Annotated in this window: 115 protein-coding genes and 2 tRNA genes (2 of these 117 running past the window's edge); 48 read left to right on the top strand and 69 right to left on the bottom strand. The window is 66.7% G+C overall.

Annotation, left to right across the window (positions count from 1 at the left end):
- Positions 1–363 carry the 5' portion of a PQQ-binding-like beta-propeller repeat protein gene (locus D3D02_RS03430; protein WP_121568585.1) on the bottom strand. 894 nt of this gene lie to the left of the window's left edge, so 363 of the gene's 1,257 nt are visible here — the first part of the coding sequence; the start codon lies at positions 361–363; the stop codon falls past the left edge of the window.
- Positions 364–464: 101 nt separating this feature from the next.
- Between D3D02_RS03430 and D3D02_RS03425 the strand changes: the two genes are divergently transcribed.
- Positions 465–1,289 (top strand): MBL fold metallo-hydrolase, encoded by an 825-nt coding sequence (locus D3D02_RS03425; RefSeq protein ID WP_121568584.1) that lies wholly within the window; start codon positions 465–467, stop codon positions 1,287–1,289.
- 49 nt (positions 1,290–1,338) lie between these two features.
- On the opposite strand, the gene D3D02_RS03420 is transcribed toward D3D02_RS03425, so the two are convergent.
- The 6 genes from D3D02_RS03420 to D3D02_RS03395 all read right to left on the bottom strand — a co-directional run bounded on the left by D3D02_RS03420 (position 1,339) and on the right by D3D02_RS03395 (position 6,333).
- Complete coding sequence (locus D3D02_RS03420; RefSeq protein ID WP_121568583.1) at positions 1,339–1,863, bottom strand: TQO small subunit DoxD; 525 nt, start codon at positions 1,861–1,863, stop codon at positions 1,339–1,341.
- Between the two features lie 98 nt (positions 1,864–1,961).
- On the bottom strand, positions 1,962–2,942 hold the full coding sequence (locus D3D02_RS03415) for a DUF5787 family protein (RefSeq protein WP_121568582.1): 981 nt from the start codon (positions 2,940–2,942) through the stop codon (positions 1,962–1,964).
- A 177-nt stretch (positions 2,943–3,119) separates the two neighbouring features.
- Complete coding sequence (locus D3D02_RS03410; protein ID WP_121568581.1) at positions 3,120–3,452, bottom strand: NifU family protein; 333 nt, start codon at positions 3,450–3,452, stop codon at positions 3,120–3,122.
- A gap of 114 nt (positions 3,453–3,566) precedes the next feature.
- Positions 3,567–4,535, bottom strand: a complete 969-nt coding sequence (locus D3D02_RS03405; RefSeq protein WP_121568580.1) for an ROK family protein — start codon at positions 4,533–4,535, stop codon at positions 3,567–3,569.
- Positions 4,536–4,656: 121 nt separating this feature from the next.
- Positions 4,657–5,037 carry a DUF5611 family protein gene (locus D3D02_RS03400; protein WP_121568579.1) on the bottom strand — a complete coding sequence of 127 codons (381 nt, stop codon included), beginning with the start codon at positions 5,035–5,037 and terminating at the stop codon, positions 4,657–4,659.
- 69 nt (positions 5,038–5,106) lie between these two features.
- Positions 5,107–6,333, bottom strand: coding sequence for a hypothetical protein (locus tag D3D02_RS03395; protein WP_121568578.1), 1,227 nt, complete (start codon positions 6,331–6,333; stop codon positions 5,107–5,109).
- 147 nt (positions 6,334–6,480) lie between these two features.
- Between D3D02_RS03395 and D3D02_RS03390 the strand changes: the two genes are divergently transcribed.
- The gene (locus D3D02_RS03390) at positions 6,481–6,783 is read left to right on the top strand and encodes a DUF6432 family protein (RefSeq protein ID WP_121568577.1); all 303 of its coding nucleotides are present in this window, start codon (positions 6,481–6,483) and stop codon (positions 6,781–6,783) included.
- A gap of 84 nt (positions 6,784–6,867) precedes the next feature.
- Positions 6,868–7,989, top strand: coding sequence for an aminomethyltransferase family protein (locus D3D02_RS03385; RefSeq protein WP_121568576.1), 1,122 nt, complete (start codon positions 6,868–6,870; stop codon positions 7,987–7,989).
- Positions 7,990–8,007: 18 nt separating this feature from the next.
- Here the strand turns inward: D3D02_RS03385 and D3D02_RS03380 are convergent, their stop codons facing one another.
- The 5 genes from D3D02_RS03380 to D3D02_RS03360 all read right to left on the bottom strand — a co-directional run bounded on the left by D3D02_RS03380 (position 8,008) and on the right by D3D02_RS03360 (position 14,702).
- The gene (locus D3D02_RS03380; protein ID WP_121568575.1) at positions 8,008–9,090 is read right to left on the bottom strand and encodes a geranylgeranyl reductase family protein; all 1,083 of its coding nucleotides are present in this window, start codon (positions 9,088–9,090) and stop codon (positions 8,008–8,010) included.
- A gap of 93 nt (positions 9,091–9,183) precedes the next feature.
- Positions 9,184–10,248, bottom strand: coding sequence for a hypothetical protein (locus D3D02_RS03375; protein ID WP_121568574.1), 1,065 nt, complete (start codon positions 10,246–10,248; stop codon positions 9,184–9,186).
- A gap of 165 nt (positions 10,249–10,413) precedes the next feature.
- On the bottom strand, positions 10,414–13,362 hold the full coding sequence (uvrA, locus tag D3D02_RS03370; RefSeq protein WP_121568573.1) for an excinuclease ABC subunit UvrA: 2,949 nt from the start codon (positions 13,360–13,362) through the stop codon (positions 10,414–10,416).
- Between the two features lie 263 nt (positions 13,363–13,625).
- Entirely contained in the window at positions 13,626–13,979 is a 354-nt protein-coding gene (sepF, locus tag D3D02_RS03365) for a cell division protein SepF (protein WP_121568572.1), read from the bottom strand.
- 243 nt (positions 13,980–14,222) lie between these two features.
- Complete coding sequence (locus D3D02_RS03360; RefSeq protein WP_121568571.1) at positions 14,223–14,702, bottom strand: RNA-binding protein; 480 nt, start codon at positions 14,700–14,702, stop codon at positions 14,223–14,225.
- A gap of 177 nt (positions 14,703–14,879) precedes the next feature.
- Between D3D02_RS03360 and D3D02_RS03355 the strand changes: the two genes are divergently transcribed.
- Positions 14,880–15,224 carry a hypothetical protein gene (locus D3D02_RS03355; RefSeq protein WP_121568570.1) on the top strand — a complete coding sequence of 115 codons (345 nt, stop codon included), beginning with the start codon at positions 14,880–14,882 and terminating at the stop codon, positions 15,222–15,224.
- A 176-nt stretch (positions 15,225–15,400) separates the two neighbouring features.
- On the opposite strand, the gene D3D02_RS03350 is transcribed toward D3D02_RS03355, so the two are convergent.
- The 4 genes from D3D02_RS03350 to D3D02_RS03335 form a co-directional block, all read right to left on the bottom strand.
- Positions 15,401–15,793 carry a hypothetical protein gene (locus D3D02_RS03350; protein WP_121568569.1) on the bottom strand — a complete coding sequence of 131 codons (393 nt, stop codon included), beginning with the start codon at positions 15,791–15,793 and terminating at the stop codon, positions 15,401–15,403.
- Between the two features lies 1 nt (position 15,794).
- A complete protein-coding gene (locus D3D02_RS03345) occupies positions 15,795–16,064 on the bottom strand; it encodes a hypothetical protein (protein ID WP_233560573.1) in 270 nt (89 codons plus the stop codon).
- Positions 16,061–16,354 (bottom strand): ubiquitin-like small modifier protein 1, encoded by a 294-nt coding sequence (locus D3D02_RS03340; protein WP_121568567.1) that lies wholly within the window; start codon positions 16,352–16,354, stop codon positions 16,061–16,063. The genes D3D02_RS03345 and D3D02_RS03340 overlap by 4 nt, the downstream gene beginning before the upstream one ends.
- Positions 16,355–16,442: 88 nt before the next feature.
- Positions 16,443–16,853, bottom strand: coding sequence for a hypothetical protein (locus tag D3D02_RS03335; protein WP_121568566.1), 411 nt, complete (start codon positions 16,851–16,853; stop codon positions 16,443–16,445).
- Positions 16,854–17,027: 174 nt separating this feature from the next.
- Here D3D02_RS03335 and D3D02_RS03330 point away from each other — a divergent pair, with 174 nt between their 5' ends.
- A complete protein-coding gene (locus D3D02_RS03330) occupies positions 17,028–17,291 on the top strand; it encodes a hypothetical protein (protein ID WP_121568565.1) in 264 nt (87 codons plus the stop codon).
- A gap of 43 nt (positions 17,292–17,334) precedes the next feature.
- On the opposite strand, the gene D3D02_RS03325 is transcribed toward D3D02_RS03330, so the two are convergent.
- From D3D02_RS03325 to arcS, 4 genes are all read right to left on the bottom strand, one after another.
- On the bottom strand, positions 17,335–17,685 hold the full coding sequence (locus tag D3D02_RS03325; protein ID WP_394337706.1) for an ArsR family transcriptional regulator: 351 nt from the start codon (positions 17,683–17,685) through the stop codon (positions 17,335–17,337).
- 189 nt (positions 17,686–17,874) lie between these two features.
- A complete protein-coding gene (locus D3D02_RS03320; RefSeq protein WP_121568564.1) occupies positions 17,875–18,213 on the bottom strand; it encodes a winged helix-turn-helix transcriptional regulator in 339 nt (112 codons plus the stop codon).
- A 111-nt stretch (positions 18,214–18,324) separates the two neighbouring features.
- Complete coding sequence (locus D3D02_RS03315) at positions 18,325–18,591, bottom strand: hypothetical protein (RefSeq protein ID WP_394337705.1); 267 nt, start codon at positions 18,589–18,591, stop codon at positions 18,325–18,327.
- A gap of 195 nt (positions 18,592–18,786) precedes the next feature.
- A complete protein-coding gene (gene arcS, locus D3D02_RS03310; RefSeq protein ID WP_121568562.1) occupies positions 18,787–20,601 on the bottom strand; it encodes an archaeosine synthase subunit alpha in 1,815 nt (604 codons plus the stop codon).
- 125 nt (positions 20,602–20,726) lie between these two features.
- On the opposite strand from arcS, the gene D3D02_RS03305 reads away from it, so the two are divergent.
- Positions 20,727–21,323: a pyridoxamine 5'-phosphate oxidase family protein gene (locus tag D3D02_RS03305; protein ID WP_121568561.1), complete on the top strand. Its 597-nt coding sequence runs from the start codon at positions 20,727–20,729 to the stop codon at positions 21,321–21,323.
- 25 nt (positions 21,324–21,348) lie between these two features.
- Here D3D02_RS03305 and tgtA read toward each other — a convergent pair whose 3' ends face one another.
- A complete protein-coding gene (gene tgtA, locus D3D02_RS03300; RefSeq protein WP_121568560.1) occupies positions 21,349–22,839 on the bottom strand; it encodes a tRNA guanosine(15) transglycosylase TgtA in 1,491 nt (496 codons plus the stop codon).
- A gap of 201 nt (positions 22,840–23,040) precedes the next feature.
- Here tgtA and D3D02_RS03295 point away from each other — a divergent pair, with 201 nt between their 5' ends.
- Positions 23,041–23,865, top strand: a complete 825-nt coding sequence (locus D3D02_RS03295) for a M48 family metallopeptidase (protein WP_121568559.1) — start codon at positions 23,041–23,043, stop codon at positions 23,863–23,865.
- Entirely contained in the window at positions 23,865–24,143 is a 279-nt protein-coding gene (locus D3D02_RS03290; RefSeq protein ID WP_121568558.1) for a hypothetical protein, read from the top strand. Before D3D02_RS03295 ends, D3D02_RS03290 begins: the two co-directional genes overlap by 1 nt.
- Positions 24,144–24,173: 30 nt before the next feature.
- On the opposite strand, the gene D3D02_RS03285 is transcribed toward D3D02_RS03290, so the two are convergent.
- The 4 genes from D3D02_RS03285 to D3D02_RS03270 form a co-directional block, all read right to left on the bottom strand.
- Positions 24,174–24,998 carry a CPBP family intramembrane glutamic endopeptidase gene (locus D3D02_RS03285; protein ID WP_121568557.1) on the bottom strand — a complete coding sequence of 275 codons (825 nt, stop codon included), beginning with the start codon at positions 24,996–24,998 and terminating at the stop codon, positions 24,174–24,176.
- 89 nt (positions 24,999–25,087) lie between these two features.
- Positions 25,088–25,681 (bottom strand): NUDIX hydrolase, encoded by a 594-nt coding sequence (locus D3D02_RS03280; protein WP_121568556.1) that lies wholly within the window; start codon positions 25,679–25,681, stop codon positions 25,088–25,090.
- 74 nt (positions 25,682–25,755) lie between these two features.
- The gene (locus D3D02_RS03275) at positions 25,756–27,051 is read right to left on the bottom strand and encodes an arylsulfotransferase family protein (RefSeq protein ID WP_121568555.1); all 1,296 of its coding nucleotides are present in this window, start codon (positions 27,049–27,051) and stop codon (positions 25,756–25,758) included.
- A gap of 82 nt (positions 27,052–27,133) precedes the next feature.
- A complete protein-coding gene (locus D3D02_RS03270) occupies positions 27,134–27,529 on the bottom strand; it encodes a VOC family protein (protein WP_121568554.1) in 396 nt (131 codons plus the stop codon).
- Positions 27,530–27,667: 138 nt separating this feature from the next.
- On the opposite strand from D3D02_RS03270, the gene D3D02_RS03265 reads away from it, so the two are divergent.
- From D3D02_RS03265 to D3D02_RS03255, 3 genes are all read left to right on the top strand, one after another.
- Complete coding sequence (locus tag D3D02_RS03265; protein WP_121568553.1) at positions 27,668–28,810, top strand: metal-dependent hydrolase; 1,143 nt, start codon at positions 27,668–27,670, stop codon at positions 28,808–28,810.
- A gap of 295 nt (positions 28,811–29,105) precedes the next feature.
- Positions 29,106–29,447 carry a hypothetical protein gene (locus tag D3D02_RS03260; protein WP_121568552.1) on the top strand — a complete coding sequence of 114 codons (342 nt, stop codon included), beginning with the start codon at positions 29,106–29,108 and terminating at the stop codon, positions 29,445–29,447.
- 154 nt (positions 29,448–29,601) lie between these two features.
- Complete coding sequence (locus D3D02_RS03255) at positions 29,602–30,108, top strand: phosphate-starvation-inducible PsiE family protein (RefSeq protein WP_121568551.1); 507 nt, start codon at positions 29,602–29,604, stop codon at positions 30,106–30,108.
- Positions 30,109–30,149: 41 nt separating this feature from the next.
- Here the strand turns inward: D3D02_RS03255 and D3D02_RS03250 are convergent, their stop codons facing one another.
- The 9 genes from D3D02_RS03250 to D3D02_RS03210 all read right to left on the bottom strand — a co-directional run bounded on the left by D3D02_RS03250 (position 30,150) and on the right by D3D02_RS03210 (position 36,687).
- Positions 30,150–30,857 carry a DICT sensory domain-containing protein gene (locus D3D02_RS03250; protein WP_121568550.1) on the bottom strand — a complete coding sequence of 236 codons (708 nt, stop codon included), beginning with the start codon at positions 30,855–30,857 and terminating at the stop codon, positions 30,150–30,152.
- On the bottom strand, positions 30,857–31,252 hold the full coding sequence (locus tag D3D02_RS03245; RefSeq protein WP_233560572.1) for an ArsR family transcriptional regulator: 396 nt from the start codon (positions 31,250–31,252) through the stop codon (positions 30,857–30,859). Before D3D02_RS03245 ends, D3D02_RS03250 begins: the two co-directional genes overlap by 1 nt.
- Positions 31,253–31,530: 278 nt before the next feature.
- Positions 31,531–31,603: transfer RNA gene (locus tag D3D02_RS03240), tRNA-Pro, on the bottom strand.
- An 89-nt stretch (positions 31,604–31,692) separates the two neighbouring features.
- Positions 31,693–32,097: a CHY zinc finger protein gene (locus D3D02_RS03235; RefSeq protein WP_121568549.1), complete on the bottom strand. Its 405-nt coding sequence runs from the start codon at positions 32,095–32,097 to the stop codon at positions 31,693–31,695.
- A 30-nt stretch (positions 32,098–32,127) separates the two neighbouring features.
- Positions 32,128–32,724 carry a tRNA (pseudouridine(54)-N(1))-methyltransferase TrmY gene (gene trmY / locus D3D02_RS03230; RefSeq protein ID WP_121568548.1) on the bottom strand — a complete coding sequence of 199 codons (597 nt, stop codon included), beginning with the start codon at positions 32,722–32,724 and terminating at the stop codon, positions 32,128–32,130.
- Positions 32,725–32,789: 65 nt separating this feature from the next.
- Positions 32,790–33,782, bottom strand: coding sequence for a hypothetical protein (locus D3D02_RS03225; protein ID WP_121568547.1), 993 nt, complete (start codon positions 33,780–33,782; stop codon positions 32,790–32,792).
- The gene (locus D3D02_RS03220; RefSeq protein WP_121568546.1) at positions 33,769–34,674 is read right to left on the bottom strand and encodes a S49 family peptidase; all 906 of its coding nucleotides are present in this window, start codon (positions 34,672–34,674) and stop codon (positions 33,769–33,771) included. Before D3D02_RS03220 ends, D3D02_RS03225 begins: the two co-directional genes overlap by 14 nt.
- 295 nt (positions 34,675–34,969) lie before the next feature.
- On the bottom strand, positions 34,970–35,737 hold the full coding sequence (locus tag D3D02_RS03215) for an ABC transporter permease (RefSeq protein WP_121568545.1): 768 nt from the start codon (positions 35,735–35,737) through the stop codon (positions 34,970–34,972).
- The gene (locus tag D3D02_RS03210; RefSeq protein WP_121568544.1) at positions 35,734–36,687 is read right to left on the bottom strand and encodes an ABC transporter ATP-binding protein; all 954 of its coding nucleotides are present in this window, start codon (positions 36,685–36,687) and stop codon (positions 35,734–35,736) included. Before D3D02_RS03210 ends, D3D02_RS03215 begins: the two co-directional genes overlap by 4 nt.
- A gap of 114 nt (positions 36,688–36,801) precedes the next feature.
- Between D3D02_RS03210 and D3D02_RS03205 the strand changes: the two genes are divergently transcribed.
- The 3 genes from D3D02_RS03205 (at position 36,802) to rnhB (ending at position 39,527) form a co-directional block, all read left to right on the top strand.
- Complete coding sequence (locus tag D3D02_RS03205) at positions 36,802–37,353, top strand: DUF4112 domain-containing protein (protein ID WP_233560571.1); 552 nt, start codon at positions 36,802–36,804, stop codon at positions 37,351–37,353.
- 107 nt (positions 37,354–37,460) lie between these two features.
- Positions 37,461–38,825, top strand: coding sequence for a tRNA pseudouridine(54/55) synthase Pus10 (locus D3D02_RS03200; RefSeq protein ID WP_121568542.1), 1,365 nt, complete (start codon positions 37,461–37,463; stop codon positions 38,823–38,825).
- Positions 38,826–38,828: 3 nt separating this feature from the next.
- On the top strand, positions 38,829–39,527 hold the full coding sequence (gene rnhB, locus D3D02_RS03195) for a ribonuclease HII (RefSeq protein WP_121568541.1): 699 nt from the start codon (positions 38,829–38,831) through the stop codon (positions 39,525–39,527).
- Positions 39,528–39,553: 26 nt separating this feature from the next.
- On the opposite strand, the gene D3D02_RS03190 is transcribed toward rnhB, so the two are convergent.
- The 5 genes from D3D02_RS03190 to D3D02_RS03170 all read right to left on the bottom strand — a co-directional run bounded on the left by D3D02_RS03190 (position 39,554) and on the right by D3D02_RS03170 (position 43,677).
- Positions 39,554–39,790 carry a hypothetical protein gene (locus D3D02_RS03190; protein ID WP_121568540.1) on the bottom strand — a complete coding sequence of 79 codons (237 nt, stop codon included), beginning with the start codon at positions 39,788–39,790 and terminating at the stop codon, positions 39,554–39,556.
- Positions 39,791–40,039: 249 nt separating this feature from the next.
- Positions 40,040–41,644, bottom strand: coding sequence for a preprotein translocase subunit SecD (locus D3D02_RS03185; RefSeq protein ID WP_121568539.1), 1,605 nt, complete (start codon positions 41,642–41,644; stop codon positions 40,040–40,042).
- Positions 41,644–42,525, bottom strand: a complete 882-nt coding sequence (secF, locus tag D3D02_RS03180; RefSeq protein ID WP_121568538.1) for a protein translocase subunit SecF — start codon at positions 42,523–42,525, stop codon at positions 41,644–41,646. Before secF ends, D3D02_RS03185 begins: the two co-directional genes overlap by 1 nt.
- 85 nt (positions 42,526–42,610) lie before the next feature.
- The gene (locus D3D02_RS03175) at positions 42,611–43,105 is read right to left on the bottom strand and encodes a DUF5812 family protein (protein WP_121568537.1); all 495 of its coding nucleotides are present in this window, start codon (positions 43,103–43,105) and stop codon (positions 42,611–42,613) included.
- 38 nt (positions 43,106–43,143) lie between these two features.
- Positions 43,144–43,677, bottom strand: a complete 534-nt coding sequence (locus D3D02_RS03170) for a hypothetical protein (protein ID WP_121568536.1) — start codon at positions 43,675–43,677, stop codon at positions 43,144–43,146.
- Positions 43,678–43,810: 133 nt separating this feature from the next.
- On the opposite strand from D3D02_RS03170, the gene D3D02_RS03165 reads away from it, so the two are divergent.
- The 10 genes from D3D02_RS03165 to D3D02_RS03120 all read left to right on the top strand — a co-directional run bounded on the left by D3D02_RS03165 (position 43,811) and on the right by D3D02_RS03120 (position 56,021).
- Positions 43,811–45,103 carry a glucose-6-phosphate isomerase gene (locus D3D02_RS03165; RefSeq protein WP_121568535.1) on the top strand — a complete coding sequence of 431 codons (1,293 nt, stop codon included), beginning with the start codon at positions 43,811–43,813 and terminating at the stop codon, positions 45,101–45,103.
- A 362-nt stretch (positions 45,104–45,465) separates the two neighbouring features.
- Positions 45,466–45,693 carry a DNA-directed RNA polymerase subunit H gene (locus D3D02_RS03160; protein ID WP_121568534.1) on the top strand — a complete coding sequence of 76 codons (228 nt, stop codon included), beginning with the start codon at positions 45,466–45,468 and terminating at the stop codon, positions 45,691–45,693.
- Positions 45,690–47,258, top strand: a complete 1,569-nt coding sequence (locus D3D02_RS03155) for a DNA-directed RNA polymerase subunit B'' (RefSeq protein WP_121568533.1) — start codon at positions 45,690–45,692, stop codon at positions 47,256–47,258. The genes D3D02_RS03160 and D3D02_RS03155 overlap by 4 nt, the downstream gene beginning before the upstream one ends.
- Positions 47,259–47,262: 4 nt before the next feature.
- Positions 47,263–49,092: a DNA-directed RNA polymerase subunit B gene (rpoB, locus tag D3D02_RS03150; RefSeq protein ID WP_121568532.1), complete on the top strand. Its 1,830-nt coding sequence runs from the start codon at positions 47,263–47,265 to the stop codon at positions 49,090–49,092.
- Positions 49,093–49,104: 12 nt separating this feature from the next.
- Entirely contained in the window at positions 49,105–52,032 is a 2,928-nt protein-coding gene (locus D3D02_RS03145; protein WP_121568531.1) for a DNA-directed RNA polymerase subunit A', read from the top strand.
- Positions 52,025–53,260, top strand: a complete 1,236-nt coding sequence (rpoA2, locus tag D3D02_RS03140) for a DNA-directed RNA polymerase subunit A'' (protein WP_121568530.1) — start codon at positions 52,025–52,027, stop codon at positions 53,258–53,260. Before D3D02_RS03145 ends, rpoA2 begins: the two co-directional genes overlap by 8 nt.
- A 5-nt stretch (positions 53,261–53,265) precedes the next feature.
- A complete protein-coding gene (locus D3D02_RS03135) occupies positions 53,266–53,688 on the top strand; it encodes a NusA-like transcription termination signal-binding factor (protein WP_121568529.1) in 423 nt (140 codons plus the stop codon).
- A 102-nt stretch (positions 53,689–53,790) separates the two neighbouring features.
- On the top strand, positions 53,791–54,750 hold the full coding sequence (locus D3D02_RS03130; protein ID WP_394337704.1) for a mechanosensitive ion channel family protein: 960 nt from the start codon (positions 53,791–53,793) through the stop codon (positions 54,748–54,750).
- Positions 54,751–54,976: 226 nt separating this feature from the next.
- Complete coding sequence (locus tag D3D02_RS03125) at positions 54,977–55,405, top strand: 30S ribosomal protein S12 (RefSeq protein WP_089768796.1); 429 nt, start codon at positions 54,977–54,979, stop codon at positions 55,403–55,405.
- 1 nt (position 55,406) lies between these two features.
- On the top strand, positions 55,407–56,021 hold the full coding sequence (locus D3D02_RS03120) for a 30S ribosomal protein S7 (protein WP_121568528.1): 615 nt from the start codon (positions 55,407–55,409) through the stop codon (positions 56,019–56,021).
- Between the two features lie 94 nt (positions 56,022–56,115).
- Here the strand turns inward: D3D02_RS03120 and D3D02_RS03115 are convergent, their stop codons facing one another.
- Positions 56,116–56,889 (bottom strand): DUF5781 family protein, encoded by a 774-nt coding sequence (locus tag D3D02_RS03115; RefSeq protein ID WP_121568527.1) that lies wholly within the window; start codon positions 56,887–56,889, stop codon positions 56,116–56,118.
- Between the two features lie 330 nt (positions 56,890–57,219).
- Between D3D02_RS03115 and D3D02_RS03110 the strand changes: the two genes are divergently transcribed.
- From D3D02_RS03110 to D3D02_RS03080, 7 genes are all read left to right on the top strand, one after another.
- A complete protein-coding gene (locus D3D02_RS03110) occupies positions 57,220–59,409 on the top strand; it encodes an elongation factor EF-2 (protein ID WP_121568526.1) in 2,190 nt (729 codons plus the stop codon).
- A gap of 156 nt (positions 59,410–59,565) precedes the next feature.
- Entirely contained in the window at positions 59,566–60,693 is a 1,128-nt protein-coding gene (locus tag D3D02_RS03105; protein WP_121568525.1) for a sensor histidine kinase KdpD, read from the top strand.
- Between the two features lie 235 nt (positions 60,694–60,928).
- On the top strand, positions 60,929–61,555 hold the full coding sequence (locus D3D02_RS03100; protein ID WP_233560570.1) for an amino acid-binding protein: 627 nt from the start codon (positions 60,929–60,931) through the stop codon (positions 61,553–61,555).
- Positions 61,552–62,517 (top strand): homoserine dehydrogenase, encoded by a 966-nt coding sequence (locus D3D02_RS03095; protein WP_121568524.1) that lies wholly within the window; start codon positions 61,552–61,554, stop codon positions 62,515–62,517. The genes D3D02_RS03100 and D3D02_RS03095 overlap by 4 nt, the downstream gene beginning before the upstream one ends.
- A gap of 157 nt (positions 62,518–62,674) precedes the next feature.
- A complete protein-coding gene (tuf, locus tag D3D02_RS03090; protein WP_121568523.1) occupies positions 62,675–63,940 on the top strand; it encodes a translation elongation factor EF-1 subunit alpha in 1,266 nt (421 codons plus the stop codon).
- A complete protein-coding gene (rpsJ, locus tag D3D02_RS03085; protein ID WP_121568522.1) occupies positions 63,941–64,249 on the top strand; it encodes a 30S ribosomal protein S10 in 309 nt (102 codons plus the stop codon).
- 188 nt (positions 64,250–64,437) lie between these two features.
- Positions 64,438–64,509, top strand: a tRNA-Ala gene (locus D3D02_RS03080).
- A 230-nt stretch (positions 64,510–64,739) separates the two neighbouring features.
- On the opposite strand, the gene D3D02_RS03075 is transcribed toward D3D02_RS03080, so the two are convergent.
- Both D3D02_RS03075 and D3D02_RS03070 read right to left on the bottom strand, forming a co-directional pair.
- Complete coding sequence (locus D3D02_RS03075; protein WP_158599315.1) at positions 64,740–65,003, bottom strand: HalOD1 output domain-containing protein; 264 nt, start codon at positions 65,001–65,003, stop codon at positions 64,740–64,742.
- Between the two features lie 124 nt (positions 65,004–65,127).
- Complete coding sequence (locus D3D02_RS03070) at positions 65,128–65,943, bottom strand: hypothetical protein (protein ID WP_121568521.1); 816 nt, start codon at positions 65,941–65,943, stop codon at positions 65,128–65,130.
- Positions 65,944–66,096: 153 nt separating this feature from the next.
- Here D3D02_RS03070 and D3D02_RS03065 point away from each other — a divergent pair, with 153 nt between their 5' ends.
- Complete coding sequence (locus D3D02_RS03065) at positions 66,097–66,960, top strand: DUF2250 domain-containing protein (RefSeq protein WP_121568520.1); 864 nt, start codon at positions 66,097–66,099, stop codon at positions 66,958–66,960.
- A 66-nt stretch (positions 66,961–67,026) separates the two neighbouring features.
- Here D3D02_RS03065 and D3D02_RS03060 read toward each other — a convergent pair whose 3' ends face one another.
- The 14 genes from D3D02_RS03060 to arcC form a co-directional block, all read right to left on the bottom strand.
- Entirely contained in the window at positions 67,027–67,440 is a 414-nt protein-coding gene (locus D3D02_RS03060) for a universal stress protein (protein WP_121568519.1), read from the bottom strand.
- Between the two features lies 1 nt (position 67,441).
- Positions 67,442–68,191 carry an ABC transporter ATP-binding protein gene (locus D3D02_RS03055; protein WP_121568808.1) on the bottom strand — a complete coding sequence of 250 codons (750 nt, stop codon included), beginning with the start codon at positions 68,189–68,191 and terminating at the stop codon, positions 67,442–67,444.
- Between the two features lie 2 nt (positions 68,192–68,193).
- Positions 68,194–68,991 carry an ABC transporter ATP-binding protein gene (locus D3D02_RS03050; RefSeq protein ID WP_121568518.1) on the bottom strand — a complete coding sequence of 266 codons (798 nt, stop codon included), beginning with the start codon at positions 68,989–68,991 and terminating at the stop codon, positions 68,194–68,196.
- Positions 68,984–70,051 carry a branched-chain amino acid ABC transporter permease gene (locus D3D02_RS03045; RefSeq protein WP_121568517.1) on the bottom strand — a complete coding sequence of 356 codons (1,068 nt, stop codon included), beginning with the start codon at positions 70,049–70,051 and terminating at the stop codon, positions 68,984–68,986. The genes D3D02_RS03050 and D3D02_RS03045 overlap by 8 nt, the downstream gene beginning before the upstream one ends.
- Positions 70,048–70,935, bottom strand: a complete 888-nt coding sequence (locus D3D02_RS03040; RefSeq protein WP_121568516.1) for a branched-chain amino acid ABC transporter permease — start codon at positions 70,933–70,935, stop codon at positions 70,048–70,050. Before D3D02_RS03040 ends, D3D02_RS03045 begins: the two co-directional genes overlap by 4 nt.
- Before the next feature lie 5 nt (positions 70,936–70,940).
- Positions 70,941–72,269: an amino acid ABC transporter substrate-binding protein gene (locus tag D3D02_RS03035; protein WP_121568515.1), complete on the bottom strand. Its 1,329-nt coding sequence runs from the start codon at positions 72,267–72,269 to the stop codon at positions 70,941–70,943.
- Between the two features lie 225 nt (positions 72,270–72,494).
- Positions 72,495–74,039, bottom strand: a complete 1,545-nt coding sequence (locus D3D02_RS03030; RefSeq protein ID WP_121568514.1) for a DASS family sodium-coupled anion symporter — start codon at positions 74,037–74,039, stop codon at positions 72,495–72,497.
- Positions 74,039–74,287: a helix-turn-helix transcriptional regulator gene (locus D3D02_RS03025; RefSeq protein WP_115821740.1), complete on the bottom strand. Its 249-nt coding sequence runs from the start codon at positions 74,285–74,287 to the stop codon at positions 74,039–74,041. Before D3D02_RS03025 ends, D3D02_RS03030 begins: the two co-directional genes overlap by 1 nt.
- 117 nt (positions 74,288–74,404) lie before the next feature.
- The gene (locus D3D02_RS03020) at positions 74,405–75,253 is read right to left on the bottom strand and encodes a hypothetical protein (RefSeq protein ID WP_121568513.1); all 849 of its coding nucleotides are present in this window, start codon (positions 75,251–75,253) and stop codon (positions 74,405–74,407) included.
- Positions 75,254–75,426: 173 nt separating this feature from the next.
- On the bottom strand, positions 75,427–75,720 hold the full coding sequence (yciH, locus tag D3D02_RS03015) for a stress response translation initiation inhibitor YciH (protein WP_049985144.1): 294 nt from the start codon (positions 75,718–75,720) through the stop codon (positions 75,427–75,429).
- A 122-nt stretch (positions 75,721–75,842) separates the two neighbouring features.
- Positions 75,843–78,113: a transglutaminase domain-containing protein gene (locus D3D02_RS03010; RefSeq protein WP_121568512.1), complete on the bottom strand. Its 2,271-nt coding sequence runs from the start codon at positions 78,111–78,113 to the stop codon at positions 75,843–75,845.
- Positions 78,110–79,243 carry a DUF58 domain-containing protein gene (locus D3D02_RS03005; protein WP_121568511.1) on the bottom strand — a complete coding sequence of 378 codons (1,134 nt, stop codon included), beginning with the start codon at positions 79,241–79,243 and terminating at the stop codon, positions 78,110–78,112. Before D3D02_RS03005 ends, D3D02_RS03010 begins: the two co-directional genes overlap by 4 nt.
- A 1-nt stretch (position 79,244) precedes the next feature.
- Positions 79,245–80,219, bottom strand: a complete 975-nt coding sequence (locus D3D02_RS03000) for a MoxR family ATPase (protein ID WP_121568510.1) — start codon at positions 80,217–80,219, stop codon at positions 79,245–79,247.
- A gap of 129 nt (positions 80,220–80,348) precedes the next feature.
- Positions 80,349–81,314: a carbamate kinase gene (gene arcC / locus D3D02_RS02995; protein ID WP_121568509.1), complete on the bottom strand. Its 966-nt coding sequence runs from the start codon at positions 81,312–81,314 to the stop codon at positions 80,349–80,351.
- An 89-nt stretch (positions 81,315–81,403) separates the two neighbouring features.
- Between arcC and D3D02_RS02990 the strand changes: the two genes are divergently transcribed.
- From D3D02_RS02990 to D3D02_RS02970, 5 genes are all read left to right on the top strand, one after another.
- Positions 81,404–82,744, top strand: a complete 1,341-nt coding sequence (locus tag D3D02_RS02990) for a cyclic 2,3-diphosphoglycerate synthase (protein WP_233560569.1) — start codon at positions 81,404–81,406, stop codon at positions 82,742–82,744.
- A gap of 80 nt (positions 82,745–82,824) precedes the next feature.
- Complete coding sequence (locus tag D3D02_RS02985; protein WP_233560568.1) at positions 82,825–83,556, top strand: TVP38/TMEM64 family protein; 732 nt, start codon at positions 82,825–82,827, stop codon at positions 83,554–83,556.
- Positions 83,557–83,641: 85 nt separating this feature from the next.
- Positions 83,642–86,590, top strand: a complete 2,949-nt coding sequence (gene mutS / locus D3D02_RS02980; RefSeq protein ID WP_121568508.1) for a DNA mismatch repair protein MutS — start codon at positions 83,642–83,644, stop codon at positions 86,588–86,590.
- Positions 86,583–88,289 (top strand): DNA mismatch repair endonuclease MutL, encoded by a 1,707-nt coding sequence (mutL, locus tag D3D02_RS02975; RefSeq protein ID WP_121568507.1) that lies wholly within the window; start codon positions 86,583–86,585, stop codon positions 88,287–88,289. The genes mutS and mutL overlap by 8 nt, the downstream gene beginning before the upstream one ends.
- Positions 88,290–88,463: 174 nt before the next feature.
- Positions 88,464–89,666, top strand: a complete 1,203-nt coding sequence (locus D3D02_RS02970) for an MFS transporter (protein ID WP_121568506.1) — start codon at positions 88,464–88,466, stop codon at positions 89,664–89,666.
- Positions 89,667–89,713: 47 nt separating this feature from the next.
- Here the strand turns inward: D3D02_RS02970 and D3D02_RS02965 are convergent, their stop codons facing one another.
- The gene (locus D3D02_RS02965; protein WP_121568505.1) at positions 89,714–90,025 is read right to left on the bottom strand and encodes a hypothetical protein; all 312 of its coding nucleotides are present in this window, start codon (positions 90,023–90,025) and stop codon (positions 89,714–89,716) included.
- 90 nt (positions 90,026–90,115) lie between these two features.
- On the opposite strand from D3D02_RS02965, the gene D3D02_RS02960 reads away from it, so the two are divergent.
- A complete protein-coding gene (locus tag D3D02_RS02960; protein ID WP_121568504.1) occupies positions 90,116–90,361 on the top strand; it encodes a hypothetical protein in 246 nt (81 codons plus the stop codon).
- Positions 90,362–90,404: 43 nt separating this feature from the next.
- On the opposite strand, the gene D3D02_RS02955 is transcribed toward D3D02_RS02960, so the two are convergent.
- Positions 90,405–91,451, bottom strand: a complete 1,047-nt coding sequence (locus tag D3D02_RS02955) for a 5,10-methylenetetrahydromethanopterin reductase (RefSeq protein WP_121568503.1) — start codon at positions 91,449–91,451, stop codon at positions 90,405–90,407.
- Positions 91,441–92,196, bottom strand: coding sequence for a coenzyme F420-0:L-glutamate ligase (locus tag D3D02_RS02950; protein WP_121568502.1), 756 nt, complete (start codon positions 92,194–92,196; stop codon positions 91,441–91,443). The genes D3D02_RS02955 and D3D02_RS02950 overlap by 11 nt, the downstream gene beginning before the upstream one ends.
- A gap of 158 nt (positions 92,197–92,354) precedes the next feature.
- Here D3D02_RS02950 and D3D02_RS02945 point away from each other — a divergent pair, with 158 nt between their 5' ends.
- The gene (locus tag D3D02_RS02945) at positions 92,355–93,680 is read left to right on the top strand and encodes an NUDIX domain-containing protein (RefSeq protein ID WP_121568501.1); all 1,326 of its coding nucleotides are present in this window, start codon (positions 92,355–92,357) and stop codon (positions 93,678–93,680) included.
- 188 nt (positions 93,681–93,868) lie between these two features.
- Here D3D02_RS02945 and engB read toward each other — a convergent pair whose 3' ends face one another.
- The 6 genes from engB to D3D02_RS02915 all read right to left on the bottom strand — a co-directional run bounded on the left by engB (position 93,869) and on the right by D3D02_RS02915 (position 99,047).
- The gene (gene engB, locus D3D02_RS02940) at positions 93,869–94,489 is read right to left on the bottom strand and encodes a GTP-binding protein EngB (protein ID WP_121568805.1); all 621 of its coding nucleotides are present in this window, start codon (positions 94,487–94,489) and stop codon (positions 93,869–93,871) included.
- A 75-nt stretch (positions 94,490–94,564) separates the two neighbouring features.
- Positions 94,565–95,128, bottom strand: a complete 564-nt coding sequence (locus tag D3D02_RS02935) for an NUDIX hydrolase (RefSeq protein WP_121568500.1) — start codon at positions 95,126–95,128, stop codon at positions 94,565–94,567.
- 36 nt (positions 95,129–95,164) lie between these two features.
- Entirely contained in the window at positions 95,165–95,698 is a 534-nt protein-coding gene (locus tag D3D02_RS02930; RefSeq protein ID WP_121568499.1) for a DUF5809 family protein, read from the bottom strand.
- A 56-nt stretch (positions 95,699–95,754) separates the two neighbouring features.
- Positions 95,755–96,255: a DUF5810 domain-containing protein gene (locus D3D02_RS02925; protein WP_121568498.1), complete on the bottom strand. Its 501-nt coding sequence runs from the start codon at positions 96,253–96,255 to the stop codon at positions 95,755–95,757.
- A gap of 69 nt (positions 96,256–96,324) precedes the next feature.
- Entirely contained in the window at positions 96,325–96,816 is a 492-nt protein-coding gene (rimI, locus tag D3D02_RS02920) for a ribosomal protein S18-alanine N-acetyltransferase (RefSeq protein ID WP_121568804.1), read from the bottom strand.
- 254 nt (positions 96,817–97,070) lie between these two features.
- Positions 97,071–99,047 (bottom strand): aconitate hydratase, encoded by a 1,977-nt coding sequence (locus D3D02_RS02915; RefSeq protein WP_121568497.1) that lies wholly within the window; start codon positions 99,045–99,047, stop codon positions 97,071–97,073.
- A 222-nt stretch (positions 99,048–99,269) separates the two neighbouring features.
- Between D3D02_RS02915 and D3D02_RS02910 the strand changes: the two genes are divergently transcribed.
- From D3D02_RS02910 to D3D02_RS02895, 4 genes are all read left to right on the top strand, one after another.
- Complete coding sequence (locus D3D02_RS02910; RefSeq protein WP_121568496.1) at positions 99,270–99,740, top strand: deoxyuridine 5'-triphosphate nucleotidohydrolase; 471 nt, start codon at positions 99,270–99,272, stop codon at positions 99,738–99,740.
- Positions 99,741–99,839: 99 nt separating this feature from the next.
- A complete protein-coding gene (locus D3D02_RS02905; RefSeq protein ID WP_121568495.1) occupies positions 99,840–101,069 on the top strand; it encodes a proteasome-activating nucleotidase in 1,230 nt (409 codons plus the stop codon).
- 96 nt (positions 101,070–101,165) lie between these two features.
- Positions 101,166–101,639, top strand: a complete 474-nt coding sequence (locus D3D02_RS02900) for a pyruvoyl-dependent arginine decarboxylase (RefSeq protein ID WP_121568494.1) — start codon at positions 101,166–101,168, stop codon at positions 101,637–101,639.
- Positions 101,640–101,741: 102 nt separating this feature from the next.
- A complete protein-coding gene (locus tag D3D02_RS02895; protein WP_121568493.1) occupies positions 101,742–102,122 on the top strand; it encodes a DUF5811 family protein in 381 nt (126 codons plus the stop codon).
- Between the two features lie 58 nt (positions 102,123–102,180).
- Here the strand turns inward: D3D02_RS02895 and infB are convergent, their stop codons facing one another.
- The gene (gene infB, locus D3D02_RS02890) at positions 102,181–103,995 is read right to left on the bottom strand and encodes a translation initiation factor IF-2 (RefSeq protein ID WP_121568492.1); all 1,815 of its coding nucleotides are present in this window, start codon (positions 103,993–103,995) and stop codon (positions 102,181–102,183) included.
- Between the two features lie 245 nt (positions 103,996–104,240).
- Between infB and D3D02_RS02885 the strand changes: the two genes are divergently transcribed.
- Positions 104,241–104,495: a PRC-barrel domain-containing protein gene (locus D3D02_RS02885; protein WP_121568491.1), complete on the top strand. Its 255-nt coding sequence runs from the start codon at positions 104,241–104,243 to the stop codon at positions 104,493–104,495.
- A 16-nt stretch (positions 104,496–104,511) separates the two neighbouring features.
- Entirely contained in the window at positions 104,512–104,970 is a 459-nt protein-coding gene (locus tag D3D02_RS02880; protein WP_121568490.1) for an NOB1 family endonuclease, read from the top strand.
- Between the two features lie 92 nt (positions 104,971–105,062).
- On the opposite strand, the gene D3D02_RS02875 is transcribed toward D3D02_RS02880, so the two are convergent.
- Positions 105,063–105,809 (bottom strand): CPBP family intramembrane glutamic endopeptidase, encoded by a 747-nt coding sequence (locus tag D3D02_RS02875; RefSeq protein WP_121568489.1) that lies wholly within the window; start codon positions 105,807–105,809, stop codon positions 105,063–105,065.
- A gap of 110 nt (positions 105,810–105,919) precedes the next feature.
- Here D3D02_RS02875 and D3D02_RS02870 point away from each other — a divergent pair, with 110 nt between their 5' ends.
- Entirely contained in the window at positions 105,920–106,336 is a 417-nt protein-coding gene (locus D3D02_RS02870) for a DUF6276 family protein (RefSeq protein ID WP_121568488.1), read from the top strand.
- 10 nt (positions 106,337–106,346) lie between these two features.
- Here D3D02_RS02870 and prf1 read toward each other — a convergent pair whose 3' ends face one another.
- On the bottom strand, positions 106,347–107,597 hold the full coding sequence (gene prf1, locus D3D02_RS02865; protein ID WP_121568487.1) for a peptide chain release factor aRF-1: 1,251 nt from the start codon (positions 107,595–107,597) through the stop codon (positions 106,347–106,349).
- Positions 107,598–107,720: 123 nt separating this feature from the next.
- Between prf1 and minD the strand changes: the two genes are divergently transcribed.
- Together minD and D3D02_RS20815 are read left to right on the top strand one after the other, a co-directional pair.
- Positions 107,721–109,451 carry a cell division ATPase MinD gene (minD, locus tag D3D02_RS02860; RefSeq protein WP_121568486.1) on the top strand — a complete coding sequence of 577 codons (1,731 nt, stop codon included), beginning with the start codon at positions 107,721–107,723 and terminating at the stop codon, positions 109,449–109,451.
- Between the two features lie 55 nt (positions 109,452–109,506).
- Positions 109,507–109,653, top strand: a complete 147-nt coding sequence (locus tag D3D02_RS20815) for a hypothetical protein (RefSeq protein WP_199722996.1) — start codon at positions 109,507–109,509, stop codon at positions 109,651–109,653.
- Between the two features lie 62 nt (positions 109,654–109,715).
- On the opposite strand, the gene argS is transcribed toward D3D02_RS20815, so the two are convergent.
- On the bottom strand, positions 109,716–110,949 hold the 3' portion of the coding sequence (gene argS, locus D3D02_RS02855; protein WP_121568485.1) for an arginine--tRNA ligase. 521 nt of this gene lie beyond the right edge of the window; only the last 1,234 of its 1,755 coding nucleotides appear in the window; its start codon lies off the right edge, out of view; it ends in the stop codon at positions 109,716–109,718.

The raw sequence follows: 110,949 nt of genomic DNA, 5'->3' as shown, positions 1-110,949 counted from the left end.
GAGGTCTCGCGTCCACTCGTCTCGCCCGTCGATTCCGATCGCGACGACGCGCCGCTCCGCGGCGAAGTACACGATCCCATCGTGAACGACCGGGGGTGCGTACGGCCAGTCGGCCGGAACTAACGGCGCGTGCTCGTCGGGTGCCGGCGCGGCGCCCGCGACGCGGTTTGTGTTGCCGGGGTCGTTCCCGTACACGAGCCAGTCGCCGTCGTGAAATCCCGTCCGCTCGTCGTCGCCGGTCAGCGCGCTGCAACCGGCCAGAGATGTTACAGAGCCGGTTCCCGCGAGTGCGAGAAACCGTCGGCGGGAGGTCACAGAGTGCGAGCGGGCCGCTTCGCTGTGAGGCGCATCCGTGGGGACCATACTGCCCCGATTCAGTCACCGGCGAAAAGTGCTTTCCGCTCCCGCGAATCCGCCGCGGTGGGCCAACAATATATCACTCACCGGTCCCCTACCTCCGAGCGATGCGGGTCACTCTCCTCGGGACGGGCGATACGACCGGGACGCCGACAGTCGACTGCGAGTGCGACACCTGCGCGGAGGCGCGCCGTCGCGGCGTCGAGCGCACGCGCTTCTCTGTGCACGTCGAGAACGAGCGTACCGGCGCGTCGCTGCTCGTGGACTTCAGCCCCGACTTCCGCCACCAGTTCTTGACCCAGGGTGTCTCGCTGCCGGACGCGGGGATCGTCACCCACATCCACTTCGATCATCTCGACGGCCTCGGCAACGCCTACCGCCTGTTCGACGATCTCCCCGTCTACGCCGCCGACGAGACCGATCCCGCAACGGGCGAGAGCGTCGCAGAGACTGTCAGCAGCAAGTACGACTACTTGGACCGGGTGACCGTCCACTCGCAGACGCCGCTGGAACCGTTCGAGGTCTGCGGGCTGGAGGTGACGCTCGTCCCCGTCGAACACCCGCCGCTTCTGTGCTACGGGCTGGCGATCGAGGACCCCGAGACGGGAGCGAAACTGTCGCTGTCGGGCGATACGAACTACGCGGTCCCCGAGAAATCCCGCGAGGTGCTCGACGATCCCGATCTGTTCCTCGCCGATGCGATCGTCCCGGCGTCGCTGTGCAAGCATCACCCGCTCGGGGGCGACCACCACGACGCCGCCGGCGTCCCGCGGACCTTCGGCTCGAAGCATATGACCCGAGAGGGCGCGCTGGACCTCGCTGCCGACCTGTCGGCGACGGAGACCCGCCTCGTCCACACGGCGCACTTTTACCCCGTCGAGGAGGCGTTCGAGGAACCGCTCGCGGTCGACGGCGAGACCTACGACCTCTGAACCTCACAGCAAAAGGAGCGTGTGGTGGCTGCCGCGACGTGCCACGTCGCTACCCGAGCAGGTACTTCGCTGCCCGGGTGTTTCCGAGGTCGGCCTTCTCGATGACCGCGTCGAGGCCGAGGACCCGTCCGGCACCGAGGACGCCCAGCGTGGCGAACAGCAGCAGGCCCATCAGGTCGCCGTTGACCAGGCCGTGGCTCCAAGCGGCGTTCCCGAGGTAGAAGAACACCATCAGGAAGGCCCCGAAGAAGCTCGCCAGTCTGACGAGCGCGCCGACGACGAGGCCGAGTCCGATGAGCGTCTCACCCAGCGGGATCATCAGGTTCGTGAACTCCAGCAGCCACGGCGTCTGGCCGACCCAGACGAGAAAGCCCTGGATCGGGCTTCCGCCGGTCGCGTTGAGGAGCCACCCCTGCGCGTCGAACGGCTCGGCGGCGAGGTACTTGGTCACCCCCGCGTGGAGGAACCAGTACCCGGTCACCACGCGCAGCACGGCGACCCAGTAGCCTGCGAGCGTCCCCTGCAGGTCGAAGTCGACGACGTTTCCAACGGTCGTCTGAGTGGATGTGGCCATCGTCTGTCACCTCACATCTGCACCTTTCCCCGGCAAGATTGTATAAACAAAAGCCGATTCTCAGTATCTAAAAAACAAATCACCCGATACCGAGTCAGTTATTGGAACCTGTCGAGCCCGGCCTGACGACGGCGGACGCCGGGCGGGTTCTCGACCCAGGGCGTCCGCGCGTCTCGGAGCGCGTCGGCGTCGATCTCGGGAGCGACAGCGGGATCGTAGGCGTCGCAGTCGGTACCACACGCCCGACTCGGATCGACGACGCGATCGAACTGCGTACAATAGGGGCGGCCGTCGTCGGTCACTTCGGCGTGGGCACACGCCGGGGCGTCGTAGGTGCGCCACCCCTTCCCGTAGGCTCGCTCGGCCACGCGCCGCCGGCTACGGGCCTTCGCGTCGACGCCGACGACCTCGATCTCGGTTTCGAGCGGGCGTTCCTCGGCGAGTTCGACGCCGGGCGCGTTCGTCGGCAGCGGCGTGGGCTCGCGGATCACGTCTCGGCTCTGCGTCTCCGGATCGAAGCGCCAGACGCCCACTTCGGTCGGGATCCGGTTCAGGTGCGCCCGCGTGACGTGGCTCTCGGTCGCCAGGATCACCGAATCGAACAGCCCGAGCGAGACGTCGGTGCGGAGCTGTCGGCCGAGCGCCCCGGGGTCACCGAGGTCGGGTTTGTTCTCGACGCCGACGAGGCGGTCGAACCAGTCGTCGGGATACCGGGTCGTCTGCCGGACGTACTCGCGGGTCTTGCGCCGCTCCGTCTCGAAGAACCCGACCTCTACGGCAGCGTCGACAGCGGCGTCGTGGAGCCGATCAGACTCGCGGACGGCGCGGTGTCGGGCGATCGCCTCGCCGACGCCGACGTCGCTCTCGACGGCGCGGACCGGAATCGTCTCCGCTGTGATTCTCGTCCGGTCGTCGAACGCCGGTCCGGGAACGACGCCGACGACGTCCATAATCCGCCGACCCGAACGTTCGACGGCCGCGCCGAGTTGCCGACTCAGTACCCACTCGGTCGCCGCTTCGAGATGTGTACAGAGTGCGAGTTCGAAGGCGAACTCCTGGGGCGCGTCGACGTCGAACACGCCCGTACGTTGGACTCGGCGGACAAAAGCACCTCGTCGGGTGCCGAGTTATGTCTCGGCCGTTACCGCTGGGGTCGATCAGACAGCCAGCAGCGTCATACTGTCGGACAGAACCGTGTGAGGATCATCGGCACCTCGTGGGGGCCAACATCATTCACGAACTGCTGTCCGACCGTATCAGAAGTGTCCGGGGTCTTCGGTGCCGTACTGCAGTTCGCCGCCGCGGCCGCCCTCGACCGTGCTGCTGCCGTGGTCGCCGGCGCTGGGAACCTTCACTCGCACGTCTTGGACTTCCTCGAAGTCCATTATCAGGTCTGCTTTGATGTTGTCGGCGGTGATGTTCGAGATGCCGCAGCCGGCGCACGCGCCGCCCAACTCGACGACGACTTCGCCGGTGTCGGGGTCGGCTTTCCGAACCACGCTCTCGCCGCCGTGCATCTGGATGATCGGCATCTGTCCGGCCATCCAGGTCTCGATGCGCCGCCGGAGAGAGTCCTCTGTGTCGCTCATTACCACCCTTTGGCGCTCGATGCTTTGGTAGCTTGCGGTTGCGCTCGCGCTCTTCTGGCGTCGAGAAAAGTGTGTCACGGTCTTCCACGACCGATCGGAAGGCAAAACGAAGCGCTACAGCCGAGCGCGGTCGCCCGTCCCGTCGGTCATCGCGCTCGCCACTGCACCCATCACGACGACCTCGTCGCCGAGCGTCGTCAGCTCGATCTCCGGGATGTTCGACATCACCATCTCGTCCATCCGTTCGCGGATCGGATCCAGCGTCAGTTCCGGGTTGTTGAGCGCGACGGCGCCGCCGACGTAAATGATGAGCGGGGCGTACGCGTGGACGATGTTCGCGACGCCCATCGCGTTCCAGTGCGCCAGTTGATCGACGACGTACGTGGCGAACTCGTCGTTGCCGGCGTGTTCGAAGACGTCGACCGCCGAGAAGTCGGGATCGTCGATCGGTAGCGCCGTGTCGACGCTGTCCTCCCTGTAGAGAAACTCGGCGTAGCGCGGAATGTTGTTCCCCGAGCAGTACGCCTCCCAGTGGCCGTCGTGGCCGCAGCCGCAGGTGAGGTGTCCCTGCGGGTCGAGCGTCATATGGCCGACCTCGCCCGCGTTCCCGTCCCATCCCGAGAGGACGTTGCCGTCGACACAGACGCCCGCGCCGATCCCCGAGGAGATGGTGAGATACACCATGTCGTCGGGGTTGCGCTCGGAGTGGAAGCGCTCGCCGATGACGCCGGCGTTCGTGTCGTTGTGGAGGTACACCCGCTCGGTGTCCAAAAGTACGGAGAGCGGCCCAGTCAGGGGGATGCGATCGATGGTGTCCGGCAGGTTCGCCGGGTTCTCGACGGCACCCTCGGCGAGGTCGAGCGGGCCGATCGCGCCGATGCCCGCCGCCGTCGCCGCTTCGGGATCGATTCCGGCGTCGTCGCACGCCTCTCGAACGACCCGAAGTACGGCTTCGGTGACGATGATACCGGTCGGCGCGTGCGGCGTGTCGTCGTCGCTGTTTCCGATGACCGTGCCGTCATCGTCGGCGACGACCGCACGGACGTTGGTCGCCCCGAGGTCGACGCCCACGTAGTAGGCCATTGTGGTGATACGGGTGAGCCCCGCACTTAACTCAGCGGGTTCACCGCCCCGGTGACGACCGTTCACCAGTCGCTCTCGGCGTCAGTGAGCGCTCGAAATCGAGGAGGATACGTCTGTAGTGTCAGTAGTCGGGGGCGTCGTCTTCGACGGCGCGCTTCATCGAGTCGCGGCGCGACTTCGCGTCCCGACCGGTGGCTTCCAGCAGGAAGTCGTTCTTCGCGTCGACGGCGTCGCCGGCGGCTTCCAGATCGTCGGGCGATAGTTCGGCGGGGTCACGCTCTTCGAATTCGACGCCGAGGCGATCCTTCTTCCCGCTGTAGGATACAGCACCGGCGACAATGCGTTTGAAGACCGGATTATCGGGCTCCTCGACGACGTAGAGGTCGCTGCCCTTGTACTCCATCGTGTCCGTGATCGGACCGAAGTACTCCTCGACAGTCGTCTCCATATCCGGGATGCGTTCCTCCAGCGTCTCCCCGCGACGCATCTTGTACTCCTTCATAGACCGTGCTTCGGCAGGTGGTGGTTTACCTGTTTCGTCCCCGCGCCGTGACGGCCGGTCGAAACGACCTTACCGCTCGCGCTCGGCGATGTAGCCCTTCTTGCACTCGGGGCAGATGTCCCCCGCGCGCATCGAGGACGCGCCCGCGGTTCGGGAGTGCCCGCAGTTCGGACAGTAGAACTCGACCTGTTCGTCCGGGACGTCGGATTCGAGCGTCGTCGACTCCCGCGCGCGAGCGAAGCCGTCCTCGCCGGGGTCGGCGCTCGCGGGCTCTGTGCGCTGTTGCTGGCTCGCGACGGCCCCGTGTCCCTCTTCGGCGGCGATCCCGTCGATCGTCTCTGCACCGTCGCTTTCTGCGGCCGCCGCGTGTCCGTTCACCTCCGGCGTCAGTCCGTTTCCGCCGAGGTCTACGTCGGCGTCGTTCCCGGTGGTCGCCGCGTAGCCCTCGTCGTCGCCCTCGTGTTCGGGCCAGGCGTCGGCGCCGTCGTCGCGTTCGGGCCACTCGCCGTGACCGCGTTCGTCGCTGTCCGCTGGCTCGCTCTGCTCTGCGTCGCCGTCGATGATCTCCGCATCGTTCGTCACCTCCTCTTCCTCGACGGGGTCGTCCTCGACCGGTTCGCCCTGCTCGGCGGCGGCGGACTGCTGTGCCGCCCGACTCGGGTCCGTCTCCGTCTCCTCGGGCCACTGCGTCTCGTCGCGCTCGGTTTCCGCGTCGTCGAGAATGACCGCGTCGTCGGCGTCGGGGTCGGCTTCGACGTCGTCCCACTCGTCGCTGCCGGTCTCCCAGCCGTCGGATGTGCCGTCTGTCTCGGCTGCGTTCCCGCCCTCGGCGACGGCGTCAGCCTCGCTCTCGACGCCGATTCCGTGAGCGTCCGCCTCGGCCTCGTCGATCTGATTCATCGGACTGTCGGCGTCCTGGTCGGCGGACGCGGCGGCCGCCTCTCCGGGCTGGTCCGCGTCGGCCCCGTCGACGGGAGACGTCGCGGCCGCCGTCGACGGCGCCCCCTCGCCGGTCGCTGGCGCGTCCGTCCCGGATGCGTCCGCTGCCGGCGCGCCCGTACTGCCGGTCGCGGCCTGATCGCTCTCTGTGGGCTCCGGCTCGTCGAGGCCGACGTCCTCGGGCGAGCGGATCGCCGTCACCTCCTTGTTCTGACTGACGACCTGTTCGTCTCCACACCGCTCACAGACCTGCACCTCGCGGATCGTGACGACGACCTCGTCCCCCTGTTCCTCCCGATCGCGTTCGACCTCGGGTTCCCCGTACGCGTGCCCGAGAAGACGGCACTTGAGTCCCATTACCCGCCTTTCCGGCATTGAGCGTCAAAAGTGTACCTCCTGCGTCAGACGGACGGCAGACGGAACGCGGGCGACCGGTCTCCGAGACCACGTCTGGACGGTCGCGACGGCGGTAAGCGTATACCCGACCGGGGCGAATCACCACCTATGAGAGCGCGGCGCGAGTTCCGAGACAGACGTGACACCGAAGTAGCGGTCCTCGACGCCCTCGTCGATCGTGCAGAGGAGGGGATGACCGTCTTCGAGGTGCGCGCCGCTGTCGACGCCGACATCGACGAAATCGAAGCGGCGCTCGCGGCACTGAAAGAAGACGACCTCATCTCCGTCCAGAACGGCGACGACGACCGGGTCGTCATCCTCGTGGACGACCGAGCCGTCCCCGATCCCGAGGAGGAGCGTCCCGACGAACGCGGCTTCGTCGACGCGCTCCGGGATCGATTCGGCCTGTGAGCGTCGGCTGACCGACGGCGCCCGCCGTCGGCTCCCCGCCACAGGACGCTGCGGTTTTCACCCCTGAACGCGGACAGACGTACGATGACGGTCGTCACGGAACTGCACGAGGCGCACGGTGCGACGTTCGAAGAGCGCGGCGGCCGCCGGATCGTCCGCGAGTACGGCCGTCCGGAGCGGACCCACCGGGCAGTCCGCAACGGCGCGGGCGTGATCGAGATGGGCTACGGCGTGGTCGTGGTCGAAGGAGACGATCGCATCGCGTTCGTCGACGACACCGTCTCGAACCGCGTCCCGCGCGCGGACGGCGAGGGCGTCTACGCGCTGCTTTTGGACCCCCAGGGCCGGATCGAGACTGACCTGTACGTCTACAACGCCGGCGAGCGACTCCTCTGTTTCACGCCGCCGGCGCGCGCGGGACCGCTCGCCGAGGAGTGGTCCGAGAAGGTGTTCATCCAGGACGTCGAGGTCACAGAAGCGTCCTCGGAGTTCGCCGTCTTCGGCGTTCACGGCCCACAATCGACCGAGAAGGTCGCGAGCGTGCTCAACGGCGCGGGCGCGCCCGAACCCGAACTGTCGTTCGTCCGCGGGTCGATGGGCGACGAGGGCGTGACCGTGATCGCCGGCGACGGCCTCGCCGGCGAGGAGGGCTACGAGGTCGTCTGCACCGCCGACGCGGCCGAACGGGTCTTCGAGACGCTCCTGATGTTCGGGCTGAACGCCGTCCCGTTCGGCTACGCGACCTGGGAGACGCTCACGGCGGAGGCGGGGACACCGCTTTACGACACCGAACTACAGGGTCGGATCCCGAACGTCCTCGGCCTCCGCAACGCGCTCGACTTCGAGAAGGGCTGTTACGTCGGCCAGGAAGTCGTCTCGAAGGTCGAGAACCGCGGGCAGCCGAGTCAGCGACTCGTCGGCCTCCAGATCGAGACGGGCGGCGAGGCCGACCCGGACGCGGCAGCGGCGCTCCCGACGGCCGAGAGCCCCGTCTTCGACGGCGACGAGCGCGTGGGAACCGTGACGCGCGCCGTCGCGAGCCCGTCGCTGGAGACGCCGATCGCACTGGCGCTCGTGGATTTCGATCTCGACGCGACGTCGCTGTCGATCCGTGACGACGCCGACGTCGCGGCCGAGCGCATCACGCTCCCGTTCGTCGAGGGGAGCGCCGCGTCGGCACGGCTCCCGACCTACGCTGCGGACTGATATTCCCGCCTTCGCCGGCTACCGACCGAGTAGCTTCCCGAGGTGTTCCCGCGAGAAGAACGACGTCGGGCGGTCCATATGGACGCCGATCTCACCGGAGAGCGCACGGAGGCCGAGCCGCTGCACCGGCTCCGGGAGCGAGTACGCGCGGCGGAGCCAGTGGCCAAACGCGATCTCCCGGGAGAGCTCCGAGCGCCACGCGGACTCGTAGTCTTGGAGCGTCGCCGGATCGTCGGGGTCTACGGCGTCGGCGGCGCAGTCAGCCGCGGTCATCCCGTAGAGGATGCCGCCGCCAGTGAACGGCTTGGTCTGTGCGGCGGCGTCCCCGAGCAAAAAGACGCGACGACTGTGTACTCGCTCGGGCGGGCCGATCGGAATCGCGCCCGAGCAGAAGTGTTCGGTCTCGACGTCGTAGGCGTCGGTCAGGCGGTCGAAGAGGTCGTTCACCGATTCGCCCGGCGGTGCAGCGAGACCGTACTCGACGCCCGCGTCGCCGCGCGGGATACGCCAGGCGAAGAACCGGGGTGCGGTGAGGTGGACGTCGACGAAGTCGCCGTCGTCGGGGTCGGGATCGAACGCGAGCACGCCGTGCAGCAGTTCGCCCGGTTCAGGTAGGCCGACCTGCCGCCGGACGCGCGAAGTCGGGCCGTCGCAGCCGGCGACCATTTTCGCCTCCACGGTCTCGGTGCCGTCGGCGTTCGAGACGGTGAGTTCGACGGCGTCGTGACGCTCGTCGACGTCGACGACGGTGTGGTGTTCGCGAACGTCCGCGCCCGCGTCGCGAGCGCAGTCTGCGAGCGCCCGGTCGAGTTCGACGCGATCGATGACGTTCGAGATCTCCTCGCGCTTGTAGAACGGATACGACGAGGAGCCGGGGCCGCCGACGTGGAAGCGCGCGCCGTAGACGCGATTCTGGAGGAGTTTCTGCTTCGCGTCGTCGGGGACGTACGCCCAGATGTCGGTGCTGACGTGGCCCGAACAGGCAAGCGGCGTCCCGACGGTCCCCTGCTCGAAGGCGACGACGTCGTAGCCCCCTGCCGCCGCGCGCCGGGCGAAGCGCGCGCCGGCCGGGCCGACGCCGACGACCGCGAAATCGTACATCACGCTCCCGTAGCGGACGCGGCGGCAAATACCTTCCCGGTGGACGCGACCGTCCCTGGCGACGCGCGCTTCCGCTCTACTCGTGACGCCCGCTTACCCCCCGCTCGTGACGACTGCGAGCCCACGCGTCGTCGTCTCCCGGAACGCCTCGGGCCACGCGACGTCGACGCGCGTGAAGGATTCGCCGCCGTCCTGAGTTCGGTACAGGCCGCGGTCGGTGAGCGCGAACAGTTCACCGTCCGCGACGCCGGGCGCGAGCGTCGCCCGGAGAACGCCGGTCCCGGTCGGCACGCCGACGTCGTCGAGGCGGTCCCATCTCGTCGACCCCCGCTCTGCTTCCGCGTCCTGCCGTCGGTACAGATACGACGCCGCCGACTCCGGGGTGTGTGCCCGGCGCGCCCCCGCGGCCGCCGAGAGGAGGACGCGCCCCGGTTCGCCGGGGTCGATCGCGACGCTCCAGCAGTAGCGGTGTTTCAGTCCGTCCTGTGGGAACTGCCACGTCTCGCCGCCGTCGTCGCTCTCGGCGTAGCCGTCGCCCGCCGCGACGCGCACGCGGCCGGGTTCGTCGGGGTGGATCGCCATCGTGTGCGTGTCGCGGCGAGTCGACGGCGCGCGTTCCTCCCAGGTCTCGCCCCCGTCGTGGGTCTGGATCAGCGCGCCGGCCTCGACGGCGACGTAGAGGTGCTCGGGGTCCGCGGGGTCGACTTCGATCCAGCGGACGTGATGCGTGTCGGGACGCGGCGGGAACGACCACTGCGGCGCCGACGGCAGATCGGTCAGCCCCGACAGTTCCGTCCACGTGTCGCCGCCGTCTCTCGTGCGGTACACGCCGCTGGGCTCGGTGCCGGCGTAGACCACGGCGGGATCGTGCGGCGAGACGGTCACGCTCGTCACCGACTTCGGGAGTACGTCGCTGCCGACACGGTCCCACGTCTGCCCGGCGTCGACCGAGCGGAACAGCCCGGCGTCGAACGTCCCACAGAAGACGCGCTCTGGGGCGTCGATCGCGGCGTCCAGGCATTCGACCCGATGGCCGTCGAGCGTGTGCTCGGCGGACGGACCGCGGAACGGCTCAGTGTCGGCACCGCCTTCGGTACTGGTCTCCGCGGCGGTAACGACGAGGACGCCCTCGCGGGAGGCGGCGTAGCAGGTGACCATACCCTGTGTATGCGACCCAGTCACTTGGCCTCGCCGACGAGGGGAACCACGCCCGGCGCGGGAGACACGGCTTCGGCGAGCCTCTCATAGGGATTATCGTAACTGTTCAGAGATTCTCGCCGTACCGTCCGGCGAGACATCTATGCAGACTTACGATACTCCCTCTCAGTCGTCGTCGCCCGGCTTGGCGGGCTTGCGGCGGTCCGCGCGCGGGCCGTCGACGTCGACGTCGGGCAGGAGGTCGCGGAGGTAGCGACCGGTGTGGGACGCCTCCGTGCGCGCGACGTCTTCCGGCGTGCCCGTCGCGACGACCTGGCCGCCGTTCTCGCCGCCCTCGGGACCGAGGTCGACGATGTTGTCGGCGTTCTTCACCAGATCGAGTTCGTGCTCGACGACGACGACGGTGTTGCCGTTGTCGGTGAGCCGCTGGAGGACCTCGATCAACTTCCGTTCGTCCTCCTTGTGGAGGCCGGTCGTCGGCTCGTCGAGCAGGTACAGCGTCTCGCCGGTCTGCTTTTTCCCGAGTTCCTCGGCGAGTTTGACGCGCTGGGCCTCCCCGCCCGAGAGCGTCGTCGAGGGCTGCCCAAGGGTCATATAGCCGAGACCGACGTCTTCGAGCAACTGGAGGCGACGCCGGAGCTGTGAGTTGGCCTCGAAGAACTCCAGCGCCTCCGAGACCTCCATATCGAGGACGTCCGCGATCGTCTTGCCTTTATACGTGACGTCGAGCGTCTCGTCGTTGTAGCGCGCGCCGTCACACTCCTCGCAGGGCACGTAGACGTCCGAGAGGAAGTTCATCTCGATCTTCACCGTCCCCTGCCCGCCGCAGGCCTCACACCGCCCGCCCTTGACGTTGAACGAGAAGCGACCCTTCTCGTAGCCGCGCTGCTTCGAGAGCTTCGTCTCGGCGAACAGCTCTCGAACGTAGTCGAAGACGCCGGTGTACGTCGCGGGATTCGATCTCGGCGTGCGGCCGATCGGCGACTGGTCGATGAGCCGCACCGTCTCGATCTCGTCGAGCCCCTCGATCGCGTCGTGGTCGCCCGGATCGACGGACGTGTTGTCGTTCATCTCGCGGGCCAGACCCTTATAGAGGATCTCGTGCATCAGCGTCGACTTCCCCGACCCGGAGACGCCAGTGATCGCAGTGAACTGGCCGATCGGGAGCGACACGTCGAGGTCCTTCAGGTTGTGCTGGCGCGCGCCGCGGATCAGCAACTCCGCGCCGGAGTCGCGGCGCTCCTCGGGCACTGGGATCTCTTTCCGACCAGCGAGGTAGTCGCCGGTGACCGAGTCCTCGGCCGCGACGATGTCGTCGAAGTCGCCCTGGACGACGACCTCGCCGCCGCGCTTGCCCGGGCCGGGACCCATATCGATGACGTTGTCGGCGCGACGCATCGTCTCCTCGTCGTGCTCGACCACGAGGAGGGTGTTCCCGAGGTCGCGCAGTCCCTCGAGCGTATCCAGTAGGCGGTCGTTGTCGCGCTGGTGGAGTCCGATCGAGGGCTCGTCGAGGACGTAGAGGACGCCGACGAGTCCGGAGCCGACCTGCGTCGCGAGGCGGATGCGCTGGCTCTCCCCTCCAGAAAGGGTCGACGCCTCGCGGTCCAGCGTGAGGTATTCGAGGCCGACTTCCTCCATAAACCCGAGGCGGGCGCGGATCTCTTTGAGGATCTCCTCGGCGATCGTCCGCTCGCGCGCCGTGAGTTCCGCTTCGAGCCCTTCGAAGTGGTCGAGCGCGTCGCCGATGCTCATCCGGTTGACTTCGGTGATCGAAGTACCGGCGACGTAGACGTGCCGGGACTGTTCTTTCAGCCGCGTCCCCTCGCAGGCGGGGCAGGTAGTGACGGCCATGTAGTCCTCGATGTGCTCGCGCGTCGACTCGGAGTCGGTCTCGACGTGGCGGCGTTCGAGGTTCGGAATGACGCCCTCGAAGCGCTTCGTCTTCCGGCGCGTGCCGTTCCTCGTCTGTCGCTGGAAGACGACCTCCTCGTCGGTGCCGTAGAGGAACTGCCGCTGAATCTCCGGATCGAGTTCCTCGAAGGGCGTGTCGACGCTCACGCCGAAGTGCTCGGCGACCGAATCCAGCCGGGTCCGGTAGTACGAGCGGTTGTACGACCACGCCTCGAAGACGTGCTTGATCGGTTTCGAGCGGTCGCGGACGACGAGGTCCTCGTCGACCTCCTTGGTCTGACCGAGGCCCTCACACTCGGGACAGGCCCCGTGCGGGCTGTTGAACGAGAACGAGCGCGTCTCGATCTCGGAGAACTGGAAGTCCGAGTTGGGGTTGCCCAGTTCCTCGGAGAACTCGACGACGAGGCGGTCGTCACCCTCGCCGGCGAGCGCCCCCGTCGACCGCGTGTTCGAGGCGAATGGGACGTCTTCGGGTGGGTCGGGGACGATCACCTTCAGCACGCCGTCGGCCTCTTCGAGCGCGGTCTCGACGGAGTCGGCGATCCGGGAGCGATCCTCGGGGCGGATCTTCACCCGGTCGACGATCACGTCGATCGTGTGGTCGTAGTTCTTGTCTAACTCCGGCTGATCGAGCGTCAGGTCGTAGGACTCGCCGTCGACCTCGACGCGGGCGTACCCCTCGCTGACGAGGTCCTCGAAGAGATCCTCGAAGGCACCCTTCTGGTCGCGGGCGACGGGCGCGGCGATCTTCGCCCGCGTGCCCGCGGGCAGTTCGAGTAGTTGGTTCACCATCTCCTGGGCGGACTGCTCGCCGACCTCCTCGCCCGTCACGGGGTCGTACTGCGTCCCGACGCGGGCGTAGAGCAGTCGGAGGTAGTCGTGGAGTTCGGTTACCGTGCCCACCGTCGAGCGGGGGTTGTTGGCTGCGTTCTTCTGGTCGATGGAGATCGCGGGCGAGAGCCCCTCGACGGCTTCGACCTGCGGTTTGTCCATCTGCCCGAGGAAGTTACGAGCGTACGCCGACAGCGACTCGATGTACCGGCGCTGCCCTTCGGCGTAGACCGTCTCGAAGGCGAGCGACGATTTCCCCGACCCCGAGAGCCCGGTGACGACGGTGAACGTCTCGCGCGGAATCCGGACGTCGAGGTCCTTGAGGTTGTGTTCTTCGGCACCTCGAACCTCGATGAAGTCCTTGCTCATCTACGGCCCGATATGGAGAGCGGAGAGGAAAGTTCGTCGGTTCCGGCGGTCACGCCGGCGTCGAAATGGCTCTCAGAGGGATTATCGTAACTATTCGGAGATTCTCGCCGTACCGTCCGGCGAGAATCTATGCGGACTTACGATAATCCCTATCAGAACAGCGTCCGCCCAAGCGGATGCAACAGCGATCGACGGCCAGTCAAAAGGCAGCAGTCAGCGTACAGCAGCGGTGATACGACCCGACGGTTGCCCCGTGGTTGTCGTCAGTTCAGCTTTTCGCGCGCGACGGCGACGCCCGTGGGTGCGATGATGATCTGGTCGTCGCCCTTCTGTGCGATGTCGCCGTCGACCTCGTCTGCGACCTGTCGGAGGTCGTCGATGATGTGCTCCATCGTGCTGTCGGTGGTCGTGTGTCGCGTGATGTCCGCGATGACGAGATCACCGTCGTAGACAGCGTCTTTGATGGCGACGACGTCCTGCTGGCTGCTAATCGTCGCGATCCGGACGTTCATCTCCGCGGCCCCACGGGAAGATTCTACGCCCTCGATGTCGAGATCGAGGTACTCGTCGGTCGTGTGCTGTCCGCCCCCGCTGATGATCTTGCTCATAATGCCCATACCACCTACAAACGAAAGAACGACGTTAGTTCTTACGTCAGACGAACGTCAGACGAGTGATGATTGCGGGAGGTGACGCGGTGTCGCGCCCGGATGAGAAATCACACGGGGACGATCGTGAGGACGACGGTCGAGCGGTCATAGGGATGATCGTACCTGTTCGGAGAGTCTCGCCGTCCCGTCCGGCGAGAAATCTATGACGACTTACGATAATCCCTATATGGAGACGTACGATACTCCCTCTCAGACGACGAACTCGAAGAGGTCGTCGCCGACGTGGTGGATCGACGCGACGACCTTCCCCGAGTCGCCGGTCATCTCCTCGCCGTCGACGAGCGCGCGACCGATCGCGAGGACCTTTCCGTGGGTCTCCTCGGCGATGGTGACGAGATCGCCCTCCGTCACGTCGTCGTCGGCTTCGACGATGCCGGGACGCATCACGTCCGCACCGTCGCTGACGAACGAGATGGCGCCCGCATCGACGGTGACGACGCCCTTCGTGGGCCCGTGTCGGTTCGCTCCCTGCACGGTCAGAAATGCCTCGTCCTCGAACTGGACGACGTCGGTTTCGCCGTCGACGAGGACGACGTCGAACGGTTCGTCCGCGAGTTCGACCATCTCGTAGGTGTCGCCGTCGAGAGCGACGCCCGTCTTCGCCTCGATGCCGGTTTCCAGCTCCTCGATCTCGTCCGCGCGGAGGTGGTGGCGGGATTTGATCTGCATATCCGAGGACACGGCGCGCCAGCCGATAAATCACGCGACACGGGCCCCGCCGGCCCGGCGAGACCCTGCGGACCGGTACAACATCGTAGCGGCGTCGGTGCGGTGTCGTGGCGGCGTCGATGTCCCGTCTCCCGCCCGCGGAAAAACGCTAAGTGCGGGTGGTGCGTGGTGAGTTTTATGTGGCGCTCCCGGACCAACCGGGATGGATCGACGGTCGTCTGTATCGCATGCGGGACCTCACTCCCGCGCTCGGAGGCGCGCGAGTACGACAAGCACGGAAACCGCTGGGAGAGACACGGAAAGACGTTCGAACACCTCTGTAAGGAGTGCTATCGCGACCTCTGTCACCAACCGCGGGACGAACTCGAAGCGTTGTTGCTCGAACTCGAACGGACGGACGCGGAGCGGGGCAGCGAGACCGACGGCGAAGCAGGACAGCCCAACGCGACGTTCCTCTCGCGGTACTTCCGGGCCGTCGAAGAGCGCTACGGCCCCGCTGAAGAGCCCGGACACGAGTCCTGACACTGTCGGACAGAACTCTGTGAGCATCATCGGCACCCCGTGGGAGCCAACATATAGTAGCGTTTGTACGTCTCCACGCACCGAATCGCACGCAGTCGTGCGATTGGCTGTGTACTCAGTTGCAAACGCTACTATAATTCACGAACTGCTGTCCGACAGTACGAGAACAGCCCTCTTTATGCCCGACTGACGACGACCGCATCTCTGATTTCTAGCGCCGTCTCGAACTCCTCGCGCCGGCCGGTCTTCGTTCCGAGGCGGCGGAGTTGCTGGCAGTGCGCTCTGCTGACCGCGTCGATCTCTGACTCCGAGAGGCCGATGTCTGCCCCGAGGTCGTCCCAGTAGCCGCTCGGGACGAGGTAGACGTCGCGTTCCTCGTCGGTGACGGGACACTCGTAGGCGCGTCGATAGTCGTCGCGCTTCGATTCGAGGTGGGCCTGCACCTCCCGGAGGAGCGAGCCGAGCCGCTCCGGGGCGATGCTCGCGGTCGCGCCGGTGTACTGGAGCACGTCGCCGTCGAGCGGGACCGGCACACGGTCGGCGTCGTCGGGCCGGTCGTCTGCAGCCATCTCACCCACCGGCCCGCATCGCTTTCTGTGCGAACCGTTCGATGAGCGAATCGAGCACGTCCGGGTCGCCCTCGAAGACCACCGTCACCTCCGTGAGTTCGAGCGTCGGGCCGACGGCGACTTTCTCCGCGGAGAGTGAGACGGTCCACTCCGCGCCCTCGACGTGCTCGTCGTCGACGATCGTCCCGCCGAGCTTTTCGAGGTAGTGACGGGCCAGTCGGACCGAGATACCCCGAAACGACTTCTCGCGGGTCACTCGATCTGTGCTCACGACGGCCCCCCGAACGCGCCGCCGGCGACCGGCGGGAAGATGCTCAGCGTGTCGTCCGGTTCGATCGGCGTGTCGGTCCCCGCTTCGTGTTCGACGTCGCGACCGTTCAGGAGGACGTTCACCTGCGGTCGGACCTGTCCGTCTTCGATGATCTGGCCGGCCAACCCCTCGAATTCGGATTCGAGCGCGACGAGGACGTCTCCGACCGTCTCAGCGTCGTATTCGCGGGTGATCGTCTTCGTCCCGACCGCTTCGCGGAAGTTGGCGAAGAACCGCAGTTGAAACGTCATACCCGTGTCTGGGGCGCAGCAGGCAAAAAAGGTGCGCGCCTGTGCGACCGATTGCCGCACCCGGTGACGGACACGACCGTGCCTCGACTTATCGGTCGCCGAATCGGATCCCGTCTTCGACGAGCCGATAGTTGCGCTCGCGGTCGATGTGGGCCGCGAGCCACTCGTGTTCGTAGAGCTGTGCGATCAGTTCCGCATAGAGGTTCCGCCACGCGATCGCGTAGATCGGGGACTGCCCCCACGCGCGGAGTTCGGGGATGAACTCGTCGTAGGTCTCCATTCGGCCTTCGAGGTGCTCGATCGCGTCGACGGCGTAACTGGCGGCTTCCGACTCCGAGTCGGCGGACTCGATGGCCTCGTCGAGATTTCGCTGTAGTCCGCCCACCGCCTCTTTCATATCGGCGGCGGCGTTCGCGCCATCCTCCGGGAGCGATTCGAGGATCTGCTGTGGGACGCCGAGCGAGAGTTCGCGGTCGGTCTCCGACGCGTCGTCTGTCATATCCGCATCGAGGGCTGCCGGGGTGAAAAAGTCGCCGTCGCGGGATCGGTTGTTCGGGGTCGATCTTTCGGGGGCGTTATGCAGGGTCTCTCGACCCCCTATGCGGGTCTTACCGCGGATACTGGATCCTAACGAAGTATGCAGCCCTCGTTGTGAGGATACGGCCGCTCGACAATGCTCTCTCGACCTTTCGAATTCGCGACACACGACCGTTTCCGGCGGTTCATCGCGTGGTATACGGCCATCCTCGGTGGCTTCTCTACGCTGCTTGTAGGTACGGTCGTCCTCATCGCATACGTGTTTGAGGGCAACCTCACCATCTACATCGACAAATTTGGCGAAGCGGGACTCGAAGTCGCGCTCTTTGCGGTCGTCTGTGGAACCGTCCCGTTCGGTCTCTACGTGCTCGACGACATTCTCCGCGCCGACGACGAGTGAGCGACGCGACGCTTCGCTATCCGGACGACTCGCCGGTCGTCTCTTACTCTGCAGCGCCGTCCGCATCTGTCTCAGCGTCGCCTGGGTCCGTCCCAGCACTCTCGCCGGCCACACTCGCCTCGATGAGCGACTCGAAGTTGGTGTCGGGGTCGTGCCGTGCGTCGCGGTGCTCCAGCGCGGCCTCGCCCCTCCCGGTGATCTCGTAGAGCCCGCTGTTCTCGGCCGGTCCGACGCGCCGCACGCAACCGTAGTCCGCGAGCGTGCCCAGGCGTGTGTTCATATACCCGCGGTCACGATCCAGCGCAACCGCGACGTTGACGGCGTTGTTCCGGCCCTTCTCGGCCAGATACGCCAGAATCTCGAAATCCGTCGGCTCCACCAGTTCCAGTCCCATTTGTGTACGACCCGCCGGCGCTGTCCACCGGCATCGATACAATTTGTATATACTGTCAGTATATAGTATTTCTCTCTTCGTGAGTCGGTGCTTGGGTGGCCGTCAGACGAACGCCGTGCGACGATTCGAGACGCGGGAACGATACTATAGAAGACAGGGTGGGTACGCCCGGCTCTCGGCCGGCAGGCGCTACGCGCCGGCTGTGTCGTCGGCGCCACCGACATCGCCCGATCCCTCGGTCCGGGCTTTCAGTTCCTCGGCGACGAGTTCGTCGAAGTCGACGCCCTCCGTGCGATACTGGTCACGCTGTTCGACGACGACACGCCCCTTCTCGGTGATCTCGTAGAGTCCGCTGTTCGGTGCCGGCCCGACGCGCTCGACGAGCTTGTAGTCCGCGAGCACGGGGAGTCGCGTGTTGATGTACGATCGGTTCTTGTTCAGAATATGCGAGAGGTTCACAGCCGTGTTCCGACGCCCGTCGGAGAGCGCCTCTAGGATGTCGAAGTCGGTGGGGACTGCGAGTTTCATACCCCGGACTTCACGTCCAAGAACAAATAATCAACTATGTGGCAGCGGTACAACGGCGGTATTTTGCGGAGAAAAATGCAGTAACCGGATACTACTGCGAGTATCAGCCCCCTATCGCTCGTCGAGGAGATCGCGCGCGAGCCGCAGATCTTCGACGATCCGTTCGTGTCTAGCGATCGCTCGTTCGACGTACTGTTCCGTTGACTCCGTCTTGGCCCCCTTCGATTCGTCGTAGTACGCTTGCAGCAGATGCGACTCGAGCGCCCGCGACGTCGCTTCGTTCGCCGTGAGAAGCGACCGGACGATCGTCCAATCGACAGCCCGTTCGTCCGGGAGCTCCTCGAGGGGGTGACCAACTCCCTCTTGTTGCTTTGACATCACGTTATATTGATGCTAATTGCTACTTAAACTTTGTACTTTACTGATAATTCATCCGCAACTACCCTCTCGTCGCGTTTGGCAGTCGTTACTCGCTCGGTCACGTATGGTCGCGGGATCGGTTGTTCGGGGTCGACCCCTCCGATAGAATACGGTCAGTCGTGGTACACAGCACCTACGGCACTGCTGCGTGCGTCACACTTCTTCGACGTGCCGCACCTGCACCGCCTCGCCGCGCGTCGACTCTACCATCTCGCTGCCGAACATCTGTGCGCGGCCGACGGCGAACGCCTTCGGTCCCTCGACGACGACCTCGTCGCCGACGCGGATGTCCTCGTCGGCGTCGACGACGCCCGGCGCGAGGACGCTGCCGTGCGGGACGAAGCCGTCGATCTCGACGCGCTTCGTCGGGGCGTCGGACTCGTCCCAGACACGCGCGCCGGCGAGCGTGAACGACAGGACGCCGTACTGCGGCACCATCGTCGCGAGCTGTTGGTCGCCGCCGCCGTCGCCGTCGGTGTCCCCGTCGCGGACCTGCAGTTTGGGATACCGACTCGTCGTCTGCATCTCCACGTCCGCGAAGAGTTCGTCGCCCGCTCCGGGCCCGAACTGGTAGTCCGCGAGCGCCTTGATCGTGTTGTGCTGGCGCTTGCGCTTGCTGTACTTCAGTTCGCCGTCCAGCGTCGACATCAGATTCCCGATCGACTCCGTCGTCGTCGGGTGTTCGTCGACGGTGTACTCGAACGGGACGTCCACGTTGGCCGCGACGCGCTCGCAGATGTCGCGGTAGCCCTCGTCGGGGACGTGCGCGATCACGCGCGGATACTCGTTCCGTTCGAGGTAGCGCCGGAGCACGTTCGCGACGAAGGACTTCTCGTCTTCGGACCACCGGCCCGTCACGACCGAATCGTAGTGCTGGGCGGGGTAGGTGAGCTCTAACTCCATCGGGACGACGCCGATCGGCGACGTCATCGAGACCATATGGCCGCGGTACTGGACGGCGTCGTGGAACTGCGCGTGGCTCTGCGACTCGCTGTAGGGCTTCGTCGCCGAGCACGGGACGAGAACGAGCGGGTTCGAAAAGCGGTTTCGGTAGCGACTCGTCACCCGATCGGCGAAGCGCTGGATCTCGACGCGGCGGAGCGTATCCTCGGTAGCGGCGGCGAGTTCGCTGTCGCGGACGACCGGCGTCCGCTCCTCGAGGTACCCGTACTGCTGGTCGAACTCGCGGAACGCGGCCGTGAGCCACTGGTCGTGACGCGCCTGCCCCTCGACGTAGTCGCGGAGCCGACCGTCGCGGATCCGCCGGCGGACGGTCGCGAGCTGGGATTCGAGCGCATACTCGTTGTGGTCGGCGCAGTCCTCGCGGTCGAACACCGCGGGGTTGTCCGGCTCGGATTCGGGGTCGATATCGACGCGCTTGCCCCGACAGGCCGGACACGAGCACGGCAGTTCGTCGAGGTCTTCGAGGAAGTACTCGCCCTCGGCGGTGAGATAGAACCCCTGGAGGCCGCGCACCCGCGCCCGTTTCGCGTCCAGCAGGTCGACGCCGGCGTAGACGAGTGTGGCCGCGTTGCGGGGGGTCGCGACGCCGGAGAGATACAGCGCCGTGTCGGTCGGCAACGCCTCGCGCGCGGCGATGATCTCCTCGCGGAACGCCGAGGCGTGGCCGACGAAGCCCTGCGCGTCCGAGAGGATATACGCGTCAGCGCCGTAGTCGCCGGCCGTCTCCGCGGTCACGACTGCCGCGCTCGGGTAGTCGACGTCGGGGTAGTCGACTGCGAACGTCTCCTGTACGCGCTCGTCGGTGCCGGCCGGGAACGCCCGGTGCGGGAGGACCGTCAGGATCTCCCGGTAGCCTTTGGGCACCTCGCGCTCGCTCGTCCAGAGGCTCCCGGCGTCGTCGACGCTGCCGTCGACGAGCGCGGGCGTCCGAAGCGGGTCCGAGAGGCGGAGTTCGCCCAGGCGAGCGGCCCCGTCTCGCCTGTGAACCTCGAAGTAATCGGTCATACACCCGAATGTGCCGCCAGGGGTGAATTATCTGTCTGTTCGCGAGCGGTGTCGGCGGGTGTTCGGCCGACCACGCCCCCGACTCGGCCCGCGTACTTTTGCGCCGTGGCTTCATAGGAGCACATATGCACGTCACCGGCGCGTGGTCGGCGGCCGAGGCGGGCGAGTTTCTCAGAACGACGCGAGTGCCCGTCCGCCTCGCGTGTCACACGCCTAAGGGCCATCTCTGGATGCTCTCGCTGTGGTACCTCTGGACCGGCAGCGACGCGCCCGACGAAGTAGCCGGCGGTAACGACGCGCCCGACGAAGTAGCCGGCGGTAACGACGCGCCCGACGAGCTGGCGGAGGTCAGCGCCGCACCTCTCGACCTCGCCGGCTGTCGATCTGCGGGACCCGAACTCTGCTGTGCGACGAGTGCGAACGCGGACGTCGTCGAGTATCTCCGTAGCGACGACGCCGTCGCCTTCGAGATTTCGACGAACCACCCGCCGTACCGGGGTGTCCGCGGTCGCGGGACGGCTACGGTCGAACCCGACGAGGACAAGGCCCTCCTCACGCACCTTCTCGAACGCTATCTCGGCGGAACCGACAACGACCTCGCCGGGCGACTCCTCGCCCCCGACCGCGAGGAGGTTCGGATCCGAATCACGCCGGAGCGACTCCACTCCTGGGACTTCTCGGACCGGATGCGCGACGTGTCGACGGCGACTCGCGAGGAGTGACGCGGCGTCGCCGACACTGCGGGTTTCAGTTTTCGGCCCGTGACTCGCCGGTCAGCGACTCCAGTTCGACGCGTTCCGGCACGCGTGCGAGCGCCGACGCCGGCCAGTCGTCGTGCGCCAGCACGAAGGTCGTCTCCGGGTTCGCGGCGACGAGCCGTGAGACGCCCTCCGCCGCCGCTTCGTACGCGCTCCGGTCCGTCCGCTCGGGGACTTCGGCGGTGAACGGGTACGTCTCCGAGAGCGCGCGCGGGAACGGGCCGAACGGCGGCACCACGCGCCAGGCGGCGTCGTAGGTGTCGCCCGAGGGCTTGCCGCCCTGCGTGAGCAGGACCGTCTCGCCGGCGTCGAGTCGTCCGATACGCTCGTGGTGCCGACGCACCTCGGGCCGCCGCGCCGACTCCGCTGAGAGATAGAAGAACGACCCCTTCGAGATGGGGTCCTCGCGTTCGAGTTGCTCGGCGTGATCCAAGAGCGCGCGGTAGCCGTCGAGCATCGCCGGATGTCCGCGTGCGCGCGACTCGACCAGTTCGAGCAGGTTGCCCGAACGAATGGCCTGCTTGACGCGCCGGATCTCCGAGAAGGACACGTGGAGGTTGTGCTCCGCCAGCAGGCGCTCGCGCTCCTCGTCGTCGTACGCGCGGAGTTCGTCGGGGTCGTGCGCCGAACAGACCGCACACGAGCAGGGGAAGTACTCGAGGTCGTCGAGTTGTTCGGTCCCGCGGACCGTCAGATAGCGGTCGTCGCGGGCGTAGATGGCGTAGGCGGCGGAGTCGAAGAGGTCACAGCCCGCGGCGACCGCCAGCGCGAACATCATCGGGTGTCCCGCGCCGAACAGGTGGACGGGCGCGTCGCGGCCGAGGCCGCGTTTGGCGGCGGCGACGGCGTCGATCATATCGGCGTAGCGGTAGTTGTTCATCAGCGGAACCACCGCGCCGACGGGGAAGACGTCGAGGTCGGTCGCGTAGGCGTGGCGCCCCGCCTCCTCGCGGAGGTCTGGGTACGTGGACCCCTGCACGGGGGCGTTCACGAGCATCTCGCCGGTGTCGACGCCCTCGGCGTCCGCCAGCGCCTCCTCGGTGAGCCCCAGCTCGCGCTCGGCTTGCTCGCGGGAGACGTCCGGCGGCGTCGGGATGTCGACCGGCGTCCCGATGTCGGAGCCGATCTCGCGCTGGAATTCGAGGATCTCGCGGGTCGTCACCTCGATGTCGCCGTACTCGGCGAGCTGGAACGACCCCGAGTCGGTGACGATCGCGCCGTCGAAGCCGAGTAGTTCGTGGAGCCCCACGTCGAGGGCCGCCTCGTGGAGGTCCTCGTTCTTGTGGATGATGTAGGAGTTCGTGATCAGGATCTCCGCACCGAAGTCCGATTCGAGCCGTGCGGGAGAGATAGTTCGGATATTTGGGTTGACAACCGGCATCAACGCCGGCGTCTCGACTGTCACCCCCGCCCGGGGGACCGATAGCTCGCCGATCCGGCCGGCGGCGTCCCCGTCGCGGAGCTCGAAGTGATCGCGCATAGCGGAACGTCGGCCGCCGGCTGGTAAGTATCGTCGGATTTGCCCTATCGAAGCGTTTGCACGTCTTCACTCACCTAATCGCACGCGGTCGTGCGATTAGCTGTGTACTCAGTTGCAAACGCTACGATAGTCTGGGGATCACTTCCCCAGGACGCGGGCGACCACCGAGTATTTGTGTCCGTGTAGACAACGCATCCCCGTATGCGTCACCTCGGACTGAAAGCGCGAATGGCGATCGTCGGCTCGATCCTGTTCGCATTCTACGCCGTCGCGGCGGTCGTCGTGATGGGCGTGTTCGGATTTCCCCTCTGGCTCGTCCTGCTCGGCAGCGTCGCCTTCGTCGGCGTCCAGTACAAAGTCGGCAAATGGATGGCGCTGCGGACGGTCGGCGCGGAGGATCTCCCCGAAGACCGCTATCCCGAGATCCACCGGCGCGTCGAGTCGCTCTCGCGCTCGATGGGGATCGAGAAGCCCCGGCTGATGATCGCGCGGATGGGCGTCCCGAACGCCTTCGCCGTCGGCCGGAAAGGCGCGGGGACGGTCGTCGTCTCCCAGGAACTCGTCTCCCAACTCGGTCCCGACGAGGTCGAGGGCGTGCTCGCACACGAACTCGCGCACATCCGCAATCGCGATGTCGTCATGATGGTGCTCGGCCAGGGCGTCGCCTCCATCGTCGCCATCGTCGCCCAGTGGGCCGTCCTCCTCACCGGTGACAACGACATCGCGGACTTCTTCCTCGCCATCGTCGTCGGCCAGATCACCCAGATGCTGGTGATGCTCTTCGTCTTCGCCATCTCGCGGTACCGCGAGTACGTCGCCGACAGCGACGCCGCCGACGCCATCGGCGGCGGCGAACCGCTCGCGCGCGCCCTAGAGAAGATCGACCGTGGGAACCAGCGGCGCAACGAGTCCGCGGTCGACGAGCAGGTGAACGCACTCTGCATCTTCGGCGAGGAACGCGGGCTCGCCCGCCTGTTCGCGACTCACCCGCCGATCGAGAAGCGCGTCGAGCGACTTCGTAACTGATGGTCGACGTCCGGACGCTCGCCGCGGCCGTCCTCGGCGTCGCGCTCGGTCTCCTGTTCGTCGTCGCACCAGAGACGATCGTGCGGGTGCAGACTGCCGGACGGCTCCCGCAGGACCGACACGGCCGGTACGGCGAAGACGGCCCACGAGAGGGCTCTGGCGACGCTGCGGGGACCGACGCCGACGGTGGCGTGCCGACGCGATGGCGACAGCTCGTTCGCGTCGTCGGCGCCGCGCTGATTCTCGGCGGACTGTACTTCGGCTGGACGCTCGTGTAGTGGCGTCCGGCCGGAGGATGGGCCGGTAGCTCACACCAGCGCCAGAACCGGCGCGGCGAGCGTCTGCGGGAGCTGCTCAGACCCCGCGTACTGCAGCGTGAGATAGAGCAACGAGAACAGCGTCGCGTTGTACGCGCCGTGAATCAGTGCCGGCACGACGAGGTTCTTCGTGAGTTCGTACATCGTCCCGAACACGAGCGTCGGCAGGACCAGAACGGAAATGCTGACGAGCCGTGCCTGCGGCGCGCCCGACAGCGAGAAGAAGTGGATCGACGCGAAGATCAGGCTCGCGAGGACGATCGCGGCGGGCGCTGGCAGCGCTTCGCTCAGCCGGTTCTGGACGACGCCCCGGTAGAGCAGTTCCTCGCCCGGGCCGATCAGGAGAAACGACGCGGGAACGAGCAGCAGGAGGATCTCGGGGTTCTCCATTCCGACTTCGGCGGCGGTGTTCGGCGCTGCTTCGGCCCCGATCGCCGAGATGATCACCGACGCGACGATCAACAGCGCGAGTGAGCCGACGTAGCCGCCGACGACGAGCGCCACGTCGCGCAGCGACGGGACGGTGAGGCCGACGTAATCGAGCCCGCGACCGCGATACCGGAGGTAGCCGAGCGCGACGCCGCCGAAGCCCACGCCGGTCGCGAGCGCTAGCGAGAGAACAATACTCAAAAGCGGCGTCACAGCGACGCCGGCGAGACCGAGGACGACTGCCGCGGAGACGACGAGGAGCGCACCGGCGGCGATGCCGACGACCGCGAGGAGGATCGCGACGGTGAGCGCGCGGAGCGCGTCGCGGGCGGCGTCGGTCGACGTTGGATCGTCCGCACCGTCGACGGTGTTCAGTTCGGAGGACACACGTCTACTACGTGCTGCGGCGTCAAAATCCTTCGTCTCACGGATGCGGGTCGACCGCGGCGTCGATCACTGCCAGCGGTCTGTGACGCTCACTGCCAGCGGTCTGCGAGTTCGTAGCGCGTGATCCCGGTGACGGTACGACCGTCACGTATCTCCCCGTCGAGCACGTCCGACAGGAGGTCGTCGTACGCCGCGAGCGAAACGCGGATGCTCTCGTTGAAATCGAGGTCCTGCTCGGCCGTCGGCTCGCAATCACGGGCGAGATAGAAGTGGTGGACGCTGTTCAACAGCCCGTTCGCGGGCTCGATCGTGAACAACTGCCGGAGCGATCCTGCCTCGTAGCCGGTCTCTTCTGTGAGTTCGCGCCGCGCGACCGCGTCGAGATCGTCGTCGTCGTCGGGTTCGGCGCTCCCAGCCGGGAGCCCGCGGTTGACCCGCCCGACGGCCTGCCGCCACTCCTCGATCAGGACGACCTCGCCGTCGGGCGTGAACGGGAGGATCACGACCGCCTGCGGTTCCTCGACGTAGTGGAAGTCGGTCTCGGTGCCGTTCGGCAAGACGACGTCGTCGCGGCGGACGTCGAACCCCGGACAGGTGTAGTCGATCTCGGTCCCGGTCGTCTCCCAGGCCAGTTCTTCGGCGTCATCCCCAGGGTCGTCGGAGTCGGCGTCGCGCTCGCTCATACCGAATCCTCCAGTCCGCATCGCCAAGAATTGGCCGGGTCGGCGTGACCGGATCGTCTCCGTACGCTCGCTCGTCAGCCCCGGAGCCGGTCTCGAAGCACGAGTCCGCCACCGCCGAGGACGCAGCCGAGCGAGACGAGCGTGATCGCGACGTGAACCTCGGTGAACCAGAACGGTGTCTGCAGCCCGGTCTGGAAGATCATCAGGAGGAACGACAGCACCGGGACGTTGCGGCCGTCTCCGATCGTCGTCGGCCCGTCCCCGTCTGCGTCGGAGTAAGACGCTGCCCCGACTGTCTCGCCCGCCGGCAGCCGTTCGGCCTCGTAGGGCACCTGCGGCGTCTCGTAACTCCAGACGGTCGCGCCCGTCCGGTTCACTTCGACGACGCGCTGGTTCAGCGAGTCCGTGATCAGCGTGTTGCCGTTGGGGAGGCGATCGGCGTCCCGCGGCCAGTTGAAGTTGACGCCCTCGGCGGCGTAGATGGACCACGCGGCCGTCCACTCGCCGTTCTCGCCGCGCGTGAGTTCGACGATGCGGTCGTTGTGGCTGTCGGCGACGAGGACGCTCCCGTTGCCCAGCCACTGCGGATTGTGTTGCTGGCGGAGGAGCGTCGGATCGCCCTGCGTGGTGTCGCCGTCGCCTTCGTTGATCACTTCGACGACGCCCTCGCCGCGCTCGACGATCACCAGTTGGTGGGCGTTGCGGACGGAGACGAGATACCGGTCCTCGGAGATGACGTCGACGTCGTTGATGTGGAGCCAGTCGGTCTTCGTGGGATCGGCGGGCGCGTCGTACCGCGAACTCGCGTTCCACTGCCAGGTGATCTCGCCGTCTTTCACCGTGAAGATCCGCTCGTACTCCATATCGGTGACGAGGAACTCGCCCGAGTCGAGGCGCTCGACGTCGTGGACCTCGCTGTTCGCCCGGCTGCGGACCGGGAAGGAGTACTCGTACTGGATTTCGGGGTCGGCCCCGCTGTCGGCGTTCGGATCGATGATCCGGAAGCCGGTGTGGGTGCACGGCGACTCGTAGGGGCCGCAGTCGTCGTAGCCGCTGTGCATAAACCCGGCCATCACGCTGCCGTTCGCCAGCATCGTGACGTCGAAGTAGCTGTCAGTCTCGCCGGCCCGCCAGACGGTCTGGCGGCCCTCGAGCAGGTAGACCGAACCCTTCTCGTGGAGTCCCGGGCCGCCGCCCTGCGAGCCGACGAGCGTCTGCCGCGTCTCGCCGTCGCCGGCGGCACCGACGTTGGGCGCGAGCGCGGCACCGACGACGAGCGAGGAGACGAAGAGGACGACGCCGACGACCGCGAGCGCGGCACCGGCGCGCTGTCCCGTGAGAGCGCTATCGGAGGGGGCCTTGGGAGGCATCGACTGCGTGTGGCAAGCACGAGCGGCGAGAAAAACCGTTCGGTGTGAAACCGCTCGGTGGGGGGCTACGCTCCCGCGTCGGCTACTCCCGCTCGGCTTTCAACTCGATCCGATACCCGAACGGATCCGTGACGTAGACGGCCGGGGCGACGCCGGTCGCGCCCAGGGGGTCCAGCCGTCGATCGATCTCGACTCCGGCGTCGTCGAGCGTCGCTTCGATCCCGTCGATCGTCTCGTCGACGCGGATCGCGACGTGATCGTACGCGGCCTTCGTCGGTTCCTCGAACTCGTCGCTGGGCTGGAGATGGATCACTGCGCCGGGTGCGAGCCGTACCGAGAAGAACGGCTTTGCCCCCGATTCGTACAGGTCCATCCCGTCGATACCGAAGCCGAGCGCGTCGCGGTAGAACCCGAGCGCGGTCTCGATTCCCTCGTCGGGAATGTGGAGCTTGACGTGGTCGATCGCAGTCGCGTTCACACTCTGTGTTCGGTCCTCGACGACAAAAGTCCGTGTGGCCGTGAGGACCCCTCGCCCCCCACTTACGGTCGATGTACTCGGCCGATACCGATACATCCGAAGACCTATTCCGTCCCGCGGGTAGGGCGAACCTACACGATGTTCGTCGGCCACGAGTTCCTGGCGTTCGCACTCGCTGGCTGGGGAGCCCACCGTCTCGGCGGCGACGAGCGCGCGTCGTTATGGCTCGGCGCCGTCGCCGCACTCGCGGCGCTGCTGCCGGACCTCGACGTCGTCTACGCGGTTGCGACCTACGCGGCCGCCGTCGCAGGCGACACGCCGCTCGGCTGGGAGGCGTTCTGGGGCGTCGCCAACGGCGTCCACCGCGTCGTCACCCACCCGCTCCCCGTCGGTGTCGGCGGGACGCTGGTCTTCGGCGCGGCCGTCGTCGTTGCTCGACGACGGCGTGAAACGGCCTCGGATCTCGCACAGCCGACCGATTCGACCGGACTCAACGATGTCGAGTCCCCGTCGCCGGTCGCTCGCCGGCGTACCTCGACACCCGCTGTCGCGGCCGTCGCCGTCGCTGTCGTCGCCGCTATCACGCTTCTCGCGACGTTTTACACCGCTGACGGATGGGCTGCGGCGCTCGTCGCTGCCGCCTTCCTCCTCGTCGTCGGCGGCGTCGGCGCCCTCGTGGGCCGTCGCGTCGCCGCTGCGCCGGCCCGCGATGCGCCGTCGCTCTCGCCGACGGCACTGACGGCCGCTGCCGGCGTCGGCTTCCTCACGCATCCGTTCGGCGACGTCTTCCTGGCCGCGCCGCCGCCGCTGCTCTCACCGCTCGGACCGCCGCTTCTCACCGAGCGGGTCGTCCTCGTGGCCGATCCGACGCTGAATCTCCTCGGCGTTCTGTTCGTGGAGGTTGCGACCGTCTGGGCGGGCCTCGCGGTGTTTTCGCGTATGACCGCCGATCGGCTCGGGGGCGTCCGGCTTCGGGGCGCAGTCGACGCCCGTGCCGCACTCGGCGTCGGATACGCCCCGGCCGCGTTCCTCCTCCCGCGTCCGACGATCGCGGACGCACACGTCCTCGGATTCACGATCGTCCCGCTGGCCGTCGTCGTCGCGCTCTGGGCCGGCCGGTCGCCCCGCGCTCGCCTGCGACGCGCCGACGCCGAGGCGACTGGGACGGCGGACCGATCACCGCTCGATCGCGTCGATGCGGCATACGTTAGCGCCGTCGCCGGCCTGACGACGCTCACGCTGGCGGGTGTCGCGTACGGCGCTGCGTACCTCCTCCTCTGAGTGACGCTCCGAGCTCCGCTCTAGCGCCGACTCGGGCGGCAGTCAGGCCTAATTATGTTAGTGGTACAAACATTTAGCAGTACTCAGCGTAACCTTACGAACGTCTGTCACATCTCGTCGCCCTCGACTCACCGCTCGCCACTCGCCCCGCAATTCCGCCGCTACCTCCGATTTCCCCATTCCTCCTCCGCCGCGACCAGTCAGACGGGCGCCGTCGGCGCCCGGATACGAATCTGCCGAGTGCGCGGGCGCTAGGCGTTGCACCGAACGATCACGATAGCCCACGGGAGCAACGATGGGAACTGACGCCGACACCGCGATCGAACTGCTAGAGTCACTCACGCCGCTGTGGTGGCAGGGAGCGATCGTGTTCTTCCTCCTCGGTGACTCGCTGACGACGTTCGTCGGGTACCAGATGCACACGGTCGTCGAAGCGAGCCCCGTGGCCGCCTGGTTCATCAGTACCTATGGTATTTTGCTACTGGTCCCGGTCAAGGTGGCGGTCGTCTGTGGATTCTACGGGCTGTATCGGGTCACTCCGCGGCCACACGACATCGGCGTACCGCTGGGCCTGTGCGCGCTGGGCTTCGTCGTCACGGTGTGGAACAGTGCGGTGATCGTCGCGGCCCTGCTGTGAGGTGCGGGGCACAACAACTCACTCTGCAGCGTGCTCTCCCACCGAAATAACAGTTACTTGATTGCTATCATATCCTGAAAATTATAGGGCGGCAACGGACACTCTCGGACGTGAAGCGAACTGCGTCTCTGACGATGGAGGGCCGCCAGCGACGATGAGCAGCGACGATGACTCCGAGACCAGCCGGACCGACACCGAGGACTCTCGGTTTTCGGCCGAGCGCTACTCCGTCGCACTCAACCGCTTCGTCCACGGCGTCGAGATGGTTGCCGCGACGGTGTTCGCCGTCCTCTTTGCCATCGGCGTGGTCGATCTGATGCTCCAGATCGTCGACGCCGTCCAGAACGGCAATATTACGGACCCGCTCGTCGTTATCGGCTTCATCGACACGGGGCTCCTGCTCTTGATCATTGTCGAGGTGTATCAGACGGTCCTGGCGTACGTCGAAGAGAACCAGACGCGTCGGATCGTGCAACTGGTCATCTACACCGGCGTCATCGCGATGGTCCGGAAAGCCATCATCTTTCGGACCGGCGAGTACGCGACGGTGCAGGACGCCTTAATCGCCGCGGGTGCGTACGCCCTCCTCATCTTCGCGCTGGTCAGCCTGCTCTTTGCGGAGCGCGTCTACGGCGACGACACGCCGTTGATTGCGGGCTGAGCCTCTGTCTCGGGAGCTTCTCATCACTGCACGCGCCGTGTTCACGTGCCGCGCGCTCTGAGCGCCGAAAGGACCTCCTGAACCCGTTCTGGATCGTTCGTCCAACAGCCTCGGTACCCGTCTGACTCCTCCCGTGCGAGGAGTGCGCAGGCTTGTGTGTCGTCGCCACCGCCGTCGAACGCGAGCGTCCAGTACTGGTCGAGTTCGGAATCGTCGTCGCCGTGATAAGTCACGCCGTCGATCGCCGGCGGCGTCCAGTCTTCGACCCCGTGGACGTGAATCTCGAGGGCCGTCTCCCGCGCGAGGTACCGATAGATCGCCGCCTGTGGTTCGAGCGCGGACAGCTGCTGAAAGCTCACGCGGAGCGTCCCGCGCCCGACGCGGAGGGCGCGATCCTCGATCTCTCGTGAGACGGCCAGGAGTTCGCTGCGCTCCATCGTCGCGAACGTCGTCTCGTCGAGTACCTCGAACAGCGCGCGATACCCCGCCGAGACGCCGCTTCGATCCCCCGGCCGGACGATCGGCGGCTCGAGCAGTCCCTCCACGCTCTCGACCGGGAGCACGCCGGTAAATTTGCCGTCCTCTCTGATGGCGAGAAAAGGGGCAGGCCCACCGGGCGGGAGCACTCGATGCGTCACGTCGACGCTGTGGCGCGCGAACCAGGATTCGAGGTCCGTCTCCTCGGCGCCCCGGTAGACGACGAACTGCTTTCGTGGGTGTGCTGTCGCTTCGAGGATCGCATCGAGCATTAGGACTGCGACGGCTGCTCGGCCTCGATGCTCCTCGTGATCAGGTCTTCGACGGCGGCATCGACGTCCTCGGCGCGCACGACTCCGGTGTCGGCGTCGTATTCTACGAGGCCGAGATCTTCGAGCAGCGGGAGGTGACTGTGTACCAGTTCGAGGGCGATTCGATCGTGGTCCCCGACGGTCGCCATCGCGCCTGTCTCCGTCGTCTCCCACCCGGCGAGCACGGTCGCGAGTTCGTCGACGGTACTGTCGGAGTGCTCGATCACGAACGACAACAGGCGGCGCCGCCGCGTGGAGGCGAGCGCGCGGTAGAACTGATCGTCCGCGAGCCACGGAGTCTCGTCTGCGTCCGCTGTCTCTCCGCTTTTCGATTGCCCCTCCTGGTCGTCGGCCATAAGATTACTTTATTGTGTGTTGGTACCAATAAACATTCTCACTAGCCACTTGGTCGGTGTCCTCGGCAGCGCTCGACAGCGTCCCATCGAATCGTGTTCGCTACATATCGCTCGCCGGGAAAGATGCGGGAGAAGTGGGCCGGCGCAGATGTCGAACACGGGAAGACGGTCGCTCACTGTGTTCGCGCTGCGACTTCCCTGCTCGAATCTGCTTGACGACTTCCGCCCGCGTTTCAGACTGCCCGCTTCGCTCGCAGTAGTGTGAAATGCGGGAGAAGTGGGCCGGCGCAGATTCGAACTGCGGTTACGGCCACCCGAAGGCCGAAGGATACCAAGCTACCCCACCGGCCCGCACACGAATAGTTGCCGTTCGTTCTTTTAACGCTTCCGAACCGAACGCGAATGCCCCTGTGACACCCCGCCTGCACCCACCCGGGCGGTCACTGTTCGAAGTACTGGTCGCGGTGACGACGACACCCGGGATTGAACGCCGCTCCGCAGCGTGGGCACGCATCGTCGCCGTCGAGGTACGTCCGCGCCGACAGCGTCGCCCCGCAGACGCCACACAGGACGGCCGGTTCGTCGAAGCGCTCCCGAGGCCACGGCTCGGGGTCGTGGTCGGCAGTTTCGGCGTGACACGTGTAACACGGTGAGAACGTCTCACAGCACCCGAATCGGAGGGCGACGACGTCGACGGCGCTGTCCCAGTGGGCGCACCGCGTCTCGGCGTCGACAGCGACGCCACGGAGCGGCACGCGAAACCGGTCGTCGACCGCGGGCGCTGTGGTCGTCCGTCGACCCTGCTTCTCGTCGCCTTGGCCGCGTTCCGGCCGATTTCCGTTCATCCGTTCCTCCCGTACTCTCTGTCCATCCCGTCAGTACGTGGTGTAGCCGTCGGTGTCGAGATAGTTGTGCGCGACCGTGATCGCGTGATCGGCGTGCAACACCTCGGGACCGAGGCGGACGCGCTCGTCGGCCGCATCGGCCAGTAGCGACGCCTCGCGCTCGGTGAAATCGTGGTGATCCGAGAGTACGAACAGCGGATCGCTAGGCGGTTCGACGTCGGCGACGGGATCGCCGTCCTCGTGGAGCTCGACGACCGTTGCGTCGCGGGCGACGTCTTCGAGCGTCGCCTCGAAGCCCATCCGCCGGATCGACACGCCCGGCGTGCTCTCGGCGGGCATATGCCCGATGGCGTCCTCGCGGTGCTCGAGCGCCGTGCGGATCAGCGCCGCGGTGCTCCGCTCGTCGGGATTGAGGCGGTGCAGGTCGCTCCCCTCGAACCGGACGGTGAACTCGTCGCCGAGGACCAGGTGCACGCGCACGTCGTCGCGGATCGAGTGCGAGAGGAAGAACGCGCTGTTGACGCAGCGACAGAGGACGTCGAGCCGTCCCGCGCCGCCGGCGAGGTCGTCGAGCGAGAACTCGGGCGTCGTCGGCGCGTCGTGTCCGACGATCAGAAACTGTCGCATAGGCGTTCTCCCCGCTCGAACACCAAGAGTCGTCCGTTCTGAAAAATCGGGTCCGCGCGCCCGCCTCAGAGTGTCGGCATCGGCAGCGTCGGTCCTGTGCCGTTCTCCGAGCCCGTCGACGGCGGTGCTGGCGCGTTGCCCGTCTTCTGTCCGCTCACGAGGAAGTCGGCCAGGTTGCCGACGAACACGTCGTTGTCGGCGGTGTACGCGTCTGTCGGTGCGAGAAAGTCGGTGTCCCCGACCATTGCCACGTCACCGGACTGCACCGCGACCGCGTATGTGTCGGCGCGGCGGGTCGTTGAGAGCTTCGTCTGCTCGATCGCCGTCAGCGCGCGCTGCCCGCCGTCGGTCGAGACGGCGACCGACCCGCGGAACACGACGCGGTCGACGTCCTCCGAGAGCGATCCGCTTCCGGCGGTCGCGTAGATGCTCTTGAAGTTGTGCTGGTACTCGTGCATATTGAACAGGTACCCCGAGTGCCCGGCGACGCCGAACGTCGAACTCAGGCCGGGACCGCCGCTCGATGGTTGCTGGGGCCCGACTCCGAGCCCGAGGATGCTGAGTATGGACCCAGACGAAGACGCGGGATCCGAGAGTAACAGGACGCGGCCGCCCGCGTCGTTGAACGCGCGGACGCCGGCGAGCTGTTCGGGTGTGTACGCCTGCGTGGGGTTCGCGACCAGCAGTGCGTCCGCGCTCCGGAGCGATTCGTTCCACGCGGAGCCGCGGGCCTGCTCTTGCGTCACGAATCGGACTTCGTGACCGTTCTCGACGAGCGTGTTCACGAGCGTCGAGAGCTTTTCGTCGGAGAACTCGTTTCTGTGTGCCTTGTCGACGAGAACCGTCTTTCCGGTGGCGTCGCTGTCCATCGTGATCTCACCGGTCTCGTCGGCGGCGGCCACGCGGACCGCGTCGAGGTCGGCCTGCTGTTGCGCGAGGTTCGACACCTCCGGGGTGTCGCCGCCCGAGACGAGCGGAAGCACCGCCGCGCCACCGACAATGAGCGCGACGACGACGACGAACGCGACGGCGGGTCCGGTGAGGTCACGCGCTTCCATTGGCGTTCACCTCCGGATTGTAGGGGGCGATTTCGTCCACCATCAACGGCCGCGTGACGGGGACGAGTCCGTTCGTCTGCGCACTCCGTTTGTAGATCATCGTTCCGTTGTCCGTTTGTGAGGTCAGCAGGACCAGTCCCAGCGACTGCGGAGGCTCCTGTCTCGTCACGTCGTAGTTCTCTAGCCCGGCCATCTCGGCCGCGTGGTCGATCGCCGTCGGCAACGCGCCGATCTGGTCGGCGTAGCCGTTCTCTACGGCTTTCGGTCCGAGGTAGGTCTTCGCGTACGCGACCTCCTCGCGGGAGAGCGTGATGGTGTCGCCGCGGTGTTGCATCACGCGCCCGACGAACTGCCGTTTGAGCGACTCGACGGTCTGTCGACGCTCGTCGGCCGTCGGTTGCGCCTTGTCGGGGCCGGTCCGGATGACCGACTCGGGGAGGGGGACGCTGCCGCCGGAACTGACCACGCCGACGCTACCGACCTCTGTCGAGGAGAGGACGAAAATCTCGTCGGTCGGGAGCATCCCGTAGTACGCGCCGGATGCGCCGACGCCCTGCACCGAGGCGACCACGGGCATCTGTTCTGCTGTTCGTAACACTTCGAGGTACAGTCGCTCGCTGGGAGCGACGTAGCCGCCACCGCTATCCACTTTGAGAACGACCGCTTCGATGGAATCGTTCGTCCGTGCATTTCGGAGGTCTTCAGAAATGCCGTCCACCGTCGAGGCGGAGATGGTGCCGGAGATCGTGATCACCGACACCGTTCCCTCGGACTGCGTGGACGTCGTATAGTCGTAGGCAACGGGGGCGAGTACCGAACTCACCAGGACGGCCGCGACGATGGCGACGACGAATAGCGCCTTCGCCGACGCCGCGGATGAATCTCTATTCATACTGCGTGGGAACCATATCCGAGGCTCCGTAAAGCGATTCTTGAAACGAAAAGTCAGATTTCACTCACGTGTAGGGCGACTACCGGGAATCGACGGTCGTCGCTAGCGTGTCCATACTGTGGGCTGTCCTCGACGACAAAGGGGCCCTGATCCGTGGCGAACAGCGAGACCCGATTTGAGACTGTAACTACCGTCGCCTTTGTACGTCCCCACGCACCGATCGCGACCGCGTTCGGTCGGGTGCGCAATCAGTTGCAAATGCTGCGATATCTCACGACAGCCACAGTCGACAGTATCAGTCGGTCAGGCCGTAGCCGCGCCGGAAGAGCGCGATGTCGGCCACGATGACGCCGAGGGTGAGCGTGCCGAGCACGGCGAGCGACGCGTTCGGGTCGACTTCGCTGACGCCGAGGAAGCCGAACCGCACGCCGTTGACCATGTAGATCATCGGATTCAGGAGCGACACCTGTTGGACCGTCGCCGGCAACTCGTTCAGCGAGTAGAAGACGCCGCCGAAGAAGACGAGCGGCCGCAGAATGAACTGATTCAGCATCGTCAGGTCGTCGAAGTCGTCGGCCCAGAGGCCGCCGGCGACGCCGAACCCGGCGAAAAGCAGTGTAATGACGACTGCGAACGCGACGAGATACAGCGGACGTGCCACCCCGACGGAGGTGAAGAACGCACCGATGAGGGCGATGAGCACGCCGACGATCGCACCCCGGATCGCCGCGGCCAGCACGTACGCGCTGACCATCGTCCGATACGAGAGCGGCGAGGTCAGCACCTCCTCGATGTATCGGTTCCAGCGCCCGTGAAAGATCGTGAACGAGGCGTTCTCGAAGGCGTTCGAGATCGCGCCGAGGACGACCAGGCCGGGGAGAATAAAGAGAATGTACGGGACGCCGGCGATCTGATCGATGCGTTCGCCGAGGATGACGCCGAACACCGAGAAGTACAGCACGTTGGTGATGAACGGGGGGACGAACGTGTTCCGCGGGCGGCGGACGAACCGGAGGACCTCGCGGCGCAGCAGCGAGACGAACCCCGTCGTGTCGATGCTCATTGCGACACCTCCGCGGTCGCGCGGCCCTCGCCTTGTCTGGTCATCTCGACGAAGACTTCTTCGAGCGACGTCCGCTGGATCTCTAAGTCGACGATCTCGTGGCCCTGCTCGTCGAGACACCGGACGACCTCCGGTGCGACGAGCCCGCCTTGGTGTGCGGTGACGACGAGTCGTGTGCCGTCGAGGTCGACGTTCTCGACCCGCTCGTCGACTGCCGTGAAGTCGGGGACGGCAGTCGGTGCGTGCCGCAGTTCCACGGCGATGTCGTCGGTCCCGCGGTCCATCAGTTCCTCGGGGCTGGCGACGTCGACGACGCGTCCGGAATCGAGGATGGCGACCTCGTCACAGAGCCGTTCGGCCTCCTCGATGTAGTGCGTCGTGAGCAGGATCGTCGTCCCCTGCTGGTTCAGGTCGACGATCGTCTCCCAGAGCTCGTGGCGGAGCTGGACGTCGACGCCGGCGGTCGGCTCGTCGAGGATGAGCAGATCGGGATCGGTGATGAGCGCTCGCGCGAGCATAAACCGACGCTTCATCCCGCCCGAGAGCCAATCGAAGCGCGTGTCGCGTTTGTCGTAGATGCCGACGCGCTTCAGGACTTCGTCGGCGCGGTCGCCGGCTTCCCCGGCCGGCACGCCGTGATAGCCGGCTTTGTGTTCGAGCACTTCCCGGATCGGGAAGAAGCGATCGACGTTGAACTCCTGGGGCGCGAGCCCGATGTGATCGCGCGCTTCGCGGTAATCGTCTTCGACGCCGTGGCCGAACACGCGCGCCTCGCCGCCCGTCTTACGGACGAGGCCGACGAGGATGTTGATGAACGTCGTCTTGCCCGCGCCGTTCGGTCCGAGCAGCCCGAAGAACGACCCCTCTGGGACGGTGAGGTCGACGCCGTCGAGCGCCTGTACGTCGCCGTAGGATTTTCGCAGGTCGCGTATCTCGATCGCGGCTTCCATTCACTTGTCCTCTCCCCCCGAGCGGCCCTAAGGACAGCGGATTCGGCCTACGTTTCCCGTTCCGCAACGCTCGTCGCCGAAACAACGATGGCCGTCGCCGGTCATCGTCTCGTTGTGGAATCGTCGAACCGCTCATCCGCCGCTGACGCCGAGATCGTCAGTCCCGCGGCCGGCATCGAGAGCGATGTCGACCCTGCAACCGCCGACCGACTCGCGCGCCTACGCCGACTCAGCCGTCTGCTCGACAGCGCGATCGAAATCCCCGGCACGAACCTCAGGATCGGTCTCGACCCGCTCCTGGGACTTCTTCCGGTCGTCGGCGACGCACCGACGACGGCCGCTTCGGCGTACGTGGTTGCGGAGGCGGCGGCACTCGGGGCTCCCCGAGCGACGCTCGCCCGGATGTGTCTGTACCTCCTCGTCGACGCCGTTTTCGGCTCGGTCCCGCTCGTCGGCGACGCCTTCGACGTGCTCTGGCGGGCGAACGACCGGAACGTCCGCCTGCTCGAAGCGCGACTGGCCGATCCCCGCGGCGAGGCGCGAGACAGACGCGTCGTGATCGCGCTCGGGACCGCCGTCTTCGTCGCCATGCTCGCGGTTGGGGCGGGCGCGGCTGTCACCGTCTGGTGGTTGTTGCGCGTCGCGGGCGTTGCAGGCGCCTTCTGAGGAGTCCGAATGCCGTCTGACGAGCCCGAAACTGTCGGGCGTCAGCGGGGGGACCGTCCCAGCGCCGAAAGGACAAGACAGAAGCGATAGCCGGCTTTTCTACGCCTATGAGCATTCTCGCCGACGCCCGCGCGCTCGATGCGCAGGAACCGGTCTGTGACGCCTGCCTGGGCCGGGTCTTCGCCGATCGGAGCCACGGGCTGACGAACGACGAACGGGGGTCGAGCCTCCGTATCGCCGCCGCACTGGACGACGACGAACCCTACGAACCGGTCGACACCGCCGACTGCTGGGTGTGTGAAGGCCTGTGTGACGAGTTCGACGAGTGGGCCGAGCGCTGTGCGGCCGCCGTCGAGGACGTCGAATTCGACACCTATCAGGTCGGCACGCGCACGCCGCCGCTCGTCGAGGAGAACGAACTGTTCTTCCGCGAGGGCGCTGGGCTCGACGAGGACGCCGGCGAACTGTTCAAATCGGAGTTCAACCGCGAAGTGGGCAAGCGCGTGGGCCGGCTCACCGACACGGCGGTCGACTTCGGGCGGCCGGACGTGCAGTTCACGCTGGATCTGGAAGCCGACCGCGTCGAGGTCGACGTCCACTCGGCGTTCGTCTACGGCCGCTACCGGAAACTCGAACGCGACATCCCCCAGACCGAGTGGCCGTGTAACGCCTGCGACGGCTCCGGCTACGTCGGCAAACAGCCCTGCGAGAAGTGCGACGGCACGGGCTACCTCTATCAGGACAGCGTCGAGGGCCTCACGGCTCCGGTCGTGCGCGACGTGATGGACGGCACCGACGCGAAGTTCCACGGCGCCGGCCGCGAGGACGTCGACGCGCGGATGCTCGGCACCGGCCGACCGTTCGTCATCGAGGTAATGGAGCCCCGTCGTCGCCACGTCGACACCGACCGTCTGGAGGGCGACATCAACGCCTTCGCAGAGGGTCGCGTCGAGGTCGAGGGGCTCCGACTGGCCGACTACGAGATGGTCGAACGCGTCAAGGGCCTGGACGCGTCCAAGCGCTACCGGGCCGACGTCGAGTTCGGCGACGCGGTCGACGCCGACGACCTGGCGGCCGCACTCGAGGAGCTCGAAGGTGCGACGATCGAGCAGTACACGCCCCACCGCGTGGACCACCGCCGGGCGAGCCTGACCCGGACGCGCGAGGTCTACGAGACGAGCGGCGAACTCGACGACGACACCCACGCGACGGTCGAGATCCACGGCGCGGGCGGCCTCTACATCAAGGAACTCGTCTCCGGCGACGAGGGCCGGACGAACCCCAGCCTCGCGGGTCTGCTCGGCGTCGACGCCGAGGTGACCGCGCTCGACGTCGTCGGCGTCTACGGCGAGGACGAGGCGTTCGAGGACGAGGCGTACCTCCGCGAGGAGACCGCGGGCGACGAGGCGGCCGACACCGACGAACCGGAAGCTGAGGCGTCCAGCAACGGAGCCGACGACGCGGACGACTGAGTGATGTCGCCCGCAGGTCTGACTCCCGGCGGTGACGCGGTCGCGATCGGCAGCGACGAGGCCGGTAAAGGCCCCGTGCTCGGCCCGATGGTCGCCGCGGCCGTGCGCGCGCCACCCGACGCGATCCCCGACGACGTCGACGACTCGAAACGACTCTCGCCGGCGACGAGAGCGGCGATCGCCGAGACGCTTCGCGCCCGCGAGGACGTCGCCGTCGGCGTTGCCGTCGTCTCGACCGACCGCATCGACGACCCCGAGACGGATATGAACTCGCTGACCGTCGCGGCGCACGCTGAAGCGATCGCTGCCGTCGCGAGCGACGGCGACGCCGTCACTACTGACGCCGGCGACGTCAGCGAGTCGCGGTTCGCGCGTCGGGTCCGCGATGCGGTTGCGGACACGCCGGACGGAACCACGGTCGACGTCCACGCCGAACACGGTGCCGACGCCGAGTACCCGATCGTCGCGGCCGCCTCCGTCGTCGCGAAAGTCCGCCGCGACGCGGCGATCGAATCTCTCGACGCCGAGTACGCCGACTACGGGCCGATCGGAAGCGGCTATCCGAGCGACCAGACGACGCGGGCCTTCCTGCGGGACTTCGTCGCGGAAACGGGCGACCTACCAGACTGCGCGCGGGCGTCGTGGTCGACGTCCGCAGACGTGCTTGCCGCTGCGGAGCAGTCGGGACTCTCGGAGTTCTGACCGGCGGGGGTGTACTCGATCCAGAGCTATCGCATCGCTTCGAGTGAGACGTACGACCCCGATTCGGCGGAGACCCACGTCGTCGGGAGTTCGTCGGCGTCGGCGTCCTCAGGATAGATCGTACACTCGTCAGGCGCGTCGTCGTAGGCCTCGATGCGGGCGACGTACGCTCGGATTCGCCAGGCCGTCTCGGCGTCGTCAGCGGGGTCGTCGTGCTCAGCGTCCGCGGCGTCGACGTCAGGGAGGTGTGAGTCGGTTGCCATCGTGGAGGTGTCGTCGTGGTCGTTGATCCGATGTACGCGGCGTCGGTCGTCGCCTGCTGCAGTCTTCGGTTGTCCCGGTTTCGTATTTAAACAGTCGCCTATTCTTGTAGGGTGAGACTCGGCTGCCTCACGAACGAGGGTGCGACAGGGTGAAGCGGTTTCGAAACGCGGACGGCGCGTGCGACTGGCGACGCGTGACACAGTGGATCGAAACTGCGAGAAGGCGGTACTGCGCCGGGCTGATAGCGTTCAGCGATCGATCGTCGTCAGCGACCGCAGGATGTCGCCGTACGCCGGGCGGGTGATGAGAACCCCGACGAGGACGCCGAGGATGGTGAAGATGGCGAAGCCCTGGAGGTCGCCGAGCGAGAGGATCGCCAGCGGCGACATCGCGATGATCGTCGTCGCCGCCGCCGCGCCGATCACCCAGAATGCCTTGCGGAAGCGCGACTGGAAGACGCGGCGGGAGTTGATCTCGCCTTCGGCCATCACCTCGTCGGCGATGATGATGAGGTCGTCGACCCCGGTCCCGATGACGGCGATGAACCCGGCGATGACCGAGAGATCCAGCGGGTAGCCGATCCCTGCGGCGAACCCGAGCAGGATCACCACCTCCGAGAGCGCGGTCACGACCATCGGCGCGGCGACGCGCACGTCGCTGTAGCGGACGAAGACCACGCCGCTGACGGCGAGCACCGCGATGATTCCGGTAATGAGCGAGTTGATGCGGAAGTCAGCCCCCTGACTCGGTGAGATGTACGAGACCGTCCCACCGCTGTCCTGGGAGAAGTCCAGCTGCGCCGGGAGCGCACCGGCGCGAAGGTTGATCGCGACGTCCTGCGCTTCCGAGACGTTCGTCGTCTGCAGTTGGAAGACGGGGTCCTGTTCCCACGCGCCGCTCCGGAGGCTGTCTGCGAGGCCCGGACTCATCCCGAAGGCGTTCGTCACCTCGCCGTTGACGACGAGGAGGAGACACGGCTCGGTGTTGTTCCGATCCTGCTGGTAGACACACCGCGTCCCGCCCTGCTGGGCGAGGCCGGTGTCGACCATCGACTGCTGGAACTCTGGGGCGACCGACTCGGAGACCGTCACGGGGACGTACGCGCCGCCGGTCCGACCCTCCTGTGCGGTACCGATGCTCTGGAAGTCCTCTTGCTGTAGCACGACGTCGCGGGCGTAGCTCCCGTTTCCGGTTGGGTAGTACGCTTCGATCACGACTGTCCCGCGCTCGCTGACGAGTTCGCGGACCGACGAGGCGTCCTGGTTCGGAACCTCGACGAGCACGTAGTTCTCGCCTTGGGCGGTCGTGACCTGCTGGACGGTCCCACCCGAGAGTCCCGCCTCGTTGATCTTGTTCTGGAGGATGCGGACGACTTCCTGCCGGGTCGCGTCGGTGACTCCGCCGCGAACCTCCATCTCTTCGGTTGCGTAGCCGGTCGCATCGAGTGCAGCTGTCAGTTCGTCAGTGGTGACGTTCTCGGCCGTCACTTCGACGGTCGACGTCGTCTCCGACTGCGCGGCCTGTTGCTGTCCCGCCGGCACGCCCGTGCGGGCGATGACGTCGGCGGGGCCGGCGTTTTCGAGTTCGTCGGCCACGGCCTGTTCGACCGCACGTGTGCTGTCTGCGCCGAACGAGACGTCCTCGGCGGTGACGCCGACGAGCGGCGCCCGCACACGCGTCCCGCCGGAGAGTTCGAGGCCGTACTGAAGGTTCGTCACGCTACTCGTGGCCGCGACGTCGGAGCCGGCGGTCCCGTCGTCCGCTGCGAGCGTCGGCGAGAGGAGCGCGAACCCGGCGATCAGGATGAACACGACGAGGAGGGCGACGCGCCAGTTCTCGCGTACGTCGACCATCAGCGGGCCACCCCCTTGAACTTGTACCAGCGGAGGAGACTCAGATTCAGCAGATACGTGTTCATCAGGTCCGCGGCGAGTCCGAAGACGAGCACCGTCCCGATGGCTGCTAGCAGCTGAATGCCGAACAGCGTCGCCGTGATCGTCATCACGATCATCGCCGTGATCGACGTCAGCGTCATCGTCACACCGGTCCGCATCGCTCGATACGTCGATTCGTAGAAGTCACCCGAACGGCGGAGGATGTGGTTGTTCAGCAGGATGTCGGAGTCGACGGAGTACCCGATGAGCATCAGGAGCGCCGCGACGGTCCCAAGCGAGAGTTCGATCCCGAGGACGTTCATCAGCGCCAGTGGAATAACGATGTCCGAGAACGCGGAGATGACGACTGCGATAGAGGGCACGAACACGCGGAACATCGCGAAGACGAGCACGCTCATTCCGAGGAAAGCGACGCCGAGTCCGCCGAGCGCGAGGACCTGCGTATTAGAGCCGAAGCTCGCAGACACCGACGAGACGGACCGGACATCCAGCCCCGCATCTTGCGCTTGGCGCTCTAACTCGGCTGCGCCGACCGAGCCCGCCTCCGATTGGAAGGTGATGACGTAGACGTTCTGTGCCGGGACCGAACGGATGGTCTCGGGCTCGGCCGAGAACGCCTGTCTGATCTGTTCTTCGGCCGCCGACTGCGGCCCGTCGATAGCGACTTGGACTTCGGTACCCCCTGTGAACGCGATACCCTGGTTCACCGGCGAACCAGTCATCACGTACCAGCCCGCGATGATGAGGAGTGCGACCACCAGGACGGCAAGCGGGATCGCCGCCAACTGGCGGTTCGTGTACCGGGTGTAGTCGACCTCCGGTACCGTAAACTCGACCATAGATGCCGGTGGAGAGCCCCGCCGAATAAGCCTTCTTATGATCGCCTGCGCGGGACGACGCACACACAGGCCCGTAACACCGACGCTACGGCATATACCGCACTGAGAGCACGCCGGGCGACGACCGAACTTCCACTCGGTTGACGTCGAGGCGCGCTGCCCGCGAGAGCAACTGCTCTTCGTCTTCGAGGACGTCGTCGACGGCCGATTGGGCGTCTCCCTCGGGAATGGTGATCACGTGGATCTCGCCCTTGCCGGCTCGCGGCTCCCGCGTGAGCTCGCCGACGTCCTGCGACGCAGCGAGCTCTTTCGAGTGTGTGGTCGGCGGTTCGTCGCTCCGTTCGACCGATAGCGACCGCCTCGACGTCATTTCGATGAGCTGATAGGAGACGTTCATCGGCGGATCGGGGGCGACGACGCCCTCGACGACGTCGTCGCACTCGACGCCCGGATTCGACGAGAGCGTGTGTACCTGCCCGGTTTCGACGTTCTTGAGCACGGCCGAAGCGTCTTCGGCCGCAGTCACGAGGAACGTTCCCTCGGTTCGGTCCGGCTCCCCGGCCTGATCGGCGTCTGTCATTGCCACTGGGTAGACGCTCGGCGCACTTGCGGGTTTCGTCACCCGAAGAGCCGGTGCGCGGCGGCGACGAGCCCTGCACCCGCGAGCGGCACGACCCACGAGAGCACGGCCGGAATCGCGTACAGGCCCACGATTACCGGCGCGAAAAGACCGCTCGGCGCTGGCCGCGTCACCGTCTCGCCGTCGATCACGAACGTCTCCGGCATCGACGCGACGAGGCCCAGATACAGCGAGAGCAGGAAGCAGAAGCCGGCCACCGCAAGCGCAGCCTCGTGACGACCGGACGAATCGACGTTCTTGCGCCGTCGTCGGGCCACGAGCAGGACCGGTGCGACGGCTGGGAGTATGACCAGGAGGCCGATGACGACGTAGAACGACCGCGAGAGCGTGAGCGATCCACCCTGCACAGCGGCGGTTTCACCGATCAGCACGACGAGAGCGATGCCGACGAGCAACGCGATGAGGCCGACGGCGAGTGCGCTCGCGACGACGTAGAGTTTGAACAGCCGCGACTCGCTGGAGCGGAACGCGTAGGGGAACGCTCCGAAGACGCCGTCGTAACCGGATGCCATCGGTTCTGGATTGGACTCGAAGCGGTTTGAACGAACCGGTCCCGACGAGCGGCTCTGTCCCGTCCACTGCACCGAGTGACCGCCGCTTCGAGGGATCGACCGCTTTTTCGTCGGGGGCGGTCGTTGAAGAGGTATGCACGTCGACCTCGGCAGTACTCTCGACGCGACGCCCGGCGTCTCCCGGGCGTCGCTGGAGCGACTCGACGAACAGGTGGCGACGGCTCACGAGCGGATCGAAGCCGGTCGCGACGACCACGAGCACGGCTATGCGGCGCTGAACCTTCCATCGACGGTCGATCTCGACGCCATCCGGGCGGCGGTCGATCCGTTCGACGACACCGAGGCGGTGCTCACGGTCGGGATCGGCGGGAGTGCACTCGGCGCGGCGACGTTCGCGGACGCCCTCGCCGGTCCCGAGGATCCCGACGCGTACTTCTTGGACAACGTCGACCCCGAGCACGTTTCGCGGCTGCTCGACTCGCTGTCCCTCGACCGGACGGTCGTGAACGTCGTTTCTCGCTCGGGGACGACGGCCGAGACGCTCGCGAACTTCCTCGTCGTCCGCGAGGCGATGACCGACGCCGGCGTCGACTGGACCGAGCGCACGTTCGTTACGACGGGCGAGTCGGGGAACCTCCGCTCGCTCGCGGACCAACACGGTCTCCCGTCGCTCGCGGTTCCTGACGGTGTCCCCGGCCGGTTCTCGGCGCTCTCGACGGTCGGGCTCGCCGTCGCAGCGATCCAAGGTCACGACCTCGACGCGATCCGCGCTGGTGCGGCCGACGCCGCGGACGGGCTCTCGGGTTCGCTGTTCGAGACGCCCGCGTACGCCTACGGCGCGACGACGTACGCGCTCGCACAGCGCGGCGCGGTGACGAACGCGATGATGCCGTACGCCGAGCGCTTAGAGACGTTCGCCGAGTGGTTCGCACAGCTCTGGGCCGAGAGTCTCGGCAAGGACGGGCTGGGGCAGACTCCGGCCCGCGCACTCGGCGCGACCGACCAGCACTCACAGCTCCAACTGTACCGCGCCGGCCCGCGAGACAAACTCGTGACGCTCGTCCGACCGCGCGAGCGGCCCGACCGCGACATCCCGACGACGGATCTCGACGGGCTCTCGTACCTCGGCGGATCCTCGCTCGGCGACCTCCTCGACGCCGAGTTCGAAGCGACCGAGGCGAGCCTCGCAGCGTCGGGCGTCCCGGCAGTCCGTATCGAGATCGACGCCGTCGACGAGCGATCGCTCGGTGCGCTGCTCTACGAGATGGAAGCGGCGTGCGTGCTCTACGGTGAACTCGCGGCGGTCTCGACGTTCACCCAGCCCGCAGTCGAGTGGGGGAAACGCGCCGCCCGTGGCCTCCTCGGCGGCGGCGACTTCGAAGAGGCCGACGCCGTCGACGAACGGACGAGTCTCGTCGTCGAATAGCGGCGTGTTCGTGGACGCGGTTTCCTTGCGGTGCGTTCGGGCGAACAGTCGGCACTGCTGCGGTCCCGCGTCGACGTGCCGAACGACCGCGGCCCGACGCGGGGCTGACGCTACGTCATACGGGCGCTGGCCGCGGCATCAGGTATAAACTCGCGGCCGGGTCCGACGGACGGTACCGATCGCCGGAACACATTTATTTGACACCCTCGTGTGTCAATGCAACACGGGTGCTGAGGGTACTCGTGGCGGTGAGCCGTGCTTCTCTGATCCGGAGTTGGCAAGGGTTAAATGGTTCCCAGACGAACCGGGCTGTAGTATCCCGTGAGAACTTCTTCCCCAACCACCACCCATCACACCCAGACATGGTAGACGTAAGCCAACACGAACTCGTCCCAGAGCACACGCTCATCGATGAGGAGGAGATCGAGTCGATGTTGACGCAGTACGACGTCGAACGCGCCGATCTTCCGAAGATCAAACGGAAGGACCCGGCGCTCCCGGATGACGCCGAGATCGGCGACGTCGTCAAGATCGTCCGCGACTCTCGAACTACAGACAAAGCGGTCTCCTACCGACTGGTGATCGAATGAATCGACAGGACCGACGCGTCGTCTCGCGCGAGTACTTCTCGGAGGAACGGCTCGCAGAACACCACTTCCGCTCGTTCAACAACTTCCTCGAGCGGGGGATGCAGGACGTCGTCACGGAGAAGGAACGAATCGAAACCGACATCGGCGACAAGGAGGGCGAAGAGCCCGTCTTCGTCGAACTCGGTGACGTCCGCGTCGAGACCCCGCGCGTCCGCGAGGCCGACGGCTCCGAGGAACTGCTCTTCCCGCAGGAAGCCCGCCTCCGGAACATCACCTACGCCGCGCCGGTGTTTATGGAGATGTCCATCGTCCGCGGCGGCGAGGAAGAAGAGGAAGTCGTCGTCGACACCACCGAGACCAAGGTGGGCCGGATGCCCATTATGGTCGGCTCGACGAAGTGTAACATCGCCGGCCTCTCGGAGGAAGAACTGATCGAGATCGGCGAAGACCCCGTCGACCCCGGCGGCTACTTCATCGTCAACGGCTCCGAGCGCGTTCTGATGACCTCCGAGGACCTCGCGCCGAACAAGATCCTCGCGGAGTACGACAGCAAGTACGGCGACGAGATTCAGGTCGCAAAGACGTTCTCCCAGCGCCGTGGCTACCGCGCGCTCGTCCTCTGTGAGCGCAACCGCGAAGGGCTGCTCGAAGTCTCCTTCCCGTCTGTCTCCGGCAGCGTGAACTTCGTGACGCTCGTCCGCGCGCTCGGGCTCGAATCCGACGAGGAGATCGTCCACCGCGTCTCCGACGACCCCGAGATCGTGAAGTTTATGCTCGAAAACCTGGAGGAAGCGGAAGTCCAGACCGAGCAGGAAGCGATCGAGAAACTCGGCAAGCGCGTCGCCGGCGGCCAGGGCAAGAACTACCAGCTCAAACGGGCGAACTACGTCATCGACCGCTACCTCCTGCCGCACCTGCACGAGGACGGCGTCGACGACGAGGACGTCCGTATCAACAAGGCGTACTACCTCTGCCGGATGGCCGAGGCGTGCTTCGAGCTCGCGCTCAACCGCCGCGAGTCCGACGACAAGGACCACTACGCCAACAAGCGCCTGAAAGTCTCCGGCGACCTGATGAAGGACCTGTTCCGGACGGCGCTGAACAAGCTCGCACGCGACGTGAAGTACCAGCTCGAACGGGCGAATATGCGGAACCGCGAACTCACGGTCAACACCGTGGTCCGCTCGGACGTGCTCACAGAGCGGCTCGAACACCCGATCGCGACGGGGAACTGGGTCGGCGGCCGCTCGGGCGTCTCCCAGCTCGTCGACCGGACGGACTACATGGGCGTCCTGTCGCACCTGCGTCGCCTCCGGAGCCCGCTCTCGCGGAGTCAGCCGCACTTCGAGGCGCGTGACCTGCACGCGACCCAGTGGGGTCGCATCTGTCCCTCCGAGACCCCCGAGGGACCGAACTGCGGTCTGGTGAAGAACTTCGCGCAGGCGATGGAGCTCTCACAGAACATCGAGGACGAACAGTCGCTCAAGCGCGAACTGGCGTCGATGGGCGTCGAAGGAATCCCCGGCATCGAGGGTCCGGGCGCCGGCACACCCGCGGACGATTAAAACGATGGCTCAGTCACAACGAGAGGCGAAAGTCTACGTCAACGGTAGTCTGGTCGGGACGCATCCCGATCCCGAACAGCTCGCAGAACAGATTCGAGAGGCGCGCCGCCGCGGCGACGTCAGCGAGATGGTGAACGTCTCGGTCAAAGACCGGACGCGCGAAGTCATCGTCAACGCCGACGCCGGTCGCGCACGCCGACCGCTGATCGTCGTCGAGGACGGCGAACCGCTCCTCGGCGACGAGGAGATCGAGGCGGTCGAGTCCGGCGCACTGGAGTTCGAGGACCTCGTCGAGCGCGGCTACGTCGAGTTCATCGACGCCGAGGAGGAAGAAGACATCTACGTCGCAGTCGACGAAGACGAGATCAACGAGGACCACACCCACCTCGAGATCGACCCGCAACTCATCTTCGGGATCGGTGCGGGGATGATCCCCTACCCCGAGCACAACGCCTCGCCGCGTATTACGATGGGCGCAGGGATGATGAAGCAGTCGCTGGGGCTGCCCGCGGCGAACTACCGCATCCGCCCCGACACGCGACAGCACCTGCTGCACTACCCGCAGCTCTCGATGGTGAAAACGCAGACCACAGAGCAGATCGGGTTCGACGAGCGGCCGGCGGCCCAGAACTTCGTCGTCGCCGTGATGAGCTACGAGGGGTTCAACATCGAGGACGCACTCGTGATGAACCAGGGCTCGGTCGACCGCGCGATGGCCCGCTCGCACTTCTTCCGGACCTACGAGGGCGAGGAACGCCGCTACCCCGGCGGTCAGGAGGACCGCTTCGAGGTGCCGAGCCAGGACGTACGCGGCGCACGCGGTGAAGACGCCTACACGCACCTCGACGAGGACGGCCTCGTCAACCCCGAGACGCGGGTCGACGAGAACTCCGTGCTCCTCGGGAAAACGTCGCCGCCGCGGTTCCTCGAAGAGCCCGACGATATGGGCGGGCTCTCGCCGCAGAAGCGACGCGAGACCTCGGTGACGATGCGCTCGGGCGAATCCGGCGTCGTCGACACCGTCACGCTGATGGAAGGCGAAGACGGCTCCAAACTGGCGAAGGTCTCCGTCCGCGACCAGCGGATCCCGGAACTCGGCGACAAGTTCGCGTCCCGGCACGGTCAGAAGGGCGTCGTGGGCCACCTCGCGCCCCAGGAAGACATGCCGTTCACGGAACAGGGCGTCGTGCCCGACCTCGTGTTGAATCCCCACGCGCTGCCGTCGCGGATGACGGTCGGCCACGTGCTGGAGATGCTCGGCGGCAAGGTCGGCGCGCTCGAAGGTCGCCGCGTCGACGGGACCGCCTTCCAGGGCGAGTCCGAGGACGAACTCCGCGGCGCCTTAGAGGACCACGGCTTCAAGTCCTCCGGCAAGGAGGTAATGTACTCCGGCGTCACCGGCGAGAAGATCGAGGCCGAGATCTTCGTCGGGACGATTTTCTACCACAAACTCTACCACATGGTGAGCAACAAGCTGCACGCCCGTTCGCGCGGGCCGGTGCAGGTGCTCACCCGCCAGCCCACCGAGGGGCGCGCCCGCGAGGGTGGCCTCCGGCTGGGCGAGATGGAGCGTGACACCGTCATCGGCCACGGGGCCGCGATGGTGCTCCAAGAGCGCCTGCTCGACTCCTCGGACAAAGAGACGGTCTACATCTCCGCCGACACCGGGATGGTCGCCGTCGAGGACCGCGGCCAGCGCCGCATCTACGACCCCGTCACCGGCGACGAGGACGACATCCACGAGATCGAGATCAGTTACGCGTTCAAGCTCCTCCTCGACGAGATGATCGCACTGGGAATCCGACCGCGACTCGACCTCGAAGACGCAGTCTAACCAACAATGTCAATGCAGACACCCAAAGAGATCGGTGCCATCCAGTTCGGGCTGATGGACCCGGAGACGTACCGAGATATGTCCGCGACGAAGATCATCACCGCGGACACGTACGACGACGACGGTTACCCAATCGATATGGGCCTGATGGACCCCCGACTCGGGGTCATCGACCCGGGACTCGAGTGCCGCACCTGCGGTTCGCACTCGGGGTCGTGTAACGGTCACTTCGGCCACATCGAACTGGCCGCGCCCGTCATCCACGTCGGCTTCACGAAGCTCATTCGCCGCCTGCTCCGCTCGACCTGCCGCGAGTGCGGCCGCCTCTCGCTGACGGCCGACGAGCAAGAGGAGTTCACCGACGCGCTGCAGCGCAACGAGGAACTCGGCGAGGACTGGACGGATGTCCTCAAATCGGGCGTCCGCCAGGCGCGGAAGGCCAGCCGCTGTCCGCACTGCGGCGCGCCCCAGCACGACATCAAACACGAGAAGCCGACCACCTACTACGAGGTGCAGGACGTGCTCGCCGGCGACTACTCCGAGCGCATCGCCTCGGCGATGCAGCCAGACCCCGACGAGGACGACAGCGGGATGTCGCCCGCCGAACTGGCCGAGAAGTCCGGCCTCGACGTTAGTCGCGTCAACGACATCCTCTCGGGCGAGTTCCGCCCCGTCGGCGACGACCGCAAGAAGATCGAGAAGGCGCTCGACGTCGACCTCACCGAGGAGGATATGAACAAGCTGATGCCCTCGGACATCCGCGACTGGTTCGAGGACATCCCCGACGAGGACATCGAGACGCTCGGGATCGACCCCAGTCGGTCGCGCCCCGAGTGGATGATCCTCACCGTGCTTCCGGTCCCGCCGGTCACCGCCCGCCCGTCGATCACGCTGGACAACGGGCAGCGCTCCGAGGACGACCTGACGCACAAGCTCGTCGACATCATCCGCATCAATCAGCGGTTTATGGAGAACCGCGAGGCGGGTGCGCCGCAGCTGATCATCGAGGACCTCTGGGAACTGCTGCAGTACCACGTCACGACCTTCATCGACAACGAGATCAGCGGGACGCCGCCGGCGCGACACCGCTCCGGCCGCCCGCTGAAGACGCTGAGCCAGCGCCTGAAGGGCAAGGAAGGTCGCTTCCGTGGCTCCCTGTCCGGGAAGCGCGTCAACTTCTCTGCGCGGACCGTGATCTCGCCGGACCCGACGCTCTCGCTGAACGAGGTCGGCGTCCCCGAGCGCGTCGCTCGCGAGATGACGCAGACGATGAACGTCTCCGAGCGGAACCTCGATCGGGCCAAGCAGTACGTCCGCAACGGCCCCGAGGGTCACCCGGGCGCGAACTACGTCAAACGGCCCGACGGCCGCCGCCTGAAGGTCACAGAGAAGAACTGCGAGGAGCTCGCAGAGAAGATCGACGCCGGCTGGGAGGTCAACCGACACCTCATCGACGGCGACATCGTGATCTTCAACCGCCAGCCGTCGCTGCACCGGATGTCGATTATGGCACACGAGGTCGTCGTGATGCCGTACAAGACGTTCCGGCTCAACACCGTCGTCTGTCCGCCGTACAACGCCGACTTCGACGGCGACGAGATGAATATGCACGCGCTCCAGACCGAGGAGTCGCGTGCGGAGGCGCGCGTCCTGATGCGCGTGCAGGAGCAACTCCTCAGCCCGCGCTTCGGTGAGAACATCATCGGCGCGATCCAGGACCACATCTCCGGGACCTACCTCCTGACGAACGGGAATCCGGAGTTCACCGAGACGCAGGCGCTCGACCTGCTCCGGGCGACGAGCATCGACACGCTCCCCGAGCCCGCCGGCGAGGACGAGACGGGCCAGCCCTACTGGACCGGCCGACAGCTCTTCAGCGAGCTCCTGCCGGACGACCTGAACCTCGAGTTCACGTCGTCTGCGGGCGACGAGGTCGTGATCGAGGACGGCCAGCTCGTCTCCGGGACGATCGACGAGGACGCCGTCGGCGCGTTCGGCGGCGAGGTCGTCGACACGCTGGCGAAGCTCCACTCGAAGACGCGCGCTCGCGTGTTCGTCAACGAGGTCGCGTCGCTGGCGATGCGCGCGATTATGCACTTCGGCTTCTCGATCGGGATCGACGACGAGTCGATCCCCGGCGAGGCCAACGCGCAGGTCGACGAGGCCATCCAGAACGCCTACGACCGCGTCCAGGAACTCATCGAGATCTACGAGGCCGGCGAGCTCGAATCGCTGCCGGGTCGGACGGTCGACGAGACGCTCGAGATGAAGATTATGCAGCAGCTCGGGAAGGCCCGTGACTCCGCCGGTGAGATCGCAGAAGATCACTTCCGCGACGACAACCCGGCGGTCGTGATGGCCCGCTCGGGGGCGCGTGGCTCGATGCTGAACCTCACGCAGATGGCCGGCTGTGTCGGACAGCAGGCCGTTCGGGGCGAGCGCATCAACCGCGGGTACGAGGGCCGGACCCTCAGCCACTACCAGAAGGACGACCTCTCGGCGGAGGCACACGGCTTCGTCGAGAACAGCTACCGTGGCGGGCTGACGCCGCGGGAGTTCTTCTTCCACGCGATGGGTGGTCGCGAGGGCCTGGTCGACACCGCAGTCCGGACGTCGAAGTCCGGGTACCTGCAGCGCCGCCTCATCAACGCCCTCTCCGAACTGGAAGCGCAGTACGACGGTACCGTCCGCGACACCTCCGGCACGGTCGTCCAGTTCGAGTTCGGCGAGGACGGCACCTCGCCCGTGAAGGTCTCCTCCTCCGAGGAGAACCCGATCGATGTCGAGAACGTCGCCGACCGCATCCTCGACGCGGAGTTCAGCTCCGATGAGGAGAAAGAACGCTTCCTCGGCCGCGAGGAGCGGCCGACCAACATCTCCGAGTACGCCGGGCCGGGACTCGACAAGGCCCAGGGTATGGGGGTAGAATCCGATGACTGAGGAGTACGAACACGTCACCGACGACATCGAGGCCATCGTGCAGGACTACAACCTGCCCGAGAGCCTCCAGCACCGTATTTACGAAACGATCGAGGACCGCGAGGGCGTCACGCTCGAACAGGCCGACGACATCGCACAGGCTATCTCCTCGCGCTACGAGGACTCCCGCGTCGACGCGCACGACCCCGTCGGGACGGTCTCTGCACAGTCCATCGGTGAGCCCGGAACGCAGATGACGATGAACACGTTCCACTACGCTGGCGTCGCCGAGATCGACGTCACGCAGGGGCTGCCGCGCCTCATCGAACTGGTTGACGCGCGGAAGACGCCCGACACGCCGATGATGACGGTCCACCTCGAAGACGAGTACGCCGAGAACCGCGAGCGCGCCCACGAGGTCGTCTGGCAGATGGAGGCGACGAAGATCCTCGCGCTCGGCGACATCTCGACGAACGTCGCCGATATGATCGTCCAGGTCGACCTCAACGAGGACACGCTGGCCGAGCGGTGGCCGACCGTCGACAGCGTCGACACCGTCGCCCAGGAGATCGCCGAGACGATCGAGGACGCCCTCGGCGTCAACACGCGCCGCTCGGAGACGCTCATCGAGTTCGGCCCCGACGAGCCGAGCTATCGACGGCTCCTCCAGCTCGTCGAGGAGCTCCGCGACATCGTCTTCAAAGGGCTCGAAGACATCTCTCGCGTCGTCATCCGCAAGGAGGACAACGAACGCACGGAGGGCGAGGAGTTCGTCCTCTACACCGAGGGATCGGCCTTCGGCGACGTCCTCTCGATCGAGGGCGTCGACGCCTCGCGGACGACGAGTAACAACATCCACGAGGTCTACCGCAATCTCGGCGTCGAAGCCGCCCGCGAAGCCATCATCAACGAGACGATGGAGACGCTGCGCGAGCAGGGCCTCGACGACGTGAACGTCCGGCACCTGATGCTCGTCGCAGACATCATGACGAACCGCGGCGAGATCGAATCGATCGGTCGGCACGGCATCTCCGGGTCGAAGGACTCCGTCCTCGCCCGCGCCGCATTCGAGGTCACGGTCAATCACCTGCTCGACGCGGCGGTCCACGGCGAGGAGGACGACCTCGACGGCGTCATCGAGAACGTCATCGTCGGCAAGCCCGTCGCGATCGGCACGGGCGACGTCGACCTCCGGATGGGCTCGATCGAGGCCGACGGCGGCACCGAAGCCGAACTGTCGGACGACTGACCCCGATGCGAGTCACGCTGTCGGACGACGCGCGCCAATTCATCGCCCGCTTCGAGGACGAGACGGGCGCCGCGGCCCGCGACTGCCTGCTGTTCGAGGACCGGGTGGTCATCCTCGTCGCCGCCGGCGATATGGGGGCCGCGATCGGTCCCGGCGGCGCGCACGTCCGGGCGGTCGAGGAGGCGATCGGTCGTGACGTCGAACTCGTCGAAAACGCCGACACGCCGGCCGCGTTCGTCGAGAACGCGCTCGCGCCCGCGGCGGTCCGACACGTGACGCTGTCCGAGCAGGGCGGCGAGCGGGTCGCGTACGTCGAAGTCCCCGAGGGCGACCGCGGCGTCGCCATCGGAAGCGAGGGCAAACACATCCAGACCGCCCGCAAACTCGCGCGCCGGCACTACGACATCGACGACATTCAGCTGACGTGACGCCGGCATTCGATCGACGTCGTCTGTGTCTGTAGCACTCCCCTGCGACCGACGTGCAAATCGCCCTATAACTTTTTGTGTCGCTGTCGCGCTCTCGGAGACGTGCACGACGGACTGCTCCAGTTCGGCGCGCTCGCTCCGGGGCAACTCGTCCCGCCCGGTACGTTCGACGCCATCGCGGGCGAATCGTACAGCGACATCGTCCGTATCGGCGTGGGGTTCACGCTCGGGACGCTCGTGACCTACGCGTTCGGACGGCTCTTCGTCCTTCCCGCAATCGCCCGCGTCGTCGCCGCGCGGAACCGAAACAACCCGACGATCGAGACGGCCGCCCAGACGTATCTGCACGCGCTGATCGTCCTCGTCGCGCTCGTCGCGGGCGTCGTCGGCGCGGGCTTCGGGCAGGTGCTGACCGACATCTCGATCATCGCCGCCGCGCTGACGCTCGTCGTCGGCGCGTCCAGCCAGAAACTCGTCGGATCCCTCGTCAGCGGCATCTTTCTGGTCGCGGATCCGGACTTCAACGTCGGCGACTGGATCGGCTGGCCGGGCGGCGAGGGCGTCGTCGAGGCGGTCGACTTCCGGGTGACGCGAATCCGGACGCCGAACGACGAGACGATCATCGTCCCGAACACGGAGTTGACCGCGAACGCGCTCACGCGGCCGTACGGGCGCGAACAGTACCGCGTCACCGAGCCGGTCGAGGTGGCCTACGGCGACGACGTCGAACTGGCGCTCCGAGAACTCGTGGAAGTCGCTCGGGCGGACGACCGCGTGCTCGAAGACCCCGATCCGACGTCGAAACTCGTCTCCTTCGAGGGGAGTTCGGTGCGGATCCGGGCGGACTTCTGGGTCGGAGACCCGATGGACGCCGACCTCGTGACGCTCAAATCCGACTTCCGCCGGCGCGTGAAAGCACGGTTCGACGAGGTCGGTCTGACGCTCGGACCGCCGTCGGGACAGGAACTCAGCGGTTCGGTGTCGGTCGACGTCGAGGACGGGCTGGCACCGGGTGTCGGACGCGACGGCGGCAGCGACGGCCGGTACGGCGACGGGAGTTGACGCGCGGCCTCGGTCCGCAGTGCCCGCGTGTTCGCCTCCGGTGCTCTCACACCGAAACGACACGTTCTCCGCGCCGTTCAGCCCCTCTCCACTCGCGAGCGACTGTATCCCGAATCGAAACGACGGCCTCAGAATCCTTCTTAGGGGTCGCTAACCCGACCTGCGCCCGTTTCGTCGGATCGGAAAAGGGAGGCTTAAGTAGCTCCGACGGGAAATCCGGGTCACTATGGCGAACGGCAAGTACGCCGCGCGGAAACTCAAGCAGGACCGGCAGAAGCGACGCTGGTCCGACTCCGAGTACGCGCGACGCGAGCGCGGTCTTGGCGCGAAGTCCGATCCCCTCGAGGGAGCCCCGCAGGGTCGCGGGATCGTCCTCGAAAAGGTCGGGATCGAAGCGAAGCAGCCCAACTCGGCGATCCGAAAGTGCGTCCGAGTGCAGCTGATCAAGAACGGCAAGCAGGTCACCGCCTTCTGTCCCGGTGACGGTGCGATCTCGTTCATCGACGAGCACGACGAAGTCACGATCGCCGGGATCGGCGGCGCGAAGGGTCGCGCGATGGGTGACCTTTCCGGCGTGAACTACAAGGTCGAGAAGGTCAACGGCGTCTCGATGATCGAACTGGTCCGCGGTAACGCAGAGAAACCGGTGCGCTAAGATGTCTGAGAGCGAAGCCCCCGAACCCGACGCCCCCGCAGACAGCGAGGAAGCCGAGACGAACGCACAGCTGTTCGGCGTCTGGGACGTCACCGAGATCGAGTACGCGGACCCCTCGACGGAGCGCTACATCAACGTGACGCCGATCGCCCACACGATGGGCCGTCACGCATCGAAACAGTTCAAGAAATCCGAGATCAGCATCGTCGAGCGCCTCGTCAACCGCCTGATGCAGACCGAGGAGAACACGGGCCACAAGCAGAAGACGATGAAAATCGTCAAGAACGCCTTCGAGATCGTCAACGACCGGACCGAGGAGAACCCGATCCAGGTCCTCGTCCGCGCGGTCGAGAACGCCGCACCCCGTGAGGAGACCGTCCGCCTCAAGTACGGTGGCATCTCCGTTCCGCAGGCCGTCGACGTCGCGCCCCAGCGCCGCGTCGACCAGGCGCTGAAGTTCATCGCCGAAGGGACCCAGCGCGGCTCCTACAAGACGCCGCAGGGCGCCGACGAAGCGCTCGCACAGGTGCTCCTCGGTGCGGCCGACTACGACGTTCAGTCGTACGCCATCAGCCAGAAAGAAGAGTCCGAGCGCGTCGCCGAAGCGGCCCGGTAGACCGTTCGCAGTCGCGACTCCTCGAACACGTTCGTTTTCTCTCTGCGCTTTCGGTCTTCTGCGGTCTGTCTCCTCGTACTTCTATCCGACAGTATCAGTCGGCAGCGACGTCGCCGCGAGCGTCACCCGGTTCACCGACCACGTACGCGCGGGTGGCGTCGACCAGCGTCTTCCGGTAGTCGCTGTCCGAGGGGTCCTCGCCGAGTGAGCGGAAGCGCCGCTTGAACGCGTCGAGATCGACGGTCGGGGCGTCGTCGGCGGCCGCGTGCGCTAAGTCGTAGAGCCGGTGTTCGGGGTCGATCACGCCGTGGCGCTCGACGAGGCCGAGCGCGAACGCCGCGTTGACGGCCGTGATCTCGGGGTCCGAGCCGGCGGTGACGCGGCGGGAGTCGGGCCACGGTGCGGGGTCCGAGCGAGTCGCCACCGCGCGCGCGAGCTCGGATTCGAGGAAGGAGACCAGTTTCTCCGGGGGCATCACCGAGAGTGTGATGTCGTCGGCGTAGATGTCCTTCATGTGATTCGCGATCTGATAGCAGTGTGCGACCTTCCGCCGCTCGACTGACTCGCCCGACAGCGCGAGAAAGAGCGCCTCTTCCGTTTTGAGGTGATGCGAGGCGTGGCCCTCCTCGTTGCGGGCCATATGCGCGAGCTCGTGGACGATCAACTCGCGGGCCATCGCGCTCGTCGCCGCCTGTCGGGAGATGTTCAGGACGTGGTGGTCGTCGTAGTGCGCCGCCCAGGTTCGCTCGTCGGGGTCCGTCCGAACGTCGACGTACACCGGCAGTTCGAGGTCGTACTCGGTCTCGAAGAGTTCGCCAGCGCCGAGAAACGGGTCGGCCGGGACGTCCCCGCGTACTCGCAGGTCCATGCGTATCTCTCTCACGGGGTGGCCGAACAAGACTCTTACTCTGCTGTGAATCCGCTGTCGGGTGTCTGCGGACGTAGTGGACGGCTCGGCCGCGACCCGACGGTCTGGGTTGTCGCGGTCGGCGCCGGCCCCGCCTAATGATTACTCTCACTGTTTACCGCCGAGCGCCACTCCCGGTGGCGATGGTCGGCGGTAAGAGACGAGAGTAATCATTAGCCACCCTACTGTGTCAAAACGAGGCATACCCTGGGCAGCGACCGCCGTATCCGGCGATTTCGCCACCGGCAAAACACTACCCTTTTGACCCTCCTGCCGGTACAGGCTCGTATAATGGGCCGACGAAAGAAGATCGTACAAGAGTGTGAGCAATTGATGGACAAACCGGAGCAGATCCGGAACATCGCCATCGCCGCTCACGTCGACCACGGGAAGACCACGCTGACGGACAACCTCCTCGCCGGGGCGGGAATGATCGCCGACGAGGGCGAGGCGACCCGTCTGATGATGGACACGGAGGAAGACGAACAGGAACGTGGGATCACCATCGACGCGGCGAACGTTTCGATGACCCACGAGTACGGTGAGGACAACCACCTGATCAACCTCATCGACACGCCCGGCCACGTCGACTTCGGTGGCGACGTGACGCGTGCGATGCGCGCCGTCGACGGTGCGCTCGTCGTCGTCGACGCCGTCGAGGGCGCGATGCCCCAGACCGAGACGGTCGTCCGGCAGGCGCTGCGTGAGGGCGTCAAGCCCGCGCTGTTCATCAACAAGGTCGACCGACTCATCTCCGAACTGCAGGAAGGACCCCAGGAGATGCAGGAGCGGCTGATGGACGTCATCGGCGACGTCAACGAACTCATCCGCGGGATGACCGAGGATATGGACGACGTCGACGACTGGACGGTCTCCGTCGAAGACGGCACCGTCGCGTTCGGATCGGCGCTCTACAAGTGGGGCGTCTCCGCGCCGTCGATGGCCGAGACCGGCATCGGCTTCCCCGAGATCATCGAGATGGAGCGCAACGACCAGCGTCGTGAACTCCACGAGCAGACGCCGCTCTCGGACGTCGTCCTCGACATGGTCGCCGAGCACTTCCCGGACCCGCTCGACGCCCAGCCCCGCCGTATCCCGCGCGTCTGGCGTGGCGACGACGAGTCCGAGATCTCCCGGCAGATGCAGGAAGTCGACGACGACGGCGAGGTCGTCTTTATGGTGACCGACATCTCGATGGACCCGCACGCTGGCGAAATCGCCACCGGGCGGCTGTTCAGCGGGACGATCAAGCAGGGCCAGGAGCTCTACGTCTCCGGGACCGCGGGCAAGAACCGCGTCCAGTCGGTCGGGATCTTCATGGGCGGCGAGCGCGAGGAGCTCGACCGCGGCGTTCCCGCCGGGAACATCGCGGCCGTGACTGGCCTCCGCGACGCCATCGCCGGTTCTACCGTCTCGTCCATCGAGATGACGCCGTTCGAGTCGATCGAGCACATCTCCGAGCCGGTCATCACGAAGAGCGTCGAGGCGAAGAATATGGACGACCTGCCGAAGCTCATCGAGACGCTCCAGCAGGTCGCGAAGGAAGACCCGACCATCCGCGTCGAGATTAACGAGGACACCGGCGAGCACCTCATCAGCGGGCAGGGCGAGCTTCACCTCGAAGTCATCACCCAGCGTATCCAGAAGAACCAGGGCATTCCGGTCCAGACCGGTGAGCCGATCGTCGTCTACCGCGAGGCTCCCCAGCAGGAGTCCCGCGAGGTCGAGGGCGTCTCCCCGAACCGCCACAACAAGTTCTACATCACCGTCGAACCCCTCTCGGACGACGTCGTCGAGACGATCAAGCTCGGCGAGGCCTCGATGGATATGCCGGAACTGGAGCGCCGCGAAGCGCTGCAGGAAGCCGGAATGGACAAAGACACCTCCCAGAACGTCGAGCACATCCACGGGACGAACATCCTCATCGACGACACGAAGGGTATCCAGCACCTCAACGAGACGATGGAACTCGTCATCGAGGGCCTCGAAGAGGCCCTCAACGACGGTCCGCTGGCCAACGAGCCCGTCGAGGGTGCGCTCCTCCGACTGCACGACGCGAAGCTCCACGAGGACACCATCCACCGCGGTCCGGCACAGGTCATCCCCGCCGTCCGCGACGCCGTCCACCGCTCGCTGATCGACGCCGACATCAAGCTGCTCGAACCCATCCAGAACGTCCGCATCGACGTTCCCTCCGAACACATGGGATCGGCGTCCGGCGAGATTCAGGGCCGTCGTGGCCGCGTCGACGACATGTACCAGGAAGGTGACCTGATGGTCATCGAGGGCATCGCGCCCGTCGAAGAGATGATCGGCTTCTCCTCGGACATCCGCTCTGCGACCGAAGGTCGCGCGTCGTGGAACACCGAGAACGCCGGCTTCCGCGTGCTCTCGGACAATCTCCAGCGCGAGAAGATTATGGAGATCCGCGAGCGCAAGGGGATGAAGCTCGAACTCCCCAGCTCCGTCGACCAGTTCTAAGCGACGACGAGCCGATTTCGGCTCACTCTTTCGTCGGCCCGCCGGTTCGCTTTCGCGTTCGGTCGCCGACCGTTCGATCGCGTTCTGCTCCGATTCTTCCGCCCGATAGCCGGGCCAGTACTTTCAAACAGCCGTTGGTCTTCTTTCGAACGATCTATGCGAACGCGACTTCTCACCCTGATCGATCAACTCGGGTTCGGATCGCCACCCGAGGCGGTCGCGCCGACCGGACCGTCGCCGGTGCGCGTTGCCGCCAGCGCTGTCGTCTCGCTCACTGGGGTCGGGTTGCTCGTGCCGAATCTGTTCCCGCTTTTGGACGGCGGCGGCCCGCTGGCGGTCGTGCTCGGCGTCGTCGGAACGCTCGTCTCGATCGGCCTGATCGCCATCGGCGGCCTCCTGTACGTCAGCGGATTCAGCGACCGCAACGCGGTCCGCATCGCGGTCTGGAACCTCCTCGGCGTCGTCGTCCTCGGGAGCGTGATGATCGCACACGCGTACGCGCAGAACCGACTGTCCGGCGGAATCGCGCCGTCGATGTTCACCGTCGGCAATCTGCTGGCGATCGGCGCGGCGGCGCACGTCATCATCGGCGTCTACGACGCCCGCCGGGTGCGTGCGGAACAACTCGCCCGGGAGCGGCGGCGGACGGCGGTGCTGAACCGCGTGCTTCGACACAACCTCCGAAACGAGGCGCAGGTGCTCACGGGGCACGCCGATATCGTCGCCACCGTCCCGGACGACGACCAGATCCGACAGTCTGCGGCCGTCTTAAAGCGCAGCGCCGACACAGTCGGGAGCCTCGCCGACGGCGCGAAGACGATCACGCGGGAGCGCGACCGCGGTCCCGAGGAGTACGACGCGACCGATCCGACGGCCGTGTTCGAAGACGCCGTCGCACACGCCCGGGACCGATTCACCGAGACCGACTTCGCGTTCGACGCGCCCGACGATCTCGGCGGGACTGTCCGCGCCAGCGACGGGCTCCGGACGGCGCTCGACGAACTGCTCGAAAACGCCGCCGAACACGGCGGATCGCCGATCGAAGGATCGGTTCGCATCCGTCCCGACGTGGTCGAGCTTTCGGTCACCGATCACGGGACCGGCATCCCCGAGCACGAGCGGAAAGTCGTCGCGGGCGACGTGGACATCACCCAGTTGACGCACGGCAGCGGGCTCGGACTCTGGGTCGCGAAGACTGTCGCAGACACCCACGGCGGGTCGCTGTCGTTCACCGAGACCGACGACGCGACGACGGTGACGCTGTCGCTGCCGCGAGCGGCCTGATATTCTCTTCGGGGCTCCCGTCTGCTCCTCCGCCTCCCGTATCGATGCGCCGGGTTGGGACGCCGGCAATGCGTGCCATCGACGAAGGCTTATATCGGTCCGGGGGTTGACCTTGGAGTATGCGTACGGGAACGACCTCACGATCCCGAGCCATCGATGCGAGACCGGACCGTTGTGCCGTCTCTCACCGCACATCGGCTCGTGAGGCACTGAACCTCTCGGGAGTGATCTGTCTATGACGTCTGCGCTGAACTCCGAGTCCGAAGCCGACGCCGAATCCGACGACCGGACGCGGTCGCAGTCGTGTGGTTCGCGCGGCGATTCGGACGTCGACACCGGCGCCGACGGACAGCCACAGCCACACACGATCCGGCTCGAACTCCCCGACCAGCCGGGACAGCTTCTCGCCGCGCTGGAGCCCATCTCCGAAAACGGCGGGAACCTCCTGTCGATCTTCCACGAGCGCGGGAACGTCACGCCGCGCGGCCGCATTCCGGTCGAAGTCGACGTCGAGGCCACGCCGGACCGCTTCGACGCCATCGTCTCGGCACTCCGTGACGGGGGCGTCAACGTGGTGCAGGCGGGCGCCGAACACTACGCCGAGGAGGTCGTCGTGCTGCTCGTCGGCCACTTAGTCGATACGGACCTCTCGGATACGCTCCGCCGGATCGAGCAGTGCCCCGCGGCCTCGATTGCGGACTTCTCGCTGAACGCACCCGAGGGCCGGACCGATACGTCGAGCGCGCGCCTCCGGATAGCGACGCGCGCCGGCGCGACCGCCGAGGCATTGGAGATGGTCTCCGAAATCGCCGAGGAGAAAGAACTGCACGTCGTCGAACCCCTCACGGGAGGTGCGGCATGAGCGACGGAAAGCGACTCGCCGTCGTTGGCGCGGGCGCGGTCGGCGGCTCCGTCGTCGACCTCGCCGCGGAGTACGGTCACACCGTCGTCGCCTTCGCAGACTCCTCGTCGGCGGTCGTCGCCGGCGACGATTCCGGGATCGACGCGGCTGCGGCCCTCGACCGCAAGGCCGACGAGGGCACCGTCGGCGACGCCGACCCCGACGACGCGCTGCACGCCGACTACGACGTCCTCGTCGAGGCGACGCCGACGACGCTCGGCGACGCCGAACCGGGCTTCTCGCACCTGCGGACCGCGCTGGAGCGCGACCGCCACGTCGTGCTCGCGAACAAGGGACCGGTCGCCGAACGCTACGGCGACGTCCGCGACCTGGAGCGAAACAGCGCGGGACAGGTCCGATTCGAGGCGACCGTCGGCGGCGCGATTCCGATCGTCTCGACGGTCGAGGATCTCTCGCCGTCGCACGTCACCGCCGCGCGCGGCATCCTCAACGGGACGGCGAACTTCATCCTCTCGCGGATGGCCGCCGAGGGCATCGACTACGAGCACGTCCTCGCGGAGGCCCAGGACCTCGGCGTCGCCGAGGCGGACCCGACGTTCGACGTCGAGGGGACCGACGCCGCGCTGAAGTGCGTCATCCTCGCGAACGTCCTCTCGGAGGGCGAACAGGAGTTCACACTCTCGGACGCCGACGTCGAGGGTATCACGAACGTGCCGGGCAGCGCGCTCGAACTCGCCGCCGAGGACGGACGGACGATCCGCCTCGTCGGTGAGGCGACGCGCGATGGCATCCGTGTGGGCCCGCGCCTGGTCCCGCAGAACGCCGCGCTCGCGGTGACGGGCACGCGGAACATCGTGCAACTGGAGACGACGCACGCCGGGCAACTGAACCTCAGCGGCCGCGGTGCGGGCGGTCCCGAGACCGCTTCGGCGGTGCTCGGCGACGTCGGACGACTCGAATAACGGGGGGTCGGACCACCTCGGGGTCGCTCGAAATGGCGTGGTAGATGCTCCCACAAACCGCGATACTCCGGCGTTTCGGCCGTCTACGTATCGAAATGGTTTTAGGGCTTTCTGGCCAAAGTCGTCGGTACAGAGCGCCTTAGCGCGTGACCCACCTATGAGTGACAAACCGCACCAGAACCTGGCCATCATTGGCCACGTCGACCACGGTAAGAGTACGCTGGTCGGGCGACTCCTGTTCGAGACAGGGTCCGTCCCCGAGCACGTAATCGAGCAGCACCGAGAGGAAGCCGAAGAGAAGGGCAAAGGCGGATTCGAGTTCGCCTACGTGATGGACAACCTCGCCGAAGAGCGCGAGCGTGGTGTCACCATCGACATCGCCCACCAGGAATTCGACACCGACGAGTACTACTTCACCATCGTCGACTGTCCGGGCCACCGCGACTTCGTGAAGAACATGATCACGGGCGCGTCCCAGGCAGACAACGCGGTCCTCGTCGTCGCCGCAGACGACGGCGTCGCGCCGCAGACCCGTGAGCACGTCTTCCTCGCCCGCACCCTGGGCATCAACGAGCTCATCATCGGCGTGAACAAGATGGACCTCGTCGACTACAGCGAGGACTCCTACAAGGAGGTCCAGGAGGAGGTCAACCAGCTCCTCAAGCAGGTCCAGTTCAACTCCGACGACGCGCTGTACATCCCGATCTCCGCGTTCGAGGGCGACAACGTCGCCGAAGCGTCGGAGAACACGTCGTGGTACGACGGCCCCACCCTGCTGGAAGCGCTGAACAACCTGCCGGAGCCGCAGCCGCCGACGGACGCGCCGCTGCGCCTGCCGATCCAGGACGTCTACACGATCTCGGGCATCGGTACGGTCCCGGTCGGACGTGTCGAGACGGGTACCATCAGCCCCGGCGACAACGTCTCCTTCCAGCCGTCGGACGTCGGCGGCGAGGTCAAGACCGTCGAGATGCACCACGAAGAAGTGCCGCAGGCCGGCCCCGGTGACAACGTCGGGTTCAACGTCCGCGGCATCGGTAAGGACGACATCCGTCGCGGTGACGTCTGTGGTCCCGCAGACGACCCGCCGTCGGTCGCCGAGACCTTCAAGGCCCAGATCGTCGTGATGCAGCACCCCTCGGTCATCACCGCGGGTTACACGCCGGTCTTCCACGCCCACACGGCGCAGGTCGCGTGTACGATCGAATCGATCGATCAGAAGCTCGACCCCGCCTCGGGCGAGGTCGCAGAAGAGAACCCCGACTTCATCCAGTCCGGCGACGCTGCTGTCGTGACCGTGCGACCGCAGAAGCCGCTCAGCATCGAGCCGTCGGGCGAGATCCCGGAACTCGGGTCCTTCGCAGTCCGTGACATGGGTCAGACCATCGCGGCCGGCAAGGTCCTCGAGGTCAACGAGCGATAGATGCAGCAGGCACGCGTCCGCCTCGCCGGGACCAGCCCGGACGACCTCGACGACATCTGCGACGACGTTCGCGAGATCGCGAGCAAGACGGGGGTCAACCTCAGCGGACCGATCCCGCTGCCGACGAAGACGCTCGAAGTGCCCGCACGGAAGTCCCCGGACGGTGAGGGGACCGCTACCTGGGAGCACTGGGAGATGCGCGTCCACAAGCGTCTCATCGACATCGACGCCGACGAACGCGCGCTCCGGCAGCTGATGCGGATTCAGGTGCCCAACGACGTCAGCATCGAGATCGTCCTCGAAGACTGAGGACGGTCGGACTGCGTCCGACTGCACGACGCCCCCTTCCGGCCCGCGCGGTCTCACGACTGCACCGGGTGACGGCGCTAAGGCGTCGGCGTCACCGCCGTGACGTCTCTTTCGGTGGTGTGATAGCGCGTCTCGCGCTGCGAGCGAAACAGAAGGTACAAATGATCCGCTGTCTTCGAACGTAATGCGGGCTCGTAGATCAGGGGTAGATCGCTTCCTTCGCAAGGAAGAGGCCCGGGGTTCAAATCCCCGCGAGTCCACTCACTCCGTTCGTTCTCTCGCTTGATCCCGTTCGCGCTACTCCCGGGACCCCGCGAGTCCACTCTCACTCTCTTGACGCAACCCAAGGAGGTGTAACTCCGTCAGTCGTCCGACCAGCCGCTCATATTGCGTGATGGAGTATCTGTCCGAACGGATTTCCGAAGCCGCAGTCGAGTCTCCCCGAACGAAAAATAGCCTTTGTGGGGCGCGAGGCTCGGCGTTGTCTCCGTCAGTCGTCGCCAACGACCGCTTCAGTGGGTGACCCGCGCGTGAAGGTCCCGGTCAGATGCACGCCGCCGTCGCTGTCGACTGTGATTTCACAGTCCGCGTGCTCGAACGAGATCTCGCCGTCGGACATCGAATCTACGAGCTCGTTCAGCGCGTCCGGGTCGACGGACTCGTACAGCGGCGGCAACGTCGCAGGATCGGTATCGGTCGCCTCGGCCACGGCTCGGATAACCCGCTCGGAGACGGTCCGCATCGTTTCAACCATATGCTAACTAAAGACAACTAAAACATAAACATTCGTCAGACAAGTATAATATTATCTATGTGTACGAGCGGCACCGCTCGCACAGCGTCGTCCTCGCGTAGGAAGTTCGTCCTCGCGTAGGAAGTCACATCTCCACTTTCGCGCTCTGGAGATACCGCCGTGCCGTGCGCCTTGCCTCGCTCCCTTCGCGGACCAGCGTCGGTTCGGTGACCGCCTCGGAGAACCGGTCGGGGTCCGGCGTGACTCGCGCTAACATCTCGGAGAACTCCGATTCGTGCCGCCCGCCGGCGGAGACGATGCCGCCGTATTTACGCTCCGAGAAGGGCGCTTCGTCGGGACTAGGGAACTCATCGCGGATGATCTGTGCGGTCTGACGGAGATATTCGGCGGCCTGCTTCTGTTCGTACTGGCTCTCGTTGAAGTACTGCTGGGAGTACGTTTCGTCGGCGTCGACGGTCGTGTGCTCCGGCGACTCGAAGGGAATCGACTCCGTCGTGGTGTAGTCGTCGGTGAATCGGAGATTGACCGTGAAACTATCCGGATAGCGCAGGATGAGCGGGAAAAACAGCATCTCCGAGATGGTCGAACGCTGTTGGATCCGCCACAGACCTTCGGTGTAGTACGCGGTGAGGCGCCCGATTCGGTCGTTGCGCTCGCCTCTGAGGTACTCGCGGGCGACCGACTCGTAGTTCTCGCCAGCGAGATGGCGGAGTCGCCCCTCGAACGTCGTGGCGACGCGCTGTACCTCCTCCTCGTACGCGTCCGCCACCGAGACGGCAGGATCGGCGAGCAACTCCGCCTTCCGCTCGCGACCCTCGGCGATGGTCTGCATATTGCTGTGAAACATCCTCTCGGCGTCCTCGTCCGGGAGCGGCGTTCTCACTGCGTAGCCCCGTAACACCCCTGCCCCTCCATCGGCCCGAGGTTCCAGCGTCGCCATACGGCTAACGCTATGCGTCAAATACATAATAAGTCTGGGATTGCGAGTCTCTGTGGTCGCCACGGCGCCGTCGCACACACCCTAATCCGTGTCTCTCCCGACCGACGGCTCCGTACATACTTACGTCTCACACGCCTACGATCGCTCGACAGGATGGTTTCGGAGGCAGAGATCGAACGCCTGCGGCGGGAAGCTGACACGATTCTCACGCGGATTCAGGCGGTCGAGGAGACACTCGCACGGGCGCGTGAGAACCCGGGCGACCACTGGGACGACGGTGAACTCACGACGACGCTTGCGACGCCCCAGGGAGAGCCCATCGACGTCCGCCTGGACTTCGACGCCGACGCGGCGGAGAACGCCCAGCACCGCTACGAGAGAGCCGCTGAACTGGAAGCTGAACTCGAACGACAGCGCGCCGTCGTGGGACAACTCGCACCGCTGCCGGCCGATCCGATCGCGTACCTCGTCTGCTATCACCTCGACACCGTCGAAGGAAACTATCCGCGGTCGATAGCGGGCCACCTCGACGCCGAACGGAACCACGTCGAAGACCTCTGTTCGGAGATGGAAACGGCCGGCCTCCTCGAACGCGTTGAGTCGGGGACGGTCAAGCAACGACGAGTAAAGGCAAAGCAAGCCGACGAAGTCCGCCAGCATCACACCTACTACCGGCTTTCACGCGAGGGCGATCACCTCCTCCGGTTCCTCTCGGAGCGTGAGGGGAAACTGAACGTGCTCCGGCACCTCCAGGACGGCCAGCGCATCGCGACGCGACTCGCACGCGGCGGCCCTGACTACCCTCGAATGACGGCAGAAGAACTCGAGATGGACTTCGAGTACGTCCGTCATCTCTATCGGGCGCTGCAGCGCGTCGGCCTCGTGACGACCTACGAGGGTAGCACGATCAAAGGGAGCGAACGGAAACTGAAACCGAAATCAGAGACGCACCGCAAACACACCTACTACGTGACGACGCCAGTCGCAGAGCAGTTGCTCCGAGACCTCGACGACTGAATCGCGGCGGTGTGTCCTGGCGTTCCGAGGAGAACAGAACGGTGAGCGTCTGCGCCGGCGCCGCTCTCAGTCAGGCGTGGGACCGACTACCGTGACTGGCACGTCGGCCTTGAGGATCACCTGCTGGGCGACGCTGCCGAAGATCGCTTTTCCGGCGGGCGAGCGCTGTCGCGATCCCATCGCGACGTGATCGACCTCGAACTCCGCGGCGATGTCGAGGATGCCCTCGGCGGGCGGGTGACGCGCCTCTGCGAGTTCGACCGTGATCCCTCGTTCGTCGAGGGCGTCGCGGACGAGTTTCACCGTATCCACGCGCTCGACGTTCCGGAGTTCCTCCGGTGCGTCGGCCTCCGCGCTAGTCAGCGTGTGCGTCACGACGACGCTGATGTCGCTGTCGGCTGCCGGGAGTCCAGCGACGAACGCGGCCTGTGCACGGGCACGGTCTTCGTCGTCGTCGACGGGAAGGAGTATGCGGTACATCTTAGCCTCCGAGGTAGAGCCGGCCGACCTCCTCGTCGTTGAGGAGTTCGGTGCCGGTGCCGGTGAACTTGATCTCGCCGCTCGCGAGCACGAACCCGCGGTCGGCGACCGAGAGACCTTTCTCGGCGTTCTGTTCGACCAGGAGAATCGTCGTCCCGAGGTCGTTGAGCTGTTGGATCCGCTCGAAGACGTCGTCGATGAAGCGCGGTTCGAGCCCGATCGAGGGCTCGTCGAGCATCATCACTTCGGGGTCGACCATCAGCGCACGTGCCAACTCGAGCAGGCGGCGCTGCCCGCCCGAGAGCGTGCCGGCCTTCTGTCCGCGGATGTCGCCCAGGACGGGGAACTCGTCGTACAACTCCTCGGCGCGCTTTTCGGCGCGCTCGTCGTCGTCGAAGATGTACCCGCCCATCAGCATATTCTCGTGGACGCTCATTCCGGGGAAGACGCTCGCCTCTTGAAGGACGTAGCTCATCCCGTTGGCGAGGTTCTCCTGGGGCGAGCGCCCGGTGATGTCCTCGCCGCGGAGTTTGACGGTCCCGTCTTTCACGTCGGCGAAGCCGTAGATGCTCTTCATCAGCGTCGACTTCCCCGAGCCGTTCGGCCCGATGAGACAGGCGATCTGTCCGTCTTCGACGGCGATGTTCACGTCGTGTAGGACGGTCGTGTTGCCGTAGCCCGCGACGACGTGGTTCATCTCCAAGAGCGGATCGGACGTGGACTGTGAGTCCGCGTCGGACGTCGTTGCCACGATCACTCCCTCCCGAGATACGCGTCGAGGACGCGCTGATCGTTCTGAATCTCTTCGGGCGTGCCCTCGGCGATGCGCTCGCCGTGGGCGAGGACGTAGATGCGGTCGGCGATTTCCATAACGAAGTCCATATTGTGTTCGATGAGGAAGATCGTCGCCTCCTCGTCTTCGTTGGCCGTTCGGATGTACTCGATGAGGTTCTCCAGCATCGAGGGGTTGATTCCCCCGGCCGGCTCGTCCATCAACAGCAGATCCGGTTCGGCCATCAACTCCATCGCGAACTCGATGAGTTTCTGCTGGCCGAAGCTCAGCCGGCCCGCGCGGGTCTCCGCGAGGCCGCCGAGGTCGACGTAGTCCAGCAGTTCTTCCGTTCGTTCGATGAGCGTGTCGTCGGGCCGGCGAAGGAGACTCCCGACGTTGGCGCCACCCTCCTGGGCGGCCAACAGCAGGTTCTTCCGGACGGTCATATCGCCGAAGATCCGGGTCTCTTGGAACATCCGGCCGAGCCCGGCCCGGGCGATCTTGTACTCGGGCCAGTCGGTGACGTCCTGCCCCTGGAGGTAGACGCGACCCTCGTCGGCGCTGAGCGTCCCCGTGATACAGTTGAACAGCGTGGACTTGCCAGCGCCGTTCGGGCCGATGAGGCCGACGATTTCGCCTTTCTGTACTTCGACGTCGACGTCGTCGACGGCGGTGAGGCCGCCGAAGCGCTTTGTGACGCCGTCGGTTCGGAGCACCGCGCGGTCGCTGTCGGTCGCGGCCGCTGCAGTGCGCGCGTCGGGCTCTGTCGCTTCACTCATCGGCTGTCACCTCCGTATCCTCGCCGCTGTCGACGGCGGCCATCCCGCCGCGCTCGTAGTACGCCATCTCGCTGGCGTACTCCCGGAGCGTGCCGACCACGCCCTCGGGGAAGCCGATCACCGTCACGATGACCGCGCCGCCGAGCAACACGAGTTGCCAGCCGACGAACGCCGTCTCGACGAACTCGATGAGCGTGTGGAGACCGAAGGCGCCGATGACCGGTCCGGCGACGGTGCCGGAACCGCCCAGAAGCGCCATCGCGATGAGTTCGACGTTCCACGCGCCGTTGTAGGCCGTCTGCGGGTCGATGAAGGTGTTGAACAGGCTGTAGGTCCCGCCCGCGACGCCGGTAAACAGCGCGGCCAGCATCCACGCGGCGGTCTTGTAGTAGGTCGTGTTGAACCCCATCGCGGTCGCTTTCTCCTCGTCGTCGCGGATGGCGTTCAAGATGAAGCCGAACCGCGTGTTCGAGAGGTAGTAGATGAGCGCCATCTCGACGATGAGCACGCCGAAGAACAGGTAATAAAACACTGTTCCCGAGGGGACCTGCAGCAGGATCTTCCCGCTGGCTCCGCCCGTGATGTCGAGGTTCCGTGAAATCTGCTGGGCCGCGAGGAGAACGCCGAGCGTCGCGATGGCGAAGTAGTGCCCGCGAAGCCTGAGGACGGCGGCGCCGATGAGCGCCGCGAACATAACGGCCAACAGTCCGGCGGCGATCAACGCGAGCGGGAACGCGACGGCGAAGTCCTTGACGAGGATCGCCGTCGCGTACGCGCCGATCCCGAAGAAGGCCATATTCCCGAAACTCGGGTAGCCGGTCTGGCCGCCGACGAGGTCCCACGAGAGCGCCAGGATGGCGAACAGGTACATCTCGGAGACGACCGTCATATAGTAGCCCTGTTCGAGACCGAGCAGGGGCGGAAGCGCCCCGACGACGGCCCCGAGAGCCAGCAGTTTCCAGCCGTTTTCGCCACAGAAGTCGAAGACGCGGTCGACCTGATTGGGGGGGAGCACCGTCCGGAGCAGTCCGGTACTGTCCTCGGATTCGCTCGTGCTCATTGTTCAGCCCCCTCGCCGAACAGGCCGTTCGGCTTGACTACCAAGAGGACGATGAGCAGCGTGAAACTCACTGCGAGCGTCCACTGCGAGGAGACGAACCCCGCGGTCAGTTCCTCGACCGAGCCGAGTAGCAGTCCGCCGACGAGCGCGCCGGGGATCGAGCCGACGCCGCCGAACACGACGATGACGAAACTCTTGAGCGTGTAGATGAGGCCCATCTGTGGCTGAATGTTGAGGATCGTCGCGATGAACGCGCCGACGCCGCCTGCGATGGCCGACGACACCCCGAACGTGACCGCACGGGTGTGTTCGACGTCGATGCCGACCAGCGCGGCGGCCTCGGGGTTCTGTGAGACGGCCCGAATCGCCCGGCCTGTCCGCGTCCGCTGTAAGAACACGTAGAGCGCGACGGTCAGGAGGATCGCGCCGACGAACGCGATCAGTTTCATCTTCGGGATGACGAGACCGGCGGCGACGAGCGACGGATCGGCGAACGAAACCTGGATCGAACGAGGGTTCGCCGACCACGCCTGGATCGCCAACTGCTGGATCGCGATGCTGATGCCGAAGGTGACAAGCAGCGTCAGGAAGATGTCGGTCCCGATGACGCGCGAGACGAGCGTCCGCTGGAGCGCGTACCCGACGGCGTACAGCACGCCGATCGCGGCCGGAATCGTCACCAAGAACAGCGCTGGCGACCCTTCGGCGTTTCCGGTGATGAGGCTCAGCACCCAATAGGAGGTGTAGCCGCCGAGCATCACCATCTCGCCGTGGGCGAGGTTGATGATGTCGACGACCCCCCAGATGAGCGCGAATCCGACGGCTACCGCCGCAAATAGCGCGCCGACGAGCAGGCCGTTGACGACGAACTGCGTTACTGCCATCGGTCTCAGCGCTCACTCCAGTCGGGCATCGGGTAGATGGGGTCCGATTGGGCGACGTTCTCGGGGTAGGTGATCTGGAGGCCCGGATCGGGCTGCCACTGGTAGACGAGCATATTCTTGTTGATGACGCCGGTGTCGTCGAAGGACACCGTGCCGTACACCGTCGAGAACTCCGCCTGCCGGATGTGGTCGCGGACCGCCGTCGGCGTGACTTTGCTAACGTTCTCGAACGCGTCGACGAACGTCATAATGACTGCCTCGCCGGCCGCGCTGTGGTAGTCCGGCGTGTAGTCGTAGTTCTCCTCGATGGCGGAGACGAAGTCGCCGGTCGCTCCGTACACCGGGTCCTCGAAGTCGGCGTTGACCGCCCACGAGGAGGGGCCGTACATATAGTCGCCGTTCGCACCGACCTCGTTTTTGAACGACTCGTTGAGGCTGCCGACCGTCCCCATCGCGGCGTCGACGTTGACGCCCTGGCTCTCCATCTGGTTCGCCAGGATGATGTTGTGCTTCTGGTGCGCACAGAGGAGCAGCACGTCCGCACCGGCGTCGCGCACCCGACCGAGGTTCGTCGAGAGGTCCGACGTCCCCGAGGGGAACGTCTGGTCGACGACCAGTTCGAGGTCGGTCTGTTCGATCTTGTTTCGCGCGCCCTCGGCGGTGGACTGGCTGAACGTGCCGTCCTCGGCGAGGATGGCGATTGACTCCGGCGTCTCGTCCTGCGCGAGGCACATATCGATGTAGCTCTTCGCGTACTTGTTGGCCGTCGGCAGGAGGCCGAAGATCCACTCGTTGCCCTGCGCGAAGATCTCGGGGCTCGCACCGCCACCCTCGACCATCGGCTTCTGATTCTGCGCGGCGACTGCGCTCGCCGGGAGCGTCACCGTACTGGAGTACGGACCGAGCAGGTAATCGACGTTCTCGCGGTCGATGAGCTCCTGATAGATGCTTTTCGAGGTGGAGGCGTCGGTCCCGTCGTCCCGGAGGATCATCTCCAGTTCGTAGGTGTTGCCGTCGCCCGCCTCGACGCCGCCGTTGTCGTTGATGCGCTGAATCGTCAGTTCGTAGGCGTCCTTGTACAGTTGGCCCAGGTCGGCGTTGTCGCCGGTGAGACTCATCGACCCGCCGAGCGTGATGGTGTCCATCCCGCTGTCGGCGCTCCCGGTCGTGCCGCCGTCGGTCGACTCGCCGCCGTCGGAGCCACTGTCGGTCGACTCGCCGCCGCCGTCGCCGTTGCCGCCGCCGCCGGAACAGCCTGCGAGGCCGGCGAGGCCGATTGCACCTGTACTTCCCGCAACTCGTAGGAACGTCCGTCGATTCTGATTGTCTGCCATGGGTTCTCTGGCAAGCGCGTATCAACGATACACGCTCTGTACTGGCCATAGTCTATCACGGTAATAAATGTTAATGGTTGATCCGGAGAACTACGTATCCCACTCTATGCGACTATAGGTCACTGGTAGGCTGTCGCCCGTCCGCCGGTGCGGGCCGCCGCTCGTCCGTCGGTACGTATCGGGCGACCGGGGGACCGCCTCCGCGTCGGTCTCACTCGGAGGCGATCACCAGAGGACGATCGGCCAGACGAAGGTGAAGAGCACGACGACGAGCACCGTGAGCACGAGCGTCATCAACGTGTTCAGGATCACGCCGGCGCGGATCATATCGCGCTGATCGAGGTGCCCGCTCCCGAAGACGATCGCGTTGGGCGGCGTCGCCACGGGGAGCGCGAACGCGAAACTCGCCGCGATCGCGCCGGTGACGGTGAGGAAGATGGCGGCCGGCACGGGATCGACCCCCAGCGTCCCCGCGAGCACGCTCCCGAGTCCGATGAGAATCGGCGCCAGAATCGTCGTCGTCGCCGTGTTCGAGGTGAGTTCGGTCGCCAGCACCGCGAAGACGATCACGACGACGATCACGAGCACGAGCGGTGCTCCCACGACGGTCTCGAAAAGCGACTGCGCGAGCCACGCGGTGGCGTCGGTGTCGGCCAGCGCGTCGGCCAGCGAGATCCCGCCGCCGAACAGGACGATCGTTCCCCAGTCGATGTCGACGAGATTCTCCCAGTCGTCCGCGTCGCTCACCACGAGTGCGGGGATTGCCAAGAGCCCGACGACGACGAAGTAGAGGATCCCGCGGTGGCCATCCAGGCCGAACAGGTTCGGCCCCTCACCGCCGAACAGCGTCACCTGCCACACCGGGGGGAGAATCCCCTCGAAGAGGAAGCCGAGCCCACCGAGGATCCACAGCGCCGCCGTCGCCGCGAAGATGTACGTCGCCCGCCGGGCCCGCGGCGAGAGTGGCCCCTCCTCGGCGAGGAAGTCGCCAGCCTGCGCCTGCGCTTCGGTCACGTCGTCGATCTCCGGCGGATACAGCCAGAACGTCAACACGTACCAGGTCAGCGGCAGCGTCACGACGACGATCGGGACCCCCACGACCAGCCACTGTACGAACGAGATCTCGACGCCGACGAGGCGATCCAAGAACGCGACTGCGACGACGTTCGGCGGCGTGCCGATGAGCGTGCCGACCCCGCCGACGCTGGCGGCGTAGGCCGTCCCCAGCAGGGTCGCGACCCGCATATTCGACACTCCCCCGTCGGCTTCGCGGCCGACGACCCGCGCGAGGACGCCGAGCGCGACCGGCGTCATCATCGCCGTCGTCGCGGTGTTCGAGACCCACATCGACAGGAACGCCGTCGAGAGCATAATCGTCAGGATGAGCAGTCGCGGGGAGCGTCCCATCCAGTTGATCAGATACAGCGCCAGCCGTCGGTCGATGTTGTGCGTCTGCAACGCTTTCGCCAGCATAAAGCCCGCAATGAACAGGAAGATGAGCGGATCGGCAAAGCCCGACAGCGCCGTCTCCATCTGGTCGTAGATCCCGAAGATCGTCAACACGACCGGGATGAGCAGCGCCGTCACCGCGAGCGGGAGCGCCTTCGTCACCCACAGAATCGCCGCGAGCGCCATCGTCGCGAGCGCCAGTTGCGCGGCCTTGTCGAGTCCCGCGGGTGTCGGTGCCGTGGCGATGAGCGCGGTCGCGACGACCGCGACGAGAATCGCGGTGGCGCGCCGTCGCGCCGACGCCTGCGCGCTCCACAGCATCAGAAGTTCACCACCAGCACCTCGATCTGCTGGTCGGTCAAGTTCGCGCGGTAGGTGTCGAACAACTGTTCGAGGCGGTCATCGGAGAGACTCCGCGTATCGCTTTCCAGCATCGAAATGTGTGCCTGCATAATATCGTCGACCTCGGTTTCGACGTCCCGCTGGCTATATCCTGCCGCAACCCGGAGGAGGCGCCACGCCATCGGCGAAATCTCGCGAACGTCTACGTCGTCTCCACCGGCTCCCATCTGTCGATACTGGTAGCCTCTCACGAACTTACATAATTGTTCGTTTTAACTTCGGGCGGTGCGCGGGGCCGTCCTCCGCGTACGGGGCTTCTCCGCCGCGGCCATCTCCGACGGGCCCTACGGCCGCCCGACCTGCTGACGACGTAGCCAGAGGTAATACCCGCCCGCCGGAACCGAGAGCAGCCAGACAAGCGGCACGAGCACGTTGCAGAGGTGGACGACGGCCACAGCTCCCCACACGCGCCGGTCGGGTGCCCACGCGACGTCGCTCTCGCGGATCCGTCGCGTGTCGAGGAACAGCGAGAGGCTGAACACCGGGATGAGTAGCACGGACGCGACCAGCGAGAATACGACGGCGAACGGGAGGAACACACCCACTGTTGGGATCGTCTCGTAGACGAACCGCGCGTTCTCCGGCATCCCCATCACTGCGACCAAGCCCGGCGTCGCCACGACGACGACGAGAAACGCCGCGACCGTGAGCGCGACGCCGTAGTACCACCGCGAGATTCGTTCAGGCGCTTCGCGTGCGTCGTCTGATCCTGCCTCGTCGCGAACGCGGTCGCCTTCGTACCACCCGTCGCCGCTGTAGACGTCCCGTGCGGCGCCGCTCCCGGCGTCGCTGGAGCGGAACCGGCGCAGGAGGTACGCGCTCGCGACGAACACCAGAAGCGGCGAGTCCGCGAGCACCAGCCCGACGATCGGGACCGCGATCCCGAGTCCGCCCCAGATCCGAGGCCGCGGAACCCACGTTTCGGCACTCCGTGCGACCGCTCGCGCATCGAAGTACAGCGCGGCCGCGAATACGGGAATCAACAGTTGGCTCACGACGACGAGGACACCGGCGATGAGCCCGAGGGTCGTCGCCGAACCACTCGACTCGGGCGTCAAGACGAGACCGAGCCATCCGACGACTTCGAGTACTGGAGGGAGGGCGACGCCGACCCACCAATCTGAGTCGACCATACTCCGCGTGGCGTCGCCGCTGGTAGAATCCTTTCGGTCGCAGCGGTGATCGAACCGTGAGGGCTGCGGCTCAGCGTGCGCTCTCGGACGTGGGCATTGTGTAACTACAGCGCTGCCGCTATTTGCGTGGCATCGCACGAAAAACCGCTCGACGTGGGACGGTTAGGTGACGGTCACGCGACGTTGAAGCCCTTGTCGCGGAGGAAATCCTCGACGCGACCGGTGTGGTTCCCCTGGAGTTCGATGGAACCGTCCTCGACTGTGCCACCGCAGGCGAACTTCGACTTCAGATCCGAGGACAGACTGTCCATATCTACGTCCTTGGGGTCGAACCCTTCGATGACCGTTACCTCTTTTCCGTAGCGGCGCTCGTCGATGCGGATGGTGATCTCCTGGGACTCTTTTGCGACGTCTTCGCAGACGCAAAGCTCCTCAGGGAGTCCGCACGTCGAGCAGACTTCCGACATTACAAATCGAATCTACAGGATGGGGATATTAAACAGTATCGGGAATCCGCCCCGAACGCACAGCCGCCGAGGTCCGGGGCGGTCAATCTACTCGGCTGCCGACACGAGCACGCACGACACGGTCACTGGAACCGCCGGAGGAGCGGCGTCGACGAACGGACTAGTCGGTCGACAGTCGAGACCGCTTCGTCGGCCTCGGCCGCACTGACACCGTCGCCGTAGCGTGCGCGCTCGTAGTACGCACCGACGCGCCGTGCATCTTCGAACCGCTCCGTCAACGGCACCGACCGCAGGTACGACCGCGGGGTCTCGCCCCGGCGACGCGGGCGGTACTCGCGTTCGAGCACGGCTTCGAGACGCCGGTACGCCCGAGCGACGTCGGTCTCGGGGTCGCGCCGCCGCTGGTGCTGGATCGCGAGCAACCGCACGGTCCGATCCGCTGCACCGGTTCGGTGCGCGCCGGCTGTGAGGCCGACGAGCGCGACGGCTCCGACGAGGAGCGTCCGTCCCGACGGTAGGTTCGGCACCGGGATCCCGCCGCCGATCGGCGTCGACGACGTGTCGGTCGCGTCTGCAGTGGCCGCCCATGTCGCGCTTGCGGGCGTCGTCGCCGTCACTCCCGCCGGCGTCGACCCGCCGGGGGCGCCAGACACGGCGGGCGTCTGGTTCTCGATGCCCGCCCCCGGCGGCGGCGTCACCGTCTCGTTCGGGCCCGGTAGGTCGATGTTCTCCTCCTCGTTCTGTCGTGCCTCGGTGAGGCGCGTGTTCTCCGCCGTCTCGCGCGGCCCCGACGGCGTGGGATCGAACCGGACCCAGCCGACGTCGGGGAAGTACACCTCGACCCAGGCGTGGGAGTTGAGCCCGCGGACGACGTAGCTGTCGTTCCCGACGTTCTCTCCCGGCGTGTAACCGGTGACGAACCGTGCGGGGACGCCCTGGGAACGCAGCATCACGACCATCGTCGTCGCGTAGTAGGTGCAGTAGCCGGCGTCCATCTCGAACAGGAACGCGTCCGCCGCATCGCCCGACGGCGCGGGGACGCTGAGTGAGTACTCCTTGCTGGATTCGAGGTGCGCTTCGATCGCGGCGGCCTTCGCGTAGGGCGTCTCCGCGTCGCCGGCGACGGAGGCGGCCCGCTCGCGGACCCGCTCGGTCGTACTCTCGGGTAACTGGAGGTACGTCTCGGTCACCCTGTCGGGATAGTCCGTCCCCGCCCGCCGGAGTCGCTCGCTCGTCGCGTTCGGGACCCTGCTCGTGACGGTGACCGTCTCGCCGGCCTGGAGCGTCCCGCCCGGTCTGACGTTCCCCTGTGGCGTCACGAGCGCGCTCGACCCCACCGGGCCGTCGAGATCGACCGGTCGCCACGCCGCCGGCAGGATCGAGATCGGATCCTCGGCCGTGACGGTCTGTTCGAGTCGACGGGACGGTCCCGGCGGTCCTCGGAGGCGGCCGTCGTACGGCCGTTCGTTCCCGGTCCGGACCCACCCGCTTCCGGTGTAGCGGTCGTATGCGGCCGTCTGCCAGTACTCCGCGCGCGGGCTCTCGACGGTGAACCGGACCGACGGCGAGAGCCGGATACTCCCGACGATTTCGACGCTGTCGTCGGCGTCGACGAGGCTCGCTTCGACCGTCGGCGCGCCGCGGTCCGGGAGGATCGGCGATCCCGCTGCGCCGGGGACGACCGACAGCGTCGAGGCGGCGACGATCATCGCTGCGAGAAGGACCGTCAGCACGTCCGCCTGCCCGACGGCGGTCCCGTGGCGGTCGAACGTGGACGCCGCGAGCAGTCCCGTCGCGCCCACGACGCCGACGAGCGTCGCAACGCCCTCCGCGTCGCCGGTGAGAACGACTAACCCGAGCGCGACGCCGCCGGCGACCGCCGCGGAGACGTAGCGCTTCCGGACCGTGAGGTACCACGAGAGAAAGACGGGACCGGGCACGACGGCCATCGCCCACACGCCCGCGCCGACGAGTCGCAGGATCGAGAGCCCGGTCAAAAGCGCGACCGTGTCGCTGAGTACGCGCTCGGGTGTCAACAGCTGGATCTGGCTCTGTGGAAGCGTGAACAGATACACCGCTAGACCGAGGCCGAGCAGGAGCGAGGTGACGACGAACGCGACGCGCACACCGACGAAGCGACCGACGAGGACGGCGAACGCGATCGACCCCCCCACGACGACGGCGAATTCGGTGCTCCCGCCGACGACGTCGGTGACGCGCCAGAGGACGCCCGCGTACGACCACGTCAGCGCCAGGAGGCTCACGACGGCGAGCGCACGGCTGCCGTCGATATCGCTTACGAATCCTGCGGTCTCGCTCGCGCCGGACCTGTCGCTCCGGCCTGACTGCGACCCGCCAAGCGACGGCGCGTCGCGACCGACGCCCGAACTCATCCGGTGACCTCCTGCGCGGTGGGGGCCGCTGTGTCTCCGGCCCCGGTCGTCAACTCCTCGAAGCGGTGTTCACGCCCGTCGAATCTGATGGACGCCGACCCCTCGTCGGCGACGACGACGACGTCGGCCTCCCGCGTCGGTACCGGGCCCGCCCCGGCGACAGCGAGGTGATCGAGCAGCGGTCTGGTCGTTCCGGGTGCCGCTTCCACACGCCCCGACGGCGTCGTGAGTGCCACCGACGCCCCGTCACGGAGCAGCGACAAACAGACGGTCGCCGCCGCCTCGGCCATCGTATCGGCCGCGTCGTCCGCTGCGTCTGCCGCTTCCCCCACAGCAGTCGTCGATTTGCTCGCCGCCGTGCGTTCTGTGTCGGCTCCACCGCCGGACTCGACGCCGGCGACGACGCGCACCTGGTCGGGGTCCGCCTCGGCAGTGAACTCCCGAACCATCAGGTTGCCGCGCTTCGCCGAGGACTTCCAGTGGACGTCGCGGAGGGCGTCGCCGCGTACGTACTCGCGCAGGTCGTCGAACTCCTCTCGGCGGTTCGCGCGCGGCGACTGCGTCAGCGTCCGGAGGTCGGCCTGCACCCCCTCGGAGAGAACGCCGACGGCAGGAAAGACGACGAGTCCGTCCCGCTCGTCGACCGTCGTCGCGCGTTTGAGCAGTCCCAGGACGTCGGTGACGACGACGCTCACCGGGCCGAACTCGTGCTCGCCGCGCCGCCGCGGAGTGATCTCGTAGGTGACGTCCGCGTCGGTCGCTCCGGCGACGACAGCCTCGTGTGTCGCGGTCGACGCACCGCCGGCGTCGCCGCTCGATGCCGCTCGGCTCCCCGTGCCCGCGCTGCTATCGATGCCGGGGGGGAGTCGATCGCGGACCGTCGCCGGGTACGACGAGGGAGCGTCGAGCGTCAACTCGACCGTCCCGGTCACGCCCGGGACGTCGGCAGGCGGGAGCGTCCGCTCGACCTCCGGCGTCGGTGCGCGCCAGACCTGGACGACGGCGGCGACGAGCGCGAGTGCGCCGGGGATCACGACCGCGTCGAGCGCGCGCGCCCCGAAGAGCGCCCCGAGCGCGAGCGCGCCGAGCACCACGATGCCGACCGCGTAGCCGCGTCGTGTCGGCCGCATACTACTCGACGGCGACGTCTTCGAGCGCGCGTTCGACCACCGTCGCGCCGTCGACTTCCGTGTCCGTCCGGACGCGATGGCTCAACACGGTCGGCGCTTCCAGCTGGACGTCGTCGGGCGTGACGTAGCCGCGGCCCTCGAAGACCGCGCGGGCCTGTGACGCGCGGACGAGCGCGAGCGCCCCGCGTGGGCTCGCCCCGAGGCGAGCGTGCTCCCGCGTGTAGCCCGCCAGCCGAGAGACGTACGCGCGCACGGGCTCGCGGACCGTCACCTCCGAGACGGTCTCACGCGCGCGCCGGACGTCTTCGACGGTCGCGACCGGCGCCAGGGACTCGATCGGATGCTCGCCCGTCAAGCGGCCGAGTAACTCGGTCTCCTCGGCTTCGGTGGGATACCCGAGTCGGATCTTCTTCGTGAAGCGGTCGATCTCGGCGACCGGGAGTTCGTAGGTCCGTCCGGGCTCGACGTCGTTCTGCGTCGCGATGACGGTGAACGGGTCCGGGACGGGGTAGGTCTCCCCGTCGACGGTCACCTGCTGTTCCGCCATCACTTCCAGGAGCGCCGCCTGCGTCTTCGGCGGCGCGCGGTTGATCTCGTCGCCGAGGACGACGTTCGCGAACACCGGCCCCGGCTGAAACTCGAACTCGCGCGTCTTCTCGTTGAACACGCTCACGCCGGTCACGTCGGAGGGCAGGAGATCGGGCGTGAACTGCACGCGCTTGAACGAGCAGTCGAGCGAGGTCGCCACCGCGCGCGCCAGCATCGTCTTGCCGACGCCCGGCACGTCTTCTAAGAGGAGGTTGCCGCGGGCGAACAGCGCGACGAGGATGTGTTCGATCGCGTCGCGGTGGCCGACGATGACGCGCTCGACGTTGTCGACGATACGTGTGGTCAGTTCGGCCGCCTCCTCGACGGCGAGCGGGGTAACCGAATCTGCGTCCGGAGTCGACTCGGGAAGGGCGTCTACGTCGGTCATTGTGGGGGCAGAGAGCGTGGAGTCGGGCTGCGTGGCGGCCGACGCGCCACGCGCCCTGTTCACGCTATCACCGGTCCATTGCTCCCCAGTCCACGTAACTTTGCTGGCACAGAGACAACAGCTAGCACACTACGGGTCGTCCTCTGCGGGGGCGTGCGCGTACACCTGTGTTCCGGCGTCGCCCGCCAGCGCGTCCGTCAACTGCTCCGGCGTCGTGATGATGGCTCGCTCGCCGTCGCCGTCCACGAACTGCAGACAGGCTTCGACTTTCGGTCGCATACTCCCCGCGCCGAACTCGCCCGCGTCGAGATGCGAGCGAAGTTCGTCGGCTCCGACTCGCCGAAGCGGCCGCTGGTCGTCCTCGCCGTAGTTCACGTAGGCGTACTCGACGTCGGTCAGGATGACGAGCGTCTCGGAGCCGAGTTCCGCCGCGAGCAACCGCGACGTGCCGTCTTTGTCGACGACCGCCTCGACGCCGCGCAGGCCGGACTCGCCGCGGACGACCGGGACGCCGCCGCCGCCAGCACACACCACGGAGCTCCCACGCTCGACGAGTTGTCCGATCTCGTCGGCTTCGACGAGTTCGACGGGATCGGGCGACGGGACGACCCGCCGGAAGGGGCGCTCGCCGTCGGACACGCGCCGCGTCTCGAAGGGCTTCTCAGCCGCTTCAGACTCCGTGTAAAACGGGCCGACGGGCTTCGTCGGCTCTGCGAATGCGGGATCGTCGCTATCGACGACCACCTGCGTCACGATCGTCATCGAGTCCGTCTGTGCCTCGCGCTCGTTGTCGAGCGCCTGCTGCAGGAGGTAGCCGATCTGCGCCTGCGTCTCGGCAACGAGTACGTCCAGCGGGAGCTGTGGCGTCTCGGTCGCGTGCTCCTGCTGGAGGAGCAGATTGCCGACCTGCGGGCCGTTGCCGTGCGTGAGCACGACGTCGTAGCCGGCGTCGACGGCCGCCGCGATTCGCGCGGCCGTCTGCTCTACGACCGCCAACTGCTGATCGAGCGTCCACGGGCCGTGCTCGCCGAGCAGGGTGTTCCCGCCCAGTGCGACGACGACGGGGGCGTCGCTCGCAGAAGATTCGGCTGCCATACGACATCCTCCGCCGGCCGCGACCGAAAGCGTTCGCCTGGTCGGTAACTGGCCGGGATTCTATGTACGATCCCGGCGAAGTGTACCGTATGGCCCCCACGCGAGTCCTCATTATGGGTGCGGCCGGACGCGACTTCCACGACTTCAACACCGTCTTCCGCGACGACCCGGCGCACGAGGTCGTCGCGTTCACCCAGACGAGCACCCAGAACGTCGGCGAACTCGACGACCTCCCCGAGCGACGCTACCCACCGGAACTGGCTGGCGACCGCTATCCCGACGGAATCCCGATCTATCCCGAATCGGACTTAGCGCGCCTCGTCGACGAAGCGGACGTCGACACGGTCGTCTTCTCGTACTCGGACGTCTCTCACGAGCACGTGATGCACCAGGCGTCGCGAGCGCTCGCGGCCGGTGCGGACTTCCGACTGATCGGCCCCGATCGGATGATGCTCGAAGCCGCTGTCCCGGTCGTCGCCGTCGACGCGGTGCGAACCGGCTGTGGCAAGTCACAGACGGCCCGGAAGTTCGCCGACCTCCTGACCGACCGCGGGAGAGACGTCGTCGTCGTCCGAGAGCCGATGCCGTACGGCGACCTCGCGGCCCAGCGCGTCCAGCGCTTCGAGACGCTCGCGGACTTAGACGAGAGCGACGTCACGATCGAAGAGCGCGAGGAGTACGAGAGCCACATCGAACGCGGCCACGTCGTCTACGCCGGCGTCGACTACGCGGCGATCCTCGAACGGGCCGAAGCCGAGGCCGACGTGATCGTCTGGGACGGCGGCAACAACGAACTCCCGTTCTACGTCCCGGACGTCCACGTCGTCGTGGCCGACCCACACCGCCCCGGCGCAGAACTGCGATACCACCCGGGCGAGACCAACCTCCGCCTCGCGGACTACGTCCTCATCAACAAGGAGAACACCGCCGACGTCGCGGGAATCCAGGAAGTCGAGGCCAACGTCCGCGAGACGAATCCCGACGCCGAGATCGTCCACGCGAACTCGACGATCACCGCCGATGGCGACGCCATCGCGGGCAAGCGCGCCCTCGTCGTCGAGGACGGGCCGACGCTCACCCACGGCGACGCCTCCCACGGGGCCGGACTGATCGCCGCCCGCAAGTACGGCGCGGCGGAGATCATCGACCCAAAACCGGCGGCCGTCGGATCGCTCGAACGGATTTTCGCCGCCTACGACCACCTCGACGCCGTCCTCCCGGCGATGGGGTACAACGACGCACAGATCCGAGATCTGGAGGCGACGATCAGAAACGCCGACCCGGAGGTCGTCGTCTCGGGCACGCCGCACGACCTCGGACGGGGTCTCGACGTCGACGTGCCGATCGTGCGCGTTCGCTACGAACTCGAAGAGAAGAACGTCACGCTGGCGTCGATTCTCGACAGGCACGCCGAGACACTCGGGCTTTGAATCCCTCCGAGATGCGTGCTCACAGGTCCCCGACTCACCACCTCTCCTAAGTATCGAGGCGTCCTCACCACGAGTAACGCGTGAGTGATACGTTCATCGACCGGATGCGAGCACGGCTCGAAGGGGTGCAGATCTTCGCCTCCGGACGCACCCGACGGCACTTTCTGCTCCACCTCGCCGTCGCCATCGTCGCGCTCGTCGCGCTCACTCTCCTCGCCCGGCCACACCTCGCGCTTCTGACCGATGCGCCCGCACTCCGCGCGTTCATCGCCCAGTACGGCATCTGGGCCCCGCTCGTGCTCATCGCGCTGCAAGCCGTGCAAGTCGTCGCCGCCCCGGTCCCGGGGCAGATCCTCGCGGTCGTCGCCGGCTACCTCTTCGGCGCGTGGTGGGGGACGCTCTACAATATGGTCGGCATCACGATCGGGAGTACGATCGCGTTCTGGCTCTCCCGGCGATTCGGCCGAGCCTACGTCGAACGGATGGTCCACGAAGACGCGCTCGCCTCCTTCGATTCGATCAGCGACGACTACGCCCGCCTCGGGCTGTTCGTCCTCTTTTTCATCCCGGGACTCCCCGACGACGTCATCTGCTTCGCCGGCGGCCTGACCAGGCTGCCCCTGTGGCAACTCGTCGCGCTCGCGATCGTCGGCCGGACGCCGGCGTTCTTCCTCGCGAACGTCGTCGGCGACTTCCTCGGGGGCGATCAGTTCGTGGCCGCCGCCGTCCTCACTGCCGTCATCCTCGCTCTGTCGGCGCTCGGCTACGCGAACCGCGATCGGATCGTCGGCCTCTTCGACGACCGCTCCTGACGGTGCCGTCCGCGAGGCCGCCGGACGCGTCGCGGGAGCGCCGTCTTCCCGTCCGCTTTTGGTCTTCGACCGCCGTCCGGTAGGTATGGAAGGCGCGGAGTCCGACGCGAGCGACGGGGCTGGAGAGCACGCCGAGGAGACGGCTGCGGCCGGCACGCCGTCGCGGTCCGACGACGAGTCCGAGCGGCGCCCGGAGGGGCCACCCCAGAAGATGCTCGACCGTCGGGAGGAACTCACGCCGATGCTCTCGCAGTATCTCGAACTCTGCGAGTCGCACCCCGACGCGCTCGTGCTCTTTCAGGTCGGCGACTTCTACGAGGCGTTCTGCGAGGCGGCCGAGACGGTCGCCCGCGTCTGCGAGGTGACGCTGACCAAGCGCGAGGACTCGACGGGGACCTATCCGATGGCGGGCATCCCGATCGACAACGCCGCGTCGTATCTCGAATCACTCCTCGACGCCGAGTACCGGGTCGCCATCGCCGATCAGGTCGAAGACGCCGAGGAGGCCTCGGGGCTGGTCGACCGCGCCGTGACGAACGTCGTCAGTCCGGGCACGGTCGTCGACGACGAACTGCTCGACCGCGCGAGCGCGACGTATCTCGGCGCGGTCGTCGGCCTCGGAGGCGACGAGGGGCGCGACGGGGGACGCGACGGGGGACGCGCGGGCGACGCGACCGACGCCGAGGCCGCACTCGCGACGCTCGACGTCTCGACGGGCGAGTGTCAGGTGACGAGCGCCCCCGCCGACCGGATCGACGACGAACTCGAACGCCTCGCCCCGGCGGAACTGCTGGCCGCCCCCGACGCGGGCGTCGAGCCGTCGACGCTCGGCTTCGAGACGATGCTCACCGAACACGAGCCCGAGGCGTTCGCGCTCGATCGGGCCGACGAGACGCTCGCGGCGTACGTCGCGGAACCAACCGCCGTCCTCGACTCACCCACCGAACGGCGCGCCGTGGGGGCGCTCCTCGACTACGCCGAGTACACGCAGGGCGACGACGGCGCGCTCTCGTACGTCTCGCGCGTCCGCCGGTACGACCTCCAACGCTCGCTCAGACTCGACGCGACGGCGATGCGGAGTCTCGAACTGTTCGACTCGCGGCACCCCGGACGCGGGGAGACGTTGCTCGACGCGCTCGATCGGACCGCGTGCGCGCCCGGCCGCCGCAAACTGGAGTCGTGGCTGCGGCGCCCGCTGCTCGACCGGGAACGAATCGAGCGCCGACACGACGCCGTCGCGGAACTGCTCGACCGGCCGATGGCCAGAGAGACGGTCCGGGACCACCTCGAACAGGTGTACGACCTCGAACGTCTGGCCGCTCGCGTCTCCCGCGAGCGTGCGAACGCCCGCGACCTGCGCTCGCTGCAGACGACCCTCGACGTCGTCCCGGACGTCAGAGCCGCCCTCGAAGACGCCGAATCGGAAGCCCTCAGTGACCTTCGGGCGTCGCTCGACGGACTGGCCGACGTCCGCGACCTGATCGAGCGGGCGATCGAACCTGACCCGCCGCAGGAGATCACGGAGGGCGGCGTCGTTCGCGAGGGATTCGACGACGAACTCGACGAGATCCGCGCGACCGAGCGGGACGGCCGCGAGTGGGTCGCCTCGCTCGAAGCGCGCGAGCGCGATCGGACCGGCATCGACTCCCTGGAGGTCGGCTACAACCAGGTCCACGGCTACTACATCGAGGTGACGAATCCGAACCTCGACCGCGTCCCCGACGACTACACCCGGCGGCAGACGCTGAAGAACGCCGAGCGGTTCTACACGCCGGAGCTGAAGCGTCGCGAGGACGAGATCCTCTCGGCCGCCGAGCGCGCCGACTCCCTGGAGTACGAGGTGTTCTGCGAGGTGCGCTCGCGCGTCGCCGACGAGACCGAGCGGATTCAGGCGCTCGCGGACGCGCTCGCCCGCCTCGACGTGCTGACGTCGTTCGCGGCTGTCGCCGCCGGCGGGAACTACGTCCGTCCCGAGATGGGTGCGGAGACGCTCCGGATCGAGGCCGGCCGACATCCCGTCGTCGAGCGGACCCAAGCGGAGTTCGTTCCCAACGGCGTCGACTTCGCGGACGGCCACGTCGCCGTCATCACCGGCCCGAATATGAGCGGCAAGTCGACGTATATGCGGCAGACGGCACTCATCGCGCTGCTCGCGCAGGCGGGGAGTTTCGTTCCGGCGGACGCGGCGAGATTGCCCGTCCTCGATCGAATCTTCACCCGGGTCGGCGCCTCCGACGACATCGCTGGCGGGCAGTCGACGTTTATGCGCGAGATGGCCGAACTCACCGACATCCTCCACGACGCCACCGACGACTCGCTCGTGCTGCTCGACGAGGTGGGCCGCGGTACCTCCACCGCCGACGGCCTCGCGATCGCCCGCGCGACGACGGAGTTCATCCACGACGAGATCGGTGCGACGACGCTCTTTGCGACGCACTACCACGATCTAACTGCGCTCGCCGACGACCTGCCGAACGCGTTCAACCTCCACTTCACGGTGAGCAAAAGCGAGGACGGCGACTCCCCGTCGGACGGCGGGAGCGAGTCACCCTCTGAGCCCGACGTGACGTTTCTCCACCGCGTCGCGCGCGGCGCGTCCTCGTCGTCGTACGGCGTCGAGGTGGCGAAACTGGCCGGCGTGCCGGACCGCGTCGTCGCCCGCGCCAGAGAGCACCTCCGGGCGTCGGCCGGCGACGACACGGATTCGGAGCCGGCGCACGCACGTCTCCCGCGCGAGGGCGCGCTGCCCTCTGAGGATGCGTCGCAGTCGTCGAACCGGGCGACGAACGGCGAACTTGACGACCCTGCGGCCGACCGAAACGACACGCTCGCGGCGTACGTCGACGGCCTCGACGCGGAGGACGACCCCGATCGACCGGACGCCCCCGGCCGACTGGACGACCCGGACGACGCCGCACCGACAGACGCCGAGCGCGCGGTCCTCGACGAACTCCGGGATCTCGACGTCGCCCGAACCACCCCGCTCGAAGCGCTCAACACGCTGGAAGCCCTACGACGGCAACTAGATGAGTGAGGAGCGCTCGGAGCCGCGCGGCGACCACGGCTCGGTCCGTCGGCTGGACGACGCGACGGTCGCGAGCGTCGCGGCCGGCGAGGTGATCACCCGTCCGGCGGACGTCGTCGTCGAACTGCTCGAAAACGCGCTCGACGCCGGAGCCTCGCGGATCAGCGTCGCCGTCGACGGCGACGGGACGGCGCAGATCCGCGTCCGCGACGACGGCGGTGGGATGAGCCGGCGGGACGCCGAACTCGCGGTCGAGCGGCACACGACGAGCAAACTCGAATCTGGCGAGTCCCTCTCAGCGGTCGAGACGCTCGGCTTCCGCGGCGAAGCGCTCGCCAGCATCGCGACGGTCGCCGAACTCGAAGTCGTGACGAACGACGGCGGGCCGCGCGGCACGCGCGTCGTCGCGTCCGGCGGTCCCGGCCCGGACCGCCTCGAACCCGTCGGGCGCGGCCGGGGAACGACCGTCACCGTCCGCGACCTGTTCGCGGAGACGCCCGCGCGCCGCGAGTCGCTCGCGGCCGCCCAGACTGAGTTCGCCCGTATCAGTGACGCGGTCTCCCGGTACGCGCTCGTCCGCCCGGACGTCGCGATCACGCTGGGACACGACGGCTCGGAGGTGTTCTCGACGCCCGGGACCGGCGAGTTCGCCGACGCGATACTGGGCGTGTACGACCGGCAGGTCGCCTCGCGAGCGACGACGTTCGATGCCACCCGGCGCGTCGGCTCGGCTCGTGCGGGAGACGGCGCGGGGCTCACAGTCGACGGGGCACTCGTCCAACCGTCGATCACCCGTGCGCGCCGCGATCACGTGTACGTCGCCGTCGACGGGCGTCCCGTCCGCAACGCGCAGTTGCAGCGCGCCGTCGTCGATGGCTACGGGGATCTGCTCGCCGACGGCCGCGCGCCCATCGCGGTCGTGTCGCTGTCGCTGCCGACGTCGTGGGCGGACCACAACGTCCACCCGCGCAAGCGGCGGGTCCGCCTCCGGTCGTCCGACGAGGTCGCGGACGCGGTCGCGGGCGCCGTCAGTGACGCGCTCTCGACCGCCGACCAGCGGCGCGCGGCGGACCTCTCGATGGACCTCGACGACACGCTGGAACCGCTGTCTGGCACCGAATCGGCGTTCGACGACGTGCGCGTGCTCGGGCAGTTCCGCGACCTCTATCTCCTCTGTGCGTTCGAGGACGAACTGCTCGTGGTCGACCAGCACGCGGCCCACGAGCGGGTGAACTACGAGCGTCTCCGGGCTGCGGTCTCGGGTGAGACCCCGACTGCAGCGATCGACCCGCCCGAGAGCGTCTCGCTGACGCCGGGGCAGTACGCGGCCGTCGAGTCCCACCGTGATGAGTTGTCCAAACTCGGATACGACCTCGACTGCTTCGGCGAGACGACGGTTCGCGTCCGTTCGGTACCGGCACCGATGGGCCGGGCGGCCGCCTCCGAGAGCGTCCGCGACGCAGTCGACGCGCTTCGGCACGGTGAAACACCCGAAGACGGCCGCGACGCGCTGCTGAAAGACCTCGCGTGCCACCCCTCGCTGAAGGCCGGCGACGACCTGAGCGACGCGGAGGCGACGGCGCTCGTCGATCGGCTCGGATCCTGCGAGAACCCCTACGCCTGCCCGCACGGCCGCCCGACGGTGCTCACAATCGGGGAAGACGCGCTCGTTCGGGGGTTCGGACGACGCGGCACTCGAATGGACTGATCTGCTCCGGTCGTCGAAGGCTGTCGCGCCGCTCTAACGGAGCTGGTGCACCACTGGTGCGGCGGCGCTGGTGCGGGATGTCGAAATTCTTTACCACCGCCCTCACGAGGCTTCGGCAGTGCACGTCCGTCCCACCGATCACCCTGAACAGCCTCGCCGGGAGCCGATACGCCGATGACGATTCTCGGCTCGGTCGGTCGGGAAGCCAGGGCGCTCTGGGGGGACGGCGAGGGCCGTTCGCTGGCCGTCATCGCCGGCGGGTGGGGTCTCCTCCTGGGCACGCGGATGATCTACCCGGTTCTTCTCCCGTACTTCCGCGAGACCTTCGGCCTCAGTCTGTCGGTCGCGGGGTTGCTCGTGACGATCCTGTGGCTCGGGTCGGCGATCGGACAGCTTCCGGGCGGAATCTTGGCCGACCGATACAGCGAACGCCTCGTGATGACGGCCGGTGCCGCCGTCGTCGCAGTCAGCGTCGGGGCAGTCGTCGCCGCACCCACGGCGCTGGCGCTGTTCGCGGCGACCGCGTTCGTCGGCCTGGGCCAGTCGCTGTACCCGATCGCGCGGATCACGATCCTCGCGACCATCTACCCCGATCGAATCGGGAGCGCGCTCGGCGTGACGATGGCGACGGGCGATCTCGGGCAGACTGTCCTCCCGCCGGTCGCGGGAGCCCTGGCGGTTGCCGTCGCTTGGCAGACGGGGCTCGCGTTTATGATTCCACTGCTCGCCGCCGCGGCGGTCGCGCTCTGGGTGTTGCTGCCGCGACAGACCGATTCCGAGGGCGGTATCGACGAACTCTCCGCCGATACGGCGCGGCACGTACTCGCCGAAATCCGCGCGAGCAACGTGGCCTTTCTCGCGTTCATCCTCTTTCTCTACATCCTCGTCTGGCAGGCGTTCACCGGCCTGTATCCGACGTATCTCGTCGGGGAGAAGGGGCTGTCCTCCTCGACGGCGGCGCTTCTCTTCAGCCTCTTTTTCGCCATCGGCGTCCTCGTCAAGCCAGTCGCCGGAGCGGCCTACGATCGGATCGGGCTCCGACGATCGCTCGTGATCGTACTTTCCGGCCCCGTCGTCGGCTTTGGGCTGCTTCCCGTCGTCGACAGCCTCGTCGGACTCGTCGGAATCACGGCGCTCGTGAGCACGATGCTCGGCTCCGGTGCGATCACGCAGTCGTACTTCTCGGACGCGTTCTCAGAAGAGATCCGCGGGACCGGCCTGGGTGTGGTCCGTACCACGACCGCGACGCTCGGGGCCGCCGGTCCGGTCCTGTTGGGCGCGATCGCCGACCGCGGCTACTTCGACGAGGGGTACTGGCTCGTCGCCGTCGTGCTCGCGGTCGTGATCGTCCTCACTCTCCGCGTCTCAGAACCGTAGGCCGTGGCCGGCCGGGAGCGACGGAGAATCGGCCTGCGGCTGTCGGCTCACCAGTCTTTGCAGTCCGCACAGACGTGTCCCCCGTCCTGCGACCAGAGCCGGTCTGCGACGGTGCCACAGGCAGGGCACTCGACGCCGTCGGGGTCCCAGCGGTACGTGGCCGTCGCCGGCTCGACGTCGTCAATGAGGGTTTCGCTGTCGTCGGCGTCGCCGCTGCGAGTTCCGGTGTGGGCCTCGGGCTCCTCGTCGCCTGATTCCGTCTTGGCGCCGCCGTTTTCTGATTCCGTCTCGGGCTCGTCCGCTCCCGATTCCTCTGCGGCGTCGCCGACGAACTCCTCGAGGGACCGGTCCCGCTCCATACTCCATCGAGTGGCGGCGTCGGCTTAGCGGTGGCGACTCGCCACGCGGAGTTCCGCACACACATATACGATGAGGACGAACCCCCGGCTATGGTCTCGGTCATCGACTTCATCGTGCAGTTGGTCACGAGCATCGTCACTCTCGTCAGGACGTTCCTCTTCGAGGTTTTCCTCGGCGTCGATCCGCTCACCGCGGTGCTGTTCCTGTTCGGCGGCGGGCTGACGACCGCAGTGGTGCTGTACTTCACCTACCTCACGCTCGGGGCGCTCGTGAACCAGCTCACCGGCCTGGGATCGAGCGCCCGCGAATCGTCGCCCAACCGACCGGCCCAATAACCCGCACCGCGCTTTTCTTCCGCTGTACGAAGACCGCGCCGAGCTACTGCGCCTGCTCGAACGCGTCGGCCGCGAGTTCGATCGCCGTCTCGGGATCGGGCCCGAGCGGCGATCCCACGACGATCCCGTCCGCGTGATCGAGGAGTGCGCTCATTCGCTCGACGACGTCCGCGGGCGTGCCGGCGATCGAGAACGCGTCGATCATCGCCGGCGTGACGCGCTCGAAGGCCTCGCCGAACGCGCCCGCACTGATCTGCTCGCCGATCGCTTCGGCCAGCGACGCGTCGATGTCGTGTCTGTCGAGCACCGGTGGAGCCGCTCCGGCGACGATGAACGCGACCGGGGGCCGGGCGGCCTCGCGCGCCGCCTCGGCGTCGTCGTCGACGCTGACGCTGGCGTACGCCAGCAACTCGAAGTCGCCGCGGTGGTCGGGGCGGTCTTCGCTGCCCTCTTCGACCCGGTCGCGCGCCCACGCGAGATCGTCCGGGTGTGAGCCGTTGTACAGCAGTCCGTCGGCGTGTTTGCCCGCCATCCGGCACATATGCGGCCCTTCGCCGCCGACGTAGACGGGGATCTCGCCGGGTACCTCGAAGTTGAGTCCGGCGTCGTGCGCCTCGAACGTGCCGTCGTGGGTGACGCGCTCGCCCGCCCAGAGGTCCTGTGCGACTTTGAACGCCTCCAGCACCGACCGCAGGCCCCGCTCGTCTTCGAGGCCGAGGTTCCGGAGCGTCGAGGGGTCGCCCGGGCCGATCCCGAACGCCGCCCGGCCGTCCGACAGTTCCGCGACGGTGGCGGTCTTCGAGGCGAGCGTCACGGGGTGGAGTTCGTAGGGATTCGCGATCCCCGGACCGATTCGCATCGTCTCGGTCTCGCCCGCGAGTCGCGTCAGGGTCGCGAAGGGATCGCGGTTGTTGTAGTGACACGTCACGAACGCGACGTCGTAGCCGACGGATTCGGCGGTGACGCCCTCGGCGACGACCGTCGAAATCCGGTCGTCGGGCACCAGTTCGATCCCGAGCGTGGGTTCGTCGTCGGCCCCGCTTCCGTCGTGGGACTCGCTTCCGGCACCGGTCGCGCCGTCACTGTGCATACGACCACCCCCGGACCGCCTGGCGAACGAAGTCGGTCTCGATCTCGCGGAAGTGCGCGTCGCTGCCGCCGTGGTCGCCCCACTCGAAGTCGCGGACGACGACCGCGGGGGTGCCGTCGTCGCCCTCGCCCGCCACGAGGTTCGCGGCGGCGGCGAGTTCGTCGACGACGTTCTCGACGGTGACGCCCAGTTCGCGCCCGTCGCGGTCGGTCTCGCCGCGCCAGTCGCGGGACGCCGAAAGCCCGGCCCAGCCGATGGCGACGCCGCGCTGGCCGTGTCGGAACGGTCGCCCGCAGGTGTCGGTGACGACTACGCGATTGGCGGGAAGGTCCTCGCGGATCCGCTCGGCGCTCTCTGTGGGGTGCTCCGGGAGCAACAGCAGGTCGCCGTCGGGGACGTTCGAGCGGTCGATGCCGGCGTTGACGCCGACGTGGCCGAACCGCGTCTCCGTCAGGAGGAACGGCGCGTCCATCAGAATCTCGACGCTCTCTTCGAGGACGGCCTGTGCGAAGCGCGGGTCCTTCTCCTCGCCGGTGTGCTCGGCGAGCGAGTCTGCGATCTCGCGGGCCCGCGGTCCGGCCGGGAAGTCAGACAGATCGGCGCTTCGCCCCTCCGCCTTCGAGACGATGGTCGAGGCGACGCAGACGACGTCGTCGGAGCGGAGATCGACGCGCTCGCGGATCAGCGCCGCGACGTCGTCGCCCGCCCGCACCTCTGGCAGATCGGGGACAGCGAACAGTTCCATACAGAGTGAGCGTGCGCGGCGGTAAAAAGCGAACAGGTGATGGCTAGCGTCTCCGGTATACGGCCGAGTACCACAGTTTTGCGACGCGTGCGGACTCGACGGCTGGGATCCAGAGGGCCACCGAAAAGACGTTTCGCCCGGCGTGCGAACTACTGGCAATGGCACACGTAGTCACTTGCTTCCTCAGAAACCGCGGGGAGATCCTCCTCACTCGCCGCAGCGACGCGGTCGGGACTTACCGGGGGCGCTGGGCGGGCGTCTCGGGGTACATCGAGGGCGACACCGCCGATGCCGAGCGCGACGCGTATCGGGAACTCCGCGAGGAGGTCGGCCTGACCGACGCCGACCTCGAACTCCTCCGCGCCGGCGACGCACTCGCAGTCGACGACGAGCAGGGCTCGTTCACGGTCCACCCGTTCCTGTTCGAGACTGGGACGCGCGAACTCACGACCAACGAGGAACTCGCCGCCGTCGAGTGGGTCGACCCGACTGTGATCAGAGACAGAGCGACGGTCCCGCGCCTCTGGGAGACTTGGCGGCAAGTCGCCCCCACGGTCGCGGACGTGCGAGACGATCGGACTCACGGCTCGGCGTGGGTCGCCGCACGCGCGCTCGAAGTGCTCCGCGACGCGGCTATCGAGGCCGACGACTGGGGGGCACTTGCGGCGGTCGCGCGCCGTCTCCGCGACGCGCGACCGGAGATGGCTGCCGTCCCGAACCGCGTGAATCGCGTCGTCGCCGAGGTGTGGCAGTCGGCAGACGACGGCCCAGCGCCCGACCCACACGCGGTCGCAGAGCGCGCGATCGACGCGATCCACGACGCGTTCGAGGCTGACTCCGGCGCGGCGACGACGGCCGCGACCCGACTTCGGGACGCCGACGCGACGGCGGTGGCGACGCTCTCGCGCTCCGGGACCGTCCGCGAGGCGCTCGCGGCCCTGAACCCTCCGACGGTCGTCGTCGCGGAATCGCGCCCCGAATGCGAGGGCGTCGGCGTCGCCGAGTGGACTGCTGCCGAGACGGACGCGTGGGTGACGCTGACGACGGAGGCCGCGCTTCCGACGGCGATCGCCGACCGCGACGCCGACGCCGTCCTCGTCGGCGCCGACGCGGTGTTCCCGAATGGGGACGTAGTGAACAAGACGGGGACCCGCGTGCTCGCGCTCGCCGCGCGCGACGCCGGCGTCCCCGTCTACGTCGTGGCCGCGCGGGATAAGATCAGGCCAGTCGCGGTCGACGAGCCGGCCGCGACCGGTGGTGAGCACGGCGGCGCTGAGCGCGCCCCTGCGGAAACATCGCCGGCGGCTGCCGTCTACGACGGCGACGCCGACGTCGACGTCCACGCGCCGACGTTCGAGATCGTCCCCGGAACGCTCGTCGACGGCGTCGCCACCGAGGCGGGGCTGCTCGGCGAGCGCGACGTACAGGCGGTGGCCGAAGCCCACGCGGCGAACGCGGCGTGGGACGCGGAGCGTACCGATTGAGTCGCGCTCTCACGGCGAGGAACACGTGCGGCGGTCGGACGGAAGTACGAGAAGCGAGAAGTTCTTCACTCGCGCGCGCTGATCGTCCACCGGTGGCGATGACGAGGGTTACCCCCACTCAGCCCCTTGTGATGACGCCTCTTTACTGAGCCACCGTTTCCGAGACACGCACCCGAGTAGCAACGGCGCTAGCTGACGAACTTCAGCAGGTCGTCGCGCTTCTGCTCGTGGAACTGCGTCCGGAGCGCCTCGTTCAGCGCGTCGACGTCGCCACGCTTCGCGCTGATCGGGGCGATCGTCTCGCGCCACTGCTTCCACGGCGGGTGCAGGCCGAGCCGGTCACAGAGCGCGTCCAGTCGCTCGTCGCGGTCGCCGACCTTATCCATCTTGTTGACGGCGACGACCGTCGGCACGTCGAGTTCCCACAGGAAGTGGAACAGCTCGACGTCGTGCGGGATCTCGTCGGGGCCGGAGTGCCGGTCGATGATGTCGATGACGCTCTTGCCGTCGACGACGAGCACGGCCGCGAGAATGTCGTCGGCGTTGGACTCCACGTACTGGACGACGTCGGTCTTGATCTGCTCGCGCCGCTCCTCGTCGACGCCGGACATAAAGCCGAATCCGGGCAGGTCGGTGAACATGAAGTTCTCCGAGACCCAATCGAAGTGGTTCGGCGACCGCGTCACGCCGGGCTTCTGTCCGGTCGTGATCTTCGAGTGCCCGGTCAACTCTCGCATCAGCGTCGACTTCCCGACGTTCGACCGGCCGACGAGCACGACCTCCTCGCGGTCCGGACGATCTTCGAACATACGCGAGCGGAGGCCGTCGCCGCGGTTAACGCTGACGCTCACACCCCGAACCGGACTCTCCACCTGGACGCGGCGCTACAGCAGTCCTTCCTCGCGAGCCAACAGTACGCCTTCCAGCGTCGCGTCGTTCGTCGGTTCGGCACGGGCGACGTCGATGGCTTCCTCGACCGGCACCGAGTGGACCGAGAGGAACTCGTTGTCGTCCAGGTCGCGCTCGACCGGCGTGAGATCGGTCGCGAAGACGAAGCCGCGGCGGTGCCGCAACACACCCGTCGAACACCAGAAGTCCTGCAGAAGCGCCGTGCTTCCGGCCTCGAAGCCCGTCTCCTCGCGGAGTTCGCGTGCCGCGGCGGTCGTGAACGACTCGCCCGCCTCGACGATCCCCGCGGGCAGTTCCAACTGCGTCTCCCGAATCGTCGGCCGGTACTGTTCGACGAACACCACCGAGTCGTCCTCGACGGCGACGACGACGACGGCCGTGGCGAGTTCGGCCCAGTAGTACTGCTTCGTCGTCCCGTTCGGCTGCTCGACGAGGTCGTAGCCGCCGGTGTACCAGCCCGTCTCGTACTCGGTTTCGGACTCCCGGACGGGCCACTCTGGCTCCGGTAACGGCTCGTGTCTGCGTCCGTCGTCAGTCATCACCCGACAGTCCGGCGGGACGCGGCTTAATCGTGATTACTCGCGACTGCTCGTCTCGGTACTGCTGTCTGCATCGCCGCCCGTGTCGCTGGTCTGGCTGCCCGTATCGCTCGTCTCGCTATCGTCGTCTGCCGATGAGCCGTCACTGCTGTCCTCGAACTTCGGGCGATACAAGCGACTGAACGCCTGCTTGCGGAGCGTCCCGACCGCGGCCTCGCGCTCGTTCTGGAACGTCGCCGCGACGACCGTCTCGGCGAACGGCGCGGCGTGCCAGGCGACGCGGTCGACGTCGTCGCTGCCGAGCGTGATCACCTCGTAGTCGGGATGCTCGTCGACCCACGCGTCGAACTCCGCGCGCGACCCGATTGTAACAGCCAGCTGATCGGCGAACAGGACGTTCCGCGCCCGTTCGACGACCTCGCTCGTCACGCGCTCGCGGTACTCCTCGCGGTCGAACGCCATCGCCTTGGCCGCCTCCCGAACGACCTGCGTCGCGGTCGGGCCGGTCGACTCGAACGCCGCACGCGCTGTCGCCAGCGACTCCGGCGAGAGGGTTCCCTCGGTCTCCATACGCGTCCGTCGGCCACTCGAGAACAAACGTTTTCGGTCTCGTCAGTTCTCCGGCGCTACTTGTCTGCGTCTCCGCTCGTCGCACCCGTGTTCGAACCAGGTTCGGGTTCTGATTCCTCATCTGCTTCTGCACCCGCCTCGGCCTCCGTGTCCGTGTCGATCATCTCGGCAGTCATCTCCCGCGCCTCTGCGAGGATCGAGCGGGCCTCCTCGTCGAGAGAGCCCCGGCCTGCCGCGGCGGCCGCTTCGGGATCGACCGCGCCCGGACCGGACTGGCCGCGCTGGTGTCCGTGCCGATGGCCGTGCTGGTGCGTGTGTCCGTCGTGCCCGTGCGCGTGGGCGGTGTCTTCGAACACCTGTTCGTAGTCCGCTTCCGATGCAAGTTCGGCTACTTTCGGAGCGAGTTCCGCCTCGCCGTGCTCGGACCACTCGGGAACGTGCTCGTCGAGCCACGTCTCGTGATCGTCGTTGTTGACCATCGCGGTGAACGCGAGATGGTTCGCGAGGTGGGTCGCATCTTGCTGCGGAACCGCACAGACCGGACAGGAAAAGCCCATACCCGCGGGTATGGCGTCGGAGTACAAGGGCGTGTGGTTCCCAACCGGGTCGGGTGTCGCCGTCGCGGGCTATCTGTCGTCCGCCCGGCCCTGGAGATCGACGACGAGCAACAGGGCGTCCTCGCCGTCGGAGTAGTACTGCGGAATCCGTCGGGTCGGTTCGAAGCCCTCGTCGCGGTACAGCGCCCGGGCGACGTCGTTGCTCTCGCGGACTTCGAGCTTCACGATCGCCGCGCCCGCGAGCGAGAGCCCGAACAGTGCTTCGCGGAGCAGCCGGCGACCGACGCCCTCCCCGCGCGCGTCGGGACGGACGGCGAGGTCCTTGATGTGGCCGATGTCGTGGCCGTGATTCGGCATCACGTCGCCGACGACGTAGCCGAGAATCTCCTCGTTGCTTCCGACGGTCTCTGTGGTCCGAACCGCCACCAGAAACGCCGGCGCGTCGAGTACCGACTCGAACGCCGCGTAGGGCCACGGCTCCGAGAAGGACGCGCGCTCGATGCCGAGAACGTCGAGCAGGTCGGCGCGGTCGACCGGACGGACCCGAACGTCGGGTGCGATGTTCGATCCGTCCGCGCCGGATTCCGTCTCGTCCGACCGGGTTCCGCGGTCACTCTCGGAGTCGCGCACGCGAGAGGGTTCGACACTGAGAGGCAAAAATCCGCTGGCTCGGGGCGGTTCGGCTGGAGGGTTGCAGGGACGTCGCGATCATAGCTCCGCGCCCCAGCGTCGCGAAACTGCGGCTGCTGTGGCTCCGAGTCGATCGCAACGAAAGAAAAATCGTGCTGTCGTGAGTGCCGCCGGGGCTGACCCGATCAGTCGTCGGCGGGGGCTGCGCCGCTGCCGCCCTCTTCGTACTGCTCTTTCGTGAGCCGGAGCTTGCCGCCGGCTTCGAGGATGCCGCGCTCGCGCTCGGAGGCGTCGAGTTCCGCGGTGGCTTCCCAGTCGTCGTTCACGCGGATGGTGAACTCGGTCTCGCCGGACGCGACGGCTTCGGCGACATCGGTGACGATCTCGACGTCGTCGCCCTGCTCGATGTCGGCGTAGGTCTCCTCGTCGATCGAGAGCGGGACGATGCCGAAGTTGAACAGGTTCGCCTTGTGGATGCGGGCGAACGACTCGGCGAGAACGGCCTCGATGCCGAGGTACTGCGGACACATCGCCGCGTGCTCGCGCGAGGAGCCCTGGCCGTAGTTCTCGCCCGCGACGAGGACGCCGCCGTCGGCGTCGAGTGCGCGCTGTGCGAACGTGTCGTCGACGCGCGAGAGCGTGAACTCCGAGAGCTTCTCGATGTTCGAGCGGTACTTGAGGATGTCCGACGTGGCCGGGATGATGTGGTCCGTCGTGATGTTGTCCTCCATCTTCAGGAGCACCTCACCCTCGATGTCGGCCTCGAGCGGCTCGCCGATCGGCGCGGAGCCGATGTTGGGGCCCTTGACGAGTTCGTCGTCGACGGCCTCCTCGGGCTCGATGATGTCGGTCTTCGACCCGTCGTACGCGTCGGGGAGTTCGACGCCGGGCGCTTCGAGGTCGCCGAGTTCGTCGGCGAGGTCACGCGGGTCGACGAGTTCGCCTTTGATCGCCGCGGCGGCGGCGACCTCCGGCGAGGCGAGGAAGACGGAGTCGTCTTCGATGCCCGAGCGGCCCTCGAAGTTGCGGTTGAACGTCCGCACGGAGACGGAGTCCGAGGCGGGGACGTGGCCGATGCCGATACAGGCACCACACGTCGCCTCCGAGAAGTTGACGCCGGCCGCCATCATCTCGGCGGTCCAGCCTTCGCGGGCGAGGATCTCCGACGCCTGCTTGGAACCGGGCGCGACGATCATCTCGGTCTTCATATCGACCTCGCGGCCTTCGAGCATCTTCGCGGCCGGGAGGATGTCCTCGTAGCCACCGTTCGTACAGGAGCCGACGATGACCTGCTCGACGGACTCGCCTTCGACTTCGCGGACGGGAACGACCTTGTCCGGCATCGACGGCTTCGCGACGAGCGGCTCGATCTCCGAGAGATCGATGACGATCTCGTCGGCGTACTCGGCGTCCTCGTCTGCCGAGAGCTCGACGTACTCGTCTTCACGACCCTGTCGCGCGAGGTACTCTTCGGTCTCCTCGTCGGTCGGGAAGATCGAGGAGGTCGCGCCGAGTTCGGTACCCATATTCGTGATCGTCGTCCGCTCGGGAACCGAGAGCGTCTCGACACCGGGACCGGTGTACTCGAAGACCTTGCCGACGCCGCCCTTCACGGAGAGCCGACGGAGCATCTCGAGGATGACGTCCTTCGCGCTCGCCCACTCGGGGAGCTCCCCTTCGAGGCGGACGTTGACGACTTCCGGCATCTCGACGTAGTACGCGCCGCCGCCCATCGCGACGGAGATGTCGAGGCCACCCGCGCCGATCGCGAGCTGGCCGAGACCGCCGGGCGTCGGGGTGTGCGAGTCCGAGCCGAGCAGCGTCTTGCCGGGTGCGGCGAAGTTCTCCTTGTGGACGTTGTGGCAGATGCCGTTGCCCGGGCGGGAGAAGTACGCGCCGTAGGTACCGGCCGCAGAGCGGAGGAAGCGGTGGTCATCGGTGTTCTTGAAGTCGAACTGGTACGTCTGGTGGTCACAGTACTGCGCTGCGAGTTCGGTCTGGACTTCGTCGAGTTCGAGCGCCTCGAACTGCAGCCATACCATCGTACCTGTCGTGTCCTGTGCGAGGACCTGGTCGATCTCGATCCCGATCTCCTCTCCGGGTTCGAGTTCGCCCTCGACGAGGTGATCGTCGAGAATCTTTTCTGTGAGCGTCTGTCCCATAACATCCGTGGGTCGACCGTCTACGACTATAAATCCCGCATGTTTGAGGCCGAGAGTATGTCCATAATACACATAGATTGTCCTAATTCAATAGGCACAGGCGCTCTCGCTGTCGATTAGTTTACCCCCGGTACAATAAATATCTCGCGCGGCTGGTCCGGTCACCCTTCTCTCGATCCCGAAGAACGACACGGTTTTGCGCCCGGCCCGCAGCCTCCCGATATGTTCCGTTCCGGATCGTTCGCCGCCTCGCACATCGACGCTATCGACGACGAGCAAGTGCAGCCGAACGGCGTCGACCTGACCCTCGGCGACGTTCTCGAACAGACCGAACCCGGATTCGTCGGCACGGACGGGAAAACCGTCGGCGAACGCGAGTCCGTCGGCGCCGACGCGGACGATATCTTCCGGCTCGACACCGGCGGCTACATTCTCCAGTACGCGGAGACGATCGCGATCCCCGAGGGCCACGTTGGCTTCCTCTACCCGCGGTCGACGCTGATGCGCAACTCCTGTATGCTCAACACGGCCGTCTGGGACGCCGGCTACGAAGGGAAAGGCGAAGGGTTGCTCCAGGTGCACCATCCCGTCCGGCTCGAACGCGGCGCTCGCGTCGCCCAACTCGTCCTCGCCGAGGCATCGCACGATGACGTCTACGACGGCTCCTACCAGCGCGAGCGCCTCGACGAGTGACGGCGATGTGACGCCCGCCGAGTCCCGCCGCCGGATACCCACAGGGGATCGGGACTACCCAAAAGCACATTTACGCCCACCTCCAAGTGCGGCTAACTGATGTCCCGGAGTCCGTCTCTACCAGACCGGCCGCGTCTGGACCTCGACCCAGAGATGTCGGATGCGGAGCGCTTAGCGGCGATCCGCCAACACTACGAACGACTCGTCTCCGTCAACGACGAACTCGACGAGCGCCTCTCGGAGGCGACCGACCGCCAGGAGGAACTCCACGAGGAGGTCGAACAGCTCAAGCGTCGCAACGAGACGCTGAAGACCTCCTCGCTGTACCTCGCGACGGTCGAGGAACTCACCGACGACGGCGTCGTGATCAAACAGCACGGGAACAACCAGGAAGTCCTCACCGAAGCGTCGCCACACCTCGATAGCGAACTCGAAGCTGGCGACCGCGTCGCGATCAACGACTCCTTCGCCATTCAGCAGTTGCTCGACGACGAGACCGACTCGCGGGCGCAGGCGATGGAGATCGACGCCTCCCCGACGGTCTCCTACGAGGACATCGGCGGAATCGACGACCAGATCCGCGAGGTCCGCGAGGCCGTCGAAGACCCGCTCACGAGCCCCGAGATGTTCGAGGAAGTCGGCGTCGACCCGCCCTCGGGCGTCCTGCTGTACGGCCCGCCGGGCACCGGCAAGACGATGCTCGCGAAGGCCGTCGCCAACGAGACCGACGCGACTTTCATCAAGATGGCCGGCTCCGAACTCGTCCGGAAGTTCATCGGCGAGGGATCGCGGCTCGTCCGGGACCTCTTCGACCTCGCCGCCGAGCGCGAACCCGCCGTCATCTTCATCGACGAGATCGACGCCGTCGCCTCCAAGCGGACGGACTCGAAGACCTCCGGCGACGCCGAGGTGCAGCGGACGATGATGCAACTGCTCTCGGAGATGGACGGCTTCGACGACCGCGGCGACGTCCGGATTATGGCGGCGACGAACCGCTTCGATATGCTCGACGAGGCGATCCTCCGCCCCGGCCGCTTCGACCGCCTCATCGAAGTCCCCAAGCCCGGCCAGGAAGGTCGCGAACACATCCTCGAGATTCACACGCGCGAGATGAACGTCGCCGACGACGTCGACTTCGGCGACCTCGCTAAGCTGCTCGACGACTACTCCGGCGCCGAGATCGCCGCGCTCTCGACCGAAGCCGGGATGTTCGCCATCCGCGACGGTCGCACCGAAGTCCGCCGCCGGGACTTCGACGACGCCTACGCGAAGATCGAAGACGCCGACGAGCAGACGACGATTCCGGGTCCGACGACCTATCAGTACTGAGGCGGCCACCCGGGCTCCTTTCTGCGGACTCCGCGTCCGACTGTCGCTTCGCGGTCGATTCGTAACCGCTTATTCTCCGCGCCGTCGTTGTCCGGTATGAGCACCATCCGGATCGTTCACGGCGTGGGCGACGCCCCCACGAAGATGGCGTCGTACGACGCCGCCCTCGCCGACGCGAACGTCCACAACTACAATCTGGTTGCCGTCTCCTCGGTGATCCCCGCCGACGCGACTGTCGAGGAAGTCGGCACTGCACCCGACCTGGGGCCGGCGGGTAACCGACTCACGGTCGTCGAAGCGCGGGCCACGACCGGTGGCGTCGGGAGCGTCTCCGCAGGGCTCGGCTGGGCGACGGGCCCCAGCCCGGGACTGTTCTACGAAGCGTCCGGCGAGGATCCGACCGCGGTTCGCCGGAGCGTCGTGGTCGGACTCGACGCCGGCCGCGACCTCCGCGACGAGTGGGAGTTCACCGACGAGCAGGTCACGGTCACGACCGCCGAGGCCGACGGCGAAGGCTACACGACGGCGGTCACGCTCGCGGTCTACGGCGACAGCGAGTCGATCTTCTAGGATTTGGGCACTGTGGGCGACCGACGGCGCTGTGAGGCCGAACGTTTTGATGCTGCCGACGGCTTTATACGACGCGTAACCCTATTCACGGTGACTCACTGTATGAACGGAAACAACCCTTACGCAGGCGCTCCTGGTGTCGTCGACGCGGGCCGTCCCGAGGACGTCGAGCTTTCGGTGGCGCAGGTACGGCAGCTTCGGACCGCTGTCGCCGGCATCGTTTCCCGGACGCAGGCGTATCTTCCCGACGGCTACGCCGTCGGCTCGGAACTCTCCTACGGCGCGAACGGACCGCAGGCGACGGTGGCGGTCCGTCCGCCCGCCGGTCGCCCGGTCAGCGCGGGCTTTACGCCCGACGAGGAGGACCTCGAATCGGGCCTCACCGACGAGGACCGCGACGAGGTCGCCCGCGGCCTCGCCGCCTCCGCCGCGCTCCAGGTGATGAACACCGTCGGCGACGGCCTCACGCCGACGGCGCGATAGTCGCGACTCGTTTCGTTCGGACTGCGTACTGGAAAAGAACGCGGCGCCGCCAGCGTCGCTATTTCCCCCAGAAGGGGTCGCGCTTGCGGTGCTTGTCGAGGTAGCTCGTCAGTGCCTCCAGTTCGTCGGCCGGGATGTCGTCGGAGAGCTCTTGTTCGAGGATCTTCGCGTGCTTTTCGGGCAGTTCGATCCACAGTTCGTCACCCTCGTCGATCTGCCGACCCACGGTCGGCCCGTCGATTGCGACGGAGACGCGCGTGCCCGAGCGGGCCTCCGAGACGTCTTCGCCCTGCTCTTGAATCCCCGAGAGCTGGCCGACGCGGGTGGGTTCGTTACCCTCCCACTTCACGACGTTCTGGTTGTTCTTCAGCGTCCCCGAGAGGACCTCGACGCCGACGACGGCCGGATCCGACTGCCGGAAGACGTGGTCTTCGAGGATGCGGAACCGACACGGCCGGACGATCTTGTCCAGGACGGTCTCCTGCTGGGCGCGTTCGAGGTCTTCGACGAAGCCCTCGTACTCCTCGATGAGCTGATAGATGACGTCGTCGTCGAACAGTTTGACCTCGCTTTCGTCGAGTTCGGTCTCGGCGTTCGAGAGCACGTCGACGTTGAAGCCGAGGATGACGCGGTGTTTCTCCTCGTTCGCGGTCGACGCGACGGCGACGTCCCGCGGCGCGATGTCGCCGACCTCGGCACGGAGAATCGGTACTTCGGCCTCCCGCAGGGCGTTCGCCATCGCTTCGAGGCTGCCGAGCGTGTCCGCTTTGACGACGACGCCTTCCTCTTCGGTGGAGACCTGAATCTCGGCGAGTTCGGCCTCGACTTCGTCGATCACGTCGTCGAGGTCGCGGTCGCGGACGACGCGGATCGGCGCGCCAGCCATCGCATCGTCGAGTTCCGGGGCGGCGACTTTGATCCCCGCTGCGGCCCGTACTTCCTCGACCTTGTCGAAGCGCTTCTCGACTCGGATCTCCGCGTTCGGGCGCGGCTGGAGGAGCGCGCGGACGTCGGTCACGATCGGCCCGTCGATGCCGCCGACGACGATCTGGTCGTCCGCGCGGATGCTCCCGTCGTAGAGGACAACGTCGACGGTCGCCCCGAAGCCGCGCTCGTCTTTGACTTCCAGGACCGTCCCCGCGCCGGGGCCGGTGACGTCGACGGCCATCTGCTCTTTCATGTAGCGCTGGGAGAGGCCCATCAGGACGGCCAGGAGGTCCGGGATCCCCTCGCTGGTGATCGCAGATATCGGGACGACGCCGACGTTCTTCGTAAAGTTCTGGACGCGCCAGTAGAGGTCGGCCGAGAAGCCCTCATCGGAGAGGTCCCCGATGATCTCGTAGAGATTCTCGTCGAGGCGACTTCGCGCGTTGCCCGACTGCTGTTCGTAGGTCGCCTGGATCGGCATCCCCTCGTTGGGGTTCCAGCCGGGCGTCGTGTCGATCTTGTTGGCGGCGACGACGAACGGCGTGCCCGTCCGCTGGAGGATTTCGAGCGCCTCGATCGTCTGCGGCTGGAAGCCGTCGTTGACGTCGACGACGACGACCGCGATGTCGGCCAGTGCCCCGCCGCGCGAGCGGAGCGTCGTGAACGAGTGGTGCCCCGGGGTGTCGATGAAGAGGAGACCGGGGAGGTCGAAGTCCGTCGGGTCGACGAGGTCGCCCGCCATCTCCGAGACGGTGTCGAGCGGGACGGCGGTCGCGCCGATGTGCTGGGTGATCGCACCGGCTTCGCCTTCGCTCACCGCGGAGCCGCGGATCTTATCGAGCAGCGTCGTCTTGCCGTGGTCGACGTGGCCGAGAACGGCGACGATCGGTGTGCGTAGCGCGTTCGATTCGGCTGTCGAGGCGGCGTCGGCGTCGGTGTCAGACATAGAGAATCACCCCGGAGAAGTTCCTTGTGTGTAGATCACTGCTGGACTGTAGTTAAGTCCATCGTCATCCGCGGATGGCGTCGTTTCTGCGATATCGAACGTCTGTGTCGCGGCGCGGTCCACGCATAGTACGTCGTCTGTGTGCGCCTTCGTACGCCGTCTGTGTGCGTCATCTGACCACCGCTGTGCGGTCGCTGGCCGCGTGGCCCGTGGCGTTTATGTAACAGTACGCAGTATTGCGGGGTATGCCGGACGAACTCGCCGAGGACCTCTCCGGAAAAGGCGTGATGGGGTCAGACGGCGCGCAACTCGGAGTGCTGTACAACGTCGAGATGAACGTGAAGACCGGAACGGTCAACGATCTCCTCGTCTCGCCGTACGAAGACGTCAATCCGGATCAACTCCGGTTCGAGACGATCCAGGACGACCACGAGCAGGTCATCCGGGTCCCCGTCTCTCACGTACAGGACGTCAAAGACTACATCGTCGTGCAACCATAACTCAGGGCGACGTCCGATGCAGGTTCTCGATTCTTCGGCGTTCATCCACGAGTATCACACCACAGACGACATCGCGTCGATCCCGATGGTCCGCGAGGAACTGGAGGGCGAGGCGTCGTATCGATTCGACGCCGACGAGGGGTCTGGAATGCACATCCACATCCCCGCTGGAGGGACGGTCGAGAAGATCCAGCGCGCGTCCCGCGAGACCGGTGACTCCGAGACGCTCTCAGAAACTGACGTCAGGCTTCTCGCCGCGGCCTTCGAACTCGATGCCACGCTCGTCACTGACGACTACGCGATGCAGAACGTCGCAGACCACGTCGACATCGACGTGAAGATCATCGCCCGCGAGGGCATCTCGGAGAAGCGCGACTGGAAGTTCCAGTGTCAGGGCTGTGGCCGCGAGTTCGACGAACACCGCGACCGCTGTCCGATCTGCGGGATGGAACTGGCGCGCAAGAACCCAGCGTAAGCGTCGGTCCGAACGCCGATCGCGCTCTCGCTTCTCGAGTCCAAGCCACTCACCGAGCGACGCGTCTCCGCCTCGAACGCGCCTATGCGTACTTATAGGCTGATGAGCCCGGTCGTCGTCGCGTAGACGGCGACGAACTGCACGGTGTTGAACAGGCCGTGAATCACGGCGGGAACCACGAGATTCTCGCTCTTCTCGTAGACGACGCCGAGGACACCCCCGAGGACGAGCACGGTCGCGAGCGTCGCGAGCAGGCCATCGCCGCTGTAGGACGTGACGTGCACGGCGGCGAAGACTGCGCTGGCGGCGGCGATAGCGAACCCGGAGCCGTACGCACGGCGGAACAGCCCCTGCACGACTCCCCGGAAGATCAGTTCCTCAGTCGGCCCGACGAGCAGGATCGTCACCGGAATCAGATACAGGAAGTAGACCGGCTGATCGCTCCCCTGGGCGACGATCGCGCTGTCGGCTCCCTGGATTCCGAGCACGCTCAGCAGGCCCGAGACCGCGACGAACAGTCCCAGTAGGCCGAAGAAACCGCCGACGAGCCACGTCAGATCCTGCCGCGTCGGCCTGCGGACCGGGACGAGATCGGCTTGGTCTGTCACGAGGAGGAAGCCGGCGCCCGCGATGCCGAAGCCGACGAACTGGAACGCGCTCCGGAGTGCGAGACCGAGCGCGCTCTCGTGACCGACGCCGGCGGCGTCCAGCAGCGGATACCCGAGTGAGACGGTCACTGACGCGAGTAGCACTACGAGCGCGACGACGACGAAGGTGCCACCGAACGCGCGGAGGTGCGTCCGCGGATCGTCGAGCGAGGAATGGGCGTCCGAGGCCATTGATTGTCTCGCGCTAGGGCGTCGGCGTGAATAGGGATACCGGTCCGCCGCTCGCCGGCCGGGGAGCCACAGCGACAGCGTCTTTCCGCACTGCCCGCGTAGGTCCACGTATGTCAGCACCGTGCTCGCACTGCGAGCGCCCCCTCGTTCGCGTCGCAGTCCCGTCAGAAATACGCGAGTTCGCTCCCGAATCGGCCGCCGTCGCCGGGTACTGTCCGCGCTGTCTTCGCACGTATCCGCTCGAAGACGACGACGAATCCGAGACAGAAGCGACTCTGGACGCTAAATCGGCGGAAGTCCCGTCGGCCATCCCAACCGGGGAGGGCGGAGTCGCGCTGGTGCTCGCGGTCGGCCTGCTCGATTCGCTGGCGACGAACCGCCCGGCGATCCAGTCGCTCGTCGAGTACGCCGAGCGAGCGGGTGCGGACGTCTTTCTGACGTTCGATCGACTCGCGGCCGACGAGACGATCGACCCACACGTGGATTTAGCGCGTCGACGGCGACAGCTCGAATCGATTCTCGAATAACAGCGTCCGCTTAGACGCCGGTGGAGTACCGCAGAATGCCGGCGATGCCGCCGAAGGCGTCGTAGAGCTGTTCGCCCTTCTCGAAGTCCGTCGAGATGAACTTCGTCTCGGTGCCGCGCTGTTCGGCGATCTCCATCAGATGTTCGATCACGTCCTCGCGGTCGACTTTCTCGGCTTCCTCGCCGCACTCGGTGCAGACGTGTCCGGGGTCGCTGTGGCGGCGATCGACGACCTCGTACTCCTCGTGGCCGTTCGGACACTCGTAGATCACGACGTCCGAGCGGAGATCCTCCGAGAGCAAGAGTCGGTCTACGGATCCCATCATCAGGTTCTTGCGGGTCGGTCCGAAGCCGTAGGTCGCCTCCTCGCCCGTATGAAGGTTCTCGAAGAACTCCTCCATCTGGGCTTTGTCCTTCATTACCTCCTGGTCGGCGAGGACGTCCTGTGCGGCGTCGACGAGATCGTAGAGCCCCGACTCGTCGGTGTAGGAGACGTCGAACTTCCCTTTCACGTGGTCCTGGAGTTCGTGGTGCAGGTAGTCGCCGTCGAGGAACTCGTCTTTCGTCGGCGAGGGCCCGCCGACGAGGATCCCGTCCATCTCGTGGCGCTTGGGGACCATCAGATCGTTCGCCATCTCTGCGACCTCCTGATAGAAGTTGTCGATGGCTTCGAGACGGAGGCGGGCGAACCGCTGCGCTGACTGGCCACCTTTCCGCTGCTTGCCGGGGACGAGCGAGGAGGCGGACTTGACCGGCTCGACGCGCTTGCCCTTCAGCCAGCCGACGTTCGCCTCGCGCCGGTCGAGGACGATCAGGCCGAAGAGGCCCTTGTCGGTCAGCATCTCCTCTAACGGCTCGGTGAGGAAGTTCGAGTCGCAGTGATAGCGGAACGACTGGATCGGTTCGGGCGGGCTTTCGAGCGCCCGCGTCACCATATCCGTCTGGCCGCCGCCGGAGTTGACCGCACCCGAGAACAGAACGATGCCGTTGTCCGGCGGGTACGTGTCGTAGTAGCGGAGCCGGTCTTTGATCGACGTGAGCGCGTCCTGCACGTTCGTCCGCGTCTGCTTGGACTTGATGTTGGACGCCTCCGAGTGCTCCTGGGTGACGTGGGCGACGACGTCGGAGATCTGCTTGTCCGGGGGGATGTAGATCGTGACGAGCTGCGTGCCGGAACCCTCGTAGTCTTTGAGTTCCTCGATGACCTTCCGGAACTCGTACTTCCGGCGGTCCTCGTTCACCTCGTCGGCGTCGGTACTCATTATCCGTACTAGCCCCTCCAGTGGGTAAGTAACCTGCGACTATGTCGTCACAGCGTGCTCGCGCGTCACCTCGACGCCCCGGACAGATTTATATCCTCCACGCGGGACTCACGGAACGAAACAATGGGCCGTGTGTACGCAGTCGTCAGCGCGAAAGGGGGGGTCGGCAAGACGACGACGGCGGCGAATCTCGCTGCCACGCTCGCCGCCGCGGGATCGAGCGTCGCCATCGTCGACGGGGATCTCGGGATGGCGAATCTCGCCGGTGCGGTCGGCGTCACCGTCGGCGACGTAACGCTTCACGACGTTCTCGCCGGCGACGCCGACGTCGACGACGCGATCCACGAGGGACCGCACGGGATGGCGGTCGTCCCCGGATCGCCGGATCTCGACGCGTTCTCGCGCGCCGACCCCGAGGAGATGCAGTCCGTCCTCGAAGCGCTCGCCGACCGCTACGAGTACGTCGTCCTCGACACGGGCGCGGGACTCAGCAACGACACCGTGGTCCCGCTCACGCACGTCGACGAGGCACTCCTCGTCTCGACCCCGACGCGGGACGCGCTCGGCGACACCGACAAGACCCGGCAGGTCGCAGACCGCCTCGGTATCCCCGTCGCGGGCACCGCACTCACGCGCGCCGATCCCGTCGAGGTCGACGCCGAGCTCGTCGCCGAACTGCTCGATGCGGACGTCATCGAGACGATTCCGGACGCCGCTGCAGTCCGGCAGGCGTCCGACGCCGGTGAGCCGCTGACCACGTTCGCCCCCGGGAGCACGGCGGCCGCGGCGTATCGCTCGCTCGCGAGCAGTCTCACCGGCGAGGACGTCGCAGCAGACGAACCACCCGAAACAGCATCCAACGACGCCTCAGGGGCGTCTGCAGACGATACACCCCACGGGTCTTCCGACGACGACACGTCCGAAGCCTCTATCGACGACACGTCCGAAGCCTCTACCGAGGACACGTCCGAAGCCTCTACCGAGAATACGTCTGAAGCCTCTACCGAGAATACGTCTGAAGCCCCCGTCGACGACACCGACGTTCCGGGTGCGAATGCCGCCGCTGAACTCGGCGTCGACGACGCGCTCGGTCCCGACGACCCCCTCGGCAACGCACTCCCAGAGGACGATCCACTTCCGGACGAGGAGTCGCTGTCGGGAGACGACCTCCCGTCGAGCGATGAGTCCGCTACGGCCTCAGAAGACGAGTCAGAGCCGGGCGTCGACGACGATGCGGAAATTCTCGATTCGACTCCAGATGCGGAGGAGACGGCTTCCGACGACGAGGCGGATGCGACTCCGGAAACGCCGTCCGACGACAGCGAATCGACGGGAGAAGCCGGCGAAGACGTACGCCCCGCCGAGGAAGACATCGTCGTCGCCGGGAGACACGAAGGCGACCTCAACCCAGAGACGGTCGAGGTGATCGAAGCACACGAGGAAGCGTCGTCGGTCGATTCCGACGCCGAGGTCGATCCGACGCCGGCCGACGTTCGAGACGCCGAATCGGACGGGGACGTCGAGCCGAACGCGGATGCGGAGTCCGACTCGGGTGCCGAATCGGACGCCGACGCTGCTACCGAGGACGAGCGCCCGCTCGTCGAGTCTGCCAGCGCCGCCGAAGTAACGCCGTCCGAGTCGGACGCGACCCCCGAGGACGACCCGGAAAGCGGCGTCTATACGACGCCACTGGCGGAGGAGGCCGATATCGGAGATGGTAGCGACGCCGACCGTTCCGGGGGTGACGACGCCGGGGACCGTTCTACCGACGCCGCCGACGAAGACGCCGAAGACGGCGACTCCGAAGACGGCGACGACACGAAAAAGGGGTTCTTCGGACGCATCTTCCGCTAGCTGTCAGCGCGCCGAAGCGGGAGCTTCTTTTATGCGGGTGCGGTGAATCGAGGATATGGCAGAGAAAGATTCCAGCGTTCCCTTCTGGTGGCTCGTCCTGTTCCTACTGTTAGCGCTCGGAGCCGGGGTCGCAACGGTGCTTGCCGTCGGCGGATCGCTCGTCGCCGGGGCCATCGTTCCGGTCACACCGTTCGGACTGTAATCTGGGGCGCTCGAAACTCTCGACGGGGTGTGCCCCTACGGGAGTTACGTCGAATCCAGTGCTCACATCGAATCCGGCGCCTCGATCCCGAGGACGTCGAGCGCGTTCGCGACCGTGTGCCGCGACGCCTCCACGAGACCGAGCCGTGCCGCTGCGACCGCCTCGTCGTCGGCGTTGAGGACCGAACACTCGCGGTAGAACGTGTTGAACGTCTCCGCGAACTCGCGAGCGAACGTCGCGACGACGTGGGGCTCGAGGTCGTCAGCCGCCTGTTCGATCACGGCCGGGAAGCGCGCGACGTCTCGCAGGAGCGCGCGCTCGGCGTCGGTGTCGAGCACCGAGACGTCGGCCGACGCCTCGATGCCCGCATCGGCGGCTTCGCCCTCGATGCCGCAACAGCGCGCGTGGACGTACTGGACGTACGGAGCCGACTGCGCCTCGAAGTCGAGTGCGCGTTCCCACTCGAAGGTGATGCCCTTCGTCGGCTGTTTCGAGACGATGTCGTAGCGGACGGCGCCGATGCCGACCTGGCGGGCGATGCGGTCGATGTCGTCTTCGGTGAGTTCGTCGTTCCGGATCCGCGAGTCCAGACGCTCTTCGACTTCTTCGCGGGCGCGCCGGACGGACTCGTCGAGTAGGTCGTCGAGGTCGACGCCGGTACCCTCGCGAGTCGACATCCCGCCCTCCGGGAGGTTGACCCACGAGTAGAACGTCTGCCGGAGCTGGTCGGTGTCGTTGCCCAGAATGTCGAGCGCGGCTTCCAGTTGTTCGGCCTGGAGCTTGTGGTCCTCACCGAGGATCGTCACCGCCTCGTCGTAGTTGTCGAACTTCCACTCGTGGTGTGCGAGGTCGCGGGTGGTGTACAGCGTGGTGTCGTCGGAGCGGAGGAAGACGAGGTTCTTCTCTAACCCGACCGCCGAGAGGTCCAACTGCCAGGCGTCCTCTTCGTAGACGGCGTGTTCGGAGTCTTTCAGCCGTCTGACGACGTCGTCGGCGTCGCCGTTGCGGATGAACTTCGTCTCCTTGACGAACCGGTCGAACTCCGCGGGGAGGCGTTCGAGGGACTCCCGCATCCCGCCGAGCACCTGATCGACGACGACCGCGACGCGTTCGTAGGTCTCCTCGTTGCCCGCTTCGAGACCCTGCATAATCTCGGCGATCTCCTCTTCGGCGGCCGCGAGTTCCTCGTCGTCGGCGGATTCGAGATACTCGTTACCCTTCCGGTAGTAGCGGACGAGGTCGTAGTCCGCGCGGTCGCGTTCCGGTTCGGGGAGGTCCGACTCCTCGAACGTCTCG

This window comes from Halobellus sp. Atlit-38R, from assembly GCF_003665925.1.
GTDB classification, from domain to species: domain Archaea; phylum Halobacteriota; class Halobacteria; order Halobacteriales; family Haloferacaceae; genus Haloquadratum; species Haloquadratum inordinatus.
The sequence above is the reverse complement of the archived record's forward strand: the minus strand, read 5'-3'. Positions and strand labels throughout refer to the sequence as shown.

Bases quoted from the DNA above. Each gene is read 5' to 3' on its own strand.
- D3D02_RS03425 (WP_121568584.1), top strand. From the start codon at position 465: ATGCGGGTCACTCTCCTCGGGACGGGCGATACGACCGGGACGCCGACA.
- D3D02_RS03420 (WP_121568583.1), bottom strand. From the start codon at position 1,863: ATGGCCACATCCACTCAGACGACCGTTGGAAACGTCGTCGACTTCGAC.
- D3D02_RS03410 (WP_121568581.1), bottom strand. From the start codon at position 3,452: ATGAGCGACACAGAGGACTCTCTCCGGCGGCGCATCGAGACCTGGATG.
- D3D02_RS03405 (WP_121568580.1), bottom strand. From the start codon at position 4,535: ATGGCCTACTACGTGGGCGTCGACCTCGGGGCGACCAACGTCCGTGCG.
- D3D02_RS03400 (WP_121568579.1), bottom strand. From the start codon at position 5,037: ATGAAGGAGTACAAGATGCGTCGCGGGGAGACGCTGGAGGAACGCATC.
- D3D02_RS03395 (WP_121568578.1), bottom strand. From the start codon at position 6,333: ATGGGACTCAAGTGCCGTCTTCTCGGGCACGCGTACGGGGAACCCGAG.
- D3D02_RS03390 (WP_121568577.1), top strand. From the start codon at position 6,481: ATGAGAGCGCGGCGCGAGTTCCGAGACAGACGTGACACCGAAGTAGCG.
- D3D02_RS03385 (WP_121568576.1), top strand. From the start codon at position 6,868: ATGACGGTCGTCACGGAACTGCACGAGGCGCACGGTGCGACGTTCGAA.
- D3D02_RS03380 (WP_121568575.1), bottom strand. From the start codon at position 9,090: ATGTACGATTTCGCGGTCGTCGGCGTCGGCCCGGCCGGCGCGCGCTTC.
- D3D02_RS03375 (WP_121568574.1), bottom strand. From the start codon at position 10,248: ATGGTCACCTGCTACGCCGCCTCCCGCGAGGGCGTCCTCGTCGTTACC.
- uvrA (WP_121568573.1), bottom strand. From the start codon at position 13,362: ATGAGCAAGGACTTCATCGAGGTTCGAGGTGCCGAAGAACACAACCTC.
- sepF (WP_121568572.1), bottom strand. From the start codon at position 13,979: ATGGGCATTATGAGCAAGATCATCAGCGGGGGCGGACAGCACACGACC.
- D3D02_RS03360 (WP_121568571.1), bottom strand. From the start codon at position 14,702: ATGCAGATCAAATCCCGCCACCACCTCCGCGCGGACGAGATCGAGGAG.
- D3D02_RS03355 (WP_121568570.1), top strand. From the start codon at position 14,880: ATGTGGCGCTCCCGGACCAACCGGGATGGATCGACGGTCGTCTGTATC.
- D3D02_RS03350 (WP_121568569.1), bottom strand. From the start codon at position 15,793: ATGGCTGCAGACGACCGGCCCGACGACGCCGACCGTGTGCCGGTCCCG.
- D3D02_RS03340 (WP_121568567.1), bottom strand. From the start codon at position 16,354: ATGACGTTTCAACTGCGGTTCTTCGCCAACTTCCGCGAAGCGGTCGGG.
- D3D02_RS03335 (WP_121568566.1), bottom strand. From the start codon at position 16,853: ATGACAGACGACGCGTCGGAGACCGACCGCGAACTCTCGCTCGGCGTC.
- D3D02_RS03330 (WP_121568565.1), top strand. From the start codon at position 17,028: ATGCTCTCTCGACCTTTCGAATTCGCGACACACGACCGTTTCCGGCGG.
- D3D02_RS03325 (WP_394337706.1), bottom strand. From the start codon at position 17,685: ATGGGACTGGAACTGGTGGAGCCGACGGATTTCGAGATTCTGGCGTAT.
- D3D02_RS03320 (WP_121568564.1), bottom strand. From the start codon at position 18,213: ATGAAACTCGCAGTCCCCACCGACTTCGACATCCTAGAGGCGCTCTCC.
- D3D02_RS03315 (WP_394337705.1), bottom strand. From the start codon at position 18,591: ATGTCAAAGCAACAAGAGGGAGTTGGTCACCCCCTCGAGGAGCTCCCG.
- arcS (WP_121568562.1), bottom strand. From the start codon at position 20,601: ATGACCGATTACTTCGAGGTTCACAGGCGAGACGGGGCCGCTCGCCTG.
- D3D02_RS03305 (WP_121568561.1), top strand. From the start codon at position 20,727: ATGCACGTCACCGGCGCGTGGTCGGCGGCCGAGGCGGGCGAGTTTCTC.
- tgtA (WP_121568560.1), bottom strand. From the start codon at position 22,839: ATGCGCGATCACTTCGAGCTCCGCGACGGGGACGCCGCCGGCCGGATC.
- D3D02_RS03295 (WP_121568559.1), top strand. From the start codon at position 23,041: ATGCGTCACCTCGGACTGAAAGCGCGAATGGCGATCGTCGGCTCGATC.
- D3D02_RS03290 (WP_121568558.1), top strand. From the start codon at position 23,865: ATGGTCGACGTCCGGACGCTCGCCGCGGCCGTCCTCGGCGTCGCGCTC.
- D3D02_RS03280 (WP_121568556.1), bottom strand. From the start codon at position 25,681: ATGAGCGAGCGCGACGCCGACTCCGACGACCCTGGGGATGACGCCGAA.
- D3D02_RS03275 (WP_121568555.1), bottom strand. From the start codon at position 27,051: ATGCCTCCCAAGGCCCCCTCCGATAGCGCTCTCACGGGACAGCGCGCC.
- D3D02_RS03265 (WP_121568553.1), top strand. From the start codon at position 27,668: ATGTTCGTCGGCCACGAGTTCCTGGCGTTCGCACTCGCTGGCTGGGGA.
- D3D02_RS03260 (WP_121568552.1), top strand. From the start codon at position 29,106: ATGGGAACTGACGCCGACACCGCGATCGAACTGCTAGAGTCACTCACG.
- D3D02_RS03255 (WP_121568551.1), top strand. From the start codon at position 29,602: ATGAGCAGCGACGATGACTCCGAGACCAGCCGGACCGACACCGAGGAC.
- D3D02_RS03250 (WP_121568550.1), bottom strand. From the start codon at position 30,857: ATGCTCGATGCGATCCTCGAAGCGACAGCACACCCACGAAAGCAGTTC.
- D3D02_RS03245 (WP_233560572.1), bottom strand. From the start codon at position 31,252: ATGGCCGACGACCAGGAGGGGCAATCGAAAAGCGGAGAGACAGCGGAC.
- D3D02_RS03235 (WP_121568549.1), bottom strand. From the start codon at position 32,097: ATGAACGGAAATCGGCCGGAACGCGGCCAAGGCGACGAGAAGCAGGGT.
- trmY (WP_121568548.1), bottom strand. From the start codon at position 32,724: ATGCGACAGTTTCTGATCGTCGGACACGACGCGCCGACGACGCCCGAG.
- D3D02_RS03225 (WP_121568547.1), bottom strand. From the start codon at position 33,782: ATGGAAGCGCGTGACCTCACCGGACCCGCCGTCGCGTTCGTCGTCGTC.
- D3D02_RS03220 (WP_121568546.1), bottom strand. From the start codon at position 34,674: ATGAATAGAGATTCATCCGCGGCGTCGGCGAAGGCGCTATTCGTCGTC.
- D3D02_RS03215 (WP_121568545.1), bottom strand. From the start codon at position 35,737: ATGAGCATCGACACGACGGGGTTCGTCTCGCTGCTGCGCCGCGAGGTC.
- D3D02_RS03210 (WP_121568544.1), bottom strand. From the start codon at position 36,687: ATGGAAGCCGCGATCGAGATACGCGACCTGCGAAAATCCTACGGCGAC.
- D3D02_RS03200 (WP_121568542.1), top strand. From the start codon at position 37,461: ATGAGCATTCTCGCCGACGCCCGCGCGCTCGATGCGCAGGAACCGGTC.
- rnhB (WP_121568541.1), top strand. From the start codon at position 38,829: ATGTCGCCCGCAGGTCTGACTCCCGGCGGTGACGCGGTCGCGATCGGC.
- D3D02_RS03190 (WP_121568540.1), bottom strand. From the start codon at position 39,790: ATGGCAACCGACTCACACCTCCCTGACGTCGACGCCGCGGACGCTGAG.
- D3D02_RS03185 (WP_121568539.1), bottom strand. From the start codon at position 41,644: ATGGTCGACGTACGCGAGAACTGGCGCGTCGCCCTCCTCGTCGTGTTC.
- secF (WP_121568538.1), bottom strand. From the start codon at position 42,525: ATGGTCGAGTTTACGGTACCGGAGGTCGACTACACCCGGTACACGAAC.
- D3D02_RS03175 (WP_121568537.1), bottom strand. From the start codon at position 43,105: ATGACAGACGCCGATCAGGCCGGGGAGCCGGACCGAACCGAGGGAACG.
- D3D02_RS03170 (WP_121568536.1), bottom strand. From the start codon at position 43,677: ATGGCATCCGGTTACGACGGCGTCTTCGGAGCGTTCCCCTACGCGTTC.
- D3D02_RS03165 (WP_121568535.1), top strand. From the start codon at position 43,811: ATGCACGTCGACCTCGGCAGTACTCTCGACGCGACGCCCGGCGTCTCC.
- D3D02_RS03160 (WP_121568534.1), top strand. From the start codon at position 45,466: ATGGTAGACGTAAGCCAACACGAACTCGTCCCAGAGCACACGCTCATC.
- D3D02_RS03155 (WP_121568533.1), top strand. From the start codon at position 45,690: ATGAATCGACAGGACCGACGCGTCGTCTCGCGCGAGTACTTCTCGGAG.
- rpoB (WP_121568532.1), top strand. From the start codon at position 47,263: ATGGCTCAGTCACAACGAGAGGCGAAAGTCTACGTCAACGGTAGTCTG.
- D3D02_RS03145 (WP_121568531.1), top strand. From the start codon at position 49,105: ATGCAGACACCCAAAGAGATCGGTGCCATCCAGTTCGGGCTGATGGAC.
- rpoA2 (WP_121568530.1), top strand. From the start codon at position 52,025: ATGACTGAGGAGTACGAACACGTCACCGACGACATCGAGGCCATCGTG.
- D3D02_RS03135 (WP_121568529.1), top strand. From the start codon at position 53,266: ATGCGAGTCACGCTGTCGGACGACGCGCGCCAATTCATCGCCCGCTTC.
- D3D02_RS03125 (WP_089768796.1), top strand. From the start codon at position 54,977: ATGGCGAACGGCAAGTACGCCGCGCGGAAACTCAAGCAGGACCGGCAG.
- D3D02_RS03120 (WP_121568528.1), top strand. From the start codon at position 55,407: ATGTCTGAGAGCGAAGCCCCCGAACCCGACGCCCCCGCAGACAGCGAG.
- D3D02_RS03115 (WP_121568527.1), bottom strand. From the start codon at position 56,889: ATGGACCTGCGAGTACGCGGGGACGTCCCGGCCGACCCGTTTCTCGGC.
- D3D02_RS03110 (WP_121568526.1), top strand. From the start codon at position 57,220: ATGGGCCGACGAAAGAAGATCGTACAAGAGTGTGAGCAATTGATGGAC.
- D3D02_RS03105 (WP_121568525.1), top strand. From the start codon at position 59,566: ATGCGAACGCGACTTCTCACCCTGATCGATCAACTCGGGTTCGGATCG.
- D3D02_RS03100 (WP_233560570.1), top strand. From the start codon at position 60,929: ATGACGTCTGCGCTGAACTCCGAGTCCGAAGCCGACGCCGAATCCGAC.
- D3D02_RS03095 (WP_121568524.1), top strand. From the start codon at position 61,552: ATGAGCGACGGAAAGCGACTCGCCGTCGTTGGCGCGGGCGCGGTCGGC.
- tuf (WP_121568523.1), top strand. From the start codon at position 62,675: ATGAGTGACAAACCGCACCAGAACCTGGCCATCATTGGCCACGTCGAC.
- rpsJ (WP_121568522.1), top strand. From the start codon at position 63,941: ATGCAGCAGGCACGCGTCCGCCTCGCCGGGACCAGCCCGGACGACCTC.
- D3D02_RS03075 (WP_158599315.1), bottom strand. From the start codon at position 65,003: ATGGTTGAAACGATGCGGACCGTCTCCGAGCGGGTTATCCGAGCCGTG.
- D3D02_RS03070 (WP_121568521.1), bottom strand. From the start codon at position 65,943: ATGGCGACGCTGGAACCTCGGGCCGATGGAGGGGCAGGGGTGTTACGG.
- D3D02_RS03065 (WP_121568520.1), top strand. From the start codon at position 66,097: ATGGTTTCGGAGGCAGAGATCGAACGCCTGCGGCGGGAAGCTGACACG.
- D3D02_RS03060 (WP_121568519.1), bottom strand. From the start codon at position 67,440: ATGTACCGCATACTCCTTCCCGTCGACGACGACGAAGACCGTGCCCGT.
- D3D02_RS03050 (WP_121568518.1), bottom strand. From the start codon at position 68,991: ATGAGTGAAGCGACAGAGCCCGACGCGCGCACTGCAGCGGCCGCGACC.
- D3D02_RS03045 (WP_121568517.1), bottom strand. From the start codon at position 70,051: ATGAGCACGAGCGAATCCGAGGACAGTACCGGACTGCTCCGGACGGTG.
- D3D02_RS03040 (WP_121568516.1), bottom strand. From the start codon at position 70,935: ATGGCAGTAACGCAGTTCGTCGTCAACGGCCTGCTCGTCGGCGCGCTA.
- D3D02_RS03035 (WP_121568515.1), bottom strand. From the start codon at position 72,269: ATGGCAGACAATCAGAATCGACGGACGTTCCTACGAGTTGCGGGAAGT.
- D3D02_RS03030 (WP_121568514.1), bottom strand. From the start codon at position 74,039: ATGCTGTGGAGCGCGCAGGCGTCGGCGCGACGGCGCGCCACCGCGATT.
- D3D02_RS03025 (WP_115821740.1), bottom strand. From the start codon at position 74,287: ATGGGAGCCGGTGGAGACGACGTAGACGTTCGCGAGATTTCGCCGATG.
- D3D02_RS03020 (WP_121568513.1), bottom strand. From the start codon at position 75,253: ATGGTCGACTCAGATTGGTGGGTCGGCGTCGCCCTCCCTCCAGTACTC.
- yciH (WP_049985144.1), bottom strand. From the start codon at position 75,720: ATGTCGGAAGTCTGCTCGACGTGCGGACTCCCTGAGGAGCTTTGCGTC.
- D3D02_RS03010 (WP_121568512.1), bottom strand. From the start codon at position 78,113: ATGAGTTCGGGCGTCGGTCGCGACGCGCCGTCGCTTGGCGGGTCGCAG.
- D3D02_RS03005 (WP_121568511.1), bottom strand. From the start codon at position 79,243: ATGCGGCCGACACGACGCGGCTACGCGGTCGGCATCGTGGTGCTCGGC.
- D3D02_RS03000 (WP_121568510.1), bottom strand. From the start codon at position 80,219: ATGACCGACGTAGACGCCCTTCCCGAGTCGACTCCGGACGCAGATTCG.
- arcC (WP_121568509.1), bottom strand. From the start codon at position 81,314: ATGGCAGCCGAATCTTCTGCGAGCGACGCCCCCGTCGTCGTCGCACTG.
- D3D02_RS02990 (WP_233560569.1), top strand. From the start codon at position 81,404: ATGGCCCCCACGCGAGTCCTCATTATGGGTGCGGCCGGACGCGACTTC.
- mutS (WP_121568508.1), top strand. From the start codon at position 83,642: ATGGAAGGCGCGGAGTCCGACGCGAGCGACGGGGCTGGAGAGCACGCC.
- mutL (WP_121568507.1), top strand. From the start codon at position 86,583: ATGAGTGAGGAGCGCTCGGAGCCGCGCGGCGACCACGGCTCGGTCCGT.
- D3D02_RS02970 (WP_121568506.1), top strand. From the start codon at position 88,464: ATGACGATTCTCGGCTCGGTCGGTCGGGAAGCCAGGGCGCTCTGGGGG.
- D3D02_RS02965 (WP_121568505.1), bottom strand. From the start codon at position 90,025: ATGGAGCGGGACCGGTCCCTCGAGGAGTTCGTCGGCGACGCCGCAGAG.
- D3D02_RS02960 (WP_121568504.1), top strand. From the start codon at position 90,116: ATGGTCTCGGTCATCGACTTCATCGTGCAGTTGGTCACGAGCATCGTC.
- D3D02_RS02955 (WP_121568503.1), bottom strand. From the start codon at position 91,451: ATGCACAGTGACGGCGCGACCGGTGCCGGAAGCGAGTCCCACGACGGA.
- D3D02_RS02950 (WP_121568502.1), bottom strand. From the start codon at position 92,196: ATGGAACTGTTCGCTGTCCCCGATCTGCCAGAGGTGCGGGCGGGCGAC.
- D3D02_RS02945 (WP_121568501.1), top strand. From the start codon at position 92,355: ATGGCACACGTAGTCACTTGCTTCCTCAGAAACCGCGGGGAGATCCTC.
- engB (WP_121568805.1), bottom strand. From the start codon at position 94,489: ATGTTCGAAGATCGTCCGGACCGCGAGGAGGTCGTGCTCGTCGGCCGG.
- D3D02_RS02935 (WP_121568500.1), bottom strand. From the start codon at position 95,128: ATGACTGACGACGGACGCAGACACGAGCCGTTACCGGAGCCAGAGTGG.
- D3D02_RS02930 (WP_121568499.1), bottom strand. From the start codon at position 95,698: ATGGAGACCGAGGGAACCCTCTCGCCGGAGTCGCTGGCGACAGCGCGT.
- D3D02_RS02925 (WP_121568498.1), bottom strand. From the start codon at position 96,255: ATGGGCTTTTCCTGTCCGGTCTGTGCGGTTCCGCAGCAAGATGCGACC.
- D3D02_RS02915 (WP_121568497.1), bottom strand. From the start codon at position 99,047: ATGGGACAGACGCTCACAGAAAAGATTCTCGACGATCACCTCGTCGAG.
- D3D02_RS02910 (WP_121568496.1), top strand. From the start codon at position 99,270: ATGTTCCGTTCCGGATCGTTCGCCGCCTCGCACATCGACGCTATCGAC.
- D3D02_RS02905 (WP_121568495.1), top strand. From the start codon at position 99,840: ATGTCCCGGAGTCCGTCTCTACCAGACCGGCCGCGTCTGGACCTCGAC.
- D3D02_RS02900 (WP_121568494.1), top strand. From the start codon at position 101,166: ATGAGCACCATCCGGATCGTTCACGGCGTGGGCGACGCCCCCACGAAG.
- D3D02_RS02895 (WP_121568493.1), top strand. From the start codon at position 101,742: ATGAACGGAAACAACCCTTACGCAGGCGCTCCTGGTGTCGTCGACGCG.
- infB (WP_121568492.1), bottom strand. From the start codon at position 103,995: ATGTCTGACACCGACGCCGACGCCGCCTCGACAGCCGAATCGAACGCG.
- D3D02_RS02885 (WP_121568491.1), top strand. From the start codon at position 104,241: ATGCCGGACGAACTCGCCGAGGACCTCTCCGGAAAAGGCGTGATGGGG.
- D3D02_RS02880 (WP_121568490.1), top strand. From the start codon at position 104,512: ATGCAGGTTCTCGATTCTTCGGCGTTCATCCACGAGTATCACACCACA.
- D3D02_RS02875 (WP_121568489.1), bottom strand. From the start codon at position 105,809: ATGGCCTCGGACGCCCATTCCTCGCTCGACGATCCGCGGACGCACCTC.
- D3D02_RS02870 (WP_121568488.1), top strand. From the start codon at position 105,920: ATGTCAGCACCGTGCTCGCACTGCGAGCGCCCCCTCGTTCGCGTCGCA.
- prf1 (WP_121568487.1), bottom strand. From the start codon at position 107,597: ATGAGTACCGACGCCGACGAGGTGAACGAGGACCGCCGGAAGTACGAG.
- minD (WP_121568486.1), top strand. From the start codon at position 107,721: ATGGGCCGTGTGTACGCAGTCGTCAGCGCGAAAGGGGGGGTCGGCAAG.
- D3D02_RS20815 (WP_199722996.1), top strand. From the start codon at position 109,507: ATGGCAGAGAAAGATTCCAGCGTTCCCTTCTGGTGGCTCGTCCTGTTC.